Here is a 115,343-nt window from a genome sequence, read left to right as displayed (position 1 = left end):
AGCCGACAACAGTAATTCCTAAATCATGTGCAAGTTGTAATGCCAATTTTGTTGGAGCAGATTTAGAAAGGATGATTTCACAACCGATTTTAGAAACTTTTAATAAGATTTCAGATGAAATTCGGCCGCTAAATGCAATGATTTTTCCTGTGACGGGTATATCATGACGTAAACAATAGCCATATATTTTATCTAATGCGTTATGTCTGCCAATATCCATTCTTGATAAAATGAGGCTATTTCGATCACATAAGGCTGTATTATGAACGCCGCCGGTTTGTTGGAATGTAGTGGAAGACTTTTGTAAGGCAGTCATTAAATAAAAGCATTCTTCAGGAGTGAGTGTGATATGTACATCATGTAATTTTTTTGCTTTGGCTGCATCATTAACAAAAACAAAGCCTTGTCTACTTTTTCCACAGCAAGAGGTAACATATCTTTTATTATATAAAGATTGGTAAAGTGGATTCATTTGTTTTGCTTCTACATGAACGATTCCTTGATCTTTCTGAATCCATAACTCTTCAATATGTTGGTAAGAAGAAATAATACCTTCCGAAATTAAAAAGCCTACTACCATGTCTTCGATATAATTTGGAGTGCATACTACAGTAACATATTCTTCGCCGTTTAATTTAATTGTGATAGGAGTCTCTGTAACAATTTCATCATGTTTTTCAGAGAACATACCATCTTGATAATGCACCATGTTATATGTTTCTTGGACAGGACCCATATTCTTTTCCCCTTTGTATGTATTTTTTTCTTATTTATCATCAAATATTGAACTACTACCTACATTATAAGATTATTTTGGTTATTATTGTATATTTACGATATAATAGAGCTGTAGAATAGTGTCATTTTAACTTTCGTATTATATGTGAATAGCACCATAGAATTGACCATCTTAGATAGGACGTAAGGTATTTCAAAATATGTATAACAACGCAAATTTGAAAGCGGATTCATATTTGTGTTGTGTAGTGAGTTGTAAGGAGAGGGGAAATTATGGCTGAACAGACAGTTCGTGTAACTATTGATGGGCAAGAGTTTGTTTCAACGGATGAAAAAACGATACTACAATTATTTAACGAAAGTAATTTAGAGCATCCACAAATTTGTCATGTGCCAGAAGTAGATCCAATTCAAACTTGTGACACATGTATTGTTGAGGTAGATGGAAAATTAATGCGTGCTTGTTCTACAAAAGTGGAAGATGGGATGCGTATTGAAAGAAAATCAGCACGTGCTAAAACAGCGCAAACTGAAGCGATGGATCGCATATTAGAGAACCATTTATTATATTGTACAGTTTGTGATAACAATAATGGGAATTGTAAGATTCATAATACGGTACATATGATGGGAATTGAAGAACAGAAATATCCATATAAGCCGAAAGTCAGCCCAAGCGAAGTGGATATGTCGCATCCATTTTATCGTTATGACCCAAACCAATGTATTGCATGTGGTCAATGTGTAGAAGTATGCCAAAACTTGCAAGTGAATGAAACATTATCTATTGATTGGAGTTTAGAGCGCCCGCGCGTAATCTGGGATAACGGTGTAAGCATTAATGACTCATCTTGTGTAAGTTGTGGTCAATGTGTAACAGTTTGTCCTTGTAATGCATTAATGGAAAAAACGATGCTCGGAGAAGCTGGATTTATGACAGGGCTTAAGCCGGATGTACTAGATCCAATGATTGATTTTGTGAAAGATGTAGAACCAGGATATAGTAGTATTTTAGCAGTTTCAGAAGTGGAATCTGCGATGCGGAAAACGAAGATTCATAAGACGAAAACAGTTTGTACATTTTGTGGCGTTGGTTGCTCATTTGAAGTATGGACGAAAGACCGTCAAATTTTAAAAGTACAACCTGTATCAGACGCGCCAGTAAACGGAATTTCCACATGTGTGAAAGGAAAATTTGGCTGGGACTTTATCAATAGTGAAGACCGCATTACAAAACCGTTAATTCGTCAAGGAGATACGTTTGTTGAAGCTTCGTGGGAAGAGGCTTTAGAAGTCGTTGCATCCAATATGCAACGTATAAAATCTGAATATGGAAGCGATGCATTTGGGTTTATTTCTTCTTCCAAAGTAACAAATGAAGAAAACTATTTAATGCAAAAATTAGCTCGGCAAATATATGGAACAAATAACGTAGATAACTGCTCCCGTTATTGTCAATCACCGGCAACAGACGGTTTATTTAAAACAGTTGGTATGGGGGGAGACTCTGGTACAATAAAAGATATTGCTGAAGCTGGACTTGTTATTATTGTAGGAGCAAATCCAACAGAAGGTCATCCTGTACTGGCGACACGCGTGAAACGTGCTCATAAATTGCACGAACAAAAGCTTATTGTAGCAGATCTTCGGAAACATGAGATGGCAGAACGGGCTGATTTGTTTGTTCATCCGCGTCAAGGAACCGATTATGTATGGCTTGCTGGAGTAACAAAATATATCATTGATCAAGGGTGGCATGATCAATCATTCATAAATGAAAATGTAAAGAATTTTGATGCATATAGCGAAATGTTAGAGAAGTATACGCTCGATTATACGGAGGAAATTACAGGGATTTCTAAAGATACATTAAAAGATATTGCACGTATGGTCTATGAAGCAGATGGAACTTGCGTACTTTGGGGCATGGGAGTTACACAAAATACAGGAGGAAGTACAACATCAGCAGCGATTTCTAACTTGCTTCTTGTAACAGGTAACTATCGTCGTCCTGGTGGAGGTGCATATCCATTGCGCGGGCATAATAACGTACAAGGCGCTTGCGACATGGCAACATTACCAAACTGGCTTCCGGGATATCAAGCAGTATCAGATGATGCGCTTCGTGCGAAATTTGAAAAAGCATATGGAACTACGATTCCGAAAGAACCAGGATTGAATAATATTGCGATGCTTGCTGCTGCAGAAGAAGGCAAACTACGTGGTATGTATGTAATGGGAGAAGAAATGGCATTGGTGGATTCGAATGCGAATCATGTACAACATATTTTAGCAAATCTTGATTTCCTTGTTGTACAAGATATGTTTTTATCCAAAACAGCTCGCTTTGCCGATGTCATTTTTCCAGCAGCACCAAGCTTAGAAAAAGAAGGAACATTTACGAATACGGAGCGCCGCATTCAAAGATTGTATGAAGTAATGCCGCCGCTCGGTGATTCTAAGCCTGATTGGTGGATCTTACAAAAAGTAGCACGCGCTCTTGGTGGCGATTGGAATTATGAGAGTCCAAGTGAAATTATGGATGAAATTGCAGCGCTTGCACCACTTTATTCACAAGCAACATATGATCGTCTAGAAGGATGGAATAGCTTATGTTGGGGAAGCCATGACGGTAAAGATACACCGCTGTTATATGTGGATGGCTTTCATTTTCCTGATAAAAAAGCTCGCCTATCACTAGATGAATGGGTGCCGCCAGTTGAAGCACCAGAAGACTATGATTTATTATTAAATAATGGTCGTGTATTAGAACATTTCCATGAAGGAAATATGACGAAAAAATCAGCTGGAATTCTATCAAAAATTTCTGAAGTGTTTGTAGAGATTTCGCCGGAACTTGCTCAAGAACGAAATGTAAAAGATGGTGGTCTTGTTGAGCTTACCTCACCATTTGGCAAAATTAAAGTGCAGGCACTTATTACAGATCGCGTTACTGGTAAGGAGTTATATTTACCAATGCATGCAACAGTGAATGAAGAAGCCATTAATATTTTAACAGGTACGGCAACCGATATTTATACATGTACACCAGCTTATAAACAAACAAGGGTGAAAATGCGCGTACTACGCGAAAAAGGAAATCGTCCACTCCCTGCTTCAAACCCAAGAAATAAAAAACGTCATCCACAAAATGGTGTTGAAATCCAGAAAAAATGGCAGAGAAAACAATACGTATCACTTGTGGATCAAAATTAGGGGGCGAAGAAAGTGGCAAAAGAAATTACTGTGATTCAAAAGAAAGTTGTAACAGAGGAAGAAAAGAAACAACAGTTAGCAGATGAGCTCTTCACACAATTAGAAGAAAATCGTGAGGCGGTTGAAGAAACGATGCAATTGCTAGCTAGTTTGCAGCAAGCTGGTATTTTAGATGCAGCCATTAGTCTGCTTGCCGCTAAAGAAGACGTTTCGAAAATTGCAATCGAACAATTAAATCGTGAACCAGTAAAAAACGCATTAAATAATATGATGGGAGCAGGGGAAGCATTATCTTCAGCAGACCCAGAATTGACAAAACAAATTACTTCCAGTTTAGTTACAGGACTACAATTTGCAACAGATGAATTAAAAAAAGGAAAGAAAACAAAAGTAATGGACTTTTTTAAAGTGCTCAAGGATCCAGACATTAATAGAGCGATTACATTTGGATTTAGCTTTCTGAAGGCATTTGGACAAGGATTAGATAAGAAATAAAGAAGAAAAGGAGTGATGGAAAAAGCCATCACTCCTTTTTAAAGCGAATAAGTACGTTTGCGTTCGTTAGAATATATGATTAGTATAGAAAAGATGGACTTCTGCTAAGAGATATGGAATCCATTTCAAATATCATTTTTAGAATTTGGAGGACTTTATGTTACACCGAAAAAGGCTATCTATACCAGGGATCATGAAACATTCCTTTCAAACGGTACAATTTGCTTTTTGGAATGTGTTGGCTTTTCAACTCATTTATAAATTATTAGCTGCGATTGTTTTTATACCGCTATTTGGTATGATTTTTAATAAATTATTATACTGGGGTGGTTATGCAAATGCTACAAATGATAAATTATTAGCATTTTTGAAAACACCATATGGAATATTAGCTGTTGTTATTTTATCAATATTGGCGCTGTTTCTTATTTTTACAGAGTTTGCAGTACTTATTATTCTTTCATATTTTGCACATAAACGTCAGAAAGTGAAATTGCGCCCGGTTTTATATAAGACGGTAACGTATTTACCTTCTCTTTTCACGTATTGCTTACCAGGATTTATTTTGTATGCTGTTGTATTGTTACCTCTATTCGGGATCGGGTATCAGTCTGCACTTATCCCAGACATTCAAATTCCAAACTTTATAACAGGGGAACTATTTAAAACGACGATGGGACAAGTTGGGTACTACGCTTTCTTTGTTATCGTCGCTTCTATGAATCTTCGCTGGATATTTGTGTTGCCTATTATGGTATTAGAAAAGAAGTCATTTCGAATTGCTGCACGTAAAAGTGCAAATTTAGTAAGAGTAAATTTCTTGAAAGTATTATTCTTTTTAATAGGCTTTTTAGTATCGATAGGAATTGTATTTTTGCTATTTGCGGGAATATATTTTTTATCGATATGGGGAATATATGAATTCACAAATCCAAAAGGGACATTTGCTTTATTAGCTGAATCAACTTTATCCGTATTTTTAACGAGTACGTTATATTTATTTAGTTTTATTATGACGCCATTTTATATTATGGCATTGACTAGATTTTATTTGCAGAAAGTTCCAGTAGAAGATGTTCTGCTAGAAGAAGGATTAGATTATTCAAAAGCAAAAGCTGAAAAATGCTTTTTAAAAAAACATCGCTTCAAATTCATTGGTGTATATATTGCTGGTGTGCTTACATTAGGAATGGTCGTTGCTTTCATTGTCACTTTTATTTCTAATACTTATAGAGAACCAATTATTATGGCACATCGTGGTTATATTTCAAAGGGTGTAGAAAACACAAGAGAAGCTATACAAGGTGCGATTGATGCAAAGGCAGATTATGCTGAAATTGATGTGTTGCAAACGAAGGATGGTCAATTAGCGGTCATACACGATTTGAAATTAAAACGTCTTGCGAATGAGAATGTACAAGTTGCTGATTTAACAATGGATGAACTTCGTAAGCTAACCTTAAGGCAAGATGGGTTTACAGGGAAAATTAGTACGTTAGATGAGATTATAAAGCTTGCAAAAAATAAGATAAAGCTCAATATAGAAGTAAAGTTACATGGAAATGAAAAAGACTTTGTGAAAAAAGTACTACAGACAATCAAAGATAATGAGTTTGAAAAACAATGTGTCATTCAAACGTTACATTATCCTCTTATTCAAGAGTTTAAGCGTGAAAATCCAGATATAAAAGTAGGATATATTTTATATGCAAGTAGAGCGAATTTAAAATATGTACAAGCTGATTTTTATGTCGCGGAAGAATATATGGTAAATAAACAGATCGTAAAATCAGCAAGGAAATTAAATAAACCAATCTACGTTTGGACTGTAAATGATATGGAGAATTTAAAGAAATATTATAAGTTGAATGTAGATGGAATTATTACAGATTATCCCATAGATGTACAAGAAACGATTAAGATGTTGAAAGAGCAAGAAGAAAATGAAAATGATATAATCGATAAAGTTATTGAAACAACGGAAGATTTATTTTCTAAGTTGTTTTAATCTATACAAGCTTCCAAACAGAAATGGTAATTCAAAAAGAAATTACCATTTTTGTTTGGAAAGCAATAATGAAGATTTATCATCCATATTTAAAAAACATTTACATGAATCATTATATAGTATTATAATGATTTGCAAAAGTCTTTATATAGTGTGTGGAGACTGTTTTTTTTGAATCTTGCTATATAAGAAGGGAATGGAGGTCATACTAATTATATCCATTAATTAATATAATTAAATGTTAGGAGAGAGAAAAGAGATGGGTAAAATTAAAAATTTAAAAGTTTCATCCAAATTATCACTTATTATTGTCATTTCTACTATTTCAATGTTTATTATTGGAATCATTGGATATTCACAAATGGATAAAATGAGTAAACATATAGATGAAATTTACAATAATAGTATGTTATCTGTACAAACAATGGATAATATTGAATCGAATTTTCATGTACAAGATGCTTACTTGTTAGAGTTTGTAATGACAAATGACGAGGAAAAACATAATAAACTAAACGAGAAATTACAGAAGAATATTCAAGATAATGAAAAGATGATGAAACTTTACGAACAGACGAAGAAGACATCTGATGAACAAAAGGCTTATGAAGCGTTTAAGTCAGATTTAACTGTATATGCTAAAAAAGTTGATGAAATCGTTACATTAGGCTTAGAAAATAGAAATGAAGATGCACACGTAAAACATGCAGAGGAGCTTCTTCCTCTAAAAAAAAGCGTTACAGAAAATTTAAAGCGTGTGGGACAAATTAATGAGAAGATGGCACAACAAGCATATGAAGTAACGCAACAATCTGCAAAACATACGCTTACAACATTTGTTTTAGTAATCTTGTTAACGATTATTGCGTTAGTGATTTTAGGTTATATTGTTGCTCAAATGATTACAAAACCTATTCAAAGCTTGGAGATTGAAATAGGAAAGGCTGCAAAAGGAGATCTAACAGCTAGAGCAAAATATAAATCTAAAGATGAGATTGGTCATATATCTGAGTCATTTAATGAAACAATGCGGAGTTTAAGTGAGATATTAGGAGTGGTGAAACAAACGGTATATCGTGCAGGTAGTTCCACTGATTCTATGTTATTAGATATAAAAAACGTTTCAGAGACAGCGACTGAAGTAAGAAATACAATGGAAAAAATTAATAGACATCTGGAATTACAGGATAATGGAATCCAAGAAAATGCAGCTGCGATGAATGATATGGCAATAGGTGTGCAGCAAGTATCGGAATCAGCAGCAGCAGTTAGCGAACTAGCGATAAAAATGAATGAGGATGCAAACGCAGGTAAAGAGATTGTAAACAAATCTATTGTACAAATGGGAGAAATTCATGATGTTGTAAAACGAAGTTTGCATACTGTTCAAGGGTTGGAAGTGCGTACTCAAAATATTGACAAAGCAATAGAAGCCATTGCTTATATTGCTGAACAGACGAATTTATTAGCTTTAAATGCAAGTATTGAAGCAGCAAGAGCGGGAGAACATGGTAGAGGCTTTGCAATTGTAGCCGATGAAGTACGTAAACTTGCTGAGCAATCTAAAGATTCAACAATAGAGATTAATCGCTTACTGAAAGAAATTGAAATGGATGTAAAGAATTTTGCGAAAGAAATGCAAATAGGACAGCAAGAAACAGTAAAAGGTATGAGTGCAATCGAAACAACGAGTCAGACGTTCGATAATATTGTAACGCATATTAATGGAGTCGCAACTCAAATACAAGAAGTATCCTCTTCAACAGAAGAAATGTCTGCTGGTATTGAGGAAGTAAGCGTTTCTTTCTCAGATATTTCGTCTACTTCCCAAACAATTACACAAGAAAATATAAAAGTATTTGAAGTGACAAATAATCAGGCTAACTCGGCGTCAGAAGTAGAAGGGAAATCATTACAAACGATTAAAATAATGAATGAATTACAAAAACAAATTTCACAATTTAAAACAAAAGAGGAATAAGTGGCACAACTCAAAAACTGTTGGTGAGAAATCATAATGGTTTTTGGTTGAAAAGAATATATTTCTAAAATATTACAGTGTTTAGAAAATGTATACGTATGCAATTTTCATTAATTTTTCACATTGTTATATTATTGTCAAATAATAAGAGGTGAATCTCTGTATAATCAAAGTAGAATGATAGATAGCGGAAAAACCCCTTTATTTCTTATGGTATAAAGTTCTATATATTTACACTATTTCAAATATATAAACTTTTTCATTTTCTGTATGTTAGCGTTTTCATAAATTTGAAATTATGCTAGAATAAGGACATAAGTTATTAATTATTAAAAAAAGAAAAAAGAATTTCTTTTTTCTGTTAATTATAAGGGGGCATTTCATTATGCGTATTGGGGTACCAACAGAAATTAAAAACAACGAAAACCGTGTAGCAATGACACCAGCTGGTGTTGTACACTTAGTTCGTAACAATCACGAAGTATTCATTCAAAAGGGTGCTGGTTTAGGATCTGGTTTTACAGATGCTGAATATGTTGAAGCAGGAGCGAAAATGGTTGAAACAGCTGAAGAAGCTTGGAACCAAGATATGGTTATGAAAGTTAAAGAACCGATTGAAAGTGAATATAAATATTTTAGAGAAGGTTTAATTTTATTCACATATTTACATTTAGCTCCAGAACCAGAATTAACAAAAGCTTTAATCGAAAATAAAGTGGTTTCTATTGCTTATGAAACAGTACAATTAGAAAACCGCTCTTTACCATTACTTGCACCTATGAGTGAAGTAGCAGGTCGTATGTCTGCACAAATCGGTGCACAGTTCCTTGAGAAAACAAAAGGCGGCAAAGGTATTTTACTTGCAGGCGTTCCAGGAGTAAAACGTGGTAAAGTAACAATTATCGGTGGTGGACAAGCTGGTACAAATGCTGCTAAAATTGCAGTTGGACTAGGTGCGGATGTAACAATCATCGACTTAAGTGCAGAACGACTTCGTCAGTTAGATGACATTTTCGGAAATCAAGTAAAAACTTTAATGTCTAATCCTTACAATATTGCACAAGCTGTAAAAGAATCTGATCTTGTAATCGGTGCAGTATTAATTCCAGGTGCAAAAGCGCCAAAACTTGTAACAGAAGAAATGATTCAATCAATGGAACCTGGTTCTGTTGTTGTTGATATCGCGATTGACCAAGGTGGTATTTTCGAAACAACGGATCGCATTACAACTCATGATAACCCAACTTATGAAAAACATGGCGTTGTTCATTATGCAGTTGCAAACATGCCAGGTGCGGTTCCACGTACATCAACTCTTGCATTAACAAACGTAACAGTACCATATGCGGTACAAATTGCGAACAAAGGTTATAAAGAAGCTTGCTTAGGTAACACTGCATTATTAAAAGGTATTAACACATTAGACGGCTATGTAACATTCGAAGCAGTTGCAGAAGCTCACGGTGTAGAATACAAAGGTGCAAAAGAGTTATTAGAAGCAGAAGCAGTATCTTGTTAACAAAAGTATTATACAAAATAATAATCGAACAATATTTCATACAACATGATAAGAGCTAAGAGTGAAGACCTCTTAGCTCTTATTAGCAAAAGGGGGCATACATCGTGGCCAACCTATTTAAAAAGAAATCCGTTACGCAATTGTTAGGGGAAAGTAAAAGTAAAACTTTAACGAAAACACTAGGGGCATTTGACCTAACGATGCTGGGGATTGGTGCGATAATTGGTACAGGAGTACTTGTATTAACTGGATTAGTAGCAGCAAGAGATGCTGGTCCAGCCGTTATTTTTTCATTTATGATTGCGGCCGTTGTTTGTGGATTCGCAGCATTATGTTATGCAGAAGTTGCTTCGTCCCTTCCTGTTTCAGGTAGTGTATACACATATTCGTATGCGACGATTGGTGAATTTATTGCCCACTTAATGGGCTGGACATTGCTATCAGTATATGTAGTAACAACTGCTGCGGTAGCTGGTGGCTGGACAGGTTACTTCCATAACTTAATAAGTGGATTTGGATTAGAAATTCCAAAGGAACTGTTAACGATTCCAGCGCAAGGCGGTATCGTGAATTTGCCAGCGGTGGTTATCACTTTAATACTGACTTGGTTATTATCGCGTGGTACAAAGGAAAGTAAACGTGTAAATAACGCAATGGTGTTAATTAAAATTGGTATTGTTGTTCTATTTATTGCTGTTGGTGTATTTTACGTAAAACCAGAAAATTGGGTACCGTTTGCACCATATGGTTTAAGTGGAATCTTTGCCGGGGGAGCAGCAGTATTCTTTGCTTTCTTAGGATTTGATGCATTAGCAACTTCAGCAGAAGAAGTGAAAAATCCACAACGTGACCTTCCAATTGGTATTATTGCCTCACTAATCATTTGTACAATCATTTATGTTGCAGTTTGTCTCGTTATGACGGGTATGGTTCCTTATAAGGAATTAGATGTACCAGAAGCAATGGCTTATGTATTAGAAGTTGTAGGACAAGACAAAGTGGCAGGTGTAATTGCAGTTGGAGCTGTAATTGGGATTATGGCTGTAATTTTCGCTTACATTTATGCGACAACACGCGTATTCTTTGCAATGAGCCGTGACGGTTTATTGCCAGAATCTTTTGCGAAAATTAACAAAAAGACAGAGGCACCAACATTTTCGACTTGGTTAACAGGAATTGGTAGTGCTTTAATCGCTGGATTTATCGATTTGAAAGAATTGTCAAACTTAGCGAATATTGGAGCATTATTGACATTTGCGATGGTAGGTGTATCAGTTATCATCCTTCGTAAAACACATCCGAAATTAGAGCGTGGATTTAAGGTACCGCTTGTACCGATTTTACCGATCATTTCAGTTGTATGTTGTTTATTCTTAATGGTTAACTTGCCGTTAACAACATGGATGTATTTCGGAGTATGGTTAGCAATTGGAATTGTTGTATACTTTGTATATTCGAAAAAACATAGTCATTTAAAAGAAGATGGAAGTTCGCAAGATAGTTTAGAAAAAGCTAACTAAAGGGATATAAAACATGTAAGCCTTGTGCGTCTAGGGAGCGCCCAAGGCTTTTTCTTTTAATCTCAGCGATTCGGATTTTAAGATTTGCTCCATGAATTGGAGATGCTGTGAAAGTAAAATGAATGAAGAGGATGGGATGTATGAAATCGTACATCCTTTTTCTATGAGGGATATAACGAATGTGGAAAATAAGAGATATTTTTTAAATGTGAACAAAATGTTTGAAAAATTGTTATGGATTTTATTGACATATATGAACAGCTGCTCATATAATAAAAGTATCAAATATATGAATAGTTGTTCATATGTTCAATTAAAGAGGTGAGCTATAATGGCTGAAAATAAAGTAGAAACATGTCAGGATACATGTTCTCAAACAATTATCCATGAAGAAGTTGTAGATCAAGTAAAACAAACAATTCCAAATGATGAAAGTTTAAGCAAAGTAGCAGAATTATTTAAAGTGTTAGGTGATCGTACACGTACGCGAATTTTGCATGCGTTATTTGAAGCGGAGATGTGTGTATGTGATTTAGCTTATTTACTCGGCATGACACAATCCTCTATTTCCCATCAACTTCGTGTATTGAAACAAGCAAAACTTGTGAAAAACCGTAAAGAAGGAAAGGTTGTCTACTATTCATTAGCTGACCACCATGTAATCGGTATTTTTGAACAAGCATTCGAACACGTAAACGAGGAAGACTAAATAGAAAAGCACAAGGAGGGAGAAAAAATGGCTGAAGCACTTGTGAAGCGAAAACTTGTGTTGGAAGGATTGGATTGTGCGAATTGCGCTATGAAAATTGAAAAAGGTATTGGAAATTTAGAAGGTGTATCGTCTTGTTCTGTCAATTTTGCAACGAAGACAATGGTTTTAGAGACAGAGAAAAATAAAGAAGGTCATGTTGTTACGGAAGCAAAACAACTTGTTACGAAATTAGAACCGCACATTAAAGTACGGGAAGAACAAAATAAAAAAAATGCAAAAGAAGTATTGTTGTTAGATGGATTAGATTGTGCAAATTGTGCGTTAAAAATTGAAACGAAGGTAAAAGAAATGCCTGGTATTTCAACAGCTACACTTGATTTTGTATCGAAAAAATTTAAAATAGAAGTTACGAATAAAAAAGAACTAGAAACAGTAGTAGCGAATGTAGAACAGGTCGTTCATAAGTTAGAGCCGGATGTAAAAGTTGTTCGTGAAGAGAAAAAAGAACATCATCATGATCATAGTCACGATCATGGAGAAGGAAATGTAAAGAAAATGATTGGGCGCTTAGCGATAGGTGGGGTTTTAACAGCAGCAGCAGCGCTTGCAGGACTACCACAAGCAATGAGCATTTCTCTTTTCATCATCGCATATTTACTAATTGGTGGAGAAATCGTTTGGCGCGCGGTAAGAAATATGGCTCGCGGCCAAGTATTTGATGAAAACTTTTTAATGGCTGTAGCAACGTTAGGTGCATTTGCGATTGGTGAATATCCTGAAGCAGTTGCAGTTATGCTTTTCTACCAAGTAGGTGAATTATTCCAAAGTATTGCGGTAAATCGTTCCCGTAAATCGATTACTTCATTAATGGATATTCGTCCTGATTATGCAAACGTTAAAGTCGGAAATGAAACAAAACAAGTCTCACCAGAAGATGTACAAATTGGCGATTATATTGTTGTGAAACCAGGTGAGAAAGTACCGTTAGATGGGAAAGTGATTGAAGGAACATCAATGGTAGATACTTCAGCGTTAACTGGTGAATCTGTACCGCGAGAAGTAGAAGTTGGGAATGAAGTATTAAGCGGTTTCGTAAACCAAAATGGTGTATTAACCATTGAGGTAACGAAAGAATTTGGGGAATCAACAGTATCCAAAATTTTAGATTTAGTACAAAATGCAAGTAGCCGTAAAGCACCAACAGAAAATTTTATTACAAAATTTGCTCGCTACTATACGCCTGTTGTCGTGATTACAGCAGCTATATTGGCATTTATTCCACCTCTTATTTTAGAGGGAGCTACATTCTCAGATTGGATTTACCGTGCATTAGTATTCCTTGTTATTTCTTGTCCATGTGCGTTAGTCGTATCCATTCCGCTCGGATTCTTCGGTGGTATTGGCGGCGCATCTAAAAGTGGTATTTTAGTGAAAGGAAGTAACTATTTAGAAGCATTAAATGATGTAAAACATATTGTTTTTGATAAAACAGGAACATTGACAAAAGGTGTTTTTAAAGTAACAAAAATGGAGCCAGCTGGGGCGACTACGAAAGAGGAACTTCTTGAATATGCAGCATTCGCAGAAGTATATTCAAACCATCCAATTGCACAATCCATTCGCAATGCGTATAGAAAATCAATTGATGAAAAGAATATTGAGGATTACAACGAAATTTCTGGTCATGGTACAGTAGTAAAAGTAAATGGGAAAGAAATTTTTGCTGGTAATGCAAAATTAATGAAAAAAGAAAATATTGAATTCCAGCAGCCAGAAACGGTAGGTACACTTGTTTATGTTGCTGTTGACGGAAGGTATGCTGGTTATATTGTAATTTCAGATGAAGTAAAAGAAGATTCAAAACAAGCGATTCAGAAATTAAAAGAGCTCGATATTAAGAAAACAGTTATGCTAACAGGTGATGCCAAACGAGTTGGAGAAGCTGTTGGAAAAGAACTTGGATTAGATGAAGTACATGCGGAATTATTACCAGAGCAAAAAGTAGAAGAAATTGAAAAAATTGCTGCGGCAAAACAACCGAAAGAAAAAGTTGTTTTCGTTGGTGATGGTATTAATGATACACCGGTATTGGCAAGAGCGGATGTTGGGATTGCGATGGGTGGTTTAGGATCTGATGCTGCGATTGAAGCCGCAGACATTGTCATTATGACAGATGAACCTTCTAAAATCGCAACTGCTATAAAAATTGCCAAACGTACGCGTAGTATTGTGTGGCAAAATATTATCTTTGCACTTGGTGTAAAAGGTCTTGTATTACTACTTGGCGCATTTGGAATTGCAACCATGTGGGAAGCTGTCTTCTCTGATGTCGGTGTTACATTAATTGCTGTATTAAATGCAATGCGTGTGCTTAGAGTGAAAAATTTATAAAGTAAAAAGAGGAGTGAAGAAAGCTCCTCTTTTTATTTTTGTATATTTTTTGTAATTTGTTCCCGTACAGTTTGAATATAATTCATTTTATGATTCCAACATTCTTGACTTAAATCGACAGGATATTCTTCAGGATTGAGTGTTCGCATATATTCTTCCCAAAATAATGTTAAGCTGCTCTCAGTATGTTTTTGGATATCCAGTATGTCAGGCAATTCATAGATTCTGTTTCCATCTGTGAAAATATCATGATGGAGTTCGCGTGCTTCAAAATTTGTTACAAATTTACTAATATACGTATGAACAGGATGGAACATTTTCAAACGTTTTTCTTGCTCAGGTTCTTCGGATTCTAATGCGATATAGTCTCCTTCAGCGTGATTGTTCATGCGATTGATAATTCGATAAACTCGTTTAAGTCCTGGTGTTGTAATTTTTTCCGGATTGGAAGAAATTTTAATGGTATCGTTTAATAGCCCTTTTTCATCTTCAATCGCGACAAGTTTATAGACGGCTCCTAATGCGGGTTGTTCAAATGAAGTAATAAGCTTTGTTCCAACACCCCAGACGTCGATTTTGGCTCCCTGAGATTTTAAATGCATAATTGTATATTCATCTAAGTCGCTAGAAGCAATAATTTTTGTGTTAGTAAATCCAGCTTCATCAAGCAGTTTACGAGCTTCTTTAGATAAGTATGCCATATCCCCGCTGTCAAGACGAATGCCATAGAAATCAATGCGATCTCCAAACTCTTTGGCAACTCGAATTGCATTTGGTACACCAGACTTTAATGTATCGTATGTATCAACTAAAAAGACGCATTTTTTATGTGTTTCCGCGTATTTTTTAAAGGCAACGTATTCATCCCGATAGGCTTGAACAAAGGAGTGGGCATGTGTACCAGCTACAGGGATTCCGAATCGTTTGCCAGCACGAACATTACTTGTGGAAGAAAAACCGCCAATAAAAGCTGCGCGTGTTCCCCAAAGAGCAGCATCAAATTCGTGAGCGCGCCGTGTTCCAAATTCTAATAGTTCATCATTGCCAGCAGCATGTTTCATACGAGCTGCTTTTGTTGCGATTAATGTTTGATAATTTACGATATTTAATAAGGCTGTTTCGATAATTTGCGCCTCGCCAAGTGGCGCATCAACGCGCAATAAAGGTTCGTTATTAAAAACAATTTCACCTTCTCGCATGCTGCGAATTGTTCCTGTAAACTCCATGTTTTGTAAATAACGAAGAAAATCCTCTTCAAATTGTAATTCAGTTAAATATGCAATATCGCTTTCGGTAAATCGGAAGCTTTCTATATACTCTATAATTTTTTCAAGGCCAGCGAAAACTGCATAGCCATTTTCAAATGGAAGCTTTCGAAAATATAAATCAAAAACAGAACGGCGATTGTGAATCCCGTCTTTCCAATATGTATAAACCATATTGATTTGATATAGATCAGTATGTAAGGCGTAACTATCGTCTTTATAATGATTCATTGCGAAAACACCTCCGTAATTTGGTTATAGTATACCAATTTTTACATCTATACACCAAAAAAAGCTCTGCATCTTCTATTCACATATGAAATAGGAGGTAAAAAGAAAAAATATGTAATGTTTTTCGAAAATTTACATTTATCAATTTATATTTTTCGTAATTTTATGTATTATTAAAGTAGTGAGGGTAAATGAGAATGGAGGAGGGCCATGCAACAAACATTAGAGAAAATTGGCAAACAAGTTTTTTATAAACGACTACAGCAAAAAATGACACAAGAAGAATTATGTCAGGGCATTTGTTCCGTCTCATATTTAAGCAAGATTGAAAATGGAAAGATAGAAGCATCGGAAGAAATCCTGCAGCTTCTCTGCACAAGGTTAGAGATTGCCGTATCAGATTTACGAGATGTAGAAGAAGAAGTGAAAGACAAATTGGATGAGTGGTTAAATGCATTAGTTCATTTAGATAAACCACAGGTTGAACGTATTTATAAAGAATTGCAAGAAGAAGTGAATCAAGTTTTAGATTTTGAAATTATTAACTATTATAATTTGCTTTATACACGCTATTTAATCATGAAACGAGATCTTCCAGCATTGGAAGAAGAGCTGGAGAAATTGAAGAAGGTATATAAGAAATATTCTCCGTTTCAAAAGTTGTTATATACGTATAGTAGGGCTTTAATGTATTTCATGAAGCATAGATATAAGGATTCACTTGAGTGTTTAGTTCAGACAGAGTTAATGGCAAAAGAGCAAGGATATTATGAGACTGGAATTTATTATAACTTAGCGCTTGTATATAATTATTTAGAAATTGAACATATGTCATTACACTTTGCTCACATTGCATTAGAAGGTTTTCGAAATGAGTACAAATTTCGAAATGTAATGGATTGTCAACTTTTAATTGCTTTTAGTTATATACACAGAAAACAATATAAAGAAGCGCTTGAAATGTATAATAATATTTTGAGAGAAGCGAATTCTTTTGCAGATAAACATAATATTATAGCGATAGTTTTAAATAATTTAGGATATTTACATTATCATAAAAAAGAGCATGCAAAAGCGAAAGAATATTATTTGCAGAGTTTACAGTATAAAAAAGAGAAAGATTTCAACTATATAGATGCTGCGTATGAAATTTCTTTACAATGTATTGAATTAGGAGAATTTGAAGAGGCGAAGGAATGGATTGACAAAGGGGTAGCTGTTGCGAAAAGAGATGAGAGATACAAAAGTATGTTCTACCTGCTTTGCATGCTCCGAAATAAATACTTTGAAAAGAAGGAGGTATATAAAAAGTATTTAGAGTTAGAAGCTATTCCGTTCTTTAAGCAAGAAAAAAATAAAAAGAATTTGAAAAAAGCGTATTTAGAGTTAGCGAACTATCATGAAGAGCTGTTAGAATTCCAAGAAAGTAACCATTATTATAAACTAGCAATTCAATTATTAGAAGAACAAGGAGGAAAATAAAATGAAAAAGGTAATTATTGGTGTGTTTTCATTTCTAACATTATTAGCAGCGAGTTCAGTAATACAGTATGCTTGGGTAGGAGAGATGTATGGACAAGAAGTAAATACTGTAGAAATAGTGGAAGCGTAAGTGTAGTAACAAAAAAGATCCTTTCTAGTTGAAAAGGATCTTTTTTTGTTTTCTCAACATTTGTTCTCCAAAATTCTACAAAACTTGAGAAAAAAATTATTTAACTTTTTTGTATATTCACAATAGAAACTTAATGATAATATAAAACTACTCTTTTTCAAAAAATTTTATTAGGGGGAAGGTTGAATGAAAAAGAAGAGTTTAGCTTTTGTATTAGCGGCAGGGATGGCTGTAACGACATTTGGAGGGACGAGCTCTGCATTTGCAGATTCAAAGAATGTGCTCTCTACGAAAAAGTACAATGAAGCCGTTAAATCACCAGAGTTTGTAGCAGGTGATTTGACTGGAGCAACTGGAAAGAAAGCAGAATCTGTTGTGTTTGATTACTTAAATGCAGCAAAAGAGGACTATAAGTTAGGAAATAAGAGTGCTGAAGATTCTTTTAAAATTAAAGAAGTGAAAAAGGATTCTGTAACAGATTCGACAGTTGTACGTATGCAACAAGTGTTTGAAGGAACACCTGTATGGGGATCTACTCAACTAGCTCATGTGAGTAAAGATGGTTCATTGAAGGTGTTATCTGGAACTGTTGTACCAGATTTGGATAAAAAAGAGAAATTAAAAAATACGAATAAGATTGAGGGGAAAAAAGCAATTGCAATTGCTGAACAAGATTTAGGTTTAAAACCAAAATATGAAGTAGAACCAACGGCTGACTTATATGTGTATCAAAATGGTGAGGAGGCAACATACACATATGTTGTGAAATTAAATTTCTTAGATCCACAGCCAGGAAACTATTATTATTTTATTGAAGCAGAAAGCGGTAAAGTATTAAATAAATACAATACATTAGATCATGTAACTGCAGAAAGTAAAGTACCAGTTAATCAAGAGATTGCAAAACAAGAAAAAGGAGCTGTCAAACCTGTAACGGGAACGAATGCAGTTGGAACAGGGACAGGTGTATTAGGAGATAAAAAATCAATTAATACGACATTATCTGGATCGACGTATTATTTACAAGATAATACGAGAGGTGCGCAAATTTTCACATATGATGCGAAAAATCGTTCTTCCTTACCAGGAACGTTATGGGCAGATGTTGATAATGCGTTCCATGCAAAGTATGATGCAGCGGCAGTAGATGCTCATTATTATGCGGGCGTCACATATGATTACTATAAAAATACGTTTAATCGAAATTCTATTAACAATGCAGGAGCTTCGCTAAAATCAACGGTTCATTATGGAAGTAATTATAATAATGCTTTCTGGAATGGTTCGCAGATGGTATATGGAGATGGTGATGGAGTAACATTTACTTCGTTATCTGGTGGAATTGATGTAATTGGGCATGAATTGACACATGCTGTGACAGAATATAGTTCAAATTTGATCTATCAATATGAGTCAGGCGCATTAAACGAAGCGATTTCTGATGTTTTTGGCACATTGGTAGAATACTATGATAATCGTAATCCAGATTGGGAAATTGGAGAAGATATTTATACACCTGGAAGAGCGGGAGATGCACTTCGCTCTATGAGTGATCCGACAAAGTATGGTGATCCAGATCATTATTCTAAGCGCTACACTGGTTCTGGCGATAATGGTGGTGTTCATACAAACAGCGGAATTATTAACAAAGCGGCTTATTTATTAGCAAATGGTGGTACACATTATGGAGTGACAGTGAATGGTATTGGCAAAGATAAAGTAGGAGCAATTTACTATCGTGCAAATACGCAATATTTCACGCAATCGACTACATTTAGTCAAGCTCGTGCTGGCCTAGTACAAGCAGCGGCTGATTTATACGGTGCGAATTCTGCAGAAGTAACAGCGGTAAAACAATCATACGATGCAGTTGGAGTAAAATAAACAAAAATAAAAAGGAGCGATATGCTCCTTTTTATTTTTGTTTCCATTTCCTCCATATGTATATGATTCCGATGCAACTAGCGATTGTTATCATCCATTTTGCCTCATTCGTTCCATTTATAACATGATATGCAGAATATACTTCAATGAGCAATGCTGGTATTTTTCCGATTGTACTTGCAATGCTGAAGGATAATAATGATATTTTTCCTAATGCAGCAAATAATGTGATGATGCTTGATGGAATAAATGGAACGAGTCGAAATGATAAGACAAGCAAGAATGCTTCTTTCCCTTTTACATAAAGGAGCCGCTGTATCTTTGGATAATCATTTATTTTATCACGTGTGAATTTTTGCAATCCTAAACGATAAAGATAAAATGAAACAATTGCACCTAAAACTTCTCCTGTGATCGAAATCATTGTCCCATCTAGTACTCCGAATAATTGTATATTAATAGCTGTTAAAAATATGCTAGGAATGACTCCAAGTAAGCTGATAATGATATTAAATAGAATACTAAGTGGAATGGCGATTGTATCATGCTCTTTCAATGCATTGTAAATAAGTTCGTCCATAGTGATAGGTCCTTTATCTTTTTTAGCATTACACCATATTTCACGAAGATAGGCAAGAGTGGATTTGTTATAAAATACATACTTTTTATTTCAAAAACTTGTAATTTTATACCCCTTACGGGTATAATGTATACAAGGAAGGGGGTATATTGATGGACCATTGTGTGAATCAAGAAAAGATGGTACCTAGAACAGATGAAGAAATTGAAAAAGTTATAAATCGTTTAAAAAGAATTGAAGGCCAAGTGAGGGGCATTCAAAAGATGATTGAGGATAATCGCTATTGTATTGATGTATTCATTCAAATTTCTGCAGTGCAAGCAGCGTTAAATAAAGTTCGTTTTTCATTGTTAGAACGTCATACAAATCATTGTGTAAAAAAAGCTATTCAAGAAGGAAATGGTGATGCGTCTATACAAGAGTTAATGAGAGTCATCAAACAGTTCTCAAAATAGAAAGGAGATGAACTGTATGGGGAAAACAAAACAAATAACAATTGGTATTGATGGAATGACATGTTCAGCTTGTTCCGCACGGATTGAGAAAGTATTAAATAAACTAGATGGCGTAGAAGCGAATGTGAATTTAGCAATGGAACAAGCGACCGTTCAATATGATGAAGAGGAACAAAATGTAGAAGCAATTACAAATCGTATTAAGAAATTAGGATATGAAGTTCGAACGAAAAAAGTAAATTTTAATATTGAAGGTATGACATGTGCTGCATGTTCAAATCGAATTGAAAAAGTAATCGGTAAAATGGAAGGAATTGAAACGATTAACGTTAATTTAGCTATGAACACTGCAACGATTGTCTATAAAGATGGTCTTCTTACAATAGAAGCAATTCTCGACAAAATAACGAAATTAGGATATAAAGGTAAACTGCAAGAAGATGCTGGATCGACGAAAAAAGAAGAGCAACTAAAAAAGAAAAGAAAACAACTATTTCTTTCTATTTTATTGTCATTACCCCTTCTTTATACGATGGTGGCACATTTGTCGTTTGAAACAGGAATACCAATGCCGCATTTTTTAATGAATCCATGGGTGCAATTATTATTTGCAACACCGGTGCAATTTTATATTGGTGCACAATTTTATATCGGTGCATATCGCGCATTGCGAAATAAAAGTGCAAATATGGATGTACTTGTTGTACTTGGTACATCATCTGCGTATTTTTATAGCTTATACGAAGGGATTAAAACACTACAGGAACCATCATATTTACCTCAGCTTTACTTTGAAACAAGTGCGGTGCTAATTACATTAATACTTGTTGGTAAGTATTTCGAGGCGCTCGCAAAAGGAAGAACAACAGAGGCTATTTCAAAATTACTAAGTTTACAAGCGAAAGATGCCTTGGTTATTCGTGATGGAAATGAAATATTAATTCCTATAGAAAGTGTTGTGATTGGCGATACAATTGTAGTAAAACCAGGTGAGAAAATACCTGTGGATGGTATTGTATTATTAGGTACATCCTCAGTTGATGAAGCGATGATTACAGGTGAATCTATCCCAGTTGAAAAACAAGTTGGTGATGCTGTAATAGGAGCGACAATGAATAAAAATGGTATGTTCACAATGCGTGCTGAAAAAATAGGGAAGGATACCGCCCTTGCAAGTATTATTAAAATTGTTGAAGAAGCTCAAGGGTCAAAAGCGCCAATTCAGCGCATGGCAGATACTATTTCTGGTATTTTCGTTCCGATCGTAGTTGCGATTGCGACCGTTGCTTTTCTTGTTTGGTATTTTGCTATTGCTCCTTATGATTTACCACAATCATTAGAAGTCGCCATAGCTGTATTAGTAATTGCTTGTCCTTGTGCACTTGGTCTTGCTACGCCAACATCGATTATGGTGGGAACTGGAAAAGGAGCGGAGGCAGGTATTCTTTTTAAAGGCGGAGAATATTTAGAGGCGACACATAGAATTAATGCTGTGCTACTAGATAAAACTGGTACTGTTACAAAGGGAAAACCAGAAGTTACAGATGTATTCAGCTTACAAGACAATATGCTCGCCTTTGCTGCTTCCGCAGAAAATGTCTCAGAACACCCATTAGCGACTGCTATTGTTGAGTATGGGAAACAACAAGGGATTACACTCTTACCTATAGAGGATTTTCGAGCGATACCTGGACACGGTATTGAAGCTATGATTGAAGAACAGTCCATTGTGATTGGAACGCGAAAATTAATGAATGAGCACGGTGTGAATATAGGTCAGTTTGAAGAGCGCATGATTGCTCAAGAAGCTGATGGTAAGACTGTTATGCTTGTAGCGATTGAAAATCAATTCGCAGGGATGATTTCTGTAGCAGATACAATTAAAGAAAGTTCGAAAGAAGCAATTCATGCGCTGAAATCTAGTGGAATCGATGTATATATGGTAACAGGTGACAATCAGCGAACAGCAGAAGCAATTGCAAAACAAGTAGGAATTGAACATGTATATGCGGAAGTGTTACCAGAGAAAAAAGCACGTATTGTGGAGGAATTACAACTTAATGGGAAACGAGTGGCGATGGTTGGTGATGGAATTAATGATGCTCCAGCTTTAGCAAAAGCCGATATTGGGATGGCGATTGGAACAGGAGCAGATGTAGCAATTGAAGCGGCAGATGTTACTCTTGTCGGTGGAAACTTAAAACATATCCCGCAAGCGATTGATCTAAGTAAAAAAACAATGAAAAATATTCGCCAAAATTTATTCTGGGCTCTGTTTTATAATGCAATTGGTATACCAATTGCGGCAAGCGGCTTGTTAGAACCTTGGGTAGCTGGTGCGGCGATGGCATTTAGTTCTGTTTCTGTTGTAACAAATGCCCTTCGCTTGAAACGTGTTAAAATATAAATAGAATGGGAACTAAGGTTCTCATCCTTATAAATAAAAGAGGATAGATAAGGAGGAAATAAAAATGACTGTAACATTAAACGTACAAGGAATGACATGCAATCACTGTAAAGCAGCTGTAACGAATGCCCTTCAAGAGTTAAATGGTGTAAGTCGTGTAGCAGTTGAGTTACAGGCAGGTACAGTAGAAATTGCATATGATGAAACGAAGGTAAATGTTCAGCAGTTAAAAGATGCAATTGAAGAACAAGGTTATGATATTGTATAAATATTCATAAAAAAACGTGTAGATTTTATCATTCTACACGTTTTTTTATGAATTGACTTTTCATGCAGTTACAATAATAATCATGGAAGAGGTGATAAAATGAAACGATTTGGCAACATATTGTTAAGTAGTTTACTGGCAATGATTCTTATATTAAGTGGATGTGCTGGGAAAGAACAAAAGAAAGTAGAACCAAAAGAGAACCACTCAGCATCCATCGAAAAAATGAGTGACAATATTTTAGACGAAATGGAAGGACCACCGAAAAATGGCCATACGATAGAAAGACATGTCGGTAAAACAGAAGAACAATTAAAGGAACGTTTGCGTACCGATAAAGTATCTGCAGCAAGTACATATTATGATAAAGAAACGGCTACAAAAGCTGTAAAAGATAGTGTAAAGCAACATGAGCAGGAAATTGATAATTGGTTAAAGAACTCTAAAGAAAATCGTCTTGTATTACATACAAAACATTCATTCCCTGTTGGAAAAACTGTATTAAAAAAGAATATGAGTGTAAAGGATAAACTTATGAATACAGTTACAGTTTTAGCAAGGGATAAATCAGGATCATTAGGTTTTAAAATTGTTACTTCCTATCCATCAGATAAATAAGAAAAGGAGGGACAACATGTATTCAACACTTCAATATTTTTTTAAAGCATATTGCACATTGAGTGTGCATGAAGAAGAAATAGCAGAGGTAATGACAGAGTTTTTGGAGCAAGAAGAACAAGAAAGTATTCAAAATTTACAAGCGGAGCTATTACATATATGTGAGGATGAAGCGTGGGAAGAAGGGTGTGTATTAGCTGCGAAGTATGGAAATCGTATATGGTCTTTAGAAGAAACGAAACATCATTTGGAGACCTTCATGCAATTATTGCAAACGAAAAAGGCGTGATTCATCACGCCTTTTTATATACACTTTTTGAAATTTGCCCATTTGAAATGATTTGCCCATCTTTTGTTACTTTTTTGTATGTGACGGCAGTAATTTTATTTCCAGTATTGCTGATGACTTTGGAGGAAACTTCTACATCCTTACCAGTTGGCGTACCGAAAATACGAGTCGTAATCCGGTTACCATCAGAGAATGCTTGAATATAAATATAATGTCCAGTATTATTTTTAAATTTTAAATCAGGGCCGTAATCAGCTACAGCCGCATCTTGTCCGAGTGGTAAATAGTGGACAGGCATAGAATGATTACTACGAGCAACAATTCCTAAATCTGCACGTAATACAGCTCCATATAATGTACTACTTACTTGACAAACACCGCCCCCAGCACTTTGAACAACCTTTCCTTGTAAATAGACAGCAGCTGATTTATAGCCGTGTGCAGCATCTGTAACTCCGACACGTCCATTGAAACTAAATGTTTCATCTGGTGCTACAATTGCTCCGCTTAATGTATTTGCAGATTTATTTACATTAAAGGACTGGCTTCCGTTTCGTCCAGTCATAGGCGTGGAATATTCTGCAATCACTTGTTTGATCCCCATATTTTGTATATCTTCTGTAGAACGTTCAGGTTTTATAGAAGCAATAGGGAGTGTGATGTTTTGTGTATTTGCAGTAATAGCTTGTTTTGTTAAGTTTGCTAATTGCTCTTTATCAATTTTTTCACCATTTTGGCTTTCGCTAATATTTACAGTAGTTCCTGAAATGTTTAATTCGGCATTAACAGGATTTTTTAAAGTTTCATTGTATTTATCCTTCATAAAGGCTTCATAAGCAGTGGAATTTAATTGTGGCTTTAGCTTATACTCGCGTTTTAATTCACCGTGTATAGCCTTTTTTCTCATGTTATAACGATCTATAATGTTTCCTTGTTGTTCTTTAAAAATATTCGCAACGATATCTTTTTCTTTATATTCTACACCGAGATCTTTCCATGTGTATGTTTGTGTATTGTTTTCAAATACATAGTTGAGTGATTTTTTATTTAATTTATCTACTTTCTGTTGAACAATTTTTTGAATATCTTGTTTATTCTTTCCATCAAGAGGAATGCCTTCAAATGTAGTATGTGGTAATGCAGTGGTATCTAGTTCTTTATTTAATTTTGATATGTACTGGTAGCCGCTGATTCCACCTGCACAAAGTAAGATACCACCAGCAATAGCAGAACCAATAAGGAATTGGCGCAGTTTCATTTGTTTTCCCCCTTAGTAATAAATGGATAACATAATATGTATTCTGTTTTTTACATAAGAATGATGTAAATAGCATTATGTATGTACTAGTATACTATCATTCTTATGAAAGTGTAATATTTATATAAAGAATGTTACAATTATGTAATAAACATCTATTTTTGGAATTATTGACTAATAAGAATAAGGAAGTGTCATTATAATAAAAAGGCTGCATAGAAAGTTCTAGCAGCCTTTTTATTATAATTTTTTATGTTCACTTTTATTCGTAACCTCTAGATGTTTTTGTAAAGTAACAGATATATTCTGAACGCTCTTTTCATCAGGGACATAGTAATAAATACCACCGATATATTTATCTGATCCTTTTACTTGAAGCTTGTCCATTTTTAAATCTGAGCCCATTGAATGCTTTGTAATTGTCATCATGTCATCGAAAGTTAAATTCGTTTTTAAATCGCGATCAACGGCATCTAATAGACTGCCAAGTTTATTAATAGAATTGATAGATAGTGCTTTTTGAGCAATTGCCTCCAAAACAAGCTGTTGTCGCTGCCCGCGCATATAGTCACTATCAATATGTCGAGTTCTTGCTAAAGCAAGTGCTTCCTCACCATTTAAATGTTGACGCCCTTTTTTCAGATGGATTGCTTCTGCTTCATCTTTACTGTTTTGTTCTGTAAATTCCACTGGGACGTTCACAGTAATACCACCAAGTGAATCGACAATTTTGATAAAAGATGTAAAGTTAAATTTAACGTAGTAATCAACCGGAACATTTAAAAAACGTTCGACAGTATCAATGGTACTATCAACACCACCAAATACATGGGCGTGTGTAATTTTATCTTCTTTATGGCGTGATTTAATATATACCCGGGAATCCCGAGGGATACTAACAAGCTTGACTGACTTGTCATTTTTATTAATTGTAGCAAGTAGTAGCGCATCTGTACGTGTTGCTTTACCGTAATTTTTCTCACGAATATCGCTCTCATCTACTCCCATAATAAGGACAGAGATATTATCTGTCATGGGTTTTACAGCTTTTTCTCGTTTATTTGATTTATCGCCTCGGTTTAATTCTGAGTAAGCATTATTTACAATAGATTTTGCTTTACTATATAGATGGAAGAAGTAGCTTCCGCTTCCAAGCGTAACGATGAGTAATGGAATCAAAATGAACCAAAGTAGACGTCTTTTTTTAGAGTGTCGCTTTGAGATTCTACTATTTTTCTCTAAATCAGATTTCATTTGTTGCTCTCCTTTAAATTAATCAATATATATTCTTCAGTAGCGTATATAGATAAGACACATAAAAAATATTGTACGCTAAATAGAGGAGATTGTACATGTATAAAAAATAGATATCTCGATTATTTATGAGGTATCTATTCATGTTTGTATTATTGTGTGCAGAAAGTGATGAATACATGATTGCGACAAGAAGGAAACTGTAATCATAAATATTGGGTTAAGTCTCTATACTGGATTTCAAGGAGAAAGTGTGAAAAATTTCACTACGTTGCAATTATTTGTTCTAATTACGAAATAGCTAAGGAGTTTTATATCAAATTTTAGGATTTAAAGTAATAAATGGAGTATACAGAGAAGATAGGAATTCTTATAAATTAGATTTATCAAATTGAATGATTTTCTTTTCTAAATCCACCAAAGTGTCCAAGCTTCCCAGAGGCAACAGGTCTTAGACATTTAGTATTTGCTGTTAAGGATATACAAGCAGCAGTTGCACATAGAGACAGAGCCGATACGTGTCGATGAAATAACAGGGGGAAAATTTGTTTTTCCAAGATCAGGATTTCCTTCCATTAGAATGATATGAGGAATGAAAATTGGGGAATTTTATCTAGATTTGCTTTTCAATAAATGAAGAAACTAAAGGAAAACTTCTTTTAAAAAGGAGGTGTAACTTTAGCGAGAAAGCTAAAGGATTTTGGTGGGAATTTTAAAACTAATCATGGTTGCTATTTTGATTGCCTTAACAGCCTTTTTTGTTGCCGTTGAATTTGCCATTATAAAGGTGAGAAGTAGTCGTATTGATCAACTTGTAATCGAAAAAAGACGAGGGGCATTAGCGGCGAAGAAAGTCACTTCGAATTTAGATGAATACTTATCAGCTTGTCAGCTTGGAATTACAATTACAGCTTTAGGATTAGGATGGTTAGGTGAACCGACAATTAAACATATGTTAGAGCCATTATTTTTGAGAATGAATATTTCATCAGTAGCTGCAAGTACAGTATCATTTATTATTGCATTTGCAGTCATCACATTTCTGCACGTCGTTGCTGGAGAGCTAGCTCCAAAAACGTTTGCGATTCAAAAAGCAGAACAAGTTAGCTTATTACTGTCACAGCCTCTTATTTATTTCTATCGGATTATGTATCCCTTTATTTGGGCTTTAAATGGGTCTTCACGCTTCGTGACAGGAATCTTTGGACTTCAACCTGCTTCTGAACATGAAGTGGCACATTCAGAGGAAGAATTGCGTCTCATTTTATCGGAAAGTTATGAGCGAGGAGAGATTAATCAAGCAGAATTTAAGTATGTAAATAATATTTTTGAATTTGACAATCGATTGGCGAAAGAGATTATGGTTCCCCGTACGGAAATTGTAGGATTATATGAAGATGAACCATTTGAGACGCATATTAAAATTATTAGACAGGAAAAATATACAAGATATCCCGTATTTGGAGAAGATAAAGATGAAATTATTGGGATGGTGAATGTAAAAGATTTATTCATTCGCTATATGGATGGAGGACGAGAGGAAGAATGTTCTATTACGCCGTATACAAGACCTGTCATTGAAGTGTTAGAAAACATTCCGATTCACGATTTGTTGTTACAGATGCAAAAACGAAGAATTCCAATGGCTGTTTTATATGATGAGTATGGCGGGACGGCTGGCATTGTAACTCTTGAAGACATTCTAGAGGAAATTGTTGGGGAAATTCGAGATGAGTATGATGAGGATGAACATCCACCAATAGAGCATATAAGTGAAACGTGGAAAATTGTAGATGGAAAAGTACGTATTAGCGAAGTAAATGATTTATTTGGACTACAGTTATTAGCAAATGATATCGATACAATTGGTGGCTGGATTATGATGCAAAAACAAACGATTACTGAAGGGGATTCTATTGAGACCAATGGCTTGGTATTTAAAGTCCTTGAGAAAGACATGCATCAAATAAAACGAGTAGAAATTATGAAAAAGGAAGAAAAAAGGAGCGTTTAAGGAGAGGAAGGATTAGATAGAGAACGTAATGTTTGCGCTTTCAAAAAAGGTGCTATATAGTGGATGGAGATGGAAATGTTTCTATGAAAATGATATTTTCATAGAAACAATGCTAAAACTTTAAAGATATACAACGAAAAGTATAGGTGATAAAAATGATAGCGACAAAAGACATACGGATAGAAAAAGATTTCTTAGGTGAGAAAGAAGTACCAAATGAAGCTTATTATGGAGTTCAAACTTTACGCGCTGTAGAAAACTTTCCAATTACAGGATATCGTATACATGAGTCACTCATCACTGCAATGGCGATTGTAAAGAAAGCGGCAGCGCTTGCCAATGTGGAAACAGGTTATTTACCAGAGAACATTGGTAAAGAAATTGCAGCAGCAGCTCAGGAAATTATGGATGGGAAACTTCATGATCAATTTATTGTCGATCCGATTCAAGGTGGGGCTGGAACTTCCATTAACATGAATACGAATGAAGTAATTGCAAACCGTGCATTAGAACGGATGGGATATGAAAAAGGGGATTATGCAAAAATTAGCCCGAATACACATGTTAATATGGCACAATCTACAAACGATGCATTTCCAACAGGAATTCATATTGCAACTTTAATGATGTTAGAGGAGCTTCTTATTACGATGGAAGAGCTTCATCGTGCATTTATAAAGAAAGCAAAAGAATTTGATCATGTCATTAAAATGGGACGTACGCATTTACAAGATGCTGTTCCTATTCGCCTTGGACAAGAATTTAACGCATATAGTCGTGTATTAGAACGTGATATAAAGAGAATTAAACAATCTCGTCAGCATTTATATGAAGTCAATATGGGCGCAACGGCTGTTGGAACAGGATTAAATGCAAATCCAATGTATATTGAACAAGTTGTAAAGCATTTACGAGAGTTAAGTGGTTTTCCACTTATAGGAGCGGAGCATTTAGTAGATGCAACGCAAAATACGGATGCATATACAGAAGTATCCGCAGCGCTTAAAGTATGTATGATGAATATGTCTAAAATTGCAAATGACTTACGTATCATGGCTTCTGGTCCAAGAGTTGGATTAGCAGAGATTCAATTGCCAGCTCGTCAGCCAGGTTCATCTATTATGCCTGGGAAAGTCAATCCGGTTATGGCTGAAGTGATCAATCAAGTTGCCTTCCAAGTGATTGGGAACGACCATACGATTTGTTTAGCATCTGAAGCAGGGCAATTAGAATTAAATGTAATGGAACCAGTGCTCGTGTTTAATTTAATCCAATCTATTAGTATTATGAATAATGCATTTCGTGTCTTCCGTGAATATTGTATTGAAGGTATTACGGCGAATGAAGAACTATTGAAACAATATGTGGAACGAAGTGTTGGAATTATTACAGCAGTCAATCCTCATATTGGATATGAAGCTGCTTCTCGCATTGCTCGTGAAGCAATCGCAACAGGAAAATCAGTTCGAGAACTTTGCCTAGAACATGGTGTGTTAACAGAAGAAGAACTGGATATTATTTTGGATCCATATGAAATGACACATCCTGAAATAGCAGGAGCATCATTACTTAAAAATAAAAAATCTTGATACGTTCGTATCAAGGTTTTTTTATTTAGCAAAAGATAATATAACAACGAAAAATAAAAAGGCTGATGAACGAGTCATCAGCCTTTTATATTAAAAAATATGAAATATGGAGTTAAGTTGAAGTAAGCTAATGACAGCTAAGAAGATTAAGCTATATTTCATTGCTACTTTAAATAATGCAGACTCTTTACCAACTAATCCAACTGCTGCACAAGCAACTGCTACAGATTGTGGCGAAACCATTTTTGCCATTGTTCCACCGACTACGTTTAATGCAACAAGTGTGGACGGTACGATATCCAACTGAGCTGCAGTTACTGCTTGAAGTGGTGCGAATAATGAACCACTTGACACAACTGAACCGGTAATGAATACGCCAATCCATCCTAAAATTGGAGAAAGAATTGGGAATGCATTTCCAGTAGAAGAGAATGCTAGTCCAAGTGTAGATGACATCCCAGAGTAATTCTCAACATAAGCTAAAGCGATAACGCTACAAATTGTGTAAACTGGAGCTTTTAATTCTTTAAGTGTTTCAATTATAAGTTCTTTAATCATTTTGCCATTTACACGATATACGATAAGTGAAACAATAATTGCTAATACAATGGCAGTAGTTGTAGATGAGAATACATCTAGTTTAAAAATAGCTGCAAAAGGTGTATCTGCTTTTGTGATTGGTGCAGTTTTCATAACTTGATTATGAAGACCAGGGAATTGAATATTAAATACTAAGTTCTCAAGTGCACCTTTTGGAGCGAATAAAGCTTTAATTGGTTTTAAATTAAAGATTGTTACAAATGCAGTTAAGAATATAAATGGAGACCAAGCATATAAAATTTGATTGAATGTATGAGAGTGTTTTTCTTCTTGTTTTTCTTCTTTAGCAGAAGATTTTGGCTGCCAAACTCGTAAAAATAATGCAAGGGCAACCATACTTACAACTGCTGCGAAAATATCAGTAAGTTCTGCGCCTAAAAAATATGTTACAGTAAATTGAGTAATAGCAAATGAAACACCGCTAACAAGAATACCTTGCCATGTTTCTTTAATTCCTTTAAAACCATCAACCATTGCAACAAGTAAGAACGGTAAGATGATGCTAATAAATGGTAGAATCGTAACAGTTTGACGACCGACAGTTAATGCATCAAGTTGAGTTAATTGTGCTGGTACTGTAACTGGAATACCCATTGCTCCCATTGCACCACCAGCGATATTAGCTACTAAACAAATACCTGCTGCTTTTAATGGATTGAAGCCCATACCAACAAGTAATGCAGCTGTGATAGCAACCGGAACCCCTAGGCCAGCTGCTCCTTCTAAGAAAGCACCGAAAGAATAAGCGATTAATAATACCTGTAAGCGTTGATCACTTGTGATACTTGAAATACTATCACGAATAACATTAAATTGTTCAGTTTTTACAGTTATTTTGTAAAGGAAAATTGCTGCGATAACAATTGTACAAATTGGATAAAATCCAGATAAAATACCGAATCCTGCTGATGCAACAGCTACAGTTGTAGGCATTTTATACACAAAGATGGCAATGATAACAGCAACAATTACACTGTAAAGACCAGAGATATAACCTTTCATTTTGAATCCCATTAAACAAATGATGAAACAAAAAATTGGTAAAGCTGCTATTAGTGCAGAAAGCCAAATGTTGTTCAATGGATCATAAATTTGTGTCCAAGTATTCATGAGAATAACAACTCCTATCTATATTATGTGAAGTTATTCACATTATTTGTGAAATAATTCACAATCAACTTACATTGCTAAGTATAGTCCTGTTCAACACTATTGTCAACGTGAAAAAGTATAATTATTCCACAATAGTGTTATTTGTAAACAAAACCTTACATTTTGTTCATAAACTTGACAAAATGAGTGCTCATATATTTTGAGCACTCTATCAATATTTTATTCATAAATAATAGAAAAGAGAAGTAGAAAGTTTAAAATTATAAACTTTTCATATATTCCTTCATCTTTTCGTATGTCATAGGTCCAACATGTTTAAAATGAATGATACCTTTTTTGTCTAGAATGAAGGAGGTTGGAAGGCTCACAATTTGATAAGCTGTATTCGCTTGTCCTTTTGTATCAAGTAAAACAGGAAAAGTATAATGATTTTCTTGAAGAAATTGTTTTACATAGTTAGGATCTTTTTCACTAGGAGTTGCGTTTACGGCAACAATTTCAATTTCATCTGTTTTTGAGTCTTGGTAGAATTTTTCTATATCAGGCATTTCAACTTTACATGGCCCACACCAACTCGCCCAAAAATTCAAGATCACTTTTTTTCCTTTATAGTCGGACAAGTATATTTCTTCCCCATCTATTGTTTGTAAAAGAGAATTAGGTACTATGTTTCCAATCTCTGTTCCGATTCGGACATCTGATCCTTCATTTTGTTCCTTGCTCTTTTTTTGTATAAGATTATGGATAATCGTCCAAACGAGTGCAATACTAAGTACAGCGACAATCAGCCATTTTTTTATTGGAAATCAACTCCTTTACCAAAAATTCACTCTTTCTATCGTAACAAACTGATTACTAAGGGTCAAATAACTTTACAAGGATATATCATTTGAGAACAGTATTTTACAATACCGTTACAGAAGGAAGTAGAGAGAGATAAATATAACAAAAACGTTGATAAATCAACATTTAGAAGCAATGTATTCAGCTTTATATATTTTGCATTTTTTCTATATCGTATAGTATAATATTCAAAATCAGCGAGGTTTTTTGTATTTTGTGTTGATAAAAAAGGAGGAAAATAATTTTACCGTTTAGGTTGATAAAGTTGTGTCGTAACAGGAAATATAAAAACAAGTATATAAATAAATAAAGAGAAAATAAAATGAAAAAATGAGGGGAACTTTATGAATCAAAACCAATTTGATTGTCGTATTTTAGAAGAAGATGTTCAAATGTTACGAGCGTTAGCTCATCCGTTACGTTTGCGCTTAGTAATGGAACTTATGCAACGCGGAACGTGCAATGTAACACAATTGCAGGAAGTATTAGAAATTCCGCAATCGACTGTTTCACAACATTTAACGAAACTAAAACAAAACAAGGTTGTTCGTTTTGAAAGACGAGGCTTAGAAGTATATTACCAAGTGCACAATGACAAAGTAAGTAAAGTAGTAAAGACATTATTTTCATAAAATTTCAATATTTAGGAAAGGCGTATAGAAATATACGTCTTTTTTTATGGAATACATTCAAAAAAATATGGAAAGATAGAGAGGAGTGTAATTTGTAAAAGGAGGAATACATTATGGATATAAAACGGGTAAAACAAATTTTATCGTCCTCGAGCCAAATAGATGTTACATATCAAGGTGTACCGGTTTGGATTGAGAGTTGTGATGAAGGACGTGGAATTGCACAAGTTCATGACATAAAGGCACCACATGAAACAGTAGAGGTTGATATTACAGCGTTAGAAGAAAAATAAAAAAGCATTATGTTGCAAACAAACATCTTTTTTAGAGCTTAGAAAAGATGTAAGAATTCATAATATATAGGTAGAGAAAGATCCGTTTTTTGATTAAAAAAAGACTCTCAAATTTGAGAGCCTTTTTTACTATTCCATCATATGTGCAATTTTTTTCGAGAACATGAGAAGTATTAAGCCAAGTACAATTACGATAATACCAATACTTGCGAATACTTCTAAGTATCCTAGAGATTGCGTGAATGCTGCTAATGCCCCAGCAATATAGTTTGCGATACCAGTACCAGCTAACCATACACCCATTAATAAAGAAGCTAATTTCACAGGTGCAATCGCACTTACCATTGATAATCCAATAGGTGATAAGAATAGTTCGCCTAGTGTATGGAACATATAAGTGATAACAATAAATAGTAAATTAGCCTTTACAGTAATATGAGCTTCGTCACTGCCTGTTTTTAAAACTGCCAATGTGAGTGCAAGATAGCCAATTCCTAATAAAATCATTCCAAGAGCCATTTTTGTTGGGACTTTTAAATCACCACGTTTAGATTTAGATAACTTAACCCATAAGGCTGATACAAATGGTGCTAATAGTACGATAAATGCTGGGTTAACAGATTGGAACCAAGATGTTGGAACTTCCCAACCAAAAATAGTACGATCAACAAATTTATTTGTATAAAGAGTAAAAGAACTACCAGCTTGTTCAAAACCTGCCCAGAAGAATACAACGAAGCAAGTTAAAATAACAATTGCCCAAGTGCGTTTTTTCTCTTGTTGAGTTAAAGGTTTTTTCTCAATTACTTTCGCATCTTTATTTTTTGCTTTTTTTCCAACGACAGTTGTTCCAGCGTTACCAAGGTAACGTGGAGCTAGCAAGTTAAAGACAATTTGGCCAATAACCATACCGATACAAGCTGCAAGGAACCCATATTTGTAACCCATTACCATAACACCATCAACATTTGTTTTAAAGAAATCTTCAGCTAAGTAGCCGCAAATAAGCGGTGCGAAAAAAGCACCTACGTTAATGCCCATGTAGAATATCGTGAAGGCGCTGTCACGACGTGTATCGTTTTCGCCGTATAGTTCACCTAATAATGTAGAAATATTTGGTTTGAAAAATCCGTTACCAATAACTAATAATACGAGTCCTAAAAAGAGTCCAGTTTTGTATTCATGGAAAATAATACAAAGTTACCAATTGCCATAATAATACCACCAACGGTAATGGCATGACGTCTTGTAATAAAGTGGTCTGTTAACCATCCACCAGCAATTGGTGTAAAATATACTAATGCGGTAAAAATTCCGTATAAATTCACTGCGAAACTTGCATCAAGCCCTAAACCACCGCTAATGGCAGCTGTTGTTAAGTAAAGAACTAAAAGTCCGCGCATTCCATAATAACTAAATCTTTCCCAAGCTTCTGTAAAGAACAATAAATATAATCCTGGTGGGTGTTTCTTTGGCGTTTGTTGTTCTTTAGCTTTTTCTAATTTTAAAGCTGCATCCATTTTGTTGCCCCCCTAATCTTACATAACGGATATTTATGTAATCATTTTAATTTACAAAATATTTAGAAGTCAATAGAATTATATGGGAATAGAAAGAAAATTTTTAAAATAATTCATTTAAATTCATCCAGTAGCATATTTTCTCCTTAAATTTGCTTAATAAGCGTTTTCAAAAGCAGTATTTAAATTCTTAAAGAAAATAAAATAATGATAAATCAGAAAATTTAGAGTAGTTAATTTTTCTGATATAAAGAAATTACATTCTATTTACTTTTACAATATAACATATAAGGAATAAAAATACAAAAAATAATGTGACATTTCCGTGAATTCAAAATAAAAACAACTTCCGAGGAGAAAGTTGTTTTTATTTTGAATTTTTATATAGGACGCGCATCCTTTTTGTAATAACTCTGTACGAAACTGAGCATCACCACATTCTAAATCAAAAATTATTTTTTCTTTTACATCACAGATAAGTTGTAACAAGGCAGGGGTTTCAATCATATCATTTGAATTATCTTATCGATATCTCCGCTTCATATATTGTTTAAAAAAGAGTCTTTATTATACGCTTCAGATTCTATGAATGCCATGTTCTCATTCCCTTTACATATTTTGTTTGTTCTATCAAACTTTAAAAGCAAGTGATAGATTTCTTTTGTTACATCATATATAATTACATATTGTAAGCGTTTTCTTTATGTTATTTTTCTATAATAAAATTCGAAAACGTGTTAAGCTAGTAGAGAGAGTATTGGCATTATTGAGATAATAATCCGCTTACATGAATGATGGGAGGCTTCACAATGTCTAGTAAAACACTTGCAAAATTTTTAGAAGAAAATTTGGAAGATTTGAAAGCAAAGGGGCTTTATAACGTAATTGATCCGCTAGAAAGTCCGAATGGACCAATGATTACAATTGGCGGGAAAGAATATATTAACTTATCTTCAAATAACTATCTTGGCTTAGCAACAGATAATCGTCTGCAAGAAGCGGCAATTGGTGCAATCCATAAGTATGGCGTTGGTGCGGGGGCAGTTCGTACGATTAACGGTACACTTGATTTGCATGTCAAATTAGAAGAAACAATTGCAAAGTTTAAACATACAGAAGCAGCGATTGCATATCAATCAGGATTTAACTGTAACATGGCAGCAATTTCAGCTGTAATGGATAAAAATGATGCTATTCTTTCTGATGAGTTAAACCATGCATCTATTATTGATGGATCTCGTTTATCAAAAGCAAAAATTATCGTTTACAAACATTCTGATATGGAAGATTTACGCAAAAAAGCAATCGAAGCTAAAGAATCAGGGCTTTACAACAAATTAATGGTTATTACAGATGGTGTTTTCTCAATGGATGGTGATATCGCAAAATTACCAGAAATTGTTAAAATTGCTGAAGAATTAGATTTAATGACATATGTAGATGATGCACATGGTTCAGGGGTACTTGGAAAAGGTGCAGGTACTGTTAAGCATTTCGGTCTTTCTGATAAAGTAGATTTCCAAATTGGTACATTATCGAAAGCAATTGGGGTAATTGGTGGATATGTAGCAGGGAAACAAAACTTAATCGATTGGTTAAAAGTGCGTTCACGCCCATTCTTATTTTCTACAGCTTTAACACCAGCCGATGCGGCGGCTTGTAAGCAATCTATCGAGATTTTAATGGAAAGTACGGAGCTACATGACCGTTTATGGGAAAATGGTCGCTATTTAAAACAAGGATTAAAAGATCTTGGCTTTAATATTGGGGACAGTGAAACGCCAATTACACCATGTATTATTGGTGATGAAGTGTTAACGCAAGAGTTCAGTAAACGTTTAAATGAAAAAGGTGTATATGCAAAATCTATCGTGTTTCCAACTGTACCAAGAGGAACAGGACGTGTTCGTAATATGCCAACAGCAGCTCATACGAAAGAAATGCTTGATGAAGCAATTCGTACGTATGAAAAAGTAGGAAAAGAAATGGGGATTATTTAACACTTTTACATCTTTTGAAAGCTTGCAAATGAGGAGTGGAGAAAATGAAAAAAATTTTAGTAACCGGTTCTTTAGGGCAAATTGGTTCTGAACTTGTCATGAAACTTCGTGATGTATACGGCACATCAAACGTTATTGCAACTGATATTCGCGAAAAAGATAGCGAAGTAGTCAAATCTGGTCCATTTGAAATGTTAGATGTAACAGATGGTCAGAAACTCCATGATATTGCAAAACGTAATGGAGTAGATACAATTATTCATTTAGCAGCTTTACTTTCAGCAACTGCAGAAAAGAATCCGCTGTTTGCTTGGAATTTAAATATGGGCGGACTTGTCAATGCACTAGAAGCAGCTCGTGAACTAGATTGTCAGTTTTTTACGCCAAGTTCTATTGGTGCATTTGGTCCAACAACACCAAAAGATGCTACGCCGCAAGACACCATCCAGCGTCCGACTACAATGTATGGAGTAAACAAAGTAGCAGGAGAATTACTGTGCGATTACTATTATCATAAATTTGGTGTTGATACGCGCGGGGTACGTTTCCCGGGTTTAATCTCTTATGTAGCTCCTCCAGGAGGAGGTACAACTGATTATGCGGTGGAAATTTATTATGATGCAATTAAAAAAGGTGCATACACTTCCTACATCGCAGAAGGAACATACATGGATATGATGTATATGCCTGATGCTTTGCAAGCAATTATTTCATTAATGGAAGCTGACCCAAGTAAACTCGTACATCGCAATGCTTTCAATATTACAGCAATGAGCTTTGAGCCAGAGCAGATTGCTGCAGCAATTCGTAAACACATTCCAACATTTACAATGGATTATGCAGTAGATCCAGCTCGCCAAGCAATTGCTAATAGTTGGCCAAACTCAATTGATGCAACAGCTGCAAAAGAAGAGTGGGGCTTTAAAGCAGAGTATGATTTAGATAAAATGACAGCAGATATGTTAGCAAAATTAAAAAAAAAGCTCACAGCTGATTTAGTGATGAGTTAATGAAGAGAACCGATTCGATTGGATCGGTTCTTATTCTTTTGCAGGGGGGATGAAAACAGAAAACGAGCTCTTTTTATATTAATTTTTAGAAAAACAAAATAATAAATGAAATTTTATTGGCGATTTGACATAGAATAACGACTAAAAAACAGGAGCCAAAGCGGGCTCCTGTTTGCTATTCAATCGTCTTCAGTAGTAATTTTTTCAATAGAGGTTTAATCTTTAATCGTAAATCTTCAGCATCATTGGCGATTAAGAAATGCTGATTATAGATGTTTTTCATCAATTGATAAGTGGCTTCTTTTGCTTCGCCTTCTTCAATGAAAATTCCGATGACTTCCATTCCATTTTTGCGAGCAAGCTTGACAGCTTCATGCGTGTCTAAAATACCGTCTTGTTGATAATCTAGTGCAGAAGGTTCACCGTCTGTAAAAACGAGTAAGAATTTATGTTTTTCTGTTCTTTTCGCGAGCTTTTCAGAAACGATACGAATGATATAACCATCACGGTTATCTTCTTCTTCACGTAGTTGCATAATTTCAGGTCCGACATTTGGAAGTGTTGAATTTTTGTATGTTACAACTTCATGAATGACATTCGGTTTGTTTTCTGGAGTAGCGCTTGAAGCATCTTCCCAAAAGCCGCTGATGGCATGTGGGATTTTTAATGATTTTAATGCTTCATGGAATAGCACAACACTTTTTTTTGTTTCTTGCATTTTATTATACATAGAACCAGAGCAATCAACGAGCAGTTGAAAGGCTACATCAAGTTCTTGAGATTCCTGTCCTTTTTTATAAAACATTCGCGGCTGTTTTTCTGTATAAATGCGTAAAAACTTTTTATGAAGTCTTCCATAATATTTATCACTATTTGCATTTGTTTTATTTTCAATCGTTTTCTCGATAATTTTCTTTAATTCTTTCACATCTTTATTGATAACCGACTTGATGGCTTGATAGTCTTTCTTTTCATCATGGCTTGGCTTGCGAGCTTCTTTAAACGTATGAGAAGCACCGACGTTATATTTACCGTATGTGCCTTCATGCTGGCTAGAAGCATGCGATGCTCTCGTATCTTCAGCATCAGCTCCATCAAAGTTGGACTGTGTGCTCTTTTGTGAAGTTCCTTGTACGGAACCGAGCGCTTGATCGCCATCTTCAGATTCACGAGCTGTATCACCCATCATATTCGTTTTTGTTCCACTTTCTAATTCAAAGCGTAAGAAATTTTCATTTTCATTATTTTTATTTTCTCGATGCCATGTAGAAAAGCTTTCATTTATTTTACTTTTATTTTCATTGTCATCGACAATTTGGACATCATCATTTGCTAAATCTTCAGGACGTCCATCTTTTTCATCAGCAATAACAGATAGATAGAGAGGGGCATGCCCAAAGTAGGTATTAATCATATCACTTTCAAGAAACCCTTCTAAACGATAACGAATTTTTTCCACAATATACATAATATCTTCTGTATTACGAGCTTGGAAGACGTCGTGTAACAACGTTTCAATTTGTTCAAAGTACTCATTGTGAAACATTTCGTATTTATCGCTTGTGAGTGAGAGATAACATAAGCAGAAAAGACGATCAGCATGGTAGTTACGAACGCGGTTTATTTCATTTTGTGAACTGAAATAATTACGGTACATTTCTTTACGTCTTTTGAAAATATACTTCGTACCAGGGCGTAAATCTTTTACAATCTCTTCAATGCGTAAGTCTTCCAGTAGAATAAATAATTGTGTTAGAAATTTTGTAAGAGAAGACTCTTGTAATTCGATGGCGTAAGATCGAATTAATCTCATATCAGAATAATGTTTATTGCCAAGTGCCTTTAAAAATACTTCGCTTTTTAAACCGACTACCATATCGTCTTCTTTACGATCATCCCAAAAATGACTGATAACAACTTTTTTTTCAACTTCATCATAGTATGCTTTATAGCCATATTCTAAGTAAGCATCATCTTCTTTTAGAAGAGCATACATTAAGTTTTCCATTTGAAGAAACAGCGACGCGTCAATTTTTTTGTCACTAAAAATTTGTCTCATGAATTATTCCTCAAAGAAGTAGCTCTCCGCTAATTCACGGACAGTCATTTGTTCTGTTTCGTCACTTAGTTTTGCAATGATGCTTCGTTCGATTGCACGCATAACAGGAATATATACACTTAAATCACATGCATCAAGAATACCGCGAATACTTGCTGCTTCTTCACTTACACGACCGTCACGAGCAAGAGGCATAAGGTCACTTGCAAATGCAACAAACTTTTCAATGGTTGCTATATTTTTTAACTTTGAATCAGATAATAATAATTCTTTTAATGTCTCACCTTGAATGTAAGGAACTTCAATGATAACGAAGCGGTTTTTTAAAGCTTCATTTAATTCGCTTGTTCCAACATATCCTTCATTAATGGCTGCGATTACACGATATTCTTCATCTCCATATACAACTTGCTGTGTAAATGGATTTGTAATCATTTTACGATAATCTAATGCACCATGAAGAAGGGGAAGTGTTTCAGGTTTCGCCATATTAATTTCATCAATGTATAGGAAATGACCATTCTTCATTGCTTTCATAAGGGGCCCATCAATAAAGGTAACTTCAGAAGCACCATCTTTTGTCTGTAATGTGTTATATCCTAGAATTCCTTCTACATCTAAATCAACAGAGCAGTTAATGCTATGCATTGGCTTTTGAAATAAGGAAGAAAGCGTCTCTGCTAGTACAGTTTTCCCACTACCAGTTGGTCCTTTTAATAGAATATTTTTTCCAAGTAAAAGAGCTGTAATAGCATCTTCAAGAATACTGTTATCAGCTGCTTTATACATTTTTGTTCCAATTAAATGTTTATTTTCACCAGCTGCTTGTGTATTTTTTTCATGAATTGCCGCTAATTGCTGCTTTAAATCAGCATGTATATGCAATTGTTCTAACATGTGTTTCCCACCTAACATTATTTTCATAAAATAAAACAATATACCTTATGATAACGTGTTTTTATATGGTATGCAAAGGAAAGAGAAGGGAGGAAATGGACGGACATTATAACCCAAAAAAGTAATCGAATTTGAATGAATTCTTTTTTTCAGTAGTAAATATACATAATAGTTGAACATATACCTTTTGCCTATTCTTTCTTACATATAAAACGGATAAGCGAAAGTAGATCTTAATCGCTTCATGATAAAATGTGTTTCCCCGCTATTTAGGGCAGTTCGATTGGAACAGCGTTATTTCATTCTTGGTATGTTACGAATGGAGGGTTCTCTCTCGTTTTATGTAGAACACTATAAAAGTTATAAAGAGAAAAGAAGCGGTGAGTAAACCAAAATGGCTATTTCCCGCTTCTTTTTGTTAGCTTGCTTTATTATTTCGCTGTTCAGAAATAAGGTGCGGCGCATTCTTCATTAAAATTGGATAAAGAATAAGGCCTAATACAAATAATCCAATTCCTAAGAAAAATGTTGTTAAGTCTGCTGTTCCTGTTTTAATAACCCAAGTGGAATAAAAGAATGCTAGTAAGGTAATGATTCCATCTTTTATACGAGAAGCACATTTTATACCATATGTTTCGCCCGTTATAACGAGTTTTAGTTGATACATTGTAGAAACAAGATATGGGATTAAATAGGCTAACGTTGCAACGACAATGGCGAAATGATAAGCCTCTGAAACAGTACCAGAAATTGTGGAAAATAAGAAAATTTGTGTCATAATATTTGTAATGAGAAGCGCTTTTGAGGGGCTTCCTTTTTTATTTGTTCTTCCAAAGAATTTTGGGAAAAGTCCATTCTTTGCTGCTTGATAAGGTACTTCAGAACTAACAACAATCCAGCCAACAGTAGAGCCGAATAGAGATATAAGTGCAAGCAGTGCCATAATATAAGCGCCTTTATTACCAATGGCTAAGTTTAGGGCATCTACTAACGGCTTTTGCGACTCTTTCAAAACTTCTTGTGGGAGGGCGCCCATTGTTAGTAATGTGATTGCCATATAAATAAGAAGAGCAATGATTAATCCTAAAATAGTCGCTCTTTTTACGTCACGCTGTGATTTTGCTCGGTTCGATAGCATAACAGCTGACTCGATTCCAATAAAGGCCCAAAGTGTAGCGATAGCGGCAGAATTGACTTGTCCACCTAATGGAATGGATTTTCCAGCTTCATTCATAAAAGTTTGTCCATCACCAAAATTAGAGGCGTTAAAAATAAATAATGTAATCACGATAAACATTGTAAATCCAATAATCTTAGCAATTGTTGCTAAAAGATTCATATTACCTGCTCGATCAATGTTTTGAGAAAGAATGGATTGAATACCCCATAGCATAATGCTACATACAGCGAATGTTAATCCTTTTCCAAGCTCTAATGAGGAGCTGCTTATGGAAAAGAGAATTTGTTTACTTTGTAAAATCGGGAAAAACGTAGATAAATATCCTGCAAACGAAATAATGACGGAAGCAGTCGCTGCCCAGTTTGCTGCCCAATATCCCCATGCCATGCTATAACCAGCCACTTTCCCCATCTTTGGTGAAGGGAACATCGCTTGCGCATAACTTTGTGGGCCCGCCTTTAATTCTGGTTTACGTACAGCAAGATTCCCAAATACAAGCGCAATCGTAAATACACCAAGTCCTGTAATACTCCAAGCAAGCGAAGAACCTAAGGGACCTGATACTTGTGCTAAGTTTGCCGGTAGCATAAATACGCCCCCTCCGACCATATTCCCAACTACGAATGCTGTCAAAATCCATAAACCCCATTTTCTCGTTTCCATATTTGTTGTCTCCTTTGTAGTAGTTTTGCTTATTCATCATCTGTTACTAGCTTTTTATAAACAAAAAAGAGCCATGTAGATAAAAAATACCTACATAGCTCTTTAGCAAAGTGTAGGTACAACGGGAATAACCCTTGTACCTACGCGTCATTTTTTCCGCTAGGTTTCAAGGGTTTACGTATGATGATGATGTTTTTGTGCAAATGTAACTACAGCTTTATAAGTAAACATAGTTCTTTGCTCCCTTTCTCCTCTGATTTTGAAGTTAGTATACTACATGTTTTTTAGAATGAAAAGAAAAATATGAAAAATTTATCCCGCTATTTTAGGACAGCCCGATTGGTGAGGGCTCATTAAAGTTTCACTTTGTAGGAGTATTTCTTACATTTATGCCGAATTTAATATAGTACATATAAAGGAGGAATTGTACATATGGAAATAACTGTAGAACAGGTCTTTCATGATGCTATTTTAGAAGAAGCGGCAAGTTTGTTTCATGTGAAAGTAGAAAAAATACCCCTTGGAGATTTCGAAAATTATATTTTTCGTGCTGAGGATGAAAAGAAAGTACCCTACGTATTGAGATTGACTCATTCTTCTCATCGGTCTGAGGAGCAAGTCCAAGCTGAATTAGAGTTTTTACAATATCTAAAAGAACATGGAGCGAATGTTGCCGGACCATATAATTCAAAAACTAGAAAACTAGTAGAAGGAATACAAGCGACAGATGGAACGACCTTTTATGCGTCACTTTTTTCATATGCACAAGGGGAAGGGATAAAAGATGATACTTCTATACATTGGGGAGATGATTTGTTTCAAGCGTGGGGAAAAGCAATTGGACAAATTCATCGCCTCACAATGGATTACCCTGAAACAAAACATCGTACGACATGGGAGGTAGATGAAAGAGCGATTATAGAAGATTTAGAGGATGAACAGTTGAAACAGATTGCGAATACAGTAATTGTTCATATAAAAAAACTGCCGATAGAAAAGGAAAGCTTTGGACTTATACACGGCGATATTCATCAAGGAAATTTTCATTATGATGGAACAAAATTAACAATTTTTGATTTTGATGATGCTACGTATAACTATTTTATACATGATGTAGCGATGGTTCTCTATTATTCAGCGATGGTAATAAGCGGGACAACAGAAGAGAAAACAGCATTTGCTCGGCATCAATTAAAAGTATTACGATCAGGATATGAGCTGGAACATCAATTAGAGGAAAGGTGGTATGAATCTTTACCGCTATTTTTAAGACTTCGTGATATCGGTTTATATGGTACAATTCAAAAGAAATTTAAAGGAAAAGAGATGCCAGAGTATTTTCATATATTATCTGATTCATTATATAAGAGAATTATGAAAGAACAGCCAATTGTGAATATATAATACAAATTTTAAGAGACAAAGTATATGAAAAAACGATATACTTTGTTTTTTTATACAAAAATGTGTTTGTTTTATTAAAATAATATTGTCATGATTTGTGGGTGAGTTTATAATTTTTATATATTCTGAATATTATTGATAAAAAGGAGGGAGAATTGTGGAGGCATTCGTAGGATGGTTAAATAATATTGTTTGGAGTTCTGCACTTGTTTATTTATGTTTGGGTGCAGGTTTATATTTTTCTATTCGAACGAGATTCTTACAACTCAGGCATTTTGGAGAAATGTTGAAACTTACATTTAAAGGGGAAAAGTCGGAAGCAGGTGTTTCTTCGTTTCAGGCATTAGCGCTGTCTTTATCAGGGCGCGTGGGAACGGGAAATATTGCTGGGGTCGCAACAGCGATTGCATTTGGAGGCCCAGGAGCCGTATTTTGGATGTGGGCAGTGGCCTTTTTAGGTGCGGGATCTTCTTATATAGAATCGACACTTGCACAAATATATAAAATGAAACATAAGGGGCAATTCCGCGGCGGACCCGCTTATTACATTGAGAAGGGCCTAGGAGTGAAATGGTACGCATTCGTATTTGTTGCAGCAACCATTCTTGCAACGGGGCTACTTCTTCCTGGTGTGCAAGCAAATAGTATTGCTCTAAGTTTAGAAACAGCATTTGGAGTGAATACATCTGTATCTGGAGTAATATTAGTCGTGATAGTCGCCCTTATTATCTTTGGTGGAGTAAAGCGTATTGTAAATGTAGCGCAAGTTATAGTGCCTTTTATGGCGGTCGGTTATATTCTCGTAGCTTGTGCGATTATTGTAATGAATATTGAAAAGTTACCAGAAGCATTTATGTTAATTATAAAAAGTGCATTTGCTTTAGAATCTGCGTTTGGTGGAATTATTGGTTTAGCTATTTCTTGGGGGGTAAAACGTGGAATTTATTCCAATGAAGCAGGGCAAGGAACTGGGCCACATGCAGCGGCGGCTGCGGAAGTTTCACATCCAGCTAAGCAAGGATTAGTGCAAGCATTTGCTGTTTATATTGATACATTATTTGTTTGTTCTGCAACTGCATTTATGATGATTATTACAGGCATGTATAACGTATTTGATGCAAGTGGAAAAAATTTTATTGTCAATAAATTAAATGGTGCACAGCCGGGACCTGGTTATACGCAGGCTGCAGTTGAATCTGTCTTCCCTGGATTTGGAAACGGTTTCGTTGCTATTTCCTTACTATTCTTCGCATTTACAACAATAATGGCATATTATTATATCGCTGAAACGAATATTGCCTACTTAAATCGTGAGAAAGATCGCCCTTGGATGTTGCTGTTACTAAAATTTATTTTCTTAGGGGTTGTATTTTATGGTTGCGTCAAAACGGCAGAGACAGCTTGGGCTTTAGGGGATATTGGTGTAGGGATTATGGCATGGGTTAACATTATTGCGATTTTATTTTTGCAAAAGCCAGCCCTTTTAGCATTAAAAGATTATGAGAAGCAGAAGAAAGAAGGAAAAGACCCCGTATTTCATCCTCGAGAACTCGGAATTAAAAATGCTGATTTCTGGGAGAATGAATACGGAAAAGATAAGAAAGAAGAAGTATCATAAAGTGAAACTTTAATCAGTGGGGGTTTTCTTCATCCCCCACTGATTATGAGCCCTCACCAATCGGGCTGTTACGGGCAGCCCTACTCCCACCTATCTTCCTTGCTTCTCTCTGCATCTTGAGGTGGGAGTCTTACTGCCCTAAAATAGCGGGATAAAAAGAATAGCAATGAGAAAGCAAAGGTAGATCCCTTTGCTTTTTTTGTTGTTGAAACTTAAATGTAGAAAATCTTGATTTTTGTTGAATTACTAAAATCATTTCGCTACTAGAAGTGCATTCTTATTTCTATTTGTAGCACTTTTTTATGGAGCAAAGTTATTTTTTAGGCTTTTTTTGAATATAAAAAGAATGTACATGCTTTGTTAGGGGAAGGGGGGGTATGTTGATTGAGTTTCGTAATGTAAATAAATACTATGGTAACTTTCAAGTCTTAAAAAATATTAATATTCAAATTCAAAAAGGAGAAGTAGTTGTTATTGTAGGGCCTTCTGGATCAGGAAAAAGCACACTACTCAGGTGTATCAATCAGTTAGAGGCAATTACGGATGGAGAATTAATTGTCCAAAATACAGAAGTGCACAATGCCAAGACGGATATGAATGAATTGCGCCGAAATATTGGAATGGTTTTTCAGCATTTTTATTTATATCCACATAAAACGGTGCTTCAAAATATTACATTAGCACCAATGAAGGTGAATAAAATTTCTAAAGAAGAAGCTGAAAAAACAGCTATGTTTTATTTAGAAAAAGTGGGGATACCTGAAAAAGCAAGGGCATATCCACATCAATTATCCGGTGGACAACAACAAAGAGTTGCAATTGCTAGAGGATTAGCCATGCAACCAGAAATTATGTTGTTTGATGAGCCGACGTCTGCGCTCGACCCGGAAATGATTGGGGAAGTGCTAGATGTTATGAAAGCGTTAGCGAAAGAAGGAATGACAATGGTTGTTGTCACACACGAGATGGGATTTGCACGTGAGGTAGCAGACCGAATTTTATTCATGGATGAGGGACAGATTATCGAGGATACAATACCAACAGCGTTTTTTGTGAATCCAGAGCAGGAGAGAGCGAGACTGTTTTTAAGAAGAGTATTAAATCACTAGGGGAGGAACAGGATGAAAAGGATGAAAAAATGGTTCACTCTTATTGTTTTCGCGTGTTTATTTACTTTGATTGTTGCAGGATGTGGAAATAAACAAGAAGATGCGAAAGAAACAAATACAAATGGCGGAGTGGTCAAACAAATTAAGAAACGCGGAAAGTTAGTAGTTGGTGTAAAGAATGATACTAATTTATTTGGATTAAAAAATCCTTCAACAGGGCAAGTAGAAGGGTTTGATGTTGATATGGCAAAAGCGCTTGCAAAAAAGATTCTAGGTGACGAGAAGAAATTAGAATTAAAAGAAGTAACTTCGAAAACGCGTATTCCAATGCTGAAAAATGGAGATATTGATGCAATTATCGCGACAATGACAATTACAGAAGAACGGAAAAAAGAAGTTGACTTCTCAGATGTATATTTTAAAGCAGGCCAATCATTGCTTGTGAAAAAAGGAAGCGATGTGAAAAGTATTGATGATGTGAAAAAAGGGGTAAAAGTATTGGCGGTAAAAGGTTCCACATCAACACAAAATATTCGTCAAAAGGCGCCGGAAGCAACGGTATTAGAGTTTGAAAATTATAGTGAAGCATTTACAGCATTAAAGGCGGGACAGGGAGATGTTTTAACGACTGACAATGCAATTTTATATGGAATGGCCAAACAAGATGCGAATTATGAAGTAGTTGGTAAGATCTTTACGAATGAGCCATACGGTATTGCTGTTCAAAAAGGAGCAACGGATTTAACGAAAGAGATCAATGATTTGTTAAAAGAAATGAAAGAAAGTGGAGAATATGACAAGGTATACGAGAAATGGATTGGAGAAAAGCCAGAAAAATAGTAGATTGCGAGGAGAGGGATGAGGTTAGCTCATCCTCTTCTTATAAAGAAAGAGGGTGGAAGTTTGCCTGATTTTTCAATTTTGACAAATAACATGGATTTGTATTTGGAGGGATTTAAATATACGCTATTGTCCAGTGTCATTGCCTTGATTGGTAGCTTTCTTCTCGGTGTTATGATAGCTGTTATGCGAATTACACCAATTCGAGCGTTAAATTGGATTGGTACAGCGTATGTAGAATTTGTTCGGAATATCCCCATTGTGTTGATTGCATTCGCCTTTTATTTTGCCTTTCCAGTCGTCGGTGTTACATTAAGTGGGTTTGTTGCAGGAACAGCAGCGCTTACTATATATACAGCGTCTTTTATTGCAGAAGCGATTCGAGCCGGAATTTTATCTGTTACAAAAGGGCAGATGGAAGCAGCGCGCTCCTCTGGTTTAACATATGTACAAGCGATGTATTATGTTGTGTTACCACAAGCTATTAAAATTGTCATTCCGCCGCTAGGAAACCAATTTCTGAATTTAGTAAAAAACTCTTCGATTCTTGGAATGATTGCCGGAGCAGATTTAATGTATCAAGGAGATTTAATTTCAACGAGAACGTTTGTTACATTTGATGTGTATATATTTGTTGGGATGTTTTATTTAATCTTAACTGTACCGCTTAGCATGCTTGTGCGTTACTTTGAAAAACGCTTGGCGAAAGGAGCGGTATAGATGGATTTTCAAGGAGCGTATACCGGAGATCATCTTGTTTTCCTATTAAAAGGATTACTTGTAACATTAGAAATAGCTATTATTTCTATTTTCCTTAGTTTTCTTATCGGAAGTATAGTGGGAACAGTTCGATATACGAAAATACCAATTCTATCACAAATACTGGCTGTCATTGTTGAAATCATTCGTAACTTACCATTGCTTTTAATTATTTTCTTTACTTATTTTGCACTTCCAGAAGCTGGATTGAAATTAGAGATTAAAACAGCAGCGATTGTTGCTTTAACAATTTTTGAGGCAGCGATGATTTCAGAGATTGTTCGCAGCGGCTTATTATCTATTGAGAAAGGGCAAATAGAAGCAGGGCGAGCTTCAGGGTTATCGTATATGCAAACACTTTGGTACATTATTTTACCACAAGCGTTGAGACGTATGGTACCACCGCTAGTGAGCCAATTTATATCTTTATTAAAGGATACATCATTAGCAGTTGTCATTTCATTACCGGAGCTTATGCATAATGCTCAAATTATTAATGGACAAAATGTAAATTACATGATTCCTACGTTTATATGTGTAGCTTGCATATATTTTGCTGTAAATTATGGATTGTCAATTTTATCAAGAAAATTAGAGCATCATTAACTCTTACGATCATGTAAGAGTTTTTTACTAATAAAACCTTATTTTCCTGTAATTACAAAATAAGTTGTGATTCATAATAAAAAATGCATAGTTTTATCAGAAAAGTTTTAATTTTATATAGAAATTGTAAACGCTTTCGTGTATATTTTTATTATCAGAAAATTTTCAAAACAGAAGGTGTTTATAGGGGAGGATTACGATGCAGCAAACAACGAACGAGAAATTACATCGAACGATGAAGAGTAGACATTTATTTATGATTGCGCTTGGAGGTGTCATCGGAACAGGTTTTTTTCTTGGATCAGGATATACGATTAACCAAGCGGGACCAGGGGGAGCCATTCTCTCTTATTTAGTCGGTGGATTTATTATGTATTTAACAATGCTTTGTCTCGGTGAACTAACTGTCGCGATGCCGGTCTCTGGATCTTTCCAAAAATATGCGACGAAATTTATTGGGCCGGGAACAGGGTTTATGATTGGATGGTTATATTGGCTAGGATGGGCTGTTACAGTTGGATTAGAGCTAACATCAATTGGCTTGATGATGAAAAGATGGTTTCCATCTGTAGACGTTTGGGTATGGTGTTTGATCTTTGGACTTATTTTATACATTTCGAATGCAATTTCGGCGAAAAGCTATGCTGAATTAGAGTTTTGGTTCTCTAGTATAAAAGTAATTACAATTGTTGCATTTGTCGTTTTAGGGGGCAGCGCATTGCTTGGTTTTTTACCGTATGATGGTAAAGCGGCAGCACCTCTTTTTTCTAACTTTGTAAGTGACGGTGGATTGTTTCCAAATGGAGTTGCTGCTGTACTTCTTACAATGATTACAGTTAATTTTTCTTTTCAAGGAACAGAACTGATCGGGATAGCAGCTGGAGAAAGTGAACAGCCAGAGAAAACGATTCCTCGTGCAATTCGTAATACAGTATGGCGCATCATGTTATTTTTTATTTTAACAATGACGATTTTAGTAGGGTTAATTTCATGGAAAGAAGCAGGGGTTATTGAAAGCCCATTCGTTGTTGTATTTGATAAAATTGGGATTCCTTATGCAGCGGATATTATGAACTTTGTTATTATTACGGCACTACTATCTGTGGCAAATTCTGGATTATATGCAGCAACGCGCATATTATGGTCTCTTGCAAATGAAGGAATGGCACCGACTTCTTTCAAAAAGGTAAATAAACGTGGTATTCCAATTACAGCGTTAATTGTTACGATTGCTGTAGCTGGTTTATCTTTACTGACAAGCTTTCTTGCAGAAGATACAGTATACATGTATTTATTGTCTGTAGCAGGATTATCTGCTGTTGCTAGTTGGGTTATTATTGCGCTATCACAACTTCGTTTTAGAAGTCAGTACGTAAAGGATGGAGGAAAGTTAGAAGACTTGAAATATAAGACGCCGCTCTATCCAATTGTTCCAATTTTAGCTCTCGTTACAAATAGTATTGTTATCATTAGTTTAGCGTTTATTCCAGAACAACGGATGGCTTTATATTGCGGTATTCCATTTATCATTTTTTGCTATGTGTATTATTATATAAATAAGAAGCGGCAAAAAGTGATGAAAGTGGAGATGGGTAAAGCGTATGAAACTAACAATTAAGCATGATCATATTCAAGCTGAGTATTCGTATGGACAGTTATCAATTGGAAAAGAAAATGGGTACTCACCGTTAGAACTATTCATTTCTTCCATTGCAGGATGTAGTGCAATTGTCTTTCGAACGATTTTAGAAAAGAAGCGTATTCAGTATGACACATTTACAATTGAAACGACAGTTGGGCGCAGTGACGCTTTATCAAGACCTGTTGAGAGTGTGCATCTGCACTATAAAGTAAGAGCAGAGGGAATTACGCTCATGCAACTCGAAAAGGCGTTAGCAATTGCGGTGAAAAATTGCACAATTGCACAGTCTGTTAAAGATAGCATTCAGATTACTGAAACAATAGAGTTAATAGAAAAAAAGTAAGAGAGTACAATTACATCATTGTACTCTCTTTTTCTCGTGGCAAAGTAATAGTAAAGCATGTTCCTTCATTTAATTTACTGCTAACAGTAATATGACCGTCATGTAGTTCTACAATCTCTTTCACAATCGCCAGACCCAATCCGGTTCCTCCCGTTGCACGTGATCGTGCTTTATCAACGCGATAAAAACGTTCAAAGATGTGCGGAATATCTTCCGGCGGAATTCCTTCACCTGTATCTTGAATCGAAATCTTAATATGTGATAAATATGTTGTGACAGTGATTGTAATCATTGAATACTCTGCTGAATGTCTATAAGCATTATTTAAAATATTCATAATAACTTGTTCAAACCGTCTTTCGTCTAAAATGATAAAAAGTGAAGGGGGACATGTTAAGGAAACGGTAAGATGTTTTTGGATATATATTCCATTCACTTTTGTGACAATCCGATTTAGAAATTTTTCTAAATCGATACTTTTCGCTTCAATTAAAAAATTATGTTTCTCCATTTGGGCAAGTACAAATAAATCTTGGACTAAATTCGTAATGTAGTCAGCTTCTTCTTTTATAATGGATAAATATTTCTCCCGTTCTGTAGGCTGTGTAGTATGTTTTTGCGCAATCTCTGCATAGCCTTTTACATATGTAAGCGGAGTTCTTAATTCATGTGCTACGCTTGCTAAAAACTCACTGCGTTCTTTTTTCATGTAATGTAAATCATTTGCAAGTGTTTGAATTGCGCTAGCAAGCTCACCGATTTCATCATTTCGAGATGTACTTAAAGAAATAGATAAATCACCACGACTCACTTTTTCAGTTGCGTGTTTCATACGAAGCAGGGGCTTTGTTAATAAGCGTGATAGTAGAAAAATTGTAATCACTGTTAATAGAAAAGTAATAAGACCCGCAATCATAAATTGTTTTGTTAGCCCATTGACCATTTGTTTAATTGAATTTGTGCCAAGAAACATATATACGTATCCTTGTACTTTCTTTCCTATTACAATAGGGCTAACAGTACATATGTAATTAGAAGTTTTCCAGTGGTTTTCAATAATCGTTCCGTTATGACTTGGTCTTATATTCATTTCTGTAATATACATCTTTATAGTGGAATCTATATAATTGGACTTCGCTAATACTTTTTTATCAGTATTTGTAATAACGGCAGTTGTCTCCGCTTCTGACTCCATTAATGCAACGTGAGAAATTGTTTGTGAATCAAAATATTTTTCTAATACATCACGATGGCTATTGCCGCGCTTTAATAATGCATGCATTTCTTCATTTACTCTCGTGTTAACAAGGCTGTAATACAAGAGTATAAATAGAACACTTTCGATTAAAAGTGTGACGATCAAAAAGTAAAACCCTAGTTGAACAGAGATTCGTTTCATCTTACTACTCCTTATGATTCAGTATCAATCCAACGATAGCCGACTCCGTATATTGTTTTTAAATGTATGTCAATGGGGAAGTGAGCTTTTCGTAATTTGTCACGTAAATTACGAATATGAGAATCGATTGTACGATCTTCTGTATTTGCATTTAACCCCCAAATGCGCTCAATAAGTTGATCGCGGCTGAGTACATAATTTATGTGGCGCAAAAATAACCCAAGCAGAGAAAATTCAATAGGGGTGAGTAACACTTCTTGTTCATAAACAGAAACGAAGTGCTTCGCTTCATCCCATAAAATCCCTTTATATTGGATTTGTTCATGCTCATTTGTACGTCTTAGGACCGCTTCAATTCGCGCTAACAGTTCTTCTTCGTGAAATGGTTTTGTTATATAATCATCTGCCCCTATTTTTAAGCCTTTCACAACATCGATCGTTTGATCACGAGCTGTTACCATGATGATCGGAATACGGCTGAATGAACGGATTTTTTTACATGTTTCCCAACCATCCATATTCGGCATCATAACATCAAGAAGCATGAATTTGAAATTTTGTTTTTCGATATAAGAGATGGCCTCTTGTCCTGAGGTTGCGCAGACGCAGTTATACCCACTAGGTGTAAGATAAAGAGTTAATAATTCTAACATTTTTGGTTCATCATCTACAAGTAATATATCAATCATAGAGTTTCCTCCATATTTGTTATTCATTCCTTAAAGTGTAATGCAAAATCGTGAAGAAATGGTGCAGATTATTATAGATCTGCATAATTTCTTTAGATTTGGTTGCTATCGTATGAGGTGAAATTCTACTTTAGGTAAGAATATTGGCTCGAGGATAATAGATACGGAGGGGAAGCGAGTGAAAAAAATAACCTGCGTTTTAGGCATTACCATTATGGCAGCAGTGAGTCTTACAGCGTGTGGACAAGCAAATACAGAGCATAATGAGAAGAAAAATGAGCATGAGCAGAAACAAGAAATGAGCATGACTCATAAGGCGGTGACACCGAAAGAAATGAATGCGCACGCGTCTAGTAATTTACAAACGTTGAGTTTGAAAAATAGTACGAGGCTAAATACAAATGATCCCGTGCAAATGGCCGTATTAACATCACAAACGATTTGGCCAGCGACCCATAAAGAAAATCAGCCGGGAGCAGTTATTTTAGTACCGAAGAATGGATGGCAACTTGGGATAGCGAGTGCAGATCTCATTCACCATCCAAACAATGGCCCGATTTTGTTTATGGATAAAAATAGCATTCCGGAAGCGACATTAAACGAAATAAAACGATTGCATCCGCTTGGGACAAAAGATGGAACACAAATTATGGTGATGGGGGATGTAGGAGCTTCTGCTTTAGAACAATTAAAAGAATATAAAATTAAACAAATAAAAGAAACAGATTCAGCTAAATTTGCTAAAGAGGTTGATAAAGAGTATGCCGAGATAGCAGGTAGGTATCCAGACAGTGTTATTATTGGTTCATTTGAAGAGGAAGGGCGTCTTTATACAACACCTGCGGTAAATTGGATTGCTCATATGCCGGAACCGCTTTTATATGTAGGAAAAGATAAAGTACCAGAGGCAACAATAGAAGCATTAAAGATGAGAAAAGATAAGGCGAATATATATGTGTTAGGCCCAGAAACCATTATTTCAAAAGAAGTAGAAAAACAGTTAGCGAAGTATGGGAAAGTAACGCGTATTAGCGGAGAAACCCCTACAGCAAATGCAATTGCTTTTGCTACATTTAAAGATCGGAAAACAAAGTTTGGCTGGGGGCTCACAAAACCGGGTCATGGTATTTCATTTCTGTCAACAAAAACACCAGATTTAGCAATTGCTGGTGCACCGTTTTCGCATATGGGAAAGCATGCTCCAGTCCTTTTGCTAGAGGAAGGAAAGGTTTCGCAGCCAGTGTATGATTTATTGGCAATCATCCAGCCAAAATTTAAAGATGATCCAACATTAGGTCCATACAATCACGGTTTCTTATTAGGAAGCACTATCGATATTTCATTTGAAACGCAAGGTATATTAGATGAAAAACTCGAGATTGTGCAAGAGAATGGAAAGGATCACGGAGGACATTAAATAGAAAAAAGTGCTGCTATAAAGTAGCACTTTTTTCTATTTGTAAAGAGGAAGATAGTCATCGAGACAAGTATAGTTTTCTTGTTTTCGTAGAAGTGGTTTTACATCGGCTGTAATGGTTTGCTATTTTTATTACACGCTTGAAATATAAGGAAGCATCTTTCCATGAAAAGGTGAGAATTTTTGTATAGCATAAAATCCTCTAATCGTTATATAATAGCCTTCGTGCAGTCGGTCCTGATTTTCTTATGGAGAAAATCAAATCATGAAAGAGTAGAGGAGTGTTATTTTGTTTCAAACGATAAAACATGAATGGTTTTCTAATGTGAAAGGAGATGTGCTATCAGGAGTTGTTGTTGCGTTAGCTTTAATTCCTGAAGCAATCGCCTTTTCTGTCATTGCAGGTGTGGATCCGATGGTTGGATTGTATGCCGCTTTTTGTATTGCAGTGACAATTTCATTTGTGGGCGGAAGACCAGGAATGATTTCTGCAGCAACAGGTGCGATGGCGTTATTAATGGTGACGCTTGTAAAAGAGCATGGGTTACAGTATTTATTTGCTGTGACGATATTAACTGGGATTGTCCAAATTATTTTTGGAGTATTAAAATTAAGTTCGCTTATGAAGTTTGTTCCACGTCCTGTTATGAGCGGATTTGTGAATGCACTTGGCATTTTAATTTTCACAGCACAGCTTCCGCATTTCCATCGTGCAAATTGGCAAATGTATGCACTTGTTGCTTTAGGTCTAGCTATTATTTATCTATTTCCACGTATAACAACAGCAGTGCCATCTACGCTTGTTTCCATTCTAGCTGTAACAAGTATTGCGCTTATAAGTGGATTCCAGTTACGGACAGTTGGTGATATGGGAAGTTTACCAAAAGAATTACCTTTCTTTCATATTCCAGATGTCCCATTCACATTAGAGACATTAGCTATTATTTTGCCGTATTCGATTATGCTAGCTGTAATCGGTTTATTGGAATCGCTATTAACAGCCTCTCTTTTAGATGATATAACAGATACACCAAGTAATAAGCATAAGGAAGCATGCGGGCAAGGAATTGCAAATATTGTTGCTGGATTCTTTGGTGGCATGGCTGGATGTGCCATGATTGGACAATCTCTTATTAATATGAAATCAGGTGGAAGAGGACGATTATCAACATTTATAGCAGGCGGATTTTTAATTGTCTTATTATTTGTTTTAGGAGATTATGTTGTGCATATTCCGATGGCTGCATTAGTAGCTGTGATGATTATGGTTTCTATCGGAACATTTGATTGGAAATCTGTATTTACTCTTCATAAGGTTCCGAAAGGCGACGCATTTGTGATGATTGTAACAGTTATTATTGTTCTCATTACACATAATTTAGGGCTTGGTGTAATTGTCGGAACTGTAAGTAGCGCTGTATTATTTGCCGTAAACATGGCAAAGATTCACGTGAAACATTTATATATTGAAAATAAGAAAATTTATGAAATTCATGGACAATTATTCTTTGCATCTACGACAGAGTTTATAAACGCATTTCAATTTAAAGAGGATGTGCAAGAGGTAGTGATTGATTTTACACATGCACATGTGTGGGATGATTCAGCTGTAGCAGCAATTGATAAGGTTATGATGAAATATGAGCAAAATGGTATACAGGTGAATATAGTAGGACTAAATGAGCGTAGTTTAAAACTTGTAACAAAATTAGCTACCCATAACAAACAAGTTATTAGCTAAAGCGGAACCGCCTTTTTGAAAACAAAAAGGCGGTTTTTTGTATTATAATACGATTATGATACGGAAAGGGGATTCAGCATATGTATAGGCAGATTATATTAGCATGTGATGGTTCGAGACATGCGTTTCGCGCGGCAAAGCATGCAGCACATATTGCAAAATGCAATGTAGAAGCAAATGTGGAAGTTGTATATGTAGTTGATAATCGAACAGCGAAATCAGATATTATTCATGGGCAAACAGATATAGAAATAATAGAAGCTAGTAGAAAAGAGAGAGTAAGAGAAATAGAAACGATGTTGCAACAAGAAGAAGTCTCTTATAAAATTACGATTCTACATGGCGACCCAGGAGAAACAATTGTGCAATATGTAAATACTGGAGATATTGACCTTGTAGTCGTAGGAAGTAGAGGATTAAATACACTTCAGGAAATGGTTCTTGGTAGTGTGAGCCATAAAGTTGCAAAACGAGTGAAGTGCCCCGTGATGATTGTAAAGTAACAGGCAGCAGAAAGGCTGTCTGTTTTTTGGTAATCTTACAAAATTGTAAGATAGTTGTTAGAAAAATCAATGTTATAAAATTCCTTTTATGGATATACTAAGGGTGTAGATACATATATGGGAGGATGAGAGGAATGAAAGTATTTCAACAATTATCATATAGTCAAGGGGTAAGCTTGATTTGTTTAGGAGGATTTCTAGTAGCTGTTATATTGGCAGTTGCACTGAAATTGTTACAACATTTATTTTAATGTATAGAAAGGAACAAATGATGAGAAACGACAAACAAGTTATATACAGAAATGAAAACTAGCCCTTCGCGATCATTGATGACTGCGAAGGGCTAGTTTTGTTTACTTTTCTACTTCTGGTTTTTCACTTGTTACAGTAACATTTCCCCATTTGTATCGATCTTCTGGATTATATTTATAGTCTTTTACGCGGTTGTTTACTCCGATTAGCTCAAACTTATAATGAAGAGGAATTAATGGTACTTCATCGTGAACAAGTTTTTGCCATTTGTCGTATACATCTTTACGATATTTTTCATCGGCAGCTTTTGGAGAAATTCCTTCTTGTAATAATTCAGTGTTTTTGTCATTTACCCAGCGTGTGTAGTTGAAAAATGCCTCTTTTGCCCAAAGGCCAGAAGGATCTGGATCAGAAGCAACGCCCCAAGCGCCCGCGAATACATCAACTTTCGGATCATCTGTTTTCAGCATGTCGTAGAATGAGTTGAATTCATGTAAACGACCATCAAGAAGCTCTACTTTTAAACCAATATCTTTCCACGATTGAATAAATAATTTAGCAAGCGGTTCACTTGTATCGCTACCACTCATAGATAGGAAATTGATTTTGAATTCTTTTCCATTTGGATCTTCACGAAATCCATCTCCATTTTTATCTTTATAACCAGCCTCATCTAATAATTTTTTCGCTTTGTCTACATCTTTATCATAAGAACCAACTTTATTGTTGTGGTTATGAAAAAAGGGAGATATGTAGAAAAAACGAGAAACATTCTAGTAAGAATTGTCTCTCGTTTTTTGTGAAATATAATAATGCTTCTTAATAAAGTTCTATTTTATGCTTGTTTTGATTTTGCTGAACCTGTGTTTAAAGTAAGGGCTAAGAAGACGATTGCAAGTAAGCAGGATGTAAGTAGTAAAATAAACCCACCATTCCAGCCGAAAGCATCTACAATAAAGCCCATCGCAGCGCTAGCAAATGATGCACCGCCAAGATAACCAAAGAATCCAGTTAAACCAGCAGCAGTTCCAGCTGCTTTTTTTGGTGCTAAGTCAAGTGCGTGTAATCCAATTAACATAACTGGTCCGTAAATTAAGAATCCAATTGCTACTAGAGCGATACTATCAATGATCGGATGACCCGCTGGATTTAACCAGTATACAAGAACGGAAATAAATACACCCACCATAAATAAAATACCAGCAGGTGCACGGCGTCCTTTAAAGAGTTTATCACTCATCCAGCCGCAAAGAAGTGTACCTGGAATACCAGCCCATTCATATAGAGCATAAGCAGTACGAGAACTACTATGTGTAAAGCTTTTTTCTTCTACTAAATAAGTAGGAGCCCAGTCTACAACACCGTAGCGCACAAAGTATACGAATACGTTTGCAATTGCGATGTACCATAGAAATTTATTGTTCAGTACATATTTGAATAAAATTTCTTTTACTGAAAGTTCACGTTCACGATCTTTTACTTTCTCATCAGCTGGATATTCTCCTGTATGTTCTTCAATTGATGGTAAACCACAAGATTGAGGTGTATCACGCATTGTAATTAATACATAAATACCAACTAAAATAGAAAGAATACCTGGGAAGTAGAATATACTTTTCCAATCATTAGCGAATACATATAGTCCTAATGTAACGAGTGATGGCATAAGAGCACCACCGACATTATGAGCAACGTTCCAAATAGACATTTTCGTACCGCGTTCACTAACTGAGAACCAGTGAACCATTGTACGTCCACAAGGAGGCCAACCCATTCCTTGTACCCAACCATTTAAAAATTGAAGTACAAACATAAGGATAATGCTCGTTGTAATGAAAGAAAATGAACCAAAAATAATGTTAATGATACCAGATAAAAAGAGACCTGCTGCTAAAAAGTAACGAGGGTTACAACGGTCGGATATAATCCCCATAATAAACTTGCTTATTCCGTATGCAATCGATACGGCCGAAAGAATAATACCAAGTTCTCCTTTACTAAATCCTTGTTCGACCAAATACGGCATTGCTAATGAAAAATTCTTTCGAACAAAGTAGTAACCTGCATAACCGATAAAAATACCTAAAAACACTTGTAAGCGCAATTTGCGGTATTCACTGTCGATGCGATCAGCAGGCAAGCGCTCTTTATGTGGCGCAGGTTTAAACAACTGAGTTAAAAACATAACCTACAAATCCTCCTTAATGATTGAAACCATTTTATGTCATAAGAAATAAAAAAGACTATGAAAAATAGAAAGGTCCCCCTTCTATGTTCCATAGTCTTATACTCTTATTCTCCATGACTGTCAATATTAACTTCGATAAAAATTATACAACTTTGTGACAGAAATGTAAACGTTTTTAATCATAAAATGATTGACGAATTTTATTCTTGATATTAATATTTAAATAGATTAAATATTTTATTGTTTAAATAAGAGGTAGATAATATGCCAAATGATAGTACTCATATTGATAAAATTCAAGCTCTTGCATTCTCTATAGGAAAGAAAATGCAAACGGGGTTATTGGAACAAACACAAGCATCAGGACTTACACCACCACAATTTTATATTTTAAAAATTTTAGAGAACCATGGTGCCTCACGAGCGACAAAATTAGCGAAAAAAATGTATGTAAAACCAAGTGCAATTACAGTAATGATCGATCGTTTAATTGATCAAGAACTAGTTGAGCGCTATCACGATAAAGATGATCGGCGTGTTGTTATCATTGAGTTAACGAAAAAGGGGAAAGCTAAAGTAGAAGAGGCGAGGAATGCTCGTAATGAGCACATTGCAAAATATTTCTCGCAATTAGAATTACAAGAAAGAAAAGATTTATTACGCCTATTTGAAAAATTAGAAACAATTGTTTGCGGGACAAATGAGAAAAAAGAGATAAATTAAGAGAAGTTGAGGAGATTACATGAAACAACAAGATGATAAAAAAAGAAAATTATTATTGATTGGTTTAGTGATTGCAATGTTATTTGCAGCACTAGATGGAACAATCGTCGGTACAGCGATGCCGCGTATTGTCGGGGAGCTAGGTGGATTAAGCTTAATGACATGGCTAACGACAGCTTATATGCTAACATCTACGACAGTTGTACCGATTGCAGGTAAATTAGCAGATTTATTAGGACGCCGTAACGTATATATGACAGGATTAGTTATCTTTATGATTGGCTCAGCGTTATGTGGTATGGCAAACGGTATGACAGAGTTGATTATTTTCCGCGGTATTCAGGGTCTTGGCGGAGGTATTATGATGCCGATGGCTATGATTATTATTGGAGATATGTTCACGGGGAAAGAGCGTGCGAAATGGCAAGGTATTTTTGGCGCTTTATATGGCCTTGCTTCAGTAATTGGTCCGCAAGTTGGTGGTTGGATTGTAGATGCAGTTAACTGGAGATGGGTATTTTACATTAACTTACCGGTTGGTATTGTCGCAACAATCTTTATTGCAATGGGATTACAATCACATAAACAAACAGGACCTATTAAAATTGACATCGCTGGAATTTTTACGATGATTGTTGGTGTTGTAAGTTTATTACTTGCATTAACATTCGGTGGAAAAGATTACGCATGGGATTCTTGGCAAATTATCGGATTGTTTACTTTAGCTTTAATTGGTATTGTAAGCTTTGTATTTGTGGAAACAAAAGCTGAAGAACCAATCTTGCCAATGCATTTCTTTAAAAATCGTACATTTACACTATTGAATGCGATTGGTTTCTTTATGAGTATTGGAATGTTTGGTGCAATTATGTTCGTTCCATTCTTTATGCAAGGAATTGTAGGAGTAAGTGCAGCTGAATCTGGGACGATTATGACACCGATGATGATTACAATGATTGTGACAAGTATTATTGGTGGTCAACTTGTCTTGAAAGTTGGAGTGAAGCCGCAGATTATTGTTGGTATGTTGATTATGGCTGGTGGCTTCTGGTTATTAACAACAATGGATATGAATACAAGTAAGCTTGTAGCGACTTCTTATATGATGATTATCGGTTTAGGTATGGGGCTTGTCATGCCAACATTGACATTAGCATTACAAGAAAGTTTCTCGAAAAAAGATCTTGGTGTTGTAACTTCATCCAGTCAATTTTTCCGTCAAATTGGAGGAACATTTGGAATTACAATTTTAGGATCTATTATGAATAATACTTCAGGTACCATTTTAACTGAAAAATTAGTACCTGTATTAGAGAAGTTTCCACCGCAAGCTGGACAGGTTGTAACAAAGTTTAAAGATATGATTCATACAGATCCACAAGGATTATATTCTATGCTGTTTAGTCCAGAGGCGTTGAAACAAATGCCAGAAGCATTTTCTACAAGTATCGTTCCTATTTTGAAGAATTCGTTATTGGATTCATTGCATAGTGTATTTTTAACAGGATTAGTATTTATTGTTGTTGGTGCTATCTTTACGATTTTCTTAGAGAAGATTAAGCTTTCTGATCGAAAGAAAGATGCAGAAGAGACAGTAGAGGTAGAAGAGAAACATACAAATGTATCATATTAATAAAAAAGCATCGCCTTATGGTGATGCTTTTTCTTATGTGTATAACATATACTCTTTTTTGAGCAGAAATGATTGACGTATTTCCGTAAATAGGTTATATTACTTTCTGTAAACGGTTACACATGATGGGGAGGAAAAGAATGAGTACGATTAAAGACGTTGCAAAATTAGCGGGAGTATCTGTTGCGACCGTTTCTAGAGTACTAAATAAAAATGGATACGTTCACGAAGATACATTAAAAAAGGTGGAACGAGCGATTGAACTGTTGGATTATAAACCTAGTACAGTGGCGCGTTCTTTGTATAATAAGAAATCTCGTTTAATTGGCTTAGTCGTTCCGAACATCGTGAATCCATTCTTTCCAGAAATTGCGCGTGCTGTAGAAGATGTAGCGCATAAGCAAGGATACACAGTTGTACTTTGTAATTCTGATGAAAGTTTAGAAAAAGAGAAACAATATATTGATGTACTAAGACAAAATAACGTAGATGGATTTATTGTTGCAACAAATCCTGAAAATAGCGTGAATTACATGAATATATCTGTACCAGTTGTGGCAATTGATCGCATGTTTAATGAGCGCATTCCCACAGTATATGCAGATAATTATGCGGGGATTCAAAAAGCAACAAAGTTACTGTTGGAGAAAGGGTGTAATCATATTGCTCATATACGTGGACCGCGTGATGTAAGTACTGCAAATGAGCGCTTTGAAGGTTTTGTTGATATGATTACGGAATATGGCCTTTCTTATATGATTGCGGAAAGTACGTTTGATCCAGCAAATAGTGAACGTGTTGCGATGAAATTACTAGACGAATATCCGCATATTGATGGTATTGTAGCAGGAAATGATTTGATTGCAATTGGTGTCGTAAAGGCTGCTTTACAAAAGGGAATTGCTATTCCTAACGATTTACAAATTATTGGGTTTGATGGCATTTCTTTAGCAGAAATGATGTACCCATCTATTACGACTGTTGCACAACCTATTTATGAGATGGGACGTATTGCAACTGAATTGTTATTAGAACAAATGGAAGGAAAACGGTTAGAAACAGAACATTACCGTTTGCCGATTGAAATTATCGAACGAAATACAACGAAATAAGGAGATGAGGTCGTTGCCAAATATAGCTGTAGTAGGAAGTATTTCAATGGATTTAGTAGCTGTTTCAAAGAAAAGACCGAAAGCTGGAGAAACAGTAATTGGAGAGGCGTTTCATACAGTACCTGGAGGAAAAGGAGCAAATCAGGCTGTTGCCGTAGCTCGATTAGGGGCCAATGTAGCTATGGTAGGTGCTGTAGGAAATGATGATTACGGCATGAGAGTACGAAAAAATTTAGAGAATGAGCGTATTTTTATCGATTATGTGGTACCGGTTACAGATGAAACAACAGGAATTGCTCATATCGTTTTAGCAGAAGAAGATAACAGTATTGTTGTTGTGCAAGGTGCGAATCGCCTTGTGAATCAGCAAATTGTTGACCGTGCAAAAGATTTACTTGTAAAGGCAGATATGGTCGTTCTTCAGTTAGAAATTCCGCTTGAGACAGTGGAATATGTTCTTACTATTTGTAAGGAGCATAAGGTCCCAGTCATGTTAAATCCAGCTCCAGCACAAGCATTATCGCCAGAGATTTTGGAAAAAGCAACATATATTACACCGAATGAACATGAGTGTCGTATTGTACTAGATGATTTTGAATCACCGATTGAAGACTTACTTGCCAAATATCCAAATAAATTATTGATGACAGAAGGAAGTAAAGGAGTTCGATTTCATAATGGTACAGAAATCGTACAAGTGCCAAGTATTTCTGTAAAAGTAGTTGACACGACAGGGGCTGGTGATACATTTAACGGTGCATTAGCAGTTTCACTTGCAGAAGGAGAAGAGCTTGAAAAAGCAATTCGTTTTGCAAATATAGCCGGTGGCCTTTCTGTAACAAAGCTCGGTGCACAAGGTGGTATGCCAACAAGAGAACAGGTGAGGGAAGTACAGGTGATTGTTGAATGAAGAAGCATGGCGTATTAAATAGTGAAATTGCTGCCACATTAGCGGCACTTGGTCATACAGATACGATTGTAATTGCGGACTGCGGATTACCAATTCCTGATAGTGTGAAGCGAATAGATTTAGCTGTAGAGCTTGGAAAACCTTCTTTTCTGGATGTATTACAAGTTGTAATAGATGATATGGCTATTGAAAAAGTAACAGTAGCGGAAGAGATTACTACAAATAATAGAGAAATCCATAAAGAAATTGAATCACGCTTAAAAGAAGCGGATTTTGAATATGTCTCGCATGAAGAGTTTAAAGAGAAAACAGAGCAGGCAAAGGCGATTATTCGTACAGGGGAAGCAACACCGTATGCGAACATTATTTTACATGCAGGTGTGATTTTTTAATAAAGGGATGTGATGAGAATGCGTATTGAAATGATAAATATTTCAAAAGCGTTCAATGGGAACCCTGTTTTGAAAAATGCCCAATTTCGTATTGAAACAGGCGAAGTTCATGCGCTAATGGGGGAAAATGGAGCGGGTAAGTCAACGCTCATGAAAATTTTAACAGGTGTATATAAGAAAGATAGTGGTCAAATCAAAATCGATGGGCAAGAGAGAGTATTTAAAAATGCAAAAGAAGCAGAGGAGTATGGAATTGCTTTTATTCATCAAGAATTAAACATCTTGCCTAATTTAACAGTTGCTGAAAATATGTTTCTTGGCAAAGAGCTAATGTATGGAAAAACAAGCGTTTTGCGCTCGCGCCAAATGAATGCTATAGCTCAGCAACAATTGGCTGATTTAGGGCTTTATGTAAAAGGAACTACAATGGCAGGAGATTTATCGGTTGGACAACAGCAAATTATTGAAATCGGTAAAGCATTAATGACAAATGCGAGTGTCATTATTATGGATGAGCCTACAGCTGCTTTGACAGATCGTGAGATTGAAACACTTTTTACAGTGATTCATAAACTGCGAAAAGAAGGTGTATCATTTGTTTATATTTCGCATCGCATGGAAGAAATATTTTCTATTTGTGATGCCATTACGATTTTGCGTGATGGAGAATATGTGGGTACAAGACAAATTCCTGAAACATCATTTGATGAAGTAGTTAGCATGATGGTAGGGCGTAGTATTGGTGAACGTTATCCAGAGCGTCATGCAAAGATTGGTGAAGTCATTTTTGAAATGCGGAATGGAACGAAAAAAGGTAAGTTTGAAAACATTTCTTTTCAAGTTAGGAAAGGTGAAATTCTTGGTGTCGCTGGATTAATGGGAGCTGGACGTACAGATATTATGAAAGCCATATTTGGATATGAGCCACTTGACTCAGGACAAATCTTTATCAATGGACAGGAAGTAAAGATTGATAGTCCAATCGATGCGATTAGACAAAGAATTGCTTTTATTACAGAGGATCGAAAATCAGAAGGACTTGTATTAGATTTTTCCATTCGAGAAAATCTAGCATTACCTAATTTAGAAACTCTTTCAAAAAGCAGTGTCATGGACAAAGGGTTAGAAGCGCAGTTTACAGAGGATATGATGAAACTTTTGAATGTGAAAGCAGCAAATGGAGAACAAGCTGTGAAATCACTATCTGGTGGAAATCAGCAAAAAGTTGTCATCGCAAAATGGCTTGGAATCCATCCGCAGCTGTTAATTTTAGATGAACCAACAAGAGGTGTAGATGTTGGTGCGAAAAAAGAGATTTATTCCATTATGAATAAGTTTACAAACCAAGGTGATGCAGTGATTATGGTTTCATCTGAATTACCTGAAGTATTAGGGATGAGTGATCGCGTTCTAGTCATTCATGAAGGAAAAGTAGGCGGTATTCTTGAGAAAGAGAAAGCAACGCAAGAATCCATTATGGCATTAGCTACAGGAGGAGAGTAAATGATGGCAAAAAAGGGGAATGTTCTGCAACAACTTGGATCTTTAATCGGATTAGTGCTCATTATTGTAGTGATTACGGCATTAAATCCAGCATTTATTGAAATTCCAAATTTATTTAATATTTTGCGCCAAGTATCGATTAATGCACTCATTGCATTTGGAATGACCTTTGTTATTTTAACAGGGGGTATTGACTTATCAGTGGGTTCTATTTTAGCATTATCAAGTGCACTTGTTGCTGGAATGCTAGCAAGTGGTATGGATCCGTTTTTGGCAATGGCAGTTGGATTATTAGCAGGTCTTGCGATGGGGATTGTAAACGGTATCATTATTGCGAAAGGAAAAGTGGCACCATTTATTGCGACATTAGCAACAATGACAATTTTTCGTGGATTGACACTTGTTTATATGGACGGACGTCCGATCACTGGTCTTGGTGATCATGTCATGTTCCAAATGTTTGGTCGTGGTTATTTCCTTGGTATCCCAGTACCAGCTGTAACGATGATGATTGCTTTTGCAGTTCTATATTTTATTTTAAAGAAAACAACATTTGGCCGTCGTACATTTGCTATTGGTGGAAATGAAGAGGCAGCGGCATTGTCAGGCATTCATGTTACAAGAATCAAAGTCATGATTTATGGTCTATCTGGTGTTTTGGCAGCGCTTGCAGGTATTGTATTAACATCTCGTTTAGATTCTGCACAGCCAACTGCTGGTTCTTCTTATGAATTAGATGCAATTGCTGCAGTTGTATTAGGTGGAACAAGTCTTTCTGGAGGAAGAGGTTGGATTGTTGGTACGTTTATTGGGGCACTAATCATTGGAGTGCTAAATAACGGGCTAAATTTATTAGGCGTGTCATCTTTCTTCCAACAAGTTGTAAAAGGGCTTGTTATCCTACTTGCTGTATTAATTGATCGTCGAAAAGAATCGTAATGGAGGGACAATTCATGAAAAAATGGTTACTTGTACTTGTTGCACTCATTATGGTCGTTACTACTGGTTGCTCGATGGAACCACCAGAATGGGCAAAGGATTCTAGTGATAAAGGTCGAAATAAAACTATTAAAGTTGGTCTTTCTGTTTCTACCTTAAATAATCCATTTTTTGTTACATTGAAAAAAGGAGCAGAAAAGAAAGCGAAAGATATTGGGATTGAATTGATTGCAGTTGATGCACAAAATGATGCAGCTAAGCAAACGAACGATGTCGAAGACTTGGTTCAAAAAGGTGTTGATATAGTTGTTATTAACCCAACGGATTCAGACGCTGTTGCTTCAGCGGTAAGTGCAGCCAATGCAGCAAATATTCCTGTAATTACAGTAGACCGCGTTGCAAATTCAGGAAAAGTTGTCTCTCATATTGCTTCTGATAATGTTGCAGGAGGAAAATTAGCTGGAGATTATATTCGTGAACTCGTTGGTGAGGGAGCTACTGTGGCTGAATTAGAAGGAATTCCAGGATCATCTGCTGCACGCGAGAGAGGGAAAGGATTCCATAAAGTGGCAGACGCTGGATTAAACGTAGCAGCTAAGCAAACTGCTGATTTTGACCGTGCGAAAGGATTATCTGTTATGGAAAATATTTTGCAGGCTAATAGTGATGTGAAAGCAGTATTCGCTCATAATGACGAGATGGCATTAGGTGCGCTAGAAGCGTTAAAATCTGCAGGCAAAATGGATGTAGTTGTTGTTGGATTTGATGCAACAGATGATGCCGTGAAAGCGGTTAAAGAAGGACGTATGGCAGCAACCGTCGCACAAAAGCCGGAATTAATCGGAGAAAAGGCGATGGAAACAGCAAAACAAGTAAATCAAGGTAAAAAAGTGGAGAAATTCATTCCGATTGGACTGGATCTTGTTAAGAAAAAATAAAATATGAAAAATAAGGAAGGAAGAATTACAAATGAAATTCTTTATTGATACAGCAAATATTAATGAAATTAAAGAAGCAAATGAATTAGGTGTATTAGCAGGTGTAACAACAAATCCATCACTTGTAGCTAAAGAAGGCGTAGATTTCCATGAACGTATTCGTGAAATTTGCGGTGTTGTTGAAGGCCCGGTTAGTGCGGAAGTAATTAGCTTAGAAGCCGATAAAATGATTGAAGAAGGAAAAGAATTAGCAAAAATCGCACCAAACGTTGTTGTAAAAGTTCCGATGACAAAAGAAGGATTAAAAGCAGTAAAAGCATTCTCAGACTTAGGAATTCGTACAAACGTTACGCTAGTGTTCTCTGCCGTACAAGCATTACTTGCAGCACGCGCTGGTGCAACATATGTATCTCCATTTTTAGGTCGTCTAGATGATATTGGTCATAACGGTATGGATTTAATTCGTCAAGTAGCTGAGATTTTTGCAATTCACGGTATTGAAACAGAAATTATTGCAGCATCTGTACGTCATAGTGTACATGTAACGGAAGCCGCGTTAAATGGCGCACATATCGCAACAATTCCAGCAAATGTCATTGGTGCACTAGTAAAACATCCATTAACAGATCAAGGAATTGAGAAGTTCTTAGCAGATTGGGAGAAAACACAAGAGAAATAAATGATATAAAAATCCCCGTAAAGTGTTTTTATCATATGGTAAATTAATGTTTACTTTTATCAAATGATGCAAGGAAAAGAAATATTTCCAAGGAAATTGTCGAGATATAGCTAGAAGTTAGCGGACTTTTACTGGGAATATAGAAAGAATGATTCATGATTTCATTGCTGGAACACAGGTAGTGAAAGTAGAGGGGAAATAAAAAGACAATGCTGGCATTTAGCCTAGCATTGTCTTTTTGACTTTTCCTCTTACATAAATCATTCCGGCAAATGTTAATAAAAATGCAGTTCCAATTATAAAGCTGACACTCGGTGATGCCCCGATTGCTCCGATTGTAAAAGAACCAGCGACTACTCCTAACGAAAAGAAAGCGTAAAATAATCCAAATGCTTTTCCTCGGTTGTTTTCGGTTGTATTTTCAACAAGCAGAGCATTAATCGATGGGAAAAGGATTGCGAATCCGACTCCATAAATCATCATGACGATGAAAATCATTCCTTTTGTTGTAAATAAACCGAGCAGGGACAATGATAATGCCATGACGGTGATACCGATTAACATCATTTTTGAACGATTAAAGCGATCAAATATGCGATTGGTCGGCAATAAGAAGAAGAGGATGGCAGTAATCCCGAATATACTCATCATCATGCCTGTTGTAGATGATTTGAGTGCGAGTGCTTCCACTTTCATTGGCAGCATATATGTGACAATTCCTTGTGAGAACATCAGTGTAAATGCTCCAATATATGCTTGTAGTAATGGTTCGGACTTTAATAAAGCCATCATATCTTCTTTTGTCATCATTTGAGTGCGTGATGTATCTGTTCTTGTTATATGACTTGGCAATAAAAATAAGGATACAATTGTCCCAATCATCATGAGAATAGAAATAGTGATAAAGACCCATTGAATCCCTGCAGTTGCTTTCATAATACCGCTAAAGGCAGGTCCAACGATCGCTGCTGTTCCGACAGCCGCCCCAGATAATGCCATTGCTTTTCCTTGTTTTGTAGATTTTGTTTGTTTGGACAGGAAAGTAAAGGCAGCAGGGATTAAGAAGCCATCACTAAATCCATGCAGGAAACGCACGACAAGCAATTGTTCACCATTTTGAACGATAGTATATAGTAAAACTATGAAACTTGTAATCCCCATGCTCGTATAAAGTACTTTCTTTGCACCAAATTTATCAACAGATATGCCAGCAATAATGTTACCAATCATATTAGCAAATGAATACATACCTACGACAAGCCCAATTATAAGCGGAGTTCCTCCAAGACTTTGTGCGTAAGTACTCATAATCGGTAATTGTGAAAATGTATCTAAAAACGCGATGATAACAATAAAATAGATAAAATATTTCAAGCGATGTTCACCTCTCCTATGCTATTATGGCATAATGCGAATTTTAACTGCAATGAAATTGAATGAAATGTGGAAAAAAGTATAAAATGCCAAAATAATGTACAGTAGTTGTTAAAAATTTGTGAAATGTACATTGTTTTTAGGACATATGGATATCGATACTATAATCAATTCGTAAACTTCACCATATTAAGTATACATAGAGAAGGATGTATAAAATGAAAGCATTACTTTGGCACAATCAGCGTGATGTACGAGTAGAAGGAGTTCCAGAACTAACTGTACGAACAGAAACAGTGAAAATTCTTGTTTCACCTAAATAATATATAATTTCAACAAGAAAGGTAGTCTTTTTCTAGCAATAGAGGAAGGCTACTTTTTTAGGTTCTGGTGCAAAAACTTTAAAGCTCTTCCAAGTAATCTTCAAATCTTGGACATACTGATACTATTACTCTATAAAGGTGTGTGATCGGTATGAAAAAACAAAACCTATTCAAGTGAAAACATGATCAGCCTGATATTATTTTGTTAACGGTTAGATAGTACCTACGATACAGCCTCAGTTTTCGTGATTTGGTAGAAATGATAGAGGAGCGCGGCTTATGTATGACTCACACAACGATTATGCGTTGGGTTCATCAATATGGTTCTGAATTGGATAAACGAATCCGTTCTATACTAAGGTGAAAATGTCTTGACACAGCTACATCCATTCTTTCTGAAGTAGAAGCTATGCATATGATGAAAAAAGAACAGATTGATTTACAGATCAGCCTGTCCAAAATCAGAAAGAATTCATCCATCAATTGTTTGAATTTGTAGCATCGTAACTCAATTATATTATGATTGGCTTTTTTATGTTTCTGAAAGTAAATTTTTTATTATTAGCTTACTTTCAAATCCCCTTAAATATTGACTTCTTACCAAATCTCCTGATATCCTCACTTTATACAACAAAAGTATACATTCAAAACACTATAAATAAAGAGGTCAAAAATCTATTAATAAAAAACCACAGTAATACATACAATTTACTGTGGCTTTCTCATATTCCAATTAAAATAAAAAATTTATGTAATACTTTTAAAACAAGTATTATAAGACGATATCTTGATAACCAACTTCAACTACTTCTTCATCTTCAATCTTTACTGCGAGACCATGTTCTATCTCTCAAGTACAATCAAATAATAAACGAATTTTTCTAAATATAGTAATAACAAAAAGATAAATATATCTAGTGTTAAAAAAATATATAATATTATTTTTATTTTTTTAGACTTACCATTTCTAATCATATATACAATAAATAAAATTGTAGATGATTGAAATAAAATGCTGAAAAATAAAAATGTAGTAGAAAACACTATATTATCTGGTGTAAATCCAGTATTTTTAATAAGCAGAAGACTAATTATATTAAGAATAAAGGTTCTGTTGCAAAGATTTCTAAACCGAGATAACCTGTAATTGCTATTCTATGTTTCTAACTAACATTTTTGCACCAGCATCCATTTACATCCTATTTTTGTTTTGAAAAAGTGATATCTTTTTTAATATTGTAAGAAAGATATCACTTTTCCTTTTGTTGATGATACCTCAAATAGAATTTACATTAGTGAAATAGTTATTTTATTTAATAGAAACTAAAGATGATTCGATTATATATCGTTCTGGAGCATCGCCAATGTAGTTAAACGGGTAACATGTTGTCAAAGTTAGTATGGGTTCCCCTTTTTGTACAATTACAGTACGATCTTCAGAATCTGTTATCCAATGTTTGTTAATTTTGTAAGTATAAGACTTATTTTCGTACTCTATAATAAGATGATCATTTTTTTTTAATTGACCAAGTTCAGTAAATACAGTATCTCTATGACCACTTAAAACAGTGTGACCATTTCCAGAGGGAGTGGTCGTTACATCACTTATGAACATTCCTACTCCCTTTTTTAAGACTTTATCATCAGTGCCCCAGTATACGGAATATTTCTTTTTAATGTTAGGAATAATTAAATATGCTATTTTTTCACCTAACTGATGATTTACTTGAGATGATGGAATTTGTACAGGTGTTTCTTGATCTATTGAAGGTTGGGTAATTATTGAACTTGTTTTTTCTTTTGATGTACTAGTTGTATATTGTTCTATTTCATTAGTAGTTAAAGATTGTGCTGATTTTCTAGATACATACCATTCTATAAAACAATAAGAGAAGAGAGAGAGCCCAACTACAAACAAACATAATCCTAACCATTGTTTTTTAGTCATTTTCATCACTCCACTTGAAAACGACAGGATTTCTCCTGTCGTTCTAAGGACTTATTTTATGCATTTGTTTTTTTACGACGGAACATTAATACAGAACCCGCTAATGCTAAACCTAAACTTGCTAACATCATTGTAACATTATTTGATGCTGTATTTGGTAATTTTTCACCTTGTTTTTTACTATCTTTTTTTGCATCTGTATTGGTATTAGTATTTTGTTTAGTTTCTTTTTTTGTTGCTTGTTTTTGAGTATTTGTTTGTTCTTGTTTAGTAGATTCTTCTTTTTTAGATGTCTCTTTTTTCTCTGTTGTAGCATTTGTGCTTGCTGGATATTTGTAATCTTCACAAGGAATACCATCTTTATCTCTATCTAGGCGGTGTGGATCATTACCAACTCCATATCCATTTTGATTCCAAAATTCTTGCGCTTCTTGTTGACTTTTAAAATGTCCGCAATTTTTTGTATCATTAGGGCTTTTTGCTGCAAAAGCAGGTGAATTAAACCCTATTGTTAAGAGTACAAATGCAGATGCTGAAGCTAATAGTTTTTTCATAATTTTCTCCCTTTCTACAAATGGTATGTATTTACATTGAAATATTTTACATGTAAACCCCAAGAAAAACAACAAATTTTGTTGTTAAATGGAATGTTTTAGGTTGATAAAATGTAAATTAATAGATTTTTTGTCTGAAAAATTAAAAATAACAAATCGTTGCTTGTTGGTTTCTAAACCATTATTAATTTAATTTTTGGTAATTTATTTTGGAGATGATTTTGATATGTAAATTTAGATGTTCTGGTGCAAAGATAAGAGAAAAGAAAATATAGCATATATATTTCTAGCAGAATGGTATGTTATGCTGTTAATCCAAATATTTGATGAATGAATTCTTTTTGATTTTGAACAGACTGATCCCGTAAATCAATCTGTTCTTTTTTCATCATATGCATGGCTTCTACTCCTGCAAGAATGGATATAGCTGTACGAAAAGACTTGAATCCTAACATAGAACGTATACGTTTCTTAATAAAACGATGATCTTGTTCCACAATGTTATTCAAATATTTGAGTTGTCTTGTTTGGATGTCTACGGGCATCTTTTTTTCTTTCTTCAATTTTTCCATAGCGATTGAATAAGCTGGATTTTTATCAAATGTAATCACACGAGGTTTGGAAACATGAAGAGACCGCAAAGCTTTCTTGAAGAATCGCTTTGCAGCCTTATGATTTCTAGCTTTACTCAGATAAAAGTCAATCGTATTTCCTTCAGAATCAACGGCACGATATAAATACATCCATTGTCCCTTTACCTTTACATACGTTTCATCCACTTTCCATGAATTATTCGTTTGTTTGAGATGACGTCGGATTTTCTTGTCAAATTCCGGTCCATATTGATGGATCCAACGCATAATGGTAGTATGAGCCAAGGATAATCCTCGTTCCTCCATCATTTCTACTAAATCACGAAAACTTAAGTTGTACTGTAGGTACCAACGTACAGTTAGCAAAATAATATCTGACTGATAATGCTTCCATTTGAACAAATTTTCCTTTTGTAGAGTAATAGTATCAGTATGTCCAAGTTTAGGAAATTACTTGCAAGAACTTTAGAATTTTTGCACCAGAACCCAATTTTGGGAGCTTGGATTTTAAATGTTATTTCATCGGTTTCGTAAATTTGAAAAAGAATATAAAATATACTTGGTTTATATTTATCAGTCATTTAGGTCTCATTCCTTTGACATGGAGACTTTTCTTTTAAATTTTTATGACAGTACTAAAAATAGACATACCAAATAAGGTTCTGGTGCCCCCTTTTTTTACAATCTTTTATTCATTTCTTTGCAGTAGATTCATAATTTTCGATTACAATGTAAGGGTATTTAAGTTGTGTGCAGAGATATTGGAAAGTGATAGAAGAGATAGCATGAAATATTTTCGTGCCATTAAAATGATTTCTAATAAGGTAGCGATACTTAAAAAACAAAAATCATGAGTATTAAAAAGTTTATAAGAATAATGAAATAGCTTTTTTGCTCTCTTTTTCATTTTTCATGTAATGCTAATGTGAAGTGAAAATCTGCTAAAACTAGAATGGTAAAAAATATTGACTGGAACAAAACATGACACTCTACTGTCCCTTTATAGATCTTTTGGTAATTATTTTTATCTAATGTTATACATGAATGTTACTTAAAAGTTAATTGTATAGGTAATTATTTTAATTTTCAATAAAATTGATTATGAAAATTTACATATTTTGATTTAATGATAGTATTTCCATAAAAGGTGAGATATTCTAGTCATAGGTTAACCGGATAAAATCATAGGATCCCAACGATATGTTTTTTATTACTTAATTATAAATGGAGGATTTGTTATATGAAAAAGAAAGTACTTGCTTTAGCAGCGGCAATTACATTAGTAGCACCAATGCAAACCGTAGCATTTGCACATGAAAATGACGGGGCATATAGAGTTGGAAAACTTCAGGGCTGGTCTGCTGAAGCTCGACATAAAGAGGGAGTAAATTCTCATTTATGGATTGTCAATCGCGCAATGGATATCATGTCTCGTAATACAACAATTGTAAAACAAGAGCAATTGGCATTATTAAATGAATGGCGTACAGATTTAGAGAATGGTATTTATTCTGCTGATTATGAAAATCCTTATTATGATAATAGTACATTTACTTCTCATTTCTATGATCCAGATAGTGGGAAAACGTATATCTCATTTGCTAAGCAAGCAAAAGAAACGGGCGCAAAATATTTCAAACTTGCTGGTGAATCTTATCAAAATAAAGATATGAAACAAGCATTCTTCTATTTAGGTTTATCTCTTCATTATTTAGGAGATGTGAATCAACCAATGCATGCAGCAAATTTTACGAATCTTTCTTATCCACAAGGCTTTCATTCTAAATATGAAAATTTTGTAGATACAATAAAAGATAACTATAAAGTAACGGATGGAAATGGATATTGGAATTGGAAAGGAAGAAATCCAGAAGATTGGATTCATGCGGCGGCAGTAGTAGCAAAACAAGATTTCCCTGGCATTGTAAATGATAATACAAAAGATTGGTTTGTGAGAGCAACTATATCACAGGAATATGCAGACAAATGGCGTGCTGAGGTTACACCGATGACAGGTAAGCGTTTAATGGATGCACAACGTGTTACAGCTGGATATATTCAACTTTGGTTTGACACATATGTAAACCGTTAAAAGTAATTTGAGAAGGCCAAATATGTTGTATTTGGTCTTTTCGAATGGAATAAATGGAGGTAGTAAATGATGAAAAGTAAGTTGTTAAAAGGTATTCTTAGCTTTGGAATTGGTTTGACAGCTTTATATAGTTCTTCTGCACAGGCTGAAACATCTAATAATAGCAATACATTCAAAATAATGACACATAATGTATATATGCTATCAACAAATTTGTATCCAAATTGGGGACAAAAGGAGCGAGCAGACTTAATTGGAGAGGCGAATTATATAAAAAATCAGGATGTTGTTATATTAAATGAAGTATTTGATAATAAAGCTTCAGAAAGTCTATTGCAAAATCTAGGGAAAGAGTACCCAAACCAAACAGCGATATTAGGTCGCGGTAATGGAGATAAGTGGGATCAAACGTTAGGTAATTATTCTTCTGTAGCCCCTGAAGATGGAGGAGTTGCAATCGTAAGTAAGTGGCCAATTGTGGAAAAGGTACAATATGTATTTCAGAAAGGATGCGGGCCAGACAATCTATCTAATAAAGGATTTGTCTATACAAAAATTAAAAAAGATGATCGTTTTATTCATGTAATTGGAACGCATCTACAAGCAGAAGATAATCAGTGTGGAAACATTTCACCATCATCGGTGCGCACAAACCAATTAAAAGAAATTCAAGAGTTTATTCAAAAGAAAAATATTCCAAGTGATGAGTATGTAGTCATTGGTGGAGATATGAATGTGAATAAAATAAACAGTAATCATACGTCAGAATATGAATCTATGTTTAAAACATTACATGCAAGTGTACCAACATATACAGGACATACTGCAACTTGGAATGCAACAACAAATAGTATTGCAAAATACAACTTCCCAGAGGCACCAGCGGAATATTTAGACTACATCATTACAAGTAAAGATCATGCGACTCCAACATATTTAGAGAATAAAGTATTACAGCCGAAATCTCCTGAATGGTCTGTTACTTCATGGTTTAAAACATATACATATGATGATTATTCAGATCATTATCCAGTAGAGGCAACAATCATTATGAAATAAGTGAAAAAAGTTTCTTCTTTGTGGAAGAAACTTTTTTATTTGGTTTGGTGACAGGAAAATAGAAGTTTCTCTCCAATATGTATAAGACAAATAGAGAAGAGGGAGCGAACAATATGGAAAGAGAGATATTCCAGAAGGTTGCCTTACCATGTTCGTTTTTTAAGGCATGAAATATGCAGCTTACTTTGGTGCAGTAGAACAAATCTTTCAAAAGTATGAAGGACGTCCACATTGGAGGAAAATGCATACAATGACATATGAACCATTACGAGCTATGTATCCGAAGCTCCATTCATTTTTACAGGTGAGGCAGTTGTTAGATGAAACAGGCATTTTTTTAAATCCATATAGAAAAAGTATTCTCTATTAAGAAAACAAGATGATGCACGTTTTTATCATTTCAGGCTTAAGCCTATTAGGAATCGCCACTAGGAAGCTGGAACGCGCCTATCGATTTCGATTGATAAGCAAATAGAAGCCCCCACTTTTAAGCGAGCCGTAGATGGGGGAGTTTACTCCATGTGTATAACATTAGATTTTGAAGAAAGGATATAGTGTTGAAACTGTTGTTTCCATGTTGCTAAGTTTGTTTTCTTTTTATGCGAAATCCATTCGTGATAATCTTCTTGTGTTTTCCACAATATACGAATCATATACTCATTCCCATGCTCTGTACGTTGTATATGATTGAACTCGATGTTAATAAATCCATAAGTACCGGAGAGTGGGTAATAATTTTGAAGCGATTGAATCACTTCGGTTTCATAGCCAAATTTAATATGAATAAGTTTCGTAATAATAAACATAGGCACACCTCTTTATATAAATGATAAAAATATAATGAAAGGAATGAATAAACAATGATATAAATATTATACTATTCTGAAAATTAAAAGTAAACAAAAGGAAAAAACATATAAGGTGATAGAAGGGAGTTAATTTGGAATAGAAAAAGGCTATTCTGTTAAATAGAACAGCCTTTTCAATAAGGGTTAATTATGGTAAAAACTCTTCTATCTATAAAAAGAGAATAGTGAGGACACCGACAATTACACAGTAAAAGGAGAAATATTTCAAGTTTCCTTTAGCCATAATATTCATAAACCATTTTAAAGAAATATATGTCATGATGAACGTTGCGATGAATGCTACAAGGTAAGGGAGAAATAATGTATTTAAATTAGGATCTTTTGCAATATCTGTAACACTTAGTAATAAACCTCCTAAACTAACCGGAATATATAGTAGGAATGAAAAACGTAACGCTGTTTCTTGTTTCATGCCAAGTAGCATTGCTGCAACAATTGTAGCACCCGAGCGGCTAATACCAGGAACTAGCGCACAAGCTTGAGCCAGCCCAACAATAATCGCATCTTTCATTGCAAGATCTCCATCATTTTTACGTCCGCGTAAATTGCGAATAATCCAAAGACCAATGGCTGTAATAATGAGTGAAATTCCAACCATTTTGACTCCTTTTAGGTAATATTCAATATGATCTTTAAATAACACACCAATTACGCCTGCAGGAATTGTGGCAATGATGAGGTAAATAATAAAGAAAAAATCTGATTTTGCCTCTGCTTTTTTTGTGAATAAATAAGAGAAACCATTTTTTGTTAGTCTGATTAAATCATTTCTATAAATGAGCAATACTGCTAATAATGAAGCTGCATTAACAAGTAGCTCAAAACTAAATCCTTCTATTTTTAAACCCAATAAGTGTTGTGCTAGTACAAGATGCCCACTTGAAGAGATTGGGATTGGTTCCGTTAACCCTTGAAATAAACCAAGGAATAAATACTTTAAAATATAATACAATTGTTCCATAACATCCTCCTTATAATGAATAGTTGAAATAGACAACTTTTCTTATTATAGCAAAATAGTGCCAGTAGATTGAAAGAAAAATAAAATTCATTCTTGAATAATAATACAAAGCTCCTACCAAAAGATAGGAGCTTTGTATTATTATTTTGTTGTTGCAATTTCTTGTATGCTTTTTGATAATTGTGCATCAACTTTTTGTGCATCATCGATATGCTTCATAATCGTCGTATTTAATTTTTCGAACATTTGTTGAGTAGTAGCAAATTCACGTAAAACCTCGTCATTGCAAAGCTTTTGATTTTCAATAGCTTGAATAACATTTGTAGCACCTGTTTGTAATGTTTGGATCATCGTTAAAATAGTTTCAATTCTAGCGTTTGTATCAGCGCTCATTTCTACGCCTTCATCGACTAAATGAAGATTATCTTTCGTATTTTCATATGCTTTCTCAATTTCTTCTTGAATTTTTTTCGTTAAGTTCCCTATGTTTTTTGTGCTTTCAGCTGTACTTTCAGCTAATTTACGTACTTCATTTGCAACGACTGCAAACCCTTTTCCGTGTTCACCAGCACGAGCAGCTTCAATGCTAGCGTTTAATGCTAATAAATTTGTTTGAGCAGCGATATTTTGAATCACTTCAACAATTTGTTCAATTTCTTTAGAACGTTCACTTAAATGATTCATACTATCAGACGTTCGTTGCGATTGTTCACCTAATTTGTTAATTACAATTAACAAACGATGAACAGATTCTTTTCCTTCATTAGAACATACGACAATCTTTTCAATAGATTGAATGAGGTCTTGTTCTTTTTGTAACATTTCACTATTTAATTCATTTGAATTTGTTGTACTTGTAGAAACACTTTTGAAACTTGCATTTAATTGTTGAATTAAGTCTTGGAGTGTATGATGTTGGCTATTCACATGCTCATGTTCTTTAACAACATTTTGTACACGCTTATGAATAGAGGAAATGATTTCTTGTTGTTCGATTTCCTTTTGTTGTAATTGAGTTTCTAATTCATGTATGCGATTCTCTAATTGGCTAATTTTTGTTTGCAATGATTTTGTTTGAGTAAACATAGTATTCGCTCCAACCGCCTTTGATTTTTATTTTCTCTATATTTGGATTTTAGCATTTTTCGCACGTTATAAATATAGTTAATTGTTAAATATTTAAGAATGTATTACATTATTTTATAATCCGTCCTCTTTTGTCATGAAAAATAAAATGTATTTAATGAGTTTGTAAACAAACTGTAAAATAAATCATGTATAACTGTATGAGAAGGGAGTCGGATTATGAACTATTTTAAGCGAATCAGTAGCCTTGTATTAGCAGGAATTATTGGCCTTTCTAGTACAGTCGCTGTAAAAGCTGAGTCAAACGACGAGAAATTAAACAACATGCAACAGCAATTGCAGCAGAATAATGATGATATTCAGAAAAAAGAACAAGAGAAGCAAGCTGTTACGAAAGAAATTCAAAGCATTGAGAATGAACTACATACTTTAAATAATACAATTACAAAAAACAAAGAGGATCAAGCTGCTATTCAGCGTAAAATTGATGAAACGCATAAGCAGATTGAACAAAAAAAGAAAGAAATTATCGTTTTAGAAGATAAGGTGCTTGCTCGCAAAGATATTATGAAAAAGCGTATGATTTCTGTACAAAACAGTTCTAATACAAGTTTAGTAGTGGAAGTTGTTGTAGAATCAAAAAACTTTGCTGATTTCTTACAACGTATGACTGCTGTGTCTACAATTTTAGATGCAGATAAAGAAATTTTACGATTACAAGAACAAGATCTTCGTCAAATTGAAGAAGATAAAAAGACAATTGATGAAAAAGAAGCATCTTTAACTGTAGATAAACAAAAGTTAGCGCAAGCGCAAGCTGAACTGCAAGAAAACTTGAAAAAACGTCAAGAAAATTTACAAAATGTACAAGCAAAATATAATCAAATCGCAAGTCAAATCAATTTAGTTGAACAAGAAAAAGCGAAAATTGAAGCAAATATGAAAGCTGTACAAGAAACGATTGCTCGTGAACAAGAAGCAGCGCGATTAGCAGCAGAAGAGCGTGCGAAAGCAGAGGCAGCTGCCAAGGCTGAACAAGAAGCTTTAGAGAAGGCGAAAGCAGAAATAGCTGCTAAACAAAAACAGGAACAATCTGCACCTGTAGCAAACAACAATACTTCAAAACCAGAACCGAAACCAACTCCAAAACCTGCTTCAAATGGGAGAGAGATTTATGTAGAAGCTACAGCTTATACAGCAGACCCTTTAGAAAATGGTTATAAGGCAGGAGAACATGTTAAGTCAGCAATGGGACATGATTTAACTGGAAATCCAAACTTAAAATTAATTGCAGTAGACCCAAGAGTCATTCCGTTAGGGTCTACTGTGAAGGTTGATGGGTATGGAATTGCAATTGCTGGAGATACTGGTGGAGCTATTAAAGGGCATCGAATTGATGTACTAATGCCAAATAAAGCAGCATCTAGTGCTTGGGGCAGAAGAACTGTTAAAGTTACAATTTTAAACTAAAAGGAAATCCAACTTTACGATAAGTGAAGTTGGATTTTTTACAACAATATGTTAAGTTTCTATCATATTCGTAAATAAATTTTTATTCCTTTTCACCTCATACTTGTACATATAGTCATCTTATCTTATCATCTTATATAGAAGTACGATTTTGTAGTGGAAAGGAATTATATATGAATAAGGGGAAAGTATATACGATATTAGCAATCCTGTTGTTTGTTGTAGGCGGTGCATTAATTGGTAAGCCATTTTATGATGAATATAAAGCAGGGAAAAAACAAGAAACGAATGCTCAAGTTGTTCAGAAAATGGAATATCAAAAACATGAAACAAAATTTGTAGATGCTTCTCAAATTAACCAGCCAGATTTAGCAGAAGTGGCGAATGCGTCGTTAGATAAAACGCAAGTAATTGGACGAATTAAGATTCCGAGTATTTCATTGGAACTTCCCGTCTTAAATAGTTCAACTGAGAAAAATTTGTTATCAGGTGCAACAACCGTGAAGGATAAGCAAGAAATGGGAAAAGGAAATTATGCATTAGCTGGGCATAATATGTCTAAAAAGGGTGTTTTGTTTAGCGATGTAGCAACTTTGAAAAAAGGCGATAAAATTTATTTATATGATAATGAGAATGAGTATGAATATGCTGTAACAGGTGTATCAGAAGTAACTCCTGATAAGTGGGAAGTTGTGGAGGATCACGGGAAAGAAGAAATAACACTCATTACTTGTATATCTATTGCAGATAATTCGAAACGTTACGTTGTTTCAGGTGATTTTGTGCAAATGAAGCAAAAGAAATAAAGAAGGTTTACTCGCTTGAGGGTGAACCTTCTTTATTTCTTTTGCTAATATTAGGAAATAACAGAATAAATATATTTCAATCACAATATATTGGTGTTTTTGTATAAGAAAGGTGTATTTTGAGTTTTGGAGGAATAAGAATGAAGAAACAAGTGCGAAATTTATTTTTAACAACGAGTGTAGCATTATTAGTAGGACCCGTATCTGTCTATGCACATCCAGGAAGAACGGATGCTAACGGTGGACATACGTGCAGGACAAATTGTGAGAAATGGGGATTGCAATACGGAGAATATCATTATCATAACAAACCGGCTTCGAATAATACTACAAATTCTAAGACATCTAGTCAAAATAATGGTGCAGCAGAAGTTAAAGCACAACAAAAAGCTGAGGCGGAAAAGCAGCGTGTAGCTGAGGAACAAAGAAAAGCGGAGGAAGAGAGACAGCGCAAAGAGGAAGCGCAACGGAAAGCTGATACAGAAAAGGGACAAGCAGATGGTCAAAAGAATGGAGAAATAGATTTTCAAGCAGGAAAAAACAATGTAGAAGTACATATTGCTGGAAAATCAGAAGCTTATAAGCAAGTTTTTACAAATGCTTATTCTTCAGCGTGGTCATTAGCAAAGCAGAGAAAAGTGCATTTTGAAAAAGGAAAAGAACAAGGATTAGCGCAAGAGACAATGGATGATAGCCAAGTTGCTCCAGAATTGAAAGCAAACTTTGCAGAGGGATTTCAAATAGGAAATAAAGAGCGAACAGAAAAGATTAAAAAGGAACAGGAAGAGATAGGTAAAAAAGATGGGGAAACATTAGCCGAAAAGAATCCTAGAAATAATGAAAAAGAAGAGTATGTAAAAGCATATGAAGCGGCTTATGAAAAATCATATAAAAATACGAAAAAACGAATAGAGAAAGAGGGATATACATATGCATTTGAAAACTATGATTTAAAAGTCCCTTCGAAGTATAAACAAAATGATTTGTTGAAGAAATGGTTTACAGAAGGCTTTCAATCGAATAAAGAAGCTAAAAAGATTCGAGAAGAAGGGTATAAAAAAGGAAGTAGTTGGTTTTCATTTTTCTATAAAAGATTTGTTCCAAGTGAATATAAAGAGCATAAAGAGTTATATAAGCAAGCAATTGAAGAAGGGGAGAATGCATAAAAAGGTGAGGGAAAGTCCCTCATCTTTTTTATTCCATCCATTTTACTAATTTTTTAGATAGTAACAATAAAATACAACCTAGCACAATTGCGACAGCTCCTATTATGATAAATACTTCTGAGTATCCAAGGGAAGTTGTGAAGCTTGCAAGTTGTCCTCCTACAATGTTGGCAATCCCTGAACTGGCAAGCCAAACACCCATCAGTAAAGAAGCAAGTTTGACTGGAGCTAAGGCGCTTACCATTGATAATCCAACAGGTGATAAGAATAGTTCACCTAATGTATGGAAAAGATACGTAAAAACAATAAAGAGTAAGTGTGCTTTTTCCGCCACATTAGATTCATCGCTACCTGTTTTTAATGTCGCGATTACAAGAACCATATAACCGATTCCAAGCAAAATCATACCAAAACCCATTTTTGTTGGGATTTTTAAATCACCGCGTTTTGTAGTTGCAAGTTTTGCCCATAGTGCGGAAATAGCTGGAGCAAGTAAAATAATAAATAAAGGATTGACCGATTGAAACCAAGATGTTGGAATTTCCCATCCAAATACGGAGCGATCGACAAATTTATTTGTATATAGTGTCAAAGAGCTCCCTGCTTGTTCAAATCCTGCCCAGAAGAAGACAACGAAGCAAGTTAAAATAATGATTACCGCTGTATGTTGTTTTTCTTTTTTTGTCAGCGGTGTATTACCTGCGCTTTTTTGTCCAGTTCCTCCTTGTAAATCTCTTGTTGGTTTTTTACCGATATCTCCAAGGAAACGATTAGATAGTGTTGTAAATAGAATCTGTCCTATAATCATACCGATTGAGGCAGCTAAGAAACCGTAGCGGAATCCATAATGTACAACACCATTTACTGTTGTTTTGAATAAATTTTCTGATAAAAATCCACAAACAAGAGGAGCTAAAAATGATCCCACGTTAATGCCCATGTAGAAAATAGTAAATGCACTATCACGTTTTGGATCATGCTCTTCATACAGTTCACCGACAAGTGTAGAAATATTTGGTTTAAAAAAACCATTACCGATAATAATAAGCGCTAGCCCAAGATATAGCCCAAGCTGATTTTGAAGACTAAAGAGTATGAGGTTCCCAATAGCCATTGTGATGCCGCCCATAGTGATCGCTAAGCGTCTACCTAAAAAACGGTCTGTTAAGTATCCACCAATTAATGGGGTGAAATAACAAGCACCAGTATAAAAACCATAAATCGAAAGAGCCCATCCTGTACTAAATCCCAGACCACCGCTTACTAAAGCTGTTGTTAAATATAAAGTTAGTAATCCTCGTAATCCGTAGTAACTAAACCTTTCCCACATTTCTGTAAAGAAGAGTAGATATAAACCTGGAGGATGTTTTTTGTTTCTTTGTTGTTTTTTCTCAAGTTGTATCGCTGATTCCATATAAGTTTCCTCCTGACACAAACAAAAACAAAATTAAATATTTATATAAATAATATTTTACTTTATTAAATATTAAAAGTCAATAAAGCTTGATTTTTCTGAAGAAATTGGAAACCATAACAAGTGTAGAATGAGAATTTCTTTTGTGATAGACTATGGACTATGTTTGCTTTATATGGAATTTAGAAGGAGAAAAGATGAGAGTGTTACAGAAAAAAGAGATTTTACTTATTAGCTTAATGCTATTCTCCATGTTCTTTGGTGCTGGAAATCTTATATTCCCGCCCTTTTTAGGATATGAGGCAGGAGAGTATGTGTGGATTTCATTGATTGGTTTTATCATATCAGCGACAGGACTTCCTATATTAGGTGTTGTGGCAGTTGCGAAGGCAGGAAGCTTTCAAGCATTAGGAGGACGGGTGCATCGTTCATTTGCCATTATTTTTCCTTGTTTAGTGTATGCATTTATCGGTCCAGGACTTGGAATACCACGAGCAGGGAGTTTAGCGTTTGAAATGGGGTTCGAACCATTCTTTCCTGAGTCTGGAAAATTAGTCTTGCTAGTTTACACGGTTGTTTTCTTTACTATTGTGTGTTGGCTTAGCTTATCGCCATCTAGATTAATGGATCTATTTGGGAAAGTATTGACGCCTTTATTATTATGTATGATTGCTCTTATTTTTATAAAAAGCATGATTACGCTTGTAGGAGCTGTGGAAGCACCGATTGGAGATTATAGACAAGCACCTATGTTTCAAGGATTTTTAGATGGCTATTTAACAATGGATGCATTGGCTGCCTTAATCTTTGGGATTGTAGTTGCGAATGCTGTACAGGAAAAGGGTGTAAAATCCGATAAAAGCTTAGCAAAATATATGAGTATTGCGGGCATTGGTGCCGGGCTTTTATTGTCTATTATTTATATCATCCTTGGATATGTCGGTTCAATTAGTGGTTCATTAGGGCCGTTTGATAATGGAGCGAAAGTACTAGCACGAGTGATGACTCTATTATTTGGACAAAGCGGTGTTGTTCTGTTAGGAATTATTTTTACGATTGCATGCCTCTGTGTTTCCGTAGGTCTTGTTACATCGTGTAGTCAATTTTTCACAAGCGTATGCCCAAAAATACCTTATAAAGTTTGGGTATTTATAGTAAGCTTTATAAGCATGTTTCTGGCTAATTTAGGATTGACAGAGATTTTAAAGGTATCGGTTCCAATCCTTGGATTCATATATCCAGTTGCTTTAACATTAATCATATTAGGATTGTTTCATAAAAAGCTTAGTCGATATGTATATATATATCCTATAACAATCGGGATTGTAGCGCTATTTAGTGCAATAGATATTTTAAATCGGAATGTATTCATGGGTATATGGACACCGCTTCTTAAACATATTCCTTTTTATACAGAAGGAGTCGGTTGGCTAGTTCCGGCTCTTGTAAGTGCGTGTCTTGGAATTGTTATAAGTGTTTTAGTTAACAAAAAGGATTAAAAAGGTGCTTTCCATAACGGAAAACACCTTTTTATTTAGTTTGCATGAATGGTAACAGGCTCGCTATATTTAGCGATAGAATTTTGACGTAGGCGCAATGTTGCTTGACCAATTGTATCCGGTGAAATTTGTACATTTACTACTTTCTCAGCTGAACCTTGGCTATTTGTCGTGAAGGAAAAGGCGTTACTATATCCATAAGTAGATGGCCACGTTCCGTTTGGATTTTGTACTTTTGCAACTTGTGTACCGCCAGCTATGAAAATTCCTAGTGAATAATTATTGTACGTTGTGTTAGGTAATAAATTATTGGCTTGAATTTTTATTTGAAACACTTCATTATTTGGTAGAACACTAGGATGAGTCACTACATAATTATGAACGGGTGTCGCTATTGTACCTGTATATCCGTATGAACCAGGTTTAAAAGTATCCGTATTGAACCATTGATAACCTTGAGTTGGAGCGCTCCAAGGTTCTGGTTGTGGTTCAGTTGATAAGCTTGGCTGTTCGAATGTTTGTAAAGGTGTTGGTTCATCTAATTGTAATCCACTTACTTGGTCTAAGCTTGTGTATGTCTCTTGACGGGATAACCAATTTACGATATTTTCTAACAAAATTGCATCGTTTTGTTCTTTATATCCATCATACGTTTTCTTAGGTTGTCCTGTATCTTCCCGAACATATTTTGGTGTTGCATCTTCGACTGGCGATGAGTCACCGATAAAGGCTGCTTTCCCGAGTCCTACTTTAGCGATTGCAACATATGGACCTTCCGTAATGCCACCGCCATTATAAACACCACTATCTACTGCATGATTCCATTTTGGTGGATTTTCTGGAAGATATACAATTCCTTTTGCTAATTTAGGATTTGTAATAGCAAGTGTAGAGCCTGCATGCATAGCGACAGATGAAACGCCTGCTGTAATACCAAATGATTGATTAGGAGATACGATGTTTATAGCAGCAACATCTCCTAATGCATTGTAGCGAAAGCGAATACCAAAATTTTGTGATAACCAATCAGAACTTTCTACTCCTTGCATTGCTAGAGAAGTCTCTTCTTCAGTGGACATTCCTTTTGCAGCATTTTCCCATGCACCTCGTCTATACCCATTAAAGACTTCCGAAGAATCCCAACGATTTTTATTACGGTCTGCATTATAATGATCCGCTATAAAGAAAATACTTCCACCATTTTTAACATATTGTAGCATAGCGTCTTGTTCAGACTTTTTGTAAGGAATATTTGCTTCAGGAACGATAAATACGTTGTAATCTTTTAGAATTTCATATGTAATCGGTTTCGATTGGCGAAGTTCTTTTACAAAATATCCATTGTTAGCAATACCATTTCCAAAATCAGAAAAACCACCATCGATAACCCAATCAGCTGTTCCGGCAGTTTGACCGTGAGTGTTATCAAATAATACTTTCTTTCCGCTGTTTTGATTGATAATCTTTGCTGTAATTTCAGGTGCAGGATCTGTAGAGCTTTCAGCAAAAGCAGATGGAAGGTAAGCGTTTCCGATAGTGAATGTCATTATTGTTGCTAGTGATAATATAAGCCGTTTTTTGTTCTTCATGGAAGAATCCCCCTAATAAAAAAAATAAATTGCTTTAATAATGTAATAGATTTTTTTGTAAAAATAAAGATGAAAAATAAAAAATATATGAAAAAGACGTAAAAATAGCACAAATTCTGTTGAAAAAGTATAAAAATAAAAAATATCCCCTCTAATGAAGAAGGGATATCAATACTTAACTAATTTTTGAGTTTGGTACATCGTCTATTTTATGGAATCCTTTTATATAATACACAATTGCGAGTGCAATTAACCAAACGGGACCAACAATTAATGCGATCCTTGTATCTTCTGAATATGCCATGATGGCTAATACAAGGATAAGGAAAGCGAGTGAAAAATAAGAACTTAGTGGATATAAAGGCATTTTGTATGCTAATTTTTGTTTTGTTTGCACGGTTAATCCTTTACGGAAACGAATTTGCGCAACAAGTATAATCCCCCATGTCCAAATTGCTCCAAATGTTGAGATACTTGTAAGCCATGTAAATACTTTTGCAGGAACAAGGTAATTTAAAATAACACCAACAAGAAGAACGAAAGCAGTTGCTAAAATACCGTTGCTTGGAATCCCATTTTTATTTAGGTGTCCAAATCTTTCCGGAGCTTTTTTCTGCTCTGCTAACGTAAATAACATACGGCCTGTACTAAATAATCCGCCATTACAAGAAGAAAGTGCAGCTGTTAAAACAACAAAATTAATAATCCCAGCTGCTTTTGCTATTCCAATTTGTTGGAATGTTAATACAAATGGACTTCCTTTGTCTCCTAATTCATTCCATGGATAAATTGCCATCATAACAAACAAAGCACCGACGTAAAAGAGCAATATCCGCCAAAATACATTATCAATTGCCTTAGCAAGTGTTTTCTTCGGATTCTGTGCTTCACCTGCTGTAACACCGATTAGTTCTACCCCTAAATAAGCGAATAAAACCATTTGTAAGGAAAGGAGTAGGCCAGAGAAACCGTTTGGAAACCATCCTCCATGTGACCAAAGATTTGAAATACCAGTAGCAATTCCATCATTTCCAAAACCAAATAGAATAATACCAATCCCAACCGCAATCATACAGATTATTGTGATAATTTTAATTAAAGCAAACCAAAATTCAAGTTCTCCAAATACTTTTACAGATAGAAAGTTGAAAGCGCTCATTAATAAGAGAGCAAGTAGTGCCCAAATCCAGCGCGGGATATCTGGGAACCAATACTGCATATATATTCCGGCTGCTGTAATCTCGGCCATACATGTAACGACCCATAAAAACCAGTAATTCCAACCAGTTATGTAACCAGCAAGTGGTCCTAAATAATCATATGCATATTTACTAAAAGAACCAGCGACAGGTTGTTCAATTGCCATTTCTCCAAGGGCACGCATAATGAAAAAGATTACGAGCCCAGCGATCATATAGGCTAGTAAAATAGAAGGGCCAGCTAGTTTAATAGCAGAAGCTGATCCTAAAAATAATCCAACTCCAATCGCAGATCCGAGTGACATTAAAGTAATGTGCCGCTGTTTTAAACCTCGATTTAAATGACTCGATTTGTTTGAGTGTTGCATAAGAAGCCTCCTTGTAGGATGAAAAATACGTTTTATATGTTTGACTATTTTAAATTATAAAACATTTTATTCTGTTATGCTACAAGAATGATAAATTATATCTGTACTATATATCGATTTGCTTTCTAGCATATAAGTTGTGGTCATGAAACAATTGTCATCAATAGACATCATAAGAAAACAACTTATACATTCATGTATTTCGCTTTTTATAGAAAGGGGAGGAGTAGAGCTTTGAATCAGTAGTCGATGATACTGATTCAAATTTCAGCTTATAAAATTGTATACATGAGTATATGAGGACCAATCGGGTGGATATGAAAGATTTCACCGTATTCATAGAATCCTAAATGTTTATAGTAATTTGTAACTGTGATCCGTGCATTGCACCAAAGAATAGTTGCTTGACGTTCTTGTAAGATCACTTTAGCTTGTTGGATTAATGAGCTACCAGCATTTTGCTTTCGGAAGTTGGCGAGTGTAGCCATGCCTCTTAAACGATAATGAAGTTTTCCAGATAGATAGGGAGAGGCTTCTTTAGAAAAAGAGGCAATGCTAATCAATTTATCGTGCAGAAATGCACCTAAATGGAAGGAGGATGATTCGTAATCAGAAGGATATTTACAATCTTCTATCGTTTGCTTTGGACGTAAAATTTTTTGCCGTAATTCATAAGTCTCAGATGCATCAATATGTTTCACAATTATCATAGGATTCTCCTTTCTTATAGCCCTTTTTCAATAAGTTGTAAAAAGAAATAGGCTGGGGCAACACAAAGTCCTATTATACTGCTTGCACCGAGAAGGAGTGAACATGTGAGACAAGTATACTTTATTCCAGTTGATTTTTTCCATCCGTAATTGCAAATTTCAATACTAATGCCAATGAGAATAATGGCAACGAGTACTTCTGCTAATAATAAAAGAGCTAAGCCCGAAATAGACATCGTGTAATTCATCTCCGTATTATTGTTGATAGTAATATTTTACCATTAAAAAATAAGAACTGTAAGAAAAAATAAAAATTTTGTAAGAAGAGTGAAAAGAAATTGGAATAAAAAAGTCCCCTTAAAAGAGAGAAGGGGACTTTTGCCTATTCGAGTATGCTTTTTAGTGTATCAATATGCTCTTTAGAACCGGTAACAAGTAATGTATCACCATGTTGTAGTTTCGTATCACCATGCGGTACTAATGCTTTCTTTCCACGGTAAATTTGAATAATCAGCACATCCCCTAGGAATGGTAAACGACGAAGTGGTAAACCGCTATATTTATTACTGCGTAATTCAACTTCACGAACTGTTTCATTTGATGTTGTAATTAAATGAACGAGACTTGGTTTATCAATAAGTGCTCGTAGTAAAATTCGTGTAGAGTTAATCGTTGAGAATACGGCAATATGTTCTTGTGTCGCTTTTTCTTGGAGGAGCGGGTCTTCTACACTTGCAATGACATGTTCAACGCCTAATTCTTTTGCATGTTCTGCCAGCAATAAGTTTTGTTCATCATCACTTGTTGCAACAACAACTCGATCAGCATCAAATGCTTTCTTTTCTTCTAATGATTCTATAGAGATTGTATCTAACTTTACAATTGGGAAGTCATGTGACTGAGATTCCTCTATGCTTAGTTTATTTTGACGCATCATATAAAGAGTTACATCATAGCCTTCACGCTTCAAATCAAGTGATAGTGGCAGTGTAATTCGACTTGCACCAATAATAGAAACTCTAGGTTTTGGCGTTTCCACTTTTGGGAACATCTTTTTAAATAATACAGGTGCAAAAATACATGTAATAACTGCACTTAAAATAAGCGCCGCAGACAGGCTTGGACTAATAATCTTCAATTTTTCACCAATTTGCGCTGCTGCAATCACTAATGAAAGCGTAGATGTTAATAAAATCGCACTTCCTAATACAATGTTGCGTGGATACCATTTTCGCAAGATAAGCGATGGTAACAGTTTTGAAATAAAGAGACCAACAATTAAAATTGGAATCATTAACATACTAGAAGGTTCTTGGAAAATAGACCATACTTCTAGATTGACACCAACCATAACGAAGAAAATAGGAATGAAGAATCCATATCCGATAGAATCCAGTTTTTCAACCATTTCTTCATTTGGCGATAGTAAGGATACGAGAACTCCAGCTAAAAACGCTCCTAAAATATTTTCTGCACCGACAGATTCAGATAATCCAACTAATATTAAGATGAGTGCAAAAACAGCACGTGTGTCAATTTGTACACTACCAGCTTTTAAGCTTTCTAAGTATGGAATATTTTTAAAGCGTCTTGCAACAAAATAAATGACAATGCCCGCTCCAAATAAAACGAGAAGGAGCCACATACTTTGACCGCTTTCAGAGTTTAATCCAACAAATACAGCAAGCAAAATCATTGTGACTAAGTCAGCGATAACAGCGACTAATAAAATAATTTGGCCAATTGCTGTTTTACCTAAATTGTTTTCTTTTAAAGTTGGTACAACGACACCTAAGGAAATCGTTGAAATAATTAACGTCATAAAGAGTGCACTATCTACAAATCCAAGCCATACGAACATGAGCGATAAGCCATAGGACAAAATGAAGATGAACAAGAAGATAGTACTTGCTACTTGGAACGTATTTGGTTCGTTTGTTTTATTCTTTTTTTCTTTTTGCTTAAAAATTGAAAAGTCAATTTCTAGACCGCTTAAAAACATTAAGAAAATAAATCCTAGTGTTGATAAGACCTCTAGCCACATATCTGGCTCGATAACGTTAAATCCACTTTTTCCTACAAAAATCCCTGCAATAATTTCTGCAACGACAACAGGAATTGCTTTTAATTTAAAGCGTTGCAGCAAAAGGGGAATGAAAAACGCGATTGCGACGACAATCATGAGTGATAGGACTGAAGAATGTTGTTCCATTGCGTTCTCTCCCTTCAAATAATATAGTACTTATTTAGCCATATTATAAGGAGAAAAGCAATGCGTATGAACTCGATTTCATAAAGAAAGAGTTTTCTTAACATTTGTCATAATAAGTATACTTTAGATGATTATGTTGTAACTTCCGTAATATAGATGAAAGGGGGATAAAGTGAAACTTTAATTAGGGGATTCTTCATTCTCCGCTAATAGCGGAATAAAAAAAGTCTGCTAGGACATTGTCCTAACAGACTTTTGAAAATTACATAGAGAAGAAAATCCAAACTGTACCAGCAACCGTTACTACAGCGATGAAAAAGCTGAATAACATTGCGATCGTTTGTGCGATACCTTCTCCTTCTTTCATGTGCATAAACATAACTAATTGTAATGCTGCTTGTGCCACTGCCATTGCGATGATGCTTGTTAAGATTGTTGAAAGTGGCAAACTTGTATATAACGCTACGTATAAAGCAAGGAACGTTAATGCAAGTGATAAAATAAATCCGAAAACGTGTGACCACGGAAAACCGCTATGAGCTTGTGTATTGTTTTGTCCCATTATTACGCCACCATCCCGTTCAAGTAAACTAGTGTGTAAATGAAGATCCAAACAACATCAAGGAAATGCCAGTACAAGCTGATAATAAATACTTTACGAGCTGTAACTGGTGTTAATCCTCGTTTTAAAATTTGGATAATAACACAGATTGCCCAAATGATACCAGCTGTTACGTGAGCACCATGCGTTCCAAGAAGGACGAAGAATCCAGATAGGAATCCACTTGTTTGGATTGTTGCGCCTTCTGCAGCGTAAGTCATAAACTCTTCAATTTCAAAGAAAAGGAAGCCTGCACCTAAAAGTAATGTAAAGATAAACCATCCTAACATTGCATTTTTGTTGTGCTTACGCATTTCATGAATTGCAATACCACAAGTAAAACTACTTGTTAAAAGTAAGAGTGTTTGAATTAAAAGGGTTTTTAGTTCAAACAGCTGAGCCGGTGTAGGACCATCTGCCGTACGACCAGCAAGTACTAGATAAGAGGCGAAAAGTGTTGCGAACAGCACGATCTCAGCCCCTAGGAAAATCCAGAACCCTAGAATGTTCAATCTACTTTGTTCCAATTGATATTCTAAAGGTAAGCTTTTATCTAAAGCCGCCATTTCGTTTCACCTCTCATGCAACATGTTCTGTCTTTTTAATTTCATCTACGCTAATGTGATATCCTTCGTCATAATCGAATGAGCGCCAGATCATACAAGCTACCATACCAATACCACCGACAATTGCTAACCAGAACCAGCTAAATACTAAAGCAAAACCTGCAAGACCGATAAAAGAAGACATAATGATTGGAACACCTGAATTGCTTGGCATATGAATTGGTTTCAATTCTTCAGCCTTCGGTGTAATAGACTCACCATTTTTCTTCATTTCCCAGAATACATCGCTATGCTTAATTTCTGGTAATTTTGCAAAGTTGTAAGGTTGTACTGGAGATTGCGTTGCCCATTCAAGCGTACGACCATCCCAAGGATCTCCAGTTACATCGCGTTCGCCATGGCGAATGCTATAAATTACGTTGTAAGCTAATAAGATAAAGCCAATACCCATCATTACTGCACCGACAGATGCGATTTGGTTTAGCCATCCCCAGCCAAGATCAGCTGAGTAAGTGTACATACGACGAGTCATACCATCTAAACCTAAGAAGTACATTGGGAAGAAACAGATATTGAATCCGATCATAAAGATCCAGAATGTCCATTTACCAATGCGTTCATTTAGCATGTGACCAGTCATTTTTGGATACCAGAATGTAAATCCGGCAAGCATTGCAAATACTGTACCTGCAATTAATACGTAGTGGAAGTGAGCGATTAGGAAGTAGCTGTTATGGTATTGATAGTCAGCTGCTGCCATCGCAAGCATAACCCCTGTAACTCCACCGATTACGAAGTTTGGAATAAATGCCAATGACCAAAGCATTGGAACTGTAAAACGAATACGACCTTTATACAGTGTAAACAACCAGTTAAAGATTTTAACACCGGTTGGAATCGAAATCGCCATAGTCGAAATCGAGAAGAATGAGTTAACTGCTGGACCAGCACCCATTGTAAAGAAGTGGTGAAGCCATACAAGACCACTTAAGATTGCAATTGCAACCATTGAATATACCATTGCACTGTAACCGAATAAACGTTTACGAGCGAATGTACTTACAATCTCAGAGAAAATACCGAATGCTGGTAAAATAACGATATATACTTCAGGGTGACCCCATACCCAGAAAAGGTTAGCCCAAAGCATTGGCATACCGCCGCTCGCCATCGTAAAGAAGTGAGCATCGAATAGACGGTCAAATGTCATTAATGCAAGAGCAACTGTTAATACTGGGAAAGCGAATAGAATAATAACAGTTGTAACTAAAATAGACCATGTGAACATTGGCATTTGCATTAACTTCATGCCAGGTGCACGCATTTTTAAGATTGTAACAAGGAAGTTAACTGCTGTCATCAGCGTACCGAGACCTGAAATCTGTAATGCAATTGCGTAGTAGTTATTTCCTACGCCAGGAGAGAATTCTGTACCTGCCATTGGGAAGTACATTGTCCATCCAGCATCTGGAGAACCTCCGATAACAAAGGCGATGTTGAATAACATAGCACCGATAAAGAATAACCAAAAACTTAATGCATTCAAGAATGGAAATGCAACGTCACGAGCACCAATTTGTAATGGTACAACAACGTTCATTAATCCCATAACGAATGGCATTGCCATAAAGATAATCATAACTGTACCATGTGTTGTAAAGATACCGTTATAGTGTTCAGCGTTTAAATATGTTGTATCAGGGAATGTTAATTGTGCACGGATCATTAGACCGTCCATACCACCGCGGAATAACATTAAAACCGCTGAGATAATATACATTATACCAATTTTCTTATGGTCAACAGTTGTTAACCATTCGTCCCAAAGCCATCTCCATTTTTTGTACTTTGTCAGTACGAAAAGGATTGCTAATGTCACAAGAACAATAGATGCGTCAGCTCCGTAAATAATCGGATCACCTGTGACAAAAAATTCATCAAGCTTCACTGTGTTCACTCCAATCTGTTGGAATAGTAGCTATTACTTTTTATTTTTGTAGTAGTTGTAATCACAATACTCAAGTGATTTTGGATCTACATAGTCTAAGTGGTGACTAGAGAAAGTCATACGACCTACTACACCAGGTTTAACAATTTCGTTATATTTTTCTTCTGTTAATTTAGGAGCAGTTTGTTGTACTTCTTTTACCCATTTGTCATACTTTTCTTTTGTTTTTGCTTCAAGCTCAAACTCCATGTGAGTGAATCCTTCACCTGAGAAGTTTGCACTACGACCAGTGTAAGAACCTGGCTTATCTGCTTGTAAATATAAATCCATAATCATGCCATCCATTGTGTATTTCATACCACCAAGTTCTGGAATCCAGAAGGCATTCATTGGACCAACGGATGTTAATTTGAATTGAATTGGTACACCAGCTGGAATGTTTAAGTAGTTAACGGTTTCAATTTTTTCCTCTGGGTAACTGAATAACCATTTCCAGTTTGCTGATGTAACATAAATTTCAACTGGTTTCATATGTTTAGATTGCTCTGGTGCTTTTTCCGATGCATAAGTAGCTTTTACCGTTGGAATTGCTAAAGCAATAACGATAATAACTGGGAAAAGCGTCCAAATAATTTCTAACATTGTGTTACCGTGTTGATCAGGTGGCTCATAGTCCATATTTTCTGGTTTTTCACGATAACGAATCAAGATGACTGTAAACAAGATGAATACAATTGCAATAATTAACAACATAAGCACGAATGACCAAACAATTAAATCATACTGTGCTTTTGCAACAGGTCCTTGCGGGTTTAATACTGCGAGTTTCTTATCGCAGCCACCGAGGAACAAGAGTAATGATAGCGGAAGAAGTGAAGCCAACTTCCAAAACGCTTTCTTTAGTTGCACGATTGAAAATCTCCTTTCTCCTTGGATTGAAACTATGCCAATAAAACAATATAAACCTATTAATTTATAGAAGGCAATAGTTTTTGTCATATTGTTAAAAAATAGACACAAATGCACACTTTTTAAGGTGAATATGATTTGTAACTTGATAACATTGTAAACTATTTTTTAAACCAAAAGACGATTGTAGAAATTTTAAGATAAATAAAGTTATACCAAGATATCCAGTAAATAGAAAAAAACTATCTTATCATAGAGTAAGATAGTTGAATATTTTATATATTTAGTTTATTTCTTGCGTAACATTTGGTTGCTGATCAAATGTGACAAATTTTTTATATTTTATTTGATATAGAATGTAACAAATAATCATAAACGGGATTCCACAGTAGAGAGCAATGCGTTGATCTGGTATAAAGGCTAAGCTAATAAATGTAATGAAATTTAACGAGAAAGCAACAATTGGAACGAGTGGATAAAGAGGTGTACGGTATTTTAAATCGTTTATATTTCCACCATTCTTTAGAAATTCTCTTCGAAAGAAAAATTGTGAAGCGGCAATTGACATCCAAACGACGACAGCTGCCATTGCGGCAATTGATGTGAGTACTAAGAAGACTGTATCTGCTGCAAATACGCTCGTTAATAAAGAAAGACTCGCGAAAATAAGGCTAAAAATTAAAGCATTAAGAGGTACTCCTTTTTTCGTTAATTTTGTAAATATTGGGCTTGCCATACCTTGCTTTGACATTGCCCAGAGCATACGTGAATTTGCATATAGTCCTGAATTTGCTACAGATAAAACAGCCGTAATAATAACAAAATTCATTATATCAGCTGCGTATGGAATTCCGACTGTGTCAAAAACGAGTACAAATGGACTTTCAACGAGATTGGCTTCTTGCCATGGAAGTAAGCCTACTACAACAGCAATTGCTAATACAAAGAAAAATAAAGTACGCCAAATAGTATTTTTAATCGCTTTTGGAATTGTTTTTTCAGGTTGTTCACTTTCACCTGAAGCGATACCGATTAACTCTGTTCCTTGGAATGAGAAGTTAACAGTAATCATTGTAAATAAAACAGCTAAGACACCGTTAGGGAATAAACCACCGTTTTCAGTAAAATTATGTAGCATTGGTGCAGGCTTCCCATTAAAATCTAGAAATCCAAATATTACAGCACCTCCAAGTACAATGAAGATGATGATCGTAGCAACTTTGACACTAGCAAACCAAAATTCTGCTTCTGCATATGCCTTTGCTGATAAAGCGTTTACAATAAATAGTAATGCAGCAAATATAACGCACCAAATCCACGAAGAAACGTCCGGAAACCACCGTTTCATTAAAATGCTAACAGTTGTCAGTTCTACACCAACTGTGACAGCCCAATTTAGCCAATACATCCAACCGACAACAAATCCGAATCCTGGTGAAATAAATTTGCTGGCATAACTTTGAAAGGAGCCGGCTTCTGGCATTGCAACAGATAGTTCGCCAAGACAGAGCATTGTTAAATACATAACGAAGCCTCCAACTAAAAAGGCAAGAATTGCTCCACCAGGTCCAGCATTGTGGACGATTTGTCCAGAACCCATAAATAGTCCAGTACCAATAACACCACCTAGAGCAATCATAAATAAATGTCTGCTCTTCATTGTCCGCTTTAAATCGTTTTGGTTTGTAGTTGTTTGATCCATATTTTTTCACCCCGTATTTGCATTGTTTGCTTTGTTTACCTATTCGGTTTTAATTGCTGGATTAATCATCGATGGGGGATGAGAAACAATGACTAATTACCTTCTGCCCTATGCGGTTATACACTATTTACCACAGGAGCATTTTTAATTATAATAAAATATTCTGAAAATGTATATTTATTTTTTCTTTTTATTAAAAAGAATTAGAATTTTTGAAAGATAAAATCGAATGATAATTTACATCTTCTTTCTAGTAAACTAGTAAGAAGAAAGGTACAATGGTGAGAGTGATATGAAAATAATTAATGTAGTAATGGAGCTTGATTGATAATGAAAAAACTGAAATATTTATTCATATTGGGTATGATCGTGGTTGTTGTAGGTCTATTTGGAAAGGATAAAATTGTGCAAAAAGCCCAAGAATTACGATTGGATTATTTAACTGAAATGAAAGAAGCAGCTATAATTGAAAATGTTCCATTTATACAGCAACTTCCTGAATTACCAAGAGGGTGCGAAGTAACAAGTTTGGCGATGCTACTTCAATATAGAGGAGTTGAAGTAGATAAAATGAAGCTTGCGAGTGAAATTTATCGTGTCCCATTTAAAGAAAATGGTTTGCATGGTAATCCGTATGAAGGATTTGTAGGAAATATTTATACAAAATCTGAGCCGGGGTATGGTGTATATCACCAACCGATTTTGAAACTCGCAGAAAAATATGTTCCTGAAAAAGTAATTAATTTAACTGGAAGAGATATAGGAGATGTATATAAGGCAATTAGTTCAGGTTCACCGGTATGGGTCATTGCGAATACAAGATTTCAGCCGTTAGATGATGGACTTTTTGAAACATGGAATACAAGCACGGGAGAAATAAAGATCACGTATTATGAACATAGCGTAGTAGTAGTTGGATATGATCAACATTTTGTATATGTAAATGATCCGCTTGCAAACAATCCGCGTAAAGGAGTTCCGCGAGCTCAATTTGAAAAAGCATGGGAACAAATGGGAAAACAAGCAATTACTATTTTATAAAAATAAGCAGCCGTCGAAAAAAGATGGCTGCTTATTTTTATCTCGCTATTTTCGGGTAGCAGGATGTGGATAGAGTTGAGAATATAAATAATTAATTATTCAGAATATTGTTTATTTAATTTACGATTGGAGTTATAATAACATTTAACTTGGTGAAGAAAGGGAGAGTTAAATGGATATTGTAAATGAACAGCTTCTGTTAAAAAATCAATTGATTGAATGGAGAAGACATTTTCATAAATATCCGGAATTGTCTTTCCAAGAAGAGAAAACATCACAATTTGTATTTGAATTGCTTCAAAAAAATCCACATTTAGAAGTATCTAGACCAACAAAGTATAGCGTCATGGCAAAGTTAATTGGGAAGAAACTTGGCAAAACAATTGCGATTCGTGCTGATATGGATGCTCTGCCTATTCAAGAAGAAAATGAATTTGAATTTATCTCCAAGAACCCTGGCGTAATGCATGCTTGCGGGCATGATGGTCATATCGCTATCTTACTTGGTACAGTATATACACTTATTGAAAAACGTGAACAAATTAGAGGAGAAATTCGTTTTTTATTCCAACATGCTGAAGAGAATTTTCCAGGCGGTGCTGAGGAGATGGTAGCAGCGGGTGTAATGGAAAACGTTGATTATATTATTGGTGCACATTTGTGGGCATCGCTAGAAGTTGGGAAAGTTGGTATCACTTATGGTCCTGCGATGGCAGCTCCTGATGTATTTAAAATTTCAATTGAAGGGAAAGGAGGGCATGCTGGAATTCCGCATGAAACAGTTGATAGCATTGCGATTGGTACACAAGTTATAGCACACATTCAACAGATTGTATCACGTCTTACAGATCCGTTAGATTCTCTCGTTGTATCTGTTACACAATTTCATGCGGGTACAACACACAATGTCATTCCGAAGCGAGCAGAGATTGAGGGAACTGTTAGAAGTTTAAGACATGAGCTACGAGAAGAGACAGCTCAAAAGATTGAAAGAATTGTTAAGCATGTGACAGGAATGTATAAGGCAAATTATACATTCTCATATGAATATGGATATCGCCCTGTCGTGAACGATGAGAAAGTAACAACGTATGTTGAAGAAGCAGCGCTACAGCTTTATGGGAGAGAGCGAGTTGTACGTTTGAAGCCGACGATGGCAGGTGAAGATTTTTCAGCTTTTCTGCAAAAGGCCCCAGGTACGTTTTTCTTTATTGGTGCAGGAAATAAAGAAAAAGGAATTGTATATCCACATCATCATCCGCGCTTTACAATTGATGAGGATGCCTTACCAATTGGAGTTGAGGTTTTTGTTAGAACTGTTTTGAATTTGATGTGTAAAGGAGAATAAAATGAATAAAATTCGTATGCTAGCAATGATTCCAGTTCTTTGTTTAATTATTGGACCGATATTTACAAATTCAGTTACTCCATATGTACTAGGTATGCCATTTTTATTATTTTGGATTTTATTATCTGTATTCATTACCTCCTTTTGTATGTGGATTGTATATTGGCTAGATCCAGCTAACAAGGAGGATGTGAAATGATAGCACTTATTATCATTGTTATATTTCTAGGTTTAGCATTATTTTTAGGAATTCGTGCAAGAAGTGGGAAAGACATGAATTTAGAACAATGGTCAGTTGGGGGAAGGGGATTTGGAACGGTCTTTGTCTTTCTGCTTATGGCAGGAGAAATATATACGACATTTACATTTCTGGGAGGGAGTGGATGGGCATATAGCAAAGGTGCACCTACATTTTATATTTTAGGATACGGTGCATTAGCATATATTTTATCTTACTTTCTCTTACCTCCAGTTTGGAAGTATGCAAAAGAGCATAGATTAATTTCGCAACCAGATTTCTTTACAAAAAAATATAATAGTAAAGCGTTAGGGATTATTGTATCAATAATCGGTGTCATTTCGATCATTCCATATCTTGTACTACAGTTAAAGGGATTGGGGATTATTGTTTCTGAAGCTTCTTATGGAAAAGTATCACCAGTTCTTGCTGTTTGGATTGGCGGAATAACAATTACAATATATGTGATGATTTCTGGTATACATGGTTCCGCTTGGACAGCTGCTTTAAAGGACATTATGATCTTATTTATCGTTATGTTTTTAGGGATTTATTTACCCTATCATTATTATGGAGGGTTTCAGCCGATGTTTGAAGCGGTAGAAGCTGCAAAACCAGGGTTTTTATCTTTACCTGAGCAAGGAATGAGCGTCTCGTGGTTTGTTTCTACTATTATATTAACAGCACTAGGGTTTTATATGTGGCCCCATACATTTGCTTCCGCTTTTTCAGCAAAGAGTGAAAAGGTATTTCGAAAAAATGCCGCTATTATGCCATTATATTCTTTAGTATTACTCTTTGTATTTTTTGCAGGATTTGCTGCTATCTTACAAGTGCCTGGATTACAGGGGGCAGATGCAGATTTGTCTTTATTCCGCCTTGCTATTCAAACATTTGATCCGTGGTTTATTGGGATTATTGGAAGTGCTGGAGTACTAACTGCATTAGTTCCGGGATCTATGCTTCTTATGGCCGCATCTACTTTGTTAGCAAAAAATATTTATCAAGTGATCGCGCCATCTGTATCAGATCAGCAAGTGACACGAGCAGCTAAGTTATTTGTGCCTATCGTGACGATTGTGTCTGTTTTCTTTACTTTCAAAGGAGGAGAAACAATTGGGGCTCTGCTTTTAATGGGATACAGCATTGTGACACAACTTTTTCCAGCGCTTGTATGCAGTTTATTTCCGCGTCAATTTGTAACAAAACAAGGTGCTATCTCTGGAATGATAGTTGGATTATTCGTCGTGGCTTATATTACATTATCCGGTTCGACTATCTCTACTATGTTTCCAATTTTTCCGCAATATATGAAAGATTTAAATGTAGGGATTGTTGCATTAGGAATCAATATCATTGTTATGGTAGCAGTGAGTATCGTGACTAGAAAAATTGAAGTAAAGCATACTTCTACTATGTTAGATCGATAAAGTAAAAACTTTAATCTCTTCATCCCCCGCTGATTATGAGCCCTTATCAATCGGGCTATTACTGCTCTAAAATAACGGGATAAAAATAATCAATAAAAAATGCTATCTTTCCTTAGGGAGATAGCATTTTTTATTGTATATATTTACTCTATATGGAGAAATATAACTGTAACGTTTAGGAGGAAAGATGATGAATTTAGAAGCAAACTTATCAGCAATTACAAATTCTATTCGAGAAACACTGCAGTCACCTAATGATTTAACGGTACGAGAGTTTGCACTTTCTGGTTCATCTACACGGTGTGCTGTTGTTTTTCTTTGTGGGATTACGGATAAAGATTTAATTTATCGATTTGTGATTCATCCATTACAACAAGAAGAGATTCCGAATCAAGGTTCAATCATGCAAACTTTAGTCGATCGATTTATTTCTATAGGTGAAATAAATACCGCTAAAACATTTCCGGATATTGTTAATGCTGTTTTAGTGGGAGATACGGTTGTTTTAATTGATGGAATTCCGCATGCGTTAGTCATTAATTGTCGAGCATGGGAAAAGCGAGGTTTAGAACCGCCGATTACAGAAAATATTATTCGAGGCCCTAAAGTAGGGTTCGTTGAAGATATTGCTACCAATAAAATGTTAATTAGACGCGAGTTGCGTGATCCGAAGCTTCGATTTCAATCTTATATTATGGGCCAACGTTCTCAAAAAGAAGTTACATTAATTTATATTGAAGATATTATCAATCCTTATATTGTAAAAGAGTTGAATCGGCGTTTACAGTCCATTAAAACAGATATGATTTTAGATTCTGGAAAAATCGAACAACTACTAGAAGAGAACACCTTGTCTCCTTTTCCGCAATTTTTAAATACGGAGAGACCAGATCGGGCGATCGGTTCTTTAGCAAAAGGAAAAGCAGTTATTTTAGTAGATGGTTCACCGTTTGCGATTCTTGCCCCTATGGTTATTGTAGATATTTTTCAATCACCAGAAGATTATTATGAACGCTGGATTATGGCAACTTTATTAAGAGGATTGCGAATGGTAGCTGGGCTTATGGCCATATTATTTCCAGCGGTATATATTGCGCTTGTTTCTTATCATCAAGGCCTCATTCCATCTAATTTGGCGTATTCAATTGCTGGAGCAAGGGAAGGTGTTCCGTTTCCCGCTTATGTTGAAACGATTATTATGACATTAACAATGGAATTAATTCGAGAAGCTGGGCTTCGGTTACCTAAACAAATTGGACAAACTGTTGGAATTGTAGGAGGGCTTGTTATTGGGGAAGCGGCAGTAAACGCTGGAATTGTAAATCCCTTTATGGTCATTGTAATCGCGATTACGGCTATTGCTACTTTTTCATTGCCTGTTTACAGCATCACAATTACATTTCGCTTTTTGTTATTTGCGTTTATTTTAGCTGCGACTATATTTGGACTATACGGGATTATTTTAGCGTTAATTGCATTGGCAATTCATATTACGAATTTAAAAAGTGTTGGAATTCCGTATTCTACACCATTAGCACCTGCTTTTTATAAAGATTGGAAAGCAGAAGTAGCAAGATTACCAAGAGCGATGTTACAGACGAGACCAGACTATTTGCAAACAAAAGATAAAATACACTCAAAGGAGAGAAAATAAATTGAAACCGTTCGAGTACGGAGATGAGGAGATTGGATCTCGAGAACTAACATTTGCTGTATCTTCGGTCATTATAGGAACGGGGGCACTTTCGATGCCCCGCGTAATTGCAGAGCAGACGCTGTTTTCAGATGGTTGGATTATATTACTTATTGGCGGAATGATTTGTGCGTTTTTTGCCTGGTGTATTACGAAAATAGCAAATATATTTACGGAACAAACGTTTTTTCAATATACCAGTATATACTTATCCAAGCCGATCGCTTATCTTGTTACAAGTGTTATGGTGCTAACCTTTGCTGGTATTACTGCGTATCAAGCACGAGCGATTTCAATTATTTCACAAACGTATTTATTTAGTAAAACACCAGTTGAACTTTTATCATTTTTTTACTTACTTGTTGTTGTTTATGGAGTAAGTGGTTCTAGAGTAGCGTTACTGCGTTTGAATATGCTATTTTTACCAATCGTTGTATGCGCTATGTTTTCTCTGTCATTATTAAATATTAATTTAATGGAGCCGGATAATGTATTGCCACTTTTTCAAACAAAATGGAATCAATATATTGTTGGTATGAAGGAATCAATCTTTACATTCATTGGATTTGAAATTGTCTTATTTTATTCTTCAATTGTGAAACAAAAAGATAAAGCACCTCTTGCTGCTGCAAAAGGAGTGATGATTACCAATTTATTATATATCCTTATTTACCTTACTTGTATTATTGTGTTTTCCTATTCTACGACGAAAAGTCTTGCGTACCCTGTCATTGAGTTAGGAAAGGAGATTGAAATTGGCGGGGGATTTTTAGAACGATTTGATGCCATTTTTTTTACAACGTGGATTATTACGATTTTTAATACAACAGCTATATATTACGATATTGCTATAATAGGGTTTTGTTCGATGTTTCCTTCTATTAAAAAGAAAACATTTATTTTTATAAGTGCGCCGATTATATATCTTTTGAATATGCTCCCTGAAAACGTGACGAAGTTAACGCAGTATAGTACATATTTAGCTTGGGTTGATATGGCATGTATGATCATTGTTCCTATCCTTGTTTTTAGTATTTATAAAATAAAAGGGGGCGGAAATAGTGAGCCGTCTTCATAAATACATATGTTGTGTTATGTTTGTGATTTGTATGAGTGGGTGCTCAGAGAGAAAAGAAATTGAAGAGAGAGGATTTGTTGTAGGGGCAGCATTTGATGTTGTGAAAGAAGAAAATGAAGAGAAGAAACCACCTCGTATGAAAGGAACGTATCAATTAGTTTTACCGAGTGCGTTAGCACAACAGGGGGGGGGACAAGGTGCAGATGGGGCTCAGTATATGAATATCAATGCAACTGCTGATAGTATTTTTACACAAATTCGGGAAGCATCCAAAAAAATAAGTCGCTCTTTGTTTTTTCCTCATATTAAAGTTGTTATTTTTTCCAAAGATTTATTAAAGCAACAAAACTTCTTAGAACAAACATTAGATATCTTTTTTCGCGCTCATGAAATGAGGCGGAATATTAAAATTTTTGTTTCGAAAGATCAAGCTGGAAAAATTTTTGAACAAAATGCGAAACCAGAAAATTTGCCAGCAAAATATATTGATTTGTTAGCGGATCATGCAGATGTGAATTCATTTATGTTAGAGGCGGTTCGTATCGGAGAGGTTCAAGAAATGTTAACTTCTAAAAGAAGTTTTGTACTTCCAGTTTTAGAGTTAACAAAGCAAGGGGTAAAGATGGAAGGAGCTGCTATTTTTAAGGGGAAGAATAATAAACTCGTCGGTCTTTTAAGTGGAAAAGATACACAAGGATTAAACTATATAATAGGAAAGAAAGCGAGTGGCTTTGTAACCATTCGAAAAAAAGAAAAGGTATTTACGTATGAAATTCATAAAATAAGACGGAAAATCCGTGCTTCCTTTACAGATCCTCGTCATCCAAAGTTTATCATTGATGTTTATCCTGAAGGTGTGCTTGCAGAAGTATATTTAGGAGGGGATGCAAAAGTATGGAGTGAGAAGCGAATGAATTCATACATTGCAAAAGAAATGGAACGTATAGTGGGGAGAACAATAAAAAAAGTACAAAAAGAGTATAAAACGGATGTCCTTGAATTAGGGGATTACTATAAACAGCATAATTATAAAAAGTGGAAAGAAGTAGAAAAAAATTGGGATTATGGGGAGAATTACTTTATGAAGACCGACATAGCAGTTCGTGTTCATCCGGTAGTAGAGCACTCCGGTTCATTAGTACCAAAAGGTGGACAGTAATATGAAAATGCCTTCTACTTTAACAATTATTAGTATGATTTTGATGGCTATTATTCCATGCACAGTGTATTTTTTTAATAAGAAAATAAAAAAATACACTGTGCAACCATGGGAAGATGTAAATGAAGATGAAAAAAGGAAACCAACAGAGTAGGTTTCCTTTTGTTTTTGGGATTGTAAGATTTAAAATCTAGCAAAAGAAGTAAGGTATTATGATTATTCGTATAGAAGTACGAGGCGTGAAAATGAACCATCAGTAGAGGAGAGAAGTCTCACTACTGATGGAAGATTCACTTTATACAAGCCCTAGCCAATGTACCAATTGCGTAGTGAGGAATGTAACAACAATGGCGATTACGGTAGGGATTGCAAACGATAAGAATGTCCATTTTGGACTTTTTGTTTCTTTATATATGTTAACCAATGTTGTTCCACATGGGAAATGCAGAAGAGAAAACAACATTGTGTTTAACGCAGTTAACCAAGTCCAGCCGTGCTCTAAGAATAAGTTTTTAATTTGATTAAAATCTTCTATTTCTGTTAAGGCACCAGTTGATAAATAAGACATTAATAAAATTGGAATAACAATTTCATTAGCTGGTAAGCCGAGAATAAATGCAGCGAGAATAAATCCATCAAGCCCGAGCAATTTAGCGAATGGGTCTAAGAAATTAACGAAATACATAAGTAGGCTTGTGTCACCGACATAAATATTTGCTAAAACCCAAGTTAAGATAGCGGCAGGTGCAGCTACAACTACGGCACGTTTTAAAACATAAATTGATTTATCAAGTGTCGCGCGTACAATTGTATTCCAAACTTTTGGTTTACGATACGGTGGTAATTCCAATGTATAATGAGTTGGAACACCTTTTAATGCAGTTTTTGATAAAACCCAAGAAACTGTTAAAGTAACGATGATTCCGATGACTACCATGCCGACTACAACGCCTGCTGTAACAAGTGTTTGCATACTACCTGTATAACCGGCAGCCATAAATAATGATGCCATTAAAATTAAAGTAGGCCATCGTCCATTACATGGAACGAAGTTATTTGTTAAAATTGCTAACATACGCTCACGTGGTGACTCGATAATACGTGTTGACATAATAGCGGCGGCGTTACAACCAAAGCCCATTGCCATCGTTAAAGATTGCTTTCCGTGTGCACCAGTACGTTTAAATAAACGATCCATGTTAAATGCTACACGAGGTAAGTACCCGTAGTTTTCTAATAAAGCAAACATTGGGAAGAAAATAGCCATAGGTGGTAACATAACGCTAATAACAGCCCCTGTACCACGGAATAAGCCAAGTATTAAAATACCATGTATCCATTCAGGTGCATGCATTGCTTGGAACAAAGCAGTTAAGTGCCCTTCTGCCCAACCGAAAAATTCAGCAATCATATCTGACGGTACGTTCGCTCCTGCAATTGTAAGATAAAAAATAATAGATAAAATACCAAGCATAATTGGAAATCCCCAGATTGGAGAAGTGAAAATCTTATCTAGTTTTTCTGAACGATATAATTTATCGGTGTTTGTGTATTGTACGGCATCTTTACAAATACTTTTTGATGTACGATAAATATCACCAACAATGTCATCGCGTATATCCTCTTTAGCAAGCGTTTGTGCATGCTGAATAATATAATCTAATGGAAGAGCCTTACTGGCTGAGTGAGATTCCATTGATTACGACCTCCCTTACAAGCGGTTCTTTATGATGTTTTTGAAGCGTAGTTAAGAAATTTTTATCCCCATCTAGTATTCGCAGTGCAACCCAACGAGCAGGGTATGTATCACCGAATACTTTGTAGATTTGCGGCTCTAGTTCTTGAATCATCTTTTCGATGTGTTCATTATAAGTAATTTGAACTGGTGTAGGGATTGTTTTTTTACTAGCCACTTTAGAAATAACATTTAGTAAATGTCCAATCCCAGTACGGTTACGAGCTGAGATTTTGACTACAGGAACGCCGAGTGACTTTGCTAATTTCTGTTCATCAATGACGATTCCTTTTTTTTCTGCTTCATCTATTAAGTTAATGCAGACGATTACATCGTTTGTCATTTCCATCACTTGTAATGCTAAATTTAAATTTCTTTCCATTGCAGTTGCATCTACAACAACTACAGTTACCTCTGGTTTTTCAAAAATAATATAATCTCGCGCTACTTCTTCATCTGCAGAGTTTGAATAAAGTGAATATGTTCCTGGTAAATCGATTACCGTATATACATTTCCGTTATGCTCATATTCCCCTTCTGCCTTTAATACGGTTTTTCCCGTCCAGTTTCCGGTATGTTGTTTTAATCCTGTTAATGTGTTGAATAATGTACTTTTCCCAGTATTCGGGTTTCCTGCTAACGCAATGCGATGGTTGTTCATTTTGAATCATCTCCTATTAATATTCCAAAAATAAGGGAGCTTTCTTCACTACGCAATGCAATCGTTGTGTTACTCACTTGATATGCAATGGGATCTCCGAGTGGGCTTTTTTGTAATACTTTAATGGTAGCCCCGGGAATAAATCCTAAATCTAACAAACGTCTCTTCATAGTTCCTTCTAATTGTATTTTCTCGATTTGTACAAACTCCCCTGTTTTAAATGAAGAAAGGGGTTTGGTATTAGCCGACGCCATAAAAGTTCCCTCTTCTCTATATTTTTAGTTTAAGTTTAAAAAGTTTCCTCGGGCAAACTTTTTGTTATTAATATATTAGACTACATTCGGTAATGCTGTCAATTAATACTTTAAAAATATTCAAAGATTTTTAGAATTGTTCCAATTTATTTTTTTGTGATGAAAAATATGACTAGAATTTATGTTGGATATTTGCATAGTTTAAGCAAATGTGTTCAAAAAAAAGAATAGTTTGTAAATTTACTTTTAATACAGTTGGTTAAAAAGAGAGTTTTGTTTACGCCATATTTACATTATTAAAGTTAAATTTACAATGAAGGTAATTTTTTGTGGGTTCTTTTGGTTTTTCTTATGGAAATAGTTGAGAAATATAAGTTTTGAATACCTTTACCTCTATTTACTTAAAATTTAAAATTGCTTAACACTAACACAATAATATTGTCCTACAATGAATTTGTGTTCGAAAGAAGTCGATGAATAAGAAAAAAGTGATAATTCAAATGGGGGTACAAGACATGGTCATGAAAAAGGGAATTACATTTTCGTTAGCAGCATTAGTTGTTGCAGGTGCATTAGTTGGTTGCGGAAAGTCAGAGAGTACCAATACGAATGAGACTGCTAAAGGTAGCAATGATGCAAAACAAGAAGAGATATCTGGTACGATTGCAGCAGCTGGATCTACAGCTCTTCAACCGCTTGCAGAAGAAGCGGGTAAAAAGTTTATGGAAAAGAATCCTAAAGTTTCTGTTCAAGTTCAAGGTGGCGGTAGTGGAACAGGGATTAACCAAGTAGCCTCTGGTGCAGTACAAATTGGTAATTCTGATGTTCCGGCGGCAGATAAAATAAAAGATCCAGAAAAAGCAAAAGAATTAGTTGATAATAAAGTTGCAGGTATCGCATTTGCACTTGTTGTAAATAAAGATGTGAAAGTTGATAACTTAACTGTACAACAAGTACAAGATATCTTTAGTGGAAAGGTTACAAACTGGAAAGAGTTAGGCGGTAAAGATGAAAAAATCAATGTAATCAACCGTCCAGCATCTTCTGGTACGCGTGCTACATTTGAGAAAACGATTATGAAAGATGTAAAGATTAATGACGGGACAGGAACAACGCAAGATTCTAACGGTGCGGTAGAACAAGCGATTAATTCTACGCCAGGTTCTATTAGTTACCTTGCGATGTCCTACATGGTAGGCGATAAAAAAGGTTCATTACAAACTGTAAAAATTGATGGTGCAGAACCAAAAGTTGAAGAGATTTCTGCTGGTAAATATCCATTCTGGTCTTATGAATACATGGTGACTAAAGGGGAAGCGAAAGAAGCAACAAAGGCTTACATTGATTATGTAAAGGGTAAAGATTTTGAAAAACAAGTTGAAGATATGGGATACATCCCGATGTCTAAGCTAGATAAGTAACACATACAATGAGGCTGGCTGCGAGGCCAGTCTTGTTCATTTCAAACTATGAAGTGGGGTTATGTCTTGTGATGAAGGGAAAAAAACAGATTAATTATGTAAAAAGCGAGTACATTGGAAGAACGCTCGTTACGTTTTGCGGTATATTTATTGTTCTTGTTACATTATCGATTATTACATTTATTTGCGGAAAGGGAATTCAATCTTTTACACAAAGTGGTATTTCCTTTTCTGAAATGTTAACTTCAACAAAATGGAATCCAAATGCTGAGCAGGAATCTTTTGGTGCAGTTATTTTTATTGTCGGTTCCACGCTTGTTTCAATTGGTGCAGTTATGATTAGTACGCCAATCGCGATTGCTCTTGCAATATTTATGAATTTAATATCGCCCAAGTTTGGGAATAAAGTGTTGAAACCAGTTTTGGAATTATTGGTTGGTATCCCGTCAGTAGTATACGGTTTACTAGGGGTTACGATTTTAATTCCATTGTTACGAGATTCATTTGGTGGTGTTGGCTTTAGTTTAATTGCAGGTATTGTTGTACTTAGCATTATGATTTTACCTACTATTGCTAGTATTGCTTCTGATGCAATACGTGCGGTTCCATTTGATTATTTAGAAGCCTCGTATGGTTTAGGTTCGACAAAATGGCAAGCAATTAGCCGTGTTATCGTTCCTGCTGCTAAGAAAGGTATTTTAACAGGAATTATTTTAGGATTAGCGCGTGCTTTTGGTGAAGCGTTAGCAGTTCAAATGGTAATTGGGAATACGGTGAAGTTGCCAGAAGGGATATATAGTCCAACGGCAACGTTGACTGGTATTCTCACAATGGACATGACAAATACGCTAAACGGAACGGCTTGGAATAATGCTTTATGGACATTAGCGATGATATTGCTTGTTATTTCATTCCTATTTATTTTAGTCATTCGAGCAATTGGCCAAAGAGGTGAAAGATAACGATGAATGCAAGAAAGGTAAATAATATTTGGACGGGTATTTTATATACAGTTGCAGCATTTGTGGTAGTTTTATTGGTTTTCTTAGTATATGAGATTTTACAAAAGGGCTGGGGATTCTGGGATCCAGGTTTCTTATTTGGAGAACCGAGTAATACAAGGGCTGGAGGAGGAATTGGTCCGCAATTATTCAACTCTTTCTATATGCTTGTCATCACGCTCGTTATCTCTATTCCACTTGGATTGGGAGCTGGGATTTATCTTGCAGAATATGCAAAGCAAGGGCGCTTTTTAAGTTTTGTTCGTCTATGTATTGAAACGATGGCGTCATTGCCTTCTATTGTTGTTGGCTTATTTGGTTTATTAGTGCTTGTTACAATGACGGGTTGGGGGTATACAGTAATAGGTGGTGCACTTGCTTTAACCGTTTTAAACTTACCAGGATTAACACGAGTTTGTGAGAATGCAATTACAGAAGTCCCTGCAAATGTAAAAGAAGCAAGTCTTGGACTTGGTGCAACAAAGTGGCAAACGATTGTGCGAATTATTCTTCCATCGTCGTTACCACAAATTATTACAGGGATTATTTTAGCGGCAGGTCGTATATTTGGTGAAGCAGCGGCATTAATTTATACAGCGGGATTAACATCGCCAATTTTAAATTCTGCAGCCGATTTTTCTAGTCCTGCACATCCACTAAATCCATTTCGACCAGCTGAAACATTAGCAGTTCATATTTGGAAATTAAATTCTGAAGGGATTATCCCAGACGCGAAGTTGATTGCAACAAAATCAGCAGCAGTACTCATTATTATGGTATTACTGTTTAATATTATTGCTCGTTTTACTGCAACTGTACTTCATAAGCATTTTACGGGAACGAAAAAATCTCGTAAAACAACGAAAGTAAAAGCTGCTTAATATGTGTATCTTTACGAAAGAAAAAGTTCTCTGTTGGTTAAAAACAGGAGCATATATAGTAGAAAGAAAAAACGTTATCTCTAGTTTGTGAGATAACGTTTTTCTTGTTAGGCGTTTGGTGTATCGATAGTAGTATTTGATTTTCTGCGTGAGCGACGCTTTTTACCGAATTTATCTAATAGCTCATATATAACTGGTACAACAACGAGTGTAAGTACGGTGGAAACAGCTAAACCGCCAATTACAACAACAGCTAAACTTTTAGAGACCATACTTCCTGCTTGCGATTGGCTGAATAATAACGGCAACATTGCTACGATTGTTGTAATGGCTGTCATAATAATTGGACGTAATCTTGTGGAACCTGCTTCTAGTAAAGCGTCACGAGTTGTCATGCCATGTTCTTTATTTTGTTGAACACGTTCAATTAATACGATAGCATTTGTGACGACGATCCCGATTAACATTAATGCACCGATAAGTGAATTCAGGTCAACCGGCGTTCCAGAAATGATTAATCCTAAAATACCGCCAATAGCAGCGAGTGGTAAAGAGAAAAGGATTGCAAATGGGGCGCGTGCTTGCCCAAATGTAATAACCATAATTAAATAGACAACTCCGATGGCAATGCCCATGATTTTAAATAAATCTGTAAAGTTTTCTTGCATAGATTCAGTTGCTCCAGCAACAGCAACTTTTGCGCCATTTGGTAAATCTAATTTAGCGATTGCTGCATTTACCTCAGCGCTTACTTTACTTAAATTATCGTTGGCGGCAACGGCATTAATTTGGATTGTTTCTTTTCCGTCTTTATGGAAAATTTCAGTTTGCAATTGTTTTTCTGATATTGTTGCAATATCTTTTAAAGGAATTGGTCCTGTTATAGGTGATAAGATGTTTGTATTAAGGATATCTTCTTTATTATTTATCTTTTCTTTTTTATGTTCTAACATAATGGTTGTTTTTTCATCATCGATCGTGAGTTGTCCAATCGGTGATTTTTTCATAAAGAGTGAAACTTGTTCTCCAACTATTTCTGGTGTTAATCCAACTTGTTCTACTTTGTTTTGATCGATTTTAATTTGCCATTCTTTCTTTGATTCTTCTAAGTTTGTCTTCACTTTAGAAAGTCCATTTAAACTTTTTAATTTTGTTTCAACGATATCAGCAGCTTGTTTTAAACTTGCTTCATTGTTTGCAGTTACGTTAAATTGTAAGTTGTTTCCACCGCCGAAATTAGAATAACTTGTTTTTGTATAATCAAATTCAGCTGGTTTGAAATCTGTCTGGTCTTTTTTTAGTTGTTTAATATATTGGTCAATATCTGTTCCTTTTTTAAAGGATATAAATATAGATACAAGATTATTTTTAGTCGTTTGCCCCCACTGTGCATCTTCAGCACTTGACCCTAGTCGTAAAAAAGTATCTTGTACATCGCGATTAGACAGTAATTTTTTTTCAAAGTCAAAAGCTTTTTGTTTTTTAGATTCCTCATCATAACTAGTTGGAAATGTCATGTTAATTGAGAGCATCGTATCGTCTTCTGATTTTATATTTGCTTTTGGCAGTATGATATAAGCAGCGATGGAAGCTACAAATAATAAGAAAGACGAGAATAAAATAATAAATTTATGTGAAAGTGCCCATTTTAAAGTAGCCGTATACTTTCTTGAAGGTCTCGCTGTGCGCTGTCTTGTTTTTCTAAGTAATAAAAACGCCATAAGTGGAACGACTGTAAGTGCAACAACGAGCGACGAAAGAATAGAATATACAACTGCTAATACCATAGGAAGCATCAATTTGCCGATTGCGCCTGATACAAGGCCGATAGGTAAAAAGACAGCAACTGTAGTTAATGTTGAAGCGGTAATTGCAATAGCAACCTCTTTTGTCGCATCTACAATAATGTCTTTTGAAAAATGCTCTTTTTGTAAGCGGCGGAAAATATTCTCAATAACAACAATACTATCGTCGACGAGACGTCCAACAGCGACTGCTAATCCTCCAAGAGTTAAAATGTTTAACGTAACATGAGATTGATCGAGTAAAAATAGTGTTAACAAAATAGATAATGGGATACTAACAACAGCGATAAGCGTTGTTCGCACGCTACGCAAGAAGATTAAAATAATGAATGTCGCAGCGATCGCTCCTAAAATGACCTCTTTCCCCATACTCGTAACAGCATTTTCGATTTGTTCGTGAGTAGAGGATAGTAATTTAATTGTGTAAGTATCTTTATATTCTTTACTAATGTTTTTAAGTTTTTTATCAATTTCTTTGCCGATTTCAACGGCATTTTTACCTGGTTCTTTCATAATAACGAGGGCGGTTCCATCCTCGCCATTTACATGTGAAATAGCATCATAATGTTGTTTTAATTCTATTTGAGCTATATCTTGTAATTTCAATTGAGGTGTAAGTGATATGTTTTTCACGTCATCTACATTTTTTACATTTCCAATGACGCGAAGGCTGTGGTCTTCGTTGTTGACAGTTACTTGACCAACTGGAGTAGAAGTTTCTTTTCCTTGTAAAGCAGTTAATACTTGTTGAGATGTTACATTTTTATTTTTCATTTCATTTATGTCTAATATGATAGATAGTTCGGATGTTGATTTACCGTAATACATGACGTTAGCAACGCCATCGATATTTTCGAATTGCGGGATAATTTCTTTTTCAACCTGCTTTTCGTCAGCTTTTGTAAAACCATTTTGTTTTTGAATAGTAATTTGTGCGAGCGGAATCATAGAAGTATTTAGTTGGCTGACGACAGGTTTTGTAATTTCTTTTGGGAAATTTACGTTGTTGGTAATCTTTTCGACAGCACGCGTCGCATCTTTCATGTCTGCTTTAGACGTGTATGCAATGTCGATGCGTGATAACCCCTCATGAGTAGAAGATGTAATTGTATCAACATGTTCTAAGTTTCGAAATTGTTTTTCGAGTGGTTCGGTTACTTCTTTTATCATTGTTTCCGCATCTAATCCTTTAGACATTGTAGTGACAGTGATGGCAGGATTGTCGGCGCTAGGCAGAAACTCCATCGGTAATTTTGAGCCGGAATAAATGCCGAGTACAGAAACGAGAAAAATCATGATGATGATGGCGGCTCGATTTTTTAACGAAAATTTTGTTAACCTATCCATAATTAAATTCCTCCGTCTTTCGTTCATTTGTTTTAACATGACACTTTCTTATCATATAACAAAATTTGGATATTTTTCATTAAAAAATGTAAAAATATTCTAAAGTTTTTCTTTCGTGTAAGAGTATCTTTTAGTTTGAGAAGAAGCGGTTAGCTTGTGTTGTGACATTGAAGAATGTTTTATTTGGACAAATGATGTTATATGAATGGAACTGTAAGAGGGGGAAGGGTATGTATTGTGTATGCATGAATGCTACAGAAAAAAGAAGGATAAGAAATAGGGAATTTAACTGATTCATTTTTATCCCGTCATTTTAGAGCAGTAAGATTTAGAGAGTTGGAAGTAAGGAAATCTGTAACGGCCTGATTGATGAAGCCTTGTAATCAGTTGGGATGAAGGGAAAACTCGCTAAGTAAAGTTTTACTTTATTTCATTAGCAGAGATGGTTTTAATGAATAAGAAAAAATGTATTGATTTATGGATAAAATAATATTTATATTTTTTTATAAAAGGACTTGCTATTTAAAAAACGGTCTGGTATATTAATAAACGTCGCTGATGCGAAACAGCAAAAAGCGCAGAAAGAAATTTAAAAAGATGTTGACATCGAAAAATGAAGCTGTTAACATAAGAGAGTCGCTTTTAGCGGCTGATAAGTTCTTTGAAAATTGAACGAAACAAACAACGTGAAACGTCAATTTTTATTTATGATGCTAGACAAACTTTATTGGAGAGTTTGATCCTGGCTCAGGATGAACGCTGGCGGCGTGCCTAATACAT

93 protein-coding genes and 9 pseudogenes (1 of these 102 running past the window's edge) are annotated in these 115,343 nt (G+C 35.3%); 64 read left to right on the top strand and 38 right to left on the bottom strand.

Annotated features, from left to right (window positions below):
• On the bottom strand, positions 1 to 736 hold the 5' portion of the coding sequence (fdhD, locus tag MR063_RS14865; protein WP_242198967.1) for a formate dehydrogenase accessory sulfurtransferase FdhD. It extends 74 nt beyond the left edge of the window; the window shows 736 of its 810 coding nt (coding positions 1-736); its start codon is at positions 734 to 736; its stop codon lies beyond the left edge, outside the window.
• Positions 737 to 1,011: 275 nt separating this feature from the next.
• Between fdhD and fdhF the strand changes: the two genes are divergently transcribed.
• The 9 genes and pseudogenes from fdhF to MR063_RS14825 all read left to right on the top strand — a co-directional run bounded on the left by fdhF (position 1,012) and on the right by MR063_RS14825 (position 14,580).
• Entirely contained in the window at positions 1,012 to 3,954 is a 2,943-nt protein-coding gene (gene fdhF / locus MR063_RS14860) for a formate dehydrogenase subunit alpha (RefSeq protein ID WP_242198964.1), read from the top strand.
• A 12-nt stretch (positions 3,955 to 3,966) separates the two neighbouring features.
• Positions 3,967 to 4,449, top strand: coding sequence for a helical membrane plugin domain-containing protein (locus MR063_RS14855; protein WP_242145017.1), 483 nt, complete (start codon positions 3,967 to 3,969; stop codon positions 4,447 to 4,449).
• 157 nt (positions 4,450 to 4,606) lie between these two features.
• Complete coding sequence (locus MR063_RS14850; protein ID WP_242198961.1) at positions 4,607 to 6,457, top strand: glycerophosphoryl diester phosphodiesterase membrane domain-containing protein; 1,851 nt, start codon at positions 4,607 to 4,609, stop codon at positions 6,455 to 6,457.
• Positions 6,458 to 6,695: 238 nt separating this feature from the next.
• Positions 6,696 to 7,487, top strand: a pseudogene (locus MR063_RS22315) (MCP four helix bundle domain-containing protein); the annotation flags it as partial.
• Positions 7,485 to 8,286 (top strand): annotated as a pseudogene (locus MR063_RS22310) (methyl-accepting chemotaxis protein); the annotation flags it as partial. The pseudogenes MR063_RS22315 and MR063_RS22310, both read left to right, overlap by 3 nt.
• Positions 8,287 to 8,823: 537 nt before the next feature.
• Complete coding sequence (ald, locus tag MR063_RS14840) at positions 8,824 to 9,957, top strand: alanine dehydrogenase (RefSeq protein WP_242145014.1); 1,134 nt, start codon at positions 8,824 to 8,826, stop codon at positions 9,955 to 9,957.
• Positions 9,958 to 10,061: 104 nt separating this feature from the next.
• The gene (locus MR063_RS14835; RefSeq protein WP_242198958.1) at positions 10,062 to 11,477 is read left to right on the top strand and encodes an amino acid permease; all 1,416 of its coding nucleotides are present in this window, start codon (positions 10,062 to 10,064) and stop codon (positions 11,475 to 11,477) included.
• 331 nt (positions 11,478 to 11,808) lie between these two features.
• On the top strand, positions 11,809 to 12,186 hold the full coding sequence (locus tag MR063_RS14830) for an ArsR/SmtB family transcription factor (protein WP_011983620.1): 378 nt from the start codon (positions 11,809 to 11,811) through the stop codon (positions 12,184 to 12,186).
• Positions 12,187 to 12,213: 27 nt separating this feature from the next.
• Positions 12,214 to 14,580, top strand: a complete 2,367-nt coding sequence (locus MR063_RS14825) for a heavy metal translocating P-type ATPase (RefSeq protein WP_242198956.1) — start codon at positions 12,214 to 12,216, stop codon at positions 14,578 to 14,580.
• Between the two features lie 32 nt (positions 14,581 to 14,612).
• Here MR063_RS14825 and MR063_RS14820 read toward each other — a convergent pair whose 3' ends face one another.
• A complete protein-coding gene (locus MR063_RS14820; RefSeq protein WP_242198954.1) occupies positions 14,613 to 16,076 on the bottom strand; it encodes a nicotinate phosphoribosyltransferase in 1,464 nt (487 codons plus the stop codon).
• Between the two features lie 210 nt (positions 16,077 to 16,286).
• Here MR063_RS14820 and MR063_RS14815 point away from each other — a divergent pair, with 210 nt between their 5' ends.
• The 3 genes from MR063_RS14815 (at position 16,287) to MR063_RS14805 (ending at position 19,572) form a co-directional block, all read left to right on the top strand.
• Positions 16,287 to 17,558: a tetratricopeptide repeat protein gene (locus MR063_RS14815; RefSeq protein ID WP_242198952.1), complete on the top strand. Its 1,272-nt coding sequence runs from the start codon at positions 16,287 to 16,289 to the stop codon at positions 17,556 to 17,558.
• Between the two features lies 1 nt (position 17,559).
• A complete protein-coding gene (locus MR063_RS14810) occupies positions 17,560 to 17,688 on the top strand; it encodes an NprX family peptide pheromone (RefSeq protein WP_242198950.1) in 129 nt (42 codons plus the stop codon).
• A 186-nt stretch (positions 17,689 to 17,874) separates the two neighbouring features.
• Positions 17,875 to 19,572 carry a M4 family metallopeptidase gene (locus MR063_RS14805; RefSeq protein WP_242198947.1) on the top strand — a complete coding sequence of 566 codons (1,698 nt, stop codon included), beginning with the start codon at positions 17,875 to 17,877 and terminating at the stop codon, positions 19,570 to 19,572.
• Between the two features lie 31 nt (positions 19,573 to 19,603).
• Here MR063_RS14805 and MR063_RS14800 read toward each other — a convergent pair whose 3' ends face one another.
• Positions 19,604 to 20,152 carry a TVP38/TMEM64 family protein gene (locus tag MR063_RS14800; RefSeq protein WP_242198945.1) on the bottom strand — a complete coding sequence of 183 codons (549 nt, stop codon included), beginning with the start codon at positions 20,150 to 20,152 and terminating at the stop codon, positions 19,604 to 19,606.
• 152 nt (positions 20,153 to 20,304) lie between these two features.
• On the opposite strand from MR063_RS14800, the gene MR063_RS14795 reads away from it, so the two are divergent.
• From MR063_RS14795 to MR063_RS14775, 5 genes are all read left to right on the top strand, one after another.
• Positions 20,305 to 20,607: a metal-sensing transcriptional repressor gene (locus MR063_RS14795; RefSeq protein WP_242198943.1), complete on the top strand. Its 303-nt coding sequence runs from the start codon at positions 20,305 to 20,307 to the stop codon at positions 20,605 to 20,607.
• Between the two features lie 16 nt (positions 20,608 to 20,623).
• Entirely contained in the window at positions 20,624 to 23,014 is a 2,391-nt protein-coding gene (locus MR063_RS14790; protein WP_242198942.1) for a heavy metal translocating P-type ATPase, read from the top strand.
• Between the two features lie 64 nt (positions 23,015 to 23,078).
• Complete coding sequence (copZ, locus tag MR063_RS14785; RefSeq protein WP_242144998.1) at positions 23,079 to 23,282, top strand: copper chaperone CopZ; 204 nt, start codon at positions 23,079 to 23,081, stop codon at positions 23,280 to 23,282.
• 99 nt (positions 23,283 to 23,381) lie between these two features.
• Positions 23,382 to 23,900, top strand: coding sequence for an RNase A-like domain-containing lipoprotein (locus MR063_RS14780; protein ID WP_242198940.1), 519 nt, complete (start codon positions 23,382 to 23,384; stop codon positions 23,898 to 23,900).
• A gap of 16 nt (positions 23,901 to 23,916) precedes the next feature.
• Positions 23,917 to 24,189, top strand: a complete 273-nt coding sequence (locus MR063_RS14775; RefSeq protein WP_242144996.1) for a hypothetical protein — start codon at positions 23,917 to 23,919, stop codon at positions 24,187 to 24,189.
• Between the two features lie 4 nt (positions 24,190 to 24,193).
• Here the strand turns inward: MR063_RS14775 and MR063_RS14770 are convergent, their stop codons facing one another.
• Together MR063_RS14770 and MR063_RS14765 are read right to left on the bottom strand one after the other, a co-directional pair.
• Positions 24,194 to 25,447 (bottom strand): VanW family protein, encoded by a 1,254-nt coding sequence (locus MR063_RS14770; protein WP_242198938.1) that lies wholly within the window; start codon positions 25,445 to 25,447, stop codon positions 24,194 to 24,196.
• Positions 25,448 to 25,687: 240 nt separating this feature from the next.
• Positions 25,688 to 26,701, bottom strand: coding sequence for an LCP family glycopolymer transferase (locus MR063_RS14765; RefSeq protein WP_242198937.1), 1,014 nt, complete (start codon positions 26,699 to 26,701; stop codon positions 25,688 to 25,690).
• Positions 26,702 to 26,938: 237 nt separating this feature from the next.
• Here MR063_RS14765 and MR063_RS14760 point away from each other — a divergent pair.
• The 3 genes and pseudogenes from MR063_RS14760 (at position 26,939) to aspA (ending at position 30,304) form a co-directional block, all read left to right on the top strand.
• Positions 26,939 to 27,285 (top strand): annotated as a pseudogene (locus tag MR063_RS14760) (VOC family protein).
• A 119-nt stretch (positions 27,286 to 27,404) separates the two neighbouring features.
• Positions 27,405 to 28,715, top strand: a complete 1,311-nt coding sequence (locus tag MR063_RS14755) for a hemolysin family protein (RefSeq protein ID WP_242199023.1) — start codon at positions 27,405 to 27,407, stop codon at positions 28,713 to 28,715.
• Between the two features lie 155 nt (positions 28,716 to 28,870).
• Positions 28,871 to 30,304 (top strand): aspartate ammonia-lyase, encoded by a 1,434-nt coding sequence (gene aspA / locus MR063_RS14750; RefSeq protein WP_242198935.1) that lies wholly within the window; start codon positions 28,871 to 28,873, stop codon positions 30,302 to 30,304.
• Positions 30,305 to 30,394: 90 nt separating this feature from the next.
• On the opposite strand, the gene MR063_RS14745 is transcribed toward aspA, so the two are convergent.
• Both MR063_RS14745 and MR063_RS14740 read right to left on the bottom strand, forming a co-directional pair.
• Positions 30,395 to 32,014 (bottom strand): L-lactate permease, encoded by a 1,620-nt coding sequence (locus MR063_RS14745; RefSeq protein WP_242198932.1) that lies wholly within the window; start codon positions 32,012 to 32,014, stop codon positions 30,395 to 30,397.
• A 263-nt stretch (positions 32,015 to 32,277) separates the two neighbouring features.
• A complete protein-coding gene (locus MR063_RS14740) occupies positions 32,278 to 32,685 on the bottom strand; it encodes a TlpA disulfide reductase family protein (RefSeq protein ID WP_396021846.1) in 408 nt (135 codons plus the stop codon).
• 519 nt (positions 32,686 to 33,204) lie between these two features.
• Between MR063_RS14740 and MR063_RS14735 the strand changes: the two genes are divergently transcribed.
• The gene (locus tag MR063_RS14735) at positions 33,205 to 33,492 is read left to right on the top strand and encodes an ArsR/SmtB family transcription factor (RefSeq protein WP_011983636.1); all 288 of its coding nucleotides are present in this window, start codon (positions 33,205 to 33,207) and stop codon (positions 33,490 to 33,492) included.
• 113 nt (positions 33,493 to 33,605) lie between these two features.
• Entirely contained in the window at positions 33,606 to 33,785 is a 180-nt protein-coding gene (locus tag MR063_RS14730) for an acid-soluble spore protein H (protein WP_242198926.1), read from the top strand.
• A 129-nt stretch (positions 33,786 to 33,914) separates the two neighbouring features.
• On the opposite strand, the pseudogene MR063_RS14725 reads toward MR063_RS14730, so the two are convergent.
• Positions 33,915 to 35,305, bottom strand: a pseudogene (locus MR063_RS14725) (peptide MFS transporter).
• Positions 35,306 to 36,114: 809 nt separating this feature from the next.
• Here MR063_RS14725 and MR063_RS14715 point away from each other — a divergent pair.
• On the top strand, positions 36,115 to 37,305 hold the full coding sequence (locus tag MR063_RS14715; RefSeq protein WP_242198924.1) for a glycine C-acetyltransferase: 1,191 nt from the start codon (positions 36,115 to 36,117) through the stop codon (positions 37,303 to 37,305).
• Positions 37,306 to 37,349: 44 nt separating this feature from the next.
• Positions 37,350 to 38,315, top strand: a complete 966-nt coding sequence (locus MR063_RS14710) for an L-threonine 3-dehydrogenase (protein ID WP_242198922.1) — start codon at positions 37,350 to 37,352, stop codon at positions 38,313 to 38,315.
• A gap of 175 nt (positions 38,316 to 38,490) precedes the next feature.
• Here the strand turns inward: MR063_RS14710 and MR063_RS14705 are convergent, their stop codons facing one another.
• The 3 genes from MR063_RS14705 to MR063_RS14695 form a co-directional block, all read right to left on the bottom strand.
• Positions 38,491 to 40,374, bottom strand: coding sequence for a vWA domain-containing protein (locus MR063_RS14705; protein WP_242144984.1), 1,884 nt, complete (start codon positions 40,372 to 40,374; stop codon positions 38,491 to 38,493).
• A 3-nt stretch (positions 40,375 to 40,377) separates the two neighbouring features.
• Complete coding sequence (locus MR063_RS14700) at positions 40,378 to 41,271, bottom strand: ATP-binding protein (RefSeq protein ID WP_242198920.1); 894 nt, start codon at positions 41,269 to 41,271, stop codon at positions 40,378 to 40,380.
• Between the two features lie 418 nt (positions 41,272 to 41,689).
• The gene (locus tag MR063_RS14695; protein WP_242198918.1) at positions 41,690 to 43,114 is read right to left on the bottom strand and encodes an amino acid permease; all 1,425 of its coding nucleotides are present in this window, start codon (positions 43,112 to 43,114) and stop codon (positions 41,690 to 41,692) included.
• A gap of 432 nt (positions 43,115 to 43,546) precedes the next feature.
• Between MR063_RS14695 and MR063_RS14690 the strand changes: the two genes are divergently transcribed.
• The 8 genes from MR063_RS14690 to MR063_RS14655 all read left to right on the top strand — a co-directional run bounded on the left by MR063_RS14690 (position 43,547) and on the right by MR063_RS14655 (position 51,435).
• Complete coding sequence (locus MR063_RS14690) at positions 43,547 to 44,518, top strand: phosphotransferase enzyme family protein (protein ID WP_242198917.1); 972 nt, start codon at positions 43,547 to 43,549, stop codon at positions 44,516 to 44,518.
• Positions 44,519 to 44,675: 157 nt separating this feature from the next.
• A complete protein-coding gene (locus MR063_RS14685) occupies positions 44,676 to 46,136 on the top strand; it encodes an alanine/glycine:cation symporter family protein (protein ID WP_242198915.1) in 1,461 nt (486 codons plus the stop codon).
• 380 nt (positions 46,137 to 46,516) lie between these two features.
• Positions 46,517 to 47,245 carry an amino acid ABC transporter ATP-binding protein gene (locus MR063_RS14680; RefSeq protein ID WP_242144979.1) on the top strand — a complete coding sequence of 243 codons (729 nt, stop codon included), beginning with the start codon at positions 46,517 to 46,519 and terminating at the stop codon, positions 47,243 to 47,245.
• A gap of 12 nt (positions 47,246 to 47,257) precedes the next feature.
• Positions 47,258 to 48,085 (top strand): glutamate ABC transporter substrate-binding protein, encoded by an 828-nt coding sequence (locus MR063_RS14675; protein WP_242198914.1) that lies wholly within the window; start codon positions 47,258 to 47,260, stop codon positions 48,083 to 48,085.
• A gap of 63 nt (positions 48,086 to 48,148) precedes the next feature.
• The gene (locus tag MR063_RS14670; protein ID WP_048723299.1) at positions 48,149 to 48,805 is read left to right on the top strand and encodes an amino acid ABC transporter permease; all 657 of its coding nucleotides are present in this window, start codon (positions 48,149 to 48,151) and stop codon (positions 48,803 to 48,805) included.
• Complete coding sequence (locus MR063_RS14665; RefSeq protein WP_048723250.1) at positions 48,806 to 49,450, top strand: amino acid ABC transporter permease; 645 nt, start codon at positions 48,806 to 48,808, stop codon at positions 49,448 to 49,450.
• A 199-nt stretch (positions 49,451 to 49,649) separates the two neighbouring features.
• Positions 49,650 to 51,068 (top strand): amino acid permease, encoded by a 1,419-nt coding sequence (locus tag MR063_RS14660; RefSeq protein WP_242198913.1) that lies wholly within the window; start codon positions 49,650 to 49,652, stop codon positions 51,066 to 51,068.
• Positions 51,052 to 51,435 carry an OsmC family protein gene (locus tag MR063_RS14655; protein ID WP_242198912.1) on the top strand — a complete coding sequence of 128 codons (384 nt, stop codon included), beginning with the start codon at positions 51,052 to 51,054 and terminating at the stop codon, positions 51,433 to 51,435. Before MR063_RS14660 ends, MR063_RS14655 begins: the two co-directional genes overlap by 17 nt.
• Before the next feature lie 10 nt (positions 51,436 to 51,445).
• Here MR063_RS14655 and MR063_RS14650 read toward each other — a convergent pair whose 3' ends face one another.
• Positions 51,446 to 52,834: a sensor histidine kinase gene (locus MR063_RS14650; RefSeq protein WP_242198911.1), complete on the bottom strand. Its 1,389-nt coding sequence runs from the start codon at positions 52,832 to 52,834 to the stop codon at positions 51,446 to 51,448.
• Between the two features lie 11 nt (positions 52,835 to 52,845).
• Positions 52,846 to 53,523, bottom strand: a complete 678-nt coding sequence (locus tag MR063_RS14645; protein ID WP_242198910.1) for a response regulator transcription factor — start codon at positions 53,521 to 53,523, stop codon at positions 52,846 to 52,848.
• 178 nt (positions 53,524 to 53,701) lie between these two features.
• On the opposite strand from MR063_RS14645, the gene MR063_RS14640 reads away from it, so the two are divergent.
• From MR063_RS14640 to MR063_RS14625, 4 genes are all read left to right on the top strand, one after another.
• The gene (locus tag MR063_RS14640; RefSeq protein WP_242198909.1) at positions 53,702 to 54,940 is read left to right on the top strand and encodes a cell wall-binding repeat-containing protein; all 1,239 of its coding nucleotides are present in this window, start codon (positions 53,702 to 53,704) and stop codon (positions 54,938 to 54,940) included.
• Positions 54,941 to 55,229: 289 nt separating this feature from the next.
• Positions 55,230 to 56,681 carry a SulP family inorganic anion transporter gene (locus tag MR063_RS14635; protein ID WP_242198908.1) on the top strand — a complete coding sequence of 484 codons (1,452 nt, stop codon included), beginning with the start codon at positions 55,230 to 55,232 and terminating at the stop codon, positions 56,679 to 56,681.
• An 80-nt stretch (positions 56,682 to 56,761) separates the two neighbouring features.
• Entirely contained in the window at positions 56,762 to 57,184 is a 423-nt protein-coding gene (locus MR063_RS14630) for a universal stress protein (protein ID WP_242198907.1), read from the top strand.
• A gap of 125 nt (positions 57,185 to 57,309) precedes the next feature.
• The gene (locus MR063_RS14625) at positions 57,310 to 57,435 is read left to right on the top strand and encodes a DUF4027 family protein (RefSeq protein ID WP_242198905.1); all 126 of its coding nucleotides are present in this window, start codon (positions 57,310 to 57,312) and stop codon (positions 57,433 to 57,435) included.
• A gap of 102 nt (positions 57,436 to 57,537) precedes the next feature.
• On the opposite strand, the pseudogene MR063_RS14620 reads toward MR063_RS14625, so the two are convergent.
• Together MR063_RS14620 and glpT are read right to left on the bottom strand one after the other, a co-directional pair.
• Positions 57,538 to 58,167, bottom strand: a pseudogene (locus MR063_RS14620) (ABC transporter substrate-binding protein); the annotation flags it as partial.
• A gap of 104 nt (positions 58,168 to 58,271) precedes the next feature.
• Positions 58,272 to 59,621 (bottom strand): glycerol-3-phosphate transporter, encoded by a 1,350-nt coding sequence (gene glpT, locus MR063_RS14615; protein WP_242198902.1) that lies wholly within the window; start codon positions 59,619 to 59,621, stop codon positions 58,272 to 58,274.
• Between the two features lie 267 nt (positions 59,622 to 59,888).
• Here glpT and MR063_RS14610 point away from each other — a divergent pair, with 267 nt between their 5' ends.
• From MR063_RS14610 to fsa, 9 genes are all read left to right on the top strand, one after another.
• On the top strand, positions 59,889 to 60,347 hold the full coding sequence (locus MR063_RS14610; RefSeq protein ID WP_242198900.1) for a MarR family winged helix-turn-helix transcriptional regulator: 459 nt from the start codon (positions 59,889 to 59,891) through the stop codon (positions 60,345 to 60,347).
• Positions 60,348 to 60,366: 19 nt separating this feature from the next.
• Complete coding sequence (locus tag MR063_RS14605; protein ID WP_242198897.1) at positions 60,367 to 61,980, top strand: MDR family MFS transporter; 1,614 nt, start codon at positions 60,367 to 60,369, stop codon at positions 61,978 to 61,980.
• 125 nt (positions 61,981 to 62,105) lie between these two features.
• The gene (locus tag MR063_RS14600) at positions 62,106 to 63,092 is read left to right on the top strand and encodes a LacI family DNA-binding transcriptional regulator (protein WP_396021845.1); all 987 of its coding nucleotides are present in this window, start codon (positions 62,106 to 62,108) and stop codon (positions 63,090 to 63,092) included.
• Positions 63,093 to 63,105: 13 nt separating this feature from the next.
• The gene (gene rbsK / locus MR063_RS14595; protein ID WP_242198892.1) at positions 63,106 to 64,002 is read left to right on the top strand and encodes a ribokinase; all 897 of its coding nucleotides are present in this window, start codon (positions 63,106 to 63,108) and stop codon (positions 64,000 to 64,002) included.
• Positions 63,999 to 64,394, top strand: a complete 396-nt coding sequence (gene rbsD / locus MR063_RS14590) for a D-ribose pyranase (protein ID WP_242198890.1) — start codon at positions 63,999 to 64,001, stop codon at positions 64,392 to 64,394. Before rbsK ends, rbsD begins: the two co-directional genes overlap by 4 nt.
• Before the next feature lie 18 nt (positions 64,395 to 64,412).
• Entirely contained in the window at positions 64,413 to 65,897 is a 1,485-nt protein-coding gene (locus MR063_RS14585) for a sugar ABC transporter ATP-binding protein (protein WP_242198888.1), read from the top strand.
• Between the two features lie 3 nt (positions 65,898 to 65,900).
• On the top strand, positions 65,901 to 66,836 hold the full coding sequence (locus MR063_RS14580; protein ID WP_242199020.1) for an ABC transporter permease subunit: 936 nt from the start codon (positions 65,901 to 65,903) through the stop codon (positions 66,834 to 66,836).
• Between the two features lie 14 nt (positions 66,837 to 66,850).
• Positions 66,851 to 67,774, top strand: a complete 924-nt coding sequence (gene rbsB, locus MR063_RS14575; protein WP_242198886.1) for a ribose ABC transporter substrate-binding protein RbsB — start codon at positions 66,851 to 66,853, stop codon at positions 67,772 to 67,774.
• A 31-nt stretch (positions 67,775 to 67,805) separates the two neighbouring features.
• Positions 67,806 to 68,453: a fructose-6-phosphate aldolase gene (gene fsa / locus MR063_RS14570; RefSeq protein WP_242198884.1), complete on the top strand. Its 648-nt coding sequence runs from the start codon at positions 67,806 to 67,808 to the stop codon at positions 68,451 to 68,453.
• Positions 68,454 to 68,672: 219 nt separating this feature from the next.
• Here the strand turns inward: fsa and MR063_RS14565 are convergent, their stop codons facing one another.
• Positions 68,673 to 69,827 (bottom strand): MFS transporter, encoded by a 1,155-nt coding sequence (locus tag MR063_RS14565; protein WP_242198882.1) that lies wholly within the window; start codon positions 69,825 to 69,827, stop codon positions 68,673 to 68,675.
• Between the two features lie 519 nt (positions 69,828 to 70,346).
• On the opposite strand from MR063_RS14565, the pseudogene MR063_RS14560 reads away from it, so the two are divergent.
• Positions 70,347 to 70,657 (top strand): annotated as a pseudogene (locus tag MR063_RS14560) (hypothetical protein).
• 265 nt (positions 70,658 to 70,922) lie between these two features.
• Here MR063_RS14560 and MR063_RS22195 read toward each other — a convergent pair.
• From MR063_RS22195 to MR063_RS14545, 4 genes and pseudogenes are all read right to left on the bottom strand, one after another.
• A pseudogene (locus MR063_RS22195) lies at positions 70,923 to 71,033 on the bottom strand (DUF6985 domain-containing protein); the annotation flags it as partial.
• A 426-nt stretch (positions 71,034 to 71,459) separates the two neighbouring features.
• Complete coding sequence (locus MR063_RS14555; RefSeq protein WP_242198880.1) at positions 71,460 to 72,098, bottom strand: class D sortase; 639 nt, start codon at positions 72,096 to 72,098, stop codon at positions 71,460 to 71,462.
• A 56-nt stretch (positions 72,099 to 72,154) separates the two neighbouring features.
• Complete coding sequence (locus MR063_RS14550; RefSeq protein ID WP_242198878.1) at positions 72,155 to 72,652, bottom strand: excalibur calcium-binding domain-containing protein; 498 nt, start codon at positions 72,650 to 72,652, stop codon at positions 72,155 to 72,157.
• Between the two features lie 302 nt (positions 72,653 to 72,954).
• Positions 72,955 to 73,668, bottom strand: a complete 714-nt coding sequence (locus MR063_RS14545) for an IS6 family transposase (protein WP_242199016.1) — start codon at positions 73,666 to 73,668, stop codon at positions 72,955 to 72,957.
• Between the two features lie 817 nt (positions 73,669 to 74,485).
• On the opposite strand from MR063_RS14545, the gene cerA reads away from it, so the two are divergent.
• The 3 genes and pseudogenes from cerA to MR063_RS14530 form a co-directional block, all read left to right on the top strand.
• The gene (gene cerA / locus MR063_RS14540) at positions 74,486 to 75,337 is read left to right on the top strand and encodes a phospholipase CerA (protein WP_242198875.1); all 852 of its coding nucleotides are present in this window, start codon (positions 74,486 to 74,488) and stop codon (positions 75,335 to 75,337) included.
• A gap of 69 nt (positions 75,338 to 75,406) precedes the next feature.
• Complete coding sequence (gene sph, locus MR063_RS14535; RefSeq protein ID WP_242198873.1) at positions 75,407 to 76,396, top strand: sphingomyelin phosphodiesterase; 990 nt, start codon at positions 75,407 to 75,409, stop codon at positions 76,394 to 76,396.
• Between the two features lie 163 nt (positions 76,397 to 76,559).
• Positions 76,560 to 76,779, top strand: a pseudogene (locus MR063_RS14530) (D-arabinono-1,4-lactone oxidase); the annotation flags it as partial.
• 129 nt (positions 76,780 to 76,908) lie between these two features.
• Here the strand turns inward: MR063_RS14530 and MR063_RS14525 are convergent.
• From MR063_RS14525 to MR063_RS22190, 3 genes and pseudogenes are all read right to left on the bottom strand, one after another.
• A complete protein-coding gene (locus MR063_RS14525) occupies positions 76,909 to 77,202 on the bottom strand; it encodes an antibiotic biosynthesis monooxygenase family protein (protein ID WP_242198871.1) in 294 nt (97 codons plus the stop codon).
• A gap of 211 nt (positions 77,203 to 77,413) precedes the next feature.
• Positions 77,414 to 78,226, bottom strand: a complete 813-nt coding sequence (locus MR063_RS14520) for an undecaprenyl-diphosphate phosphatase (RefSeq protein ID WP_242198869.1) — start codon at positions 78,224 to 78,226, stop codon at positions 77,414 to 77,416.
• Positions 78,227 to 78,367: 141 nt separating this feature from the next.
• Positions 78,368 to 78,871: pseudogene (locus tag MR063_RS22190) on the bottom strand (methyl-accepting chemotaxis protein); the annotation flags it as partial.
• A 660-nt stretch (positions 78,872 to 79,531) separates the two neighbouring features.
• Between MR063_RS22190 and MR063_RS14510 the strand changes: the two are divergent.
• The 3 genes from MR063_RS14510 (at position 79,532) to MR063_RS14500 (ending at position 82,754) form a co-directional block, all read left to right on the top strand.
• Positions 79,532 to 80,782 carry a 3D domain-containing protein gene (locus tag MR063_RS14510; RefSeq protein WP_242198865.1) on the top strand — a complete coding sequence of 417 codons (1,251 nt, stop codon included), beginning with the start codon at positions 79,532 to 79,534 and terminating at the stop codon, positions 80,780 to 80,782.
• A gap of 173 nt (positions 80,783 to 80,955) precedes the next feature.
• Complete coding sequence (locus tag MR063_RS14505) at positions 80,956 to 81,588, top strand: class A sortase (protein WP_242198863.1); 633 nt, start codon at positions 80,956 to 80,958, stop codon at positions 81,586 to 81,588.
• Between the two features lie 140 nt (positions 81,589 to 81,728).
• Entirely contained in the window at positions 81,729 to 82,754 is a 1,026-nt protein-coding gene (locus MR063_RS14500) for a YHYH domain-containing protein (RefSeq protein ID WP_242198861.1), read from the top strand.
• Between the two features lie 28 nt (positions 82,755 to 82,782).
• Here MR063_RS14500 and MR063_RS14495 read toward each other — a convergent pair whose 3' ends face one another.
• Complete coding sequence (locus tag MR063_RS14495; RefSeq protein WP_242198859.1) at positions 82,783 to 84,168, bottom strand: peptide MFS transporter; 1,386 nt, start codon at positions 84,166 to 84,168, stop codon at positions 82,783 to 82,785.
• Positions 84,169 to 84,365: 197 nt separating this feature from the next.
• On the opposite strand from MR063_RS14495, the gene brnQ1 reads away from it, so the two are divergent.
• Complete coding sequence (brnQ1, locus tag MR063_RS14490; RefSeq protein WP_242198856.1) at positions 84,366 to 85,667, top strand: branched-chain amino acid transport system II carrier protein BrnQ1; 1,302 nt, start codon at positions 84,366 to 84,368, stop codon at positions 85,665 to 85,667.
• A gap of 35 nt (positions 85,668 to 85,702) precedes the next feature.
• On the opposite strand, the gene MR063_RS14485 is transcribed toward brnQ1, so the two are convergent.
• From MR063_RS14485 to MR063_RS14440, 10 genes are all read right to left on the bottom strand, one after another.
• A complete protein-coding gene (locus tag MR063_RS14485; protein ID WP_242198853.1) occupies positions 85,703 to 87,256 on the bottom strand; it encodes a DNA-binding protein in 1,554 nt (517 codons plus the stop codon).
• 175 nt (positions 87,257 to 87,431) lie between these two features.
• Positions 87,432 to 88,823, bottom strand: coding sequence for an amino acid permease (locus MR063_RS14480; protein WP_242198851.1), 1,392 nt, complete (start codon positions 88,821 to 88,823; stop codon positions 87,432 to 87,434).
• A gap of 272 nt (positions 88,824 to 89,095) precedes the next feature.
• Complete coding sequence (locus MR063_RS14475) at positions 89,096 to 89,533, bottom strand: GNAT family N-acetyltransferase (RefSeq protein WP_242198849.1); 438 nt, start codon at positions 89,531 to 89,533, stop codon at positions 89,096 to 89,098.
• Positions 89,534 to 89,547: 14 nt separating this feature from the next.
• Positions 89,548 to 89,769 carry a DUF4022 family protein gene (locus MR063_RS14470; protein ID WP_396021844.1) on the bottom strand — a complete coding sequence of 74 codons (222 nt, stop codon included), beginning with the start codon at positions 89,767 to 89,769 and terminating at the stop codon, positions 89,548 to 89,550.
• 146 nt (positions 89,770 to 89,915) lie between these two features.
• On the bottom strand, positions 89,916 to 91,745 hold the full coding sequence (locus MR063_RS14465; protein WP_242198845.1) for a monovalent cation:proton antiporter family protein: 1,830 nt from the start codon (positions 91,743 to 91,745) through the stop codon (positions 89,916 to 89,918).
• A gap of 262 nt (positions 91,746 to 92,007) precedes the next feature.
• Positions 92,008 to 92,307 (bottom strand): cytochrome aa3 quinol oxidase subunit IV, encoded by a 300-nt coding sequence (gene qoxD / locus MR063_RS14460; protein WP_242198844.1) that lies wholly within the window; start codon positions 92,305 to 92,307, stop codon positions 92,008 to 92,010.
• Between the two features lie 2 nt (positions 92,308 to 92,309).
• The gene (qoxC, locus tag MR063_RS14455) at positions 92,310 to 92,912 is read right to left on the bottom strand and encodes a cytochrome aa3 quinol oxidase subunit III (protein ID WP_242198843.1); all 603 of its coding nucleotides are present in this window, start codon (positions 92,910 to 92,912) and stop codon (positions 92,310 to 92,312) included.
• Positions 92,913 to 92,925: 13 nt separating this feature from the next.
• A complete protein-coding gene (gene qoxB, locus MR063_RS14450; RefSeq protein ID WP_242199014.1) occupies positions 92,926 to 94,860 on the bottom strand; it encodes a cytochrome aa3 quinol oxidase subunit I in 1,935 nt (644 codons plus the stop codon).
• 33 nt (positions 94,861 to 94,893) lie between these two features.
• Complete coding sequence (locus MR063_RS14445) at positions 94,894 to 95,769, bottom strand: cytochrome aa3 quinol oxidase subunit II (protein WP_242198841.1); 876 nt, start codon at positions 95,767 to 95,769, stop codon at positions 94,894 to 94,896.
• A 283-nt stretch (positions 95,770 to 96,052) separates the two neighbouring features.
• Complete coding sequence (locus MR063_RS14440) at positions 96,053 to 97,471, bottom strand: amino acid permease (protein WP_242198839.1); 1,419 nt, start codon at positions 97,469 to 97,471, stop codon at positions 96,053 to 96,055.
• Positions 97,472 to 97,801: 330 nt separating this feature from the next.
• On the opposite strand from MR063_RS14440, the gene MR063_RS14435 reads away from it, so the two are divergent.
• The 8 genes from MR063_RS14435 (at position 97,802) to MR063_RS14400 (ending at position 105,612) form a co-directional block, all read left to right on the top strand.
• A complete protein-coding gene (locus tag MR063_RS14435; protein WP_242198837.1) occupies positions 97,802 to 98,512 on the top strand; it encodes a C39 family peptidase in 711 nt (236 codons plus the stop codon).
• A 172-nt stretch (positions 98,513 to 98,684) separates the two neighbouring features.
• The gene (locus MR063_RS14430; protein ID WP_242198836.1) at positions 98,685 to 99,860 is read left to right on the top strand and encodes an amidohydrolase; all 1,176 of its coding nucleotides are present in this window, start codon (positions 98,685 to 98,687) and stop codon (positions 99,858 to 99,860) included.
• A gap of 1 nt (position 99,861) precedes the next feature.
• Positions 99,862 to 100,059, top strand: a complete 198-nt coding sequence (locus MR063_RS14425) for a DUF3311 domain-containing protein (RefSeq protein ID WP_242198834.1) — start codon at positions 99,862 to 99,864, stop codon at positions 100,057 to 100,059.
• Complete coding sequence (locus MR063_RS14420; RefSeq protein WP_242198832.1) at positions 100,056 to 101,528, top strand: sodium:solute symporter family protein; 1,473 nt, start codon at positions 100,056 to 100,058, stop codon at positions 101,526 to 101,528. The genes MR063_RS14425 and MR063_RS14420 overlap by 4 nt, the downstream gene beginning before the upstream one ends.
• Before the next feature lie 187 nt (positions 101,529 to 101,715).
• On the top strand, positions 101,716 to 103,182 hold the full coding sequence (locus tag MR063_RS14415; protein ID WP_242198830.1) for a spore germination protein: 1,467 nt from the start codon (positions 101,716 to 101,718) through the stop codon (positions 103,180 to 103,182).
• Between the two features lies 1 nt (position 103,183).
• Positions 103,184 to 104,299: a GerAB/ArcD/ProY family transporter gene (locus tag MR063_RS14410; protein WP_242198829.1), complete on the top strand. Its 1,116-nt coding sequence runs from the start codon at positions 103,184 to 103,186 to the stop codon at positions 104,297 to 104,299.
• Complete coding sequence (locus tag MR063_RS14405; RefSeq protein WP_472927038.1) at positions 104,283 to 105,458, top strand: Ger(x)C family spore germination protein; 1,176 nt, start codon at positions 104,283 to 104,285, stop codon at positions 105,456 to 105,458. The genes MR063_RS14410 and MR063_RS14405 overlap by 17 nt, the downstream gene beginning before the upstream one ends.
• A gap of 1 nt (position 105,459) precedes the next feature.
• Positions 105,460 to 105,612, top strand: coding sequence for a hypothetical protein (locus tag MR063_RS14400; RefSeq protein ID WP_242198827.1), 153 nt, complete (start codon positions 105,460 to 105,462; stop codon positions 105,610 to 105,612).
• Between the two features lie 141 nt (positions 105,613 to 105,753).
• On the opposite strand, the gene MR063_RS14395 is transcribed toward MR063_RS14400, so the two are convergent.
• From MR063_RS14395 to MR063_RS14385, 3 genes are read right to left on the bottom strand one after another with little or no spacing between them, the layout of a single operon-like run.
• Positions 105,754 to 107,154, bottom strand: coding sequence for a nucleoside recognition domain-containing protein (locus tag MR063_RS14395; RefSeq protein WP_242198825.1), 1,401 nt, complete (start codon positions 107,152 to 107,154; stop codon positions 105,754 to 105,756).
• Positions 107,132 to 107,854 carry a FeoB small GTPase domain-containing protein gene (locus MR063_RS14390; protein ID WP_242198820.1) on the bottom strand — a complete coding sequence of 241 codons (723 nt, stop codon included), beginning with the start codon at positions 107,852 to 107,854 and terminating at the stop codon, positions 107,132 to 107,134. The genes MR063_RS14395 and MR063_RS14390 overlap by 23 nt, the downstream gene beginning before the upstream one ends.
• Positions 107,851 to 108,108, bottom strand: a complete 258-nt coding sequence (locus tag MR063_RS14385; protein ID WP_242198818.1) for a FeoA family protein — start codon at positions 108,106 to 108,108, stop codon at positions 107,851 to 107,853. Before MR063_RS14385 ends, MR063_RS14390 begins: the two co-directional genes overlap by 4 nt.
• Positions 108,109 to 108,623: 515 nt before the next feature.
• Between MR063_RS14385 and MR063_RS14380 the strand changes: the two genes are divergently transcribed.
• The 3 genes from MR063_RS14380 to pstA all read left to right on the top strand — a co-directional run bounded on the left by MR063_RS14380 (position 108,624) and on the right by pstA (position 111,411).
• Positions 108,624 to 109,529, top strand: a complete 906-nt coding sequence (locus MR063_RS14380; protein WP_242198816.1) for a phosphate ABC transporter substrate-binding protein PstS family protein — start codon at positions 108,624 to 108,626, stop codon at positions 109,527 to 109,529.
• A gap of 71 nt (positions 109,530 to 109,600) precedes the next feature.
• Positions 109,601 to 110,491: a phosphate ABC transporter permease subunit PstC gene (pstC, locus tag MR063_RS14375; RefSeq protein WP_242199010.1), complete on the top strand. Its 891-nt coding sequence runs from the start codon at positions 109,601 to 109,603 to the stop codon at positions 110,489 to 110,491.
• Positions 110,492 to 110,493: 2 nt separating this feature from the next.
• Positions 110,494 to 111,411: a phosphate ABC transporter permease PstA gene (gene pstA / locus MR063_RS14370; RefSeq protein WP_242198813.1), complete on the top strand. Its 918-nt coding sequence runs from the start codon at positions 110,494 to 110,496 to the stop codon at positions 111,409 to 111,411.
• 107 nt (positions 111,412 to 111,518) lie between these two features.
• On the opposite strand, the gene MR063_RS14365 is transcribed toward pstA, so the two are convergent.
• Entirely contained in the window at positions 111,519 to 114,563 is a 3,045-nt protein-coding gene (locus MR063_RS14365; protein WP_242198810.1) for an efflux RND transporter permease subunit, read from the bottom strand.
• Between the last annotated feature and the right edge of the window lie 780 nt (positions 114,564 to 115,343).

Source organism: Bacillus cereus group sp. BfR-BA-01492 (assembly GCF_022662815.1).
GTDB lineage: Bacteria > Bacillota > Bacilli > Bacillales > Bacillaceae_G > Bacillus_A > Bacillus_A cereus_BD.
This window is presented reverse-complemented; position numbering and strand designations above follow the sequence as displayed.

Excerpts from the sequence above, each read along its gene's own strand:
- fdhF (WP_242198964.1), top strand. The coding sequence starts at position 1,012 with ATGGCTGAACAGACAGTTCGTGTAACTATTGATGGGCAAGAGTTTGTT.
- MR063_RS14850 (WP_242198961.1), top strand. The coding sequence starts at position 4,607 with ATGTTACACCGAAAAAGGCTATCTATACCAGGGATCATGAAACATTCC.
- ald (WP_242145014.1), top strand. The coding sequence starts at position 8,824 with ATGCGTATTGGGGTACCAACAGAAATTAAAAACAACGAAAACCGTGTA.
- MR063_RS14830 (WP_011983620.1), top strand. The coding sequence starts at position 11,809 with ATGGCTGAAAATAAAGTAGAAACATGTCAGGATACATGTTCTCAAACA.
- MR063_RS14825 (WP_242198956.1), top strand. The coding sequence starts at position 12,214 with ATGGCTGAAGCACTTGTGAAGCGAAAACTTGTGTTGGAAGGATTGGAT.
- MR063_RS14820 (WP_242198954.1), bottom strand. The coding sequence starts at position 16,076 with ATGAATCATTATAAAGACGATAGTTACGCCTTACATACTGATCTATAT.
- MR063_RS14815 (WP_242198952.1), top strand. The coding sequence starts at position 16,287 with ATGCAACAAACATTAGAGAAAATTGGCAAACAAGTTTTTTATAAACGA.
- MR063_RS14810 (WP_242198950.1), top strand. The coding sequence starts at position 17,560 with ATGAAAAAGGTAATTATTGGTGTGTTTTCATTTCTAACATTATTAGCA.
- MR063_RS14805 (WP_242198947.1), top strand. The coding sequence starts at position 17,875 with ATGAAAAAGAAGAGTTTAGCTTTTGTATTAGCGGCAGGGATGGCTGTA.
- MR063_RS14800 (WP_242198945.1), bottom strand. The coding sequence starts at position 20,152 with ATGGACGAACTTATTTACAATGCATTGAAAGAGCATGATACAATCGCC.
- MR063_RS14795 (WP_242198943.1), top strand. The coding sequence starts at position 20,305 with ATGGACCATTGTGTGAATCAAGAAAAGATGGTACCTAGAACAGATGAA.
- MR063_RS14790 (WP_242198942.1), top strand. The coding sequence starts at position 20,624 with ATGGGGAAAACAAAACAAATAACAATTGGTATTGATGGAATGACATGT.
- copZ (WP_242144998.1), top strand. The coding sequence starts at position 23,079 with ATGACTGTAACATTAAACGTACAAGGAATGACATGCAATCACTGTAAA.
- MR063_RS14780 (WP_242198940.1), top strand. The coding sequence starts at position 23,382 with ATGAAACGATTTGGCAACATATTGTTAAGTAGTTTACTGGCAATGATT.
- MR063_RS14775 (WP_242144996.1), top strand. The coding sequence starts at position 23,917 with ATGTATTCAACACTTCAATATTTTTTTAAAGCATATTGCACATTGAGT.
- MR063_RS14770 (WP_242198938.1), bottom strand. The coding sequence starts at position 25,447 with ATGAAACTGCGCCAATTCCTTATTGGTTCTGCTATTGCTGGTGGTATC.
- MR063_RS14765 (WP_242198937.1), bottom strand. The coding sequence starts at position 26,701 with ATGAAATCTGATTTAGAGAAAAATAGTAGAATCTCAAAGCGACACTCT.
- aspA (WP_242198935.1), top strand. The coding sequence starts at position 28,871 with ATGATAGCGACAAAAGACATACGGATAGAAAAAGATTTCTTAGGTGAG.
- MR063_RS14745 (WP_242198932.1), bottom strand. The coding sequence starts at position 32,014 with ATGAATACTTGGACACAAATTTATGATCCATTGAACAACATTTGGCTT.
- MR063_RS14735 (WP_011983636.1), top strand. The coding sequence starts at position 33,205 with ATGAATCAAAACCAATTTGATTGTCGTATTTTAGAAGAAGATGTTCAA.
- MR063_RS14730 (WP_242198926.1), top strand. The coding sequence starts at position 33,606 with ATGGATATAAAACGGGTAAAACAAATTTTATCGTCCTCGAGCCAAATA.
- MR063_RS14715 (WP_242198924.1), top strand. The coding sequence starts at position 36,115 with ATGTCTAGTAAAACACTTGCAAAATTTTTAGAAGAAAATTTGGAAGAT.
- MR063_RS14710 (WP_242198922.1), top strand. The coding sequence starts at position 37,350 with ATGAAAAAAATTTTAGTAACCGGTTCTTTAGGGCAAATTGGTTCTGAA.
- MR063_RS14705 (WP_242144984.1), bottom strand. The coding sequence starts at position 40,374 with ATGAGACAAATTTTTAGTGACAAAAAAATTGACGCGTCGCTGTTTCTT.
- MR063_RS14700 (WP_242198920.1), bottom strand. The coding sequence starts at position 41,271 with ATGTTAGAACAATTGCATATACATGCTGATTTAAAGCAGCAATTAGCG.
- MR063_RS14695 (WP_242198918.1), bottom strand. The coding sequence starts at position 43,114 with ATGGAAACGAGAAAATGGGGTTTATGGATTTTGACAGCATTCGTAGTT.
- MR063_RS14690 (WP_242198917.1), top strand. The coding sequence starts at position 43,547 with ATGGAAATAACTGTAGAACAGGTCTTTCATGATGCTATTTTAGAAGAA.
- MR063_RS14675 (WP_242198914.1), top strand. The coding sequence starts at position 47,258 with ATGAAAAGGATGAAAAAATGGTTCACTCTTATTGTTTTCGCGTGTTTA.
- MR063_RS14665 (WP_048723250.1), top strand. The coding sequence starts at position 48,806 with ATGGATTTTCAAGGAGCGTATACCGGAGATCATCTTGTTTTCCTATTA.
- MR063_RS14660 (WP_242198913.1), top strand. The coding sequence starts at position 49,650 with ATGCAGCAAACAACGAACGAGAAATTACATCGAACGATGAAGAGTAGA.
- MR063_RS14655 (WP_242198912.1), top strand. The coding sequence starts at position 51,052 with ATGAAACTAACAATTAAGCATGATCATATTCAAGCTGAGTATTCGTAT.
- MR063_RS14650 (WP_242198911.1), bottom strand. The coding sequence starts at position 52,834 with ATGAAACGAATCTCTGTTCAACTAGGGTTTTACTTTTTGATCGTCACA.
- MR063_RS14645 (WP_242198910.1), bottom strand. The coding sequence starts at position 53,523 with ATGATTGATATATTACTTGTAGATGATGAACCAAAAATGTTAGAATTA.
- MR063_RS14630 (WP_242198907.1), top strand. The coding sequence starts at position 56,762 with ATGTATAGGCAGATTATATTAGCATGTGATGGTTCGAGACATGCGTTT.
- MR063_RS14625 (WP_242198905.1), top strand. The coding sequence starts at position 57,310 with ATGAGAGGAATGAAAGTATTTCAACAATTATCATATAGTCAAGGGGTA.
- glpT (WP_242198902.1), bottom strand. The coding sequence starts at position 59,621 with ATGTTTTTAACTCAGTTGTTTAAACCTGCGCCACATAAAGAGCGCTTG.
- MR063_RS14610 (WP_242198900.1), top strand. The coding sequence starts at position 59,889 with ATGCCAAATGATAGTACTCATATTGATAAAATTCAAGCTCTTGCATTC.
- MR063_RS14605 (WP_242198897.1), top strand. The coding sequence starts at position 60,367 with ATGAAACAACAAGATGATAAAAAAAGAAAATTATTATTGATTGGTTTA.
- MR063_RS14600 (WP_396021845.1), top strand. The coding sequence starts at position 62,106 with ATGGGGAGGAAAAGAATGAGTACGATTAAAGACGTTGCAAAATTAGCG.
- rbsD (WP_242198890.1), top strand. The coding sequence starts at position 63,999 with ATGAAGAAGCATGGCGTATTAAATAGTGAAATTGCTGCCACATTAGCG.
- MR063_RS14585 (WP_242198888.1), top strand. The coding sequence starts at position 64,413 with ATGCGTATTGAAATGATAAATATTTCAAAAGCGTTCAATGGGAACCCT.
- MR063_RS14580 (WP_242199020.1), top strand. The coding sequence starts at position 65,901 with ATGGCAAAAAAGGGGAATGTTCTGCAACAACTTGGATCTTTAATCGGA.
- rbsB (WP_242198886.1), top strand. The coding sequence starts at position 66,851 with ATGAAAAAATGGTTACTTGTACTTGTTGCACTCATTATGGTCGTTACT.
- fsa (WP_242198884.1), top strand. The coding sequence starts at position 67,806 with ATGAAATTCTTTATTGATACAGCAAATATTAATGAAATTAAAGAAGCA.
- MR063_RS14555 (WP_242198880.1), bottom strand. The coding sequence starts at position 72,098 with ATGACTAAAAAACAATGGTTAGGATTATGTTTGTTTGTAGTTGGGCTC.
- MR063_RS14550 (WP_242198878.1), bottom strand. The coding sequence starts at position 72,652 with ATGAAAAAACTATTAGCTTCAGCATCTGCATTTGTACTCTTAACAATA.
- cerA (WP_242198875.1), top strand. The coding sequence starts at position 74,486 with ATGAAAAAGAAAGTACTTGCTTTAGCAGCGGCAATTACATTAGTAGCA.
- sph (WP_242198873.1), top strand. The coding sequence starts at position 75,407 with ATGAAAAGTAAGTTGTTAAAAGGTATTCTTAGCTTTGGAATTGGTTTG.
- MR063_RS14525 (WP_242198871.1), bottom strand. The coding sequence starts at position 77,202 with ATGTTTATTATTACGAAACTTATTCATATTAAATTTGGCTATGAAACC.
- MR063_RS14520 (WP_242198869.1), bottom strand. The coding sequence starts at position 78,226 with ATGGAACAATTGTATTATATTTTAAAGTATTTATTCCTTGGTTTATTT.
- MR063_RS14510 (WP_242198865.1), top strand. The coding sequence starts at position 79,532 with ATGAACTATTTTAAGCGAATCAGTAGCCTTGTATTAGCAGGAATTATT.
- MR063_RS14505 (WP_242198863.1), top strand. The coding sequence starts at position 80,956 with ATGAATAAGGGGAAAGTATATACGATATTAGCAATCCTGTTGTTTGTT.
- MR063_RS14500 (WP_242198861.1), top strand. The coding sequence starts at position 81,729 with ATGAAGAAACAAGTGCGAAATTTATTTTTAACAACGAGTGTAGCATTA.
- MR063_RS14495 (WP_242198859.1), bottom strand. The coding sequence starts at position 84,168 with ATGGAATCAGCGATACAACTTGAGAAAAAACAACAAAGAAACAAAAAA.
- brnQ1 (WP_242198856.1), top strand. The coding sequence starts at position 84,366 with ATGAGAGTGTTACAGAAAAAAGAGATTTTACTTATTAGCTTAATGCTA.
- MR063_RS14485 (WP_242198853.1), bottom strand. The coding sequence starts at position 87,256 with ATGAAGAACAAAAAACGGCTTATATTATCACTAGCAACAATAATGACA.
- MR063_RS14480 (WP_242198851.1), bottom strand. The coding sequence starts at position 88,823 with ATGCAACACTCAAACAAATCGAGTCATTTAAATCGAGGTTTAAAACAG.
- MR063_RS14475 (WP_242198849.1), bottom strand. The coding sequence starts at position 89,533 with ATGATAATTGTGAAACATATTGATGCATCTGAGACTTATGAATTACGG.
- MR063_RS14470 (WP_396021844.1), bottom strand. The coding sequence starts at position 89,769 with ATGTCTATTTCGGGCTTAGCTCTTTTATTATTAGCAGAAGTACTCGTT.
- MR063_RS14465 (WP_242198845.1), bottom strand. The coding sequence starts at position 91,745 with ATGGAACAACATTCTTCAGTCCTATCACTCATGATTGTCGTCGCAATC.
- qoxD (WP_242198844.1), bottom strand. The coding sequence starts at position 92,307 with ATGGGACAAAACAATACACAAGCTCATAGCGGTTTTCCGTGGTCACAC.
- qoxC (WP_242198843.1), bottom strand. The coding sequence starts at position 92,912 with ATGGCGGCTTTAGATAAAAGCTTACCTTTAGAATATCAATTGGAACAA.
- MR063_RS14440 (WP_242198839.1), bottom strand. The coding sequence starts at position 97,471 with ATGGATCAAACAACTACAAACCAAAACGATTTAAAGCGGACAATGAAG.
- MR063_RS14435 (WP_242198837.1), top strand. The coding sequence starts at position 97,802 with ATGAAAAAACTGAAATATTTATTCATATTGGGTATGATCGTGGTTGTT.
- MR063_RS14430 (WP_242198836.1), top strand. The coding sequence starts at position 98,685 with ATGGATATTGTAAATGAACAGCTTCTGTTAAAAAATCAATTGATTGAA.
- MR063_RS14425 (WP_242198834.1), top strand. The coding sequence starts at position 99,862 with ATGAATAAAATTCGTATGCTAGCAATGATTCCAGTTCTTTGTTTAATT.
- MR063_RS14420 (WP_242198832.1), top strand. The coding sequence starts at position 100,056 with ATGATAGCACTTATTATCATTGTTATATTTCTAGGTTTAGCATTATTT.
- MR063_RS14415 (WP_242198830.1), top strand. The coding sequence starts at position 101,716 with ATGATGAATTTAGAAGCAAACTTATCAGCAATTACAAATTCTATTCGA.
- MR063_RS14400 (WP_242198827.1), top strand. The coding sequence starts at position 105,460 with ATGAAAATGCCTTCTACTTTAACAATTATTAGTATGATTTTGATGGCT.
- MR063_RS14395 (WP_242198825.1), bottom strand. The coding sequence starts at position 107,154 with ATGGAATCTCACTCAGCCAGTAAGGCTCTTCCATTAGATTATATTATT.
- MR063_RS14390 (WP_242198820.1), bottom strand. The coding sequence starts at position 107,854 with ATGAACAACCATCGCATTGCGTTAGCAGGAAACCCGAATACTGGGAAA.
- MR063_RS14385 (WP_242198818.1), bottom strand. The coding sequence starts at position 108,108 with ATGGCGTCGGCTAATACCAAACCCCTTTCTTCATTTAAAACAGGGGAG.
- MR063_RS14380 (WP_242198816.1), top strand. The coding sequence starts at position 108,624 with ATGGTCATGAAAAAGGGAATTACATTTTCGTTAGCAGCATTAGTTGTT.
- pstC (WP_242199010.1), top strand. The coding sequence starts at position 109,601 with ATGAAGGGAAAAAAACAGATTAATTATGTAAAAAGCGAGTACATTGGA.
- pstA (WP_242198813.1), top strand. The coding sequence starts at position 110,494 with ATGAATGCAAGAAAGGTAAATAATATTTGGACGGGTATTTTATATACA.
- MR063_RS14365 (WP_242198810.1), bottom strand. The coding sequence starts at position 114,563 with ATGGATAGGTTAACAAAATTTTCGTTAAAAAATCGAGCCGCCATCATC.